The 115,343-nt window shown below is 54.8% G+C and carries 95 protein-coding genes, 4 tRNA genes and 1 other annotated feature (2 of these 100 only partly in view); of the genes, 37 read left to right on the forward strand and 62 right to left on the reverse strand.

Annotated elements, in window-relative coordinates; genetic code table 11:
- Both AB3N39_RS13210 and AB3N39_RS13215 read left to right on the forward strand, forming a co-directional pair.
- On the forward strand, window positions 1-769 hold the 3' portion of the coding sequence (locus tag AB3N39_RS13210) for an MFS transporter (RefSeq protein WP_127731546.1). It extends 545 nt beyond the left edge of the window; the window shows 769 of its 1,314 coding nt (coding positions 546-1,314); its start codon lies off the left edge, out of view; it ends in the stop codon at window positions 767-769.
- On the forward strand, window positions 766-1,554 hold the full coding sequence (locus AB3N39_RS13215; protein WP_133294737.1) for a substrate-binding domain-containing protein: 789 nt from the start codon (window positions 766-768) through the stop codon (window positions 1,552-1,554). The genes AB3N39_RS13210 and AB3N39_RS13215 overlap by 4 nt, the downstream gene beginning before the upstream one ends.
- On the opposite strand, the gene AB3N39_RS13220 is transcribed toward AB3N39_RS13215, so the two are convergent.
- From AB3N39_RS13220 to AB3N39_RS13230, 3 genes are all read right to left on the reverse strand, one after another.
- Window positions 1,529-2,428, reverse strand: coding sequence for a LysR family transcriptional regulator (locus AB3N39_RS13220; protein WP_367896780.1), 900 nt, complete (start codon window positions 2,426-2,428; stop codon window positions 1,529-1,531). The two genes, AB3N39_RS13215 and AB3N39_RS13220, sit on opposite strands and share 26 nt — an antisense overlap.
- Window positions 2,429-2,520: 92 nt before the next feature.
- Window positions 2,521-4,050 carry a cryptochrome/photolyase family protein gene (locus tag AB3N39_RS13225; protein ID WP_133294739.1) on the reverse strand — a complete coding sequence of 510 codons (1,530 nt, stop codon included), beginning with the start codon at window positions 4,048-4,050 and terminating at the stop codon, window positions 2,521-2,523.
- A complete protein-coding gene (locus tag AB3N39_RS13230; protein ID WP_071530926.1) occupies window positions 4,047-4,193 on the reverse strand; it encodes a DUF2256 domain-containing protein in 147 nt (48 codons plus the stop codon). Before AB3N39_RS13230 ends, AB3N39_RS13225 begins: the two co-directional genes overlap by 4 nt.
- Window positions 4,194-4,408: 215 nt before the next feature.
- Between AB3N39_RS13230 and mtfA the strand changes: the two genes are divergently transcribed.
- On the forward strand, window positions 4,409-5,206 hold the full coding sequence (gene mtfA, locus AB3N39_RS13235) for a DgsA anti-repressor MtfA (protein ID WP_111966040.1): 798 nt from the start codon (window positions 4,409-4,411) through the stop codon (window positions 5,204-5,206).
- Here mtfA and AB3N39_RS13240 read toward each other — a convergent pair.
- Window positions 5,203-6,414: an MFS transporter gene (locus tag AB3N39_RS13240; protein WP_367896781.1), complete on the reverse strand. Its 1,212-nt coding sequence runs from the start codon at window positions 6,412-6,414 to the stop codon at window positions 5,203-5,205. The two genes, mtfA and AB3N39_RS13240, sit on opposite strands and share 4 nt — an antisense overlap.
- 138 nt (window positions 6,415-6,552) lie before the next feature.
- Between AB3N39_RS13240 and AB3N39_RS13245 the strand changes: the two genes are divergently transcribed.
- The 6 genes from AB3N39_RS13245 (at window position 6,553) to AB3N39_RS13270 (ending at window position 14,759) form a co-directional block, all read left to right on the forward strand.
- Window positions 6,553-8,295: an IucA/IucC family siderophore biosynthesis protein gene (locus AB3N39_RS13245; protein WP_133294741.1), complete on the forward strand. Its 1,743-nt coding sequence runs from the start codon at window positions 6,553-6,555 to the stop codon at window positions 8,293-8,295.
- The gene (locus AB3N39_RS13250; RefSeq protein WP_288461088.1) at window positions 8,295-9,242 is read left to right on the forward strand and encodes a GNAT family N-acetyltransferase; all 948 of its coding nucleotides are present in this window, start codon (window positions 8,295-8,297) and stop codon (window positions 9,240-9,242) included. Before AB3N39_RS13245 ends, AB3N39_RS13250 begins: the two co-directional genes overlap by 1 nt.
- Window positions 9,239-10,981 carry an IucA/IucC family siderophore biosynthesis protein gene (iucC, locus tag AB3N39_RS13255; RefSeq protein WP_133294743.1) on the forward strand — a complete coding sequence of 581 codons (1,743 nt, stop codon included), beginning with the start codon at window positions 9,239-9,241 and terminating at the stop codon, window positions 10,979-10,981. The genes AB3N39_RS13250 and iucC overlap by 4 nt, the downstream gene beginning before the upstream one ends.
- Complete coding sequence (locus AB3N39_RS13260) at window positions 10,978-12,303, forward strand: lysine N(6)-hydroxylase/L-ornithine N(5)-oxygenase family protein (RefSeq protein ID WP_133294744.1); 1,326 nt, start codon at window positions 10,978-10,980, stop codon at window positions 12,301-12,303. The genes iucC and AB3N39_RS13260 overlap by 4 nt, the downstream gene beginning before the upstream one ends.
- A gap of 26 nt (window positions 12,304-12,329) precedes the next feature.
- On the forward strand, window positions 12,330-14,519 hold the full coding sequence (locus AB3N39_RS13265) for a TonB-dependent siderophore receptor (protein ID WP_115875755.1): 2,190 nt from the start codon (window positions 12,330-12,332) through the stop codon (window positions 14,517-14,519).
- Window positions 14,520-14,683: 164 nt separating this feature from the next.
- Window positions 14,684-14,759: transfer RNA gene (locus AB3N39_RS13270), tRNA-Asn, on the forward strand.
- A 191-nt stretch (window positions 14,760-14,950) separates the two neighbouring features.
- Here the strand turns inward: AB3N39_RS13270 and AB3N39_RS13275 are convergent.
- Window positions 14,951-15,340 (reverse strand): RidA family protein, encoded by a 390-nt coding sequence (locus AB3N39_RS13275; protein WP_367896782.1) that lies wholly within the window; start codon window positions 15,338-15,340, stop codon window positions 14,951-14,953.
- A 141-nt stretch (window positions 15,341-15,481) separates the two neighbouring features.
- On the opposite strand from AB3N39_RS13275, the gene AB3N39_RS13280 reads away from it, so the two are divergent.
- A complete protein-coding gene (locus AB3N39_RS13280; protein WP_136195825.1) occupies window positions 15,482-16,402 on the forward strand; it encodes a LysR family transcriptional regulator in 921 nt (306 codons plus the stop codon).
- Between the two features lie 54 nt (window positions 16,403-16,456).
- Here the strand turns inward: AB3N39_RS13280 and cbl are convergent, their stop codons facing one another.
- Both cbl and nac read right to left on the reverse strand, forming a co-directional pair.
- Window positions 16,457-17,407 (reverse strand): HTH-type transcriptional regulator Cbl, encoded by a 951-nt coding sequence (gene cbl / locus AB3N39_RS13285; protein ID WP_136195826.1) that lies wholly within the window; start codon window positions 17,405-17,407, stop codon window positions 16,457-16,459.
- 96 nt (window positions 17,408-17,503) lie between these two features.
- Window positions 17,504-18,421 carry a nitrogen assimilation transcriptional regulator NAC gene (gene nac, locus AB3N39_RS13290; protein ID WP_111966053.1) on the reverse strand — a complete coding sequence of 306 codons (918 nt, stop codon included), beginning with the start codon at window positions 18,419-18,421 and terminating at the stop codon, window positions 17,504-17,506.
- A gap of 320 nt (window positions 18,422-18,741) precedes the next feature.
- On the opposite strand from nac, the gene AB3N39_RS13295 reads away from it, so the two are divergent.
- Window positions 18,742-18,817, forward strand: a tRNA-Asn gene (locus AB3N39_RS13295).
- 117 nt (window positions 18,818-18,934) lie between these two features.
- Here the strand turns inward: AB3N39_RS13295 and ldtA are convergent.
- The 3 genes from ldtA to AB3N39_RS13310 all read right to left on the reverse strand — a co-directional run bounded on the left by ldtA (window position 18,935) and on the right by AB3N39_RS13310 (window position 23,065).
- The gene (gene ldtA, locus AB3N39_RS13300) at window positions 18,935-19,831 is read right to left on the reverse strand and encodes a L,D-transpeptidase (RefSeq protein WP_115875759.1); all 897 of its coding nucleotides are present in this window, start codon (window positions 19,829-19,831) and stop codon (window positions 18,935-18,937) included.
- A 61-nt stretch (window positions 19,832-19,892) separates the two neighbouring features.
- A complete protein-coding gene (locus AB3N39_RS13305) occupies window positions 19,893-22,586 on the reverse strand; it encodes a cation-transporting P-type ATPase (protein WP_133294747.1) in 2,694 nt (897 codons plus the stop codon).
- A gap of 47 nt (window positions 22,587-22,633) precedes the next feature.
- A complete protein-coding gene (locus AB3N39_RS13310; protein ID WP_111966056.1) occupies window positions 22,634-23,065 on the reverse strand; it encodes a universal stress protein in 432 nt (143 codons plus the stop codon).
- 396 nt (window positions 23,066-23,461) lie between these two features.
- Here AB3N39_RS13310 and AB3N39_RS13315 point away from each other — a divergent pair, with 396 nt between their 5' ends.
- Genes AB3N39_RS13315 through AB3N39_RS13325 form a run of 3 tightly spaced genes read left to right on the forward strand, consistent with a single transcriptional unit; the run spans window position 23,462 to window position 28,571 of the window.
- The gene (locus AB3N39_RS13315; protein ID WP_172621916.1) at window positions 23,462-24,547 is read left to right on the forward strand and encodes an efflux RND transporter periplasmic adaptor subunit; all 1,086 of its coding nucleotides are present in this window, start codon (window positions 23,462-23,464) and stop codon (window positions 24,545-24,547) included.
- Window positions 24,547-27,609 carry an efflux RND transporter permease subunit gene (locus AB3N39_RS13320; protein WP_367896783.1) on the forward strand — a complete coding sequence of 1,021 codons (3,063 nt, stop codon included), beginning with the start codon at window positions 24,547-24,549 and terminating at the stop codon, window positions 27,607-27,609. The genes AB3N39_RS13315 and AB3N39_RS13320 overlap by 1 nt, the downstream gene beginning before the upstream one ends.
- A complete protein-coding gene (locus AB3N39_RS13325) occupies window positions 27,606-28,571 on the forward strand; it encodes an acyltransferase (RefSeq protein WP_136195830.1) in 966 nt (321 codons plus the stop codon). Before AB3N39_RS13320 ends, AB3N39_RS13325 begins: the two co-directional genes overlap by 4 nt.
- Here AB3N39_RS13325 and pagP read toward each other — a convergent pair.
- Window positions 28,568-29,143, reverse strand: a complete 576-nt coding sequence (gene pagP, locus AB3N39_RS13330; RefSeq protein ID WP_045403108.1) for a lipid IV(A) palmitoyltransferase PagP — start codon at window positions 29,141-29,143, stop codon at window positions 28,568-28,570. The genes AB3N39_RS13325 and pagP overlap by 4 nt on opposite strands.
- A gap of 254 nt (window positions 29,144-29,397) precedes the next feature.
- On the opposite strand from pagP, the gene shiA reads away from it, so the two are divergent.
- From shiA to AB3N39_RS13345, 3 genes are all read left to right on the forward strand, one after another.
- Entirely contained in the window at window positions 29,398-30,711 is a 1,314-nt protein-coding gene (gene shiA, locus AB3N39_RS13335) for a shikimate transporter (RefSeq protein WP_111966060.1), read from the forward strand.
- Between the two features lie 73 nt (window positions 30,712-30,784).
- Window positions 30,785-32,239, forward strand: a complete 1,455-nt coding sequence (locus AB3N39_RS13340; protein WP_111966061.1) for an AMP nucleosidase — start codon at window positions 30,785-30,787, stop codon at window positions 32,237-32,239.
- A gap of 18 nt (window positions 32,240-32,257) precedes the next feature.
- The gene (locus AB3N39_RS13345) at window positions 32,258-34,024 is read left to right on the forward strand and encodes an aminopeptidase P family protein (RefSeq protein ID WP_367896784.1); all 1,767 of its coding nucleotides are present in this window, start codon (window positions 32,258-32,260) and stop codon (window positions 34,022-34,024) included.
- Between the two features lie 142 nt (window positions 34,025-34,166).
- On the opposite strand, the gene AB3N39_RS13350 is transcribed toward AB3N39_RS13345, so the two are convergent.
- Window positions 34,167-34,242 (reverse strand) — tRNA-Asn (locus tag AB3N39_RS13350).
- 103 nt (window positions 34,243-34,345) lie between these two features.
- Window positions 34,346-35,800, reverse strand: a complete 1,455-nt coding sequence (gene emmdR, locus AB3N39_RS13355) for a multidrug efflux MATE transporter EmmdR (protein ID WP_367896785.1) — start codon at window positions 35,798-35,800, stop codon at window positions 34,346-34,348.
- A 161-nt stretch (window positions 35,801-35,961) separates the two neighbouring features.
- Here emmdR and AB3N39_RS13360 point away from each other — a divergent pair.
- Window positions 35,962-36,037 (forward strand) — tRNA-Asn (locus AB3N39_RS13360).
- Between the two features lie 53 nt (window positions 36,038-36,090).
- A complete protein-coding gene (locus AB3N39_RS13365; RefSeq protein ID WP_367896786.1) occupies window positions 36,091-36,426 on the forward strand; it encodes a gamma-glutamylcyclotransferase family protein in 336 nt (111 codons plus the stop codon).
- A gap of 46 nt (window positions 36,427-36,472) precedes the next feature.
- Here the strand turns inward: AB3N39_RS13365 and AB3N39_RS13370 are convergent, their stop codons facing one another.
- The 4 genes from AB3N39_RS13370 to dacD all read right to left on the reverse strand — a co-directional run bounded on the left by AB3N39_RS13370 (window position 36,473) and on the right by dacD (window position 39,877).
- Entirely contained in the window at window positions 36,473-36,808 is a 336-nt protein-coding gene (locus AB3N39_RS13370; protein WP_008499467.1) for a DUF496 family protein, read from the reverse strand.
- A 158-nt stretch (window positions 36,809-36,966) separates the two neighbouring features.
- Window positions 36,967-38,025, reverse strand: a complete 1,059-nt coding sequence (locus tag AB3N39_RS13375) for an FUSC family protein (protein ID WP_111966145.1) — start codon at window positions 38,023-38,025, stop codon at window positions 36,967-36,969.
- 92 nt (window positions 38,026-38,117) lie between these two features.
- Window positions 38,118-38,591: a DNA gyrase inhibitor SbmC gene (sbmC, locus tag AB3N39_RS13380; protein ID WP_367896787.1), complete on the reverse strand. Its 474-nt coding sequence runs from the start codon at window positions 38,589-38,591 to the stop codon at window positions 38,118-38,120.
- Between the two features lie 119 nt (window positions 38,592-38,710).
- A complete protein-coding gene (gene dacD, locus AB3N39_RS13385) occupies window positions 38,711-39,877 on the reverse strand; it encodes a serine-type D-Ala-D-Ala carboxypeptidase DacD (protein WP_136195834.1) in 1,167 nt (388 codons plus the stop codon).
- 207 nt (window positions 39,878-40,084) lie between these two features.
- Between dacD and sbcB the strand changes: the two genes are divergently transcribed.
- On the forward strand, window positions 40,085-41,512 hold the full coding sequence (gene sbcB / locus AB3N39_RS13390) for an exodeoxyribonuclease I (RefSeq protein WP_252093314.1): 1,428 nt from the start codon (window positions 40,085-40,087) through the stop codon (window positions 41,510-41,512).
- A 123-nt stretch (window positions 41,513-41,635) separates the two neighbouring features.
- Here the strand turns inward: sbcB and plaP are convergent, their stop codons facing one another.
- From plaP to AB3N39_RS13410, 4 genes are all read right to left on the reverse strand, one after another.
- Window positions 41,636-42,994, reverse strand: coding sequence for a putrescine/proton symporter PlaP (plaP, locus tag AB3N39_RS13395; RefSeq protein WP_023312362.1), 1,359 nt, complete (start codon window positions 42,992-42,994; stop codon window positions 41,636-41,638).
- Window positions 42,984-43,046 (reverse strand): membrane protein YoeI, encoded by a 63-nt coding sequence (gene yoeI, locus AB3N39_RS13400; RefSeq protein ID WP_111966150.1) that lies wholly within the window; start codon window positions 43,044-43,046, stop codon window positions 42,984-42,986. The genes plaP and yoeI overlap by 11 nt, the downstream gene beginning before the upstream one ends.
- 219 nt (window positions 43,047-43,265) lie before the next feature.
- The gene (locus AB3N39_RS13405) at window positions 43,266-44,195 is read right to left on the reverse strand and encodes a LysR substrate-binding domain-containing protein (protein ID WP_111966142.1); all 930 of its coding nucleotides are present in this window, start codon (window positions 44,193-44,195) and stop codon (window positions 43,266-43,268) included.
- A 41-nt stretch (window positions 44,196-44,236) separates the two neighbouring features.
- Window positions 44,237-45,061, reverse strand: coding sequence for an SDR family oxidoreductase (locus tag AB3N39_RS13410; RefSeq protein ID WP_367896788.1), 825 nt, complete (start codon window positions 45,059-45,061; stop codon window positions 44,237-44,239).
- Between the two features lie 175 nt (window positions 45,062-45,236).
- Here AB3N39_RS13410 and hisL point away from each other — a divergent pair, with 175 nt between their 5' ends.
- The 9 genes from hisL to hisIE all read left to right on the forward strand — a co-directional run bounded on the left by hisL (window position 45,237) and on the right by hisIE (window position 52,453).
- Complete coding sequence (gene hisL / locus AB3N39_RS13415) at window positions 45,237-45,287, forward strand: his operon leader peptide (RefSeq protein ID WP_001364200.1); 51 nt, start codon at window positions 45,237-45,239, stop codon at window positions 45,285-45,287.
- Window positions 45,263-45,386: a sequence feature (His leader region), on the forward strand. Its footprint overlaps the gene before it by 25 nt.
- A 45-nt stretch (window positions 45,387-45,431) precedes the next feature.
- Window positions 45,432-46,331, forward strand: coding sequence for an ATP phosphoribosyltransferase (gene hisG, locus AB3N39_RS13420; protein ID WP_000886595.1), 900 nt, complete (start codon window positions 45,432-45,434; stop codon window positions 46,329-46,331).
- 5 nt (window positions 46,332-46,336) lie between these two features.
- Window positions 46,337-47,641, forward strand: coding sequence for a histidinol dehydrogenase (gene hisD / locus AB3N39_RS13425; RefSeq protein ID WP_367896789.1), 1,305 nt, complete (start codon window positions 46,337-46,339; stop codon window positions 47,639-47,641).
- Window positions 47,638-48,699 carry a histidinol-phosphate transaminase gene (hisC, locus tag AB3N39_RS13430; RefSeq protein ID WP_111966140.1) on the forward strand — a complete coding sequence of 354 codons (1,062 nt, stop codon included), beginning with the start codon at window positions 47,638-47,640 and terminating at the stop codon, window positions 48,697-48,699. The genes hisD and hisC overlap by 4 nt, the downstream gene beginning before the upstream one ends.
- Window positions 48,696-49,763, forward strand: coding sequence for a bifunctional histidinol-phosphatase/imidazoleglycerol-phosphate dehydratase HisB (hisB, locus tag AB3N39_RS13435; protein WP_367896790.1), 1,068 nt, complete (start codon window positions 48,696-48,698; stop codon window positions 49,761-49,763). Before hisC ends, hisB begins: the two co-directional genes overlap by 4 nt.
- Window positions 49,763-50,353 (forward strand): imidazole glycerol phosphate synthase subunit HisH, encoded by a 591-nt coding sequence (gene hisH, locus AB3N39_RS13440; RefSeq protein ID WP_143345291.1) that lies wholly within the window; start codon window positions 49,763-49,765, stop codon window positions 50,351-50,353. Before hisB ends, hisH begins: the two co-directional genes overlap by 1 nt.
- Window positions 50,353-51,090 carry a 1-(5-phosphoribosyl)-5-[(5-phosphoribosylamino)methylideneamino]imidazole-4-carboxamide isomerase gene (gene hisA / locus AB3N39_RS13445; protein WP_111966137.1) on the forward strand — a complete coding sequence of 246 codons (738 nt, stop codon included), beginning with the start codon at window positions 50,353-50,355 and terminating at the stop codon, window positions 51,088-51,090. Before hisH ends, hisA begins: the two co-directional genes overlap by 1 nt.
- Window positions 51,072-51,848, forward strand: a complete 777-nt coding sequence (gene hisF / locus AB3N39_RS13450; RefSeq protein WP_367896791.1) for an imidazole glycerol phosphate synthase subunit HisF — start codon at window positions 51,072-51,074, stop codon at window positions 51,846-51,848. Before hisA ends, hisF begins: the two co-directional genes overlap by 19 nt.
- Window positions 51,842-52,453 (forward strand): bifunctional phosphoribosyl-AMP cyclohydrolase/phosphoribosyl-ATP diphosphatase HisIE, encoded by a 612-nt coding sequence (gene hisIE / locus AB3N39_RS13455; RefSeq protein WP_133294760.1) that lies wholly within the window; start codon window positions 51,842-51,844, stop codon window positions 52,451-52,453. The genes hisF and hisIE overlap by 7 nt, the downstream gene beginning before the upstream one ends.
- 38 nt (window positions 52,454-52,491) lie before the next feature.
- On the opposite strand, the gene wzzB is transcribed toward hisIE, so the two are convergent.
- Window positions 52,492-53,472, reverse strand: a complete 981-nt coding sequence (gene wzzB / locus AB3N39_RS13460) for an LPS O-antigen chain length determinant protein WzzB (protein ID WP_367896792.1) — start codon at window positions 53,470-53,472, stop codon at window positions 52,492-52,494.
- A gap of 191 nt (window positions 53,473-53,663) precedes the next feature.
- Here wzzB and AB3N39_RS13465 point away from each other — a divergent pair, with 191 nt between their 5' ends.
- The gene (locus AB3N39_RS13465) at window positions 53,664-54,668 is read left to right on the forward strand and encodes an NAD-dependent epimerase (protein ID WP_367896793.1); all 1,005 of its coding nucleotides are present in this window, start codon (window positions 53,664-53,666) and stop codon (window positions 54,666-54,668) included.
- A gap of 47 nt (window positions 54,669-54,715) precedes the next feature.
- Here the strand turns inward: AB3N39_RS13465 and ugd are convergent, their stop codons facing one another.
- From ugd to AB3N39_RS13645, 36 genes are all read right to left on the reverse strand, one after another.
- Window positions 54,716-55,882: a UDP-glucose 6-dehydrogenase gene (gene ugd, locus AB3N39_RS13470; RefSeq protein WP_367896794.1), complete on the reverse strand. Its 1,167-nt coding sequence runs from the start codon at window positions 55,880-55,882 to the stop codon at window positions 54,716-54,718.
- A gap of 226 nt (window positions 55,883-56,108) precedes the next feature.
- Window positions 56,109-57,515 carry an NADP-dependent phosphogluconate dehydrogenase gene (gene gndA / locus AB3N39_RS13475; protein ID WP_025913289.1) on the reverse strand — a complete coding sequence of 469 codons (1,407 nt, stop codon included), beginning with the start codon at window positions 57,513-57,515 and terminating at the stop codon, window positions 56,109-56,111.
- A 167-nt stretch (window positions 57,516-57,682) separates the two neighbouring features.
- The gene (gene cpsG / locus AB3N39_RS13480; protein ID WP_367896795.1) at window positions 57,683-59,053 is read right to left on the reverse strand and encodes a colanic acid biosynthesis phosphomannomutase CpsG; all 1,371 of its coding nucleotides are present in this window, start codon (window positions 59,051-59,053) and stop codon (window positions 57,683-57,685) included.
- An 18-nt stretch (window positions 59,054-59,071) separates the two neighbouring features.
- Window positions 59,072-60,499: a mannose-1-phosphate guanyltransferase gene (gene cpsB, locus AB3N39_RS13485; protein ID WP_367896796.1), complete on the reverse strand. Its 1,428-nt coding sequence runs from the start codon at window positions 60,497-60,499 to the stop codon at window positions 59,072-59,074.
- A gap of 8 nt (window positions 60,500-60,507) precedes the next feature.
- Window positions 60,508-61,617, reverse strand: a complete 1,110-nt coding sequence (locus AB3N39_RS13490; protein ID WP_367896797.1) for a glycosyltransferase — start codon at window positions 61,615-61,617, stop codon at window positions 60,508-60,510.
- Window positions 61,618-62,673 carry a glycosyltransferase family 4 protein gene (locus tag AB3N39_RS13495; RefSeq protein WP_367896798.1) on the reverse strand — a complete coding sequence of 352 codons (1,056 nt, stop codon included), beginning with the start codon at window positions 62,671-62,673 and terminating at the stop codon, window positions 61,618-61,620.
- Complete coding sequence (locus AB3N39_RS13500) at window positions 62,670-63,944, reverse strand: oligosaccharide repeat unit polymerase (protein WP_367896799.1); 1,275 nt, start codon at window positions 63,942-63,944, stop codon at window positions 62,670-62,672. The genes AB3N39_RS13495 and AB3N39_RS13500 overlap by 4 nt, the downstream gene beginning before the upstream one ends.
- A gap of 17 nt (window positions 63,945-63,961) precedes the next feature.
- Window positions 63,962-64,855, reverse strand: coding sequence for a glycosyltransferase family 2 protein (locus AB3N39_RS13505; RefSeq protein WP_367896800.1), 894 nt, complete (start codon window positions 64,853-64,855; stop codon window positions 63,962-63,964).
- Between the two features lie 18 nt (window positions 64,856-64,873).
- On the reverse strand, window positions 64,874-66,331 hold the full coding sequence (locus AB3N39_RS13510) for a flippase (RefSeq protein ID WP_367896801.1): 1,458 nt from the start codon (window positions 66,329-66,331) through the stop codon (window positions 64,874-64,876).
- A gap of 2 nt (window positions 66,332-66,333) precedes the next feature.
- On the reverse strand, window positions 66,334-67,158 hold the full coding sequence (locus AB3N39_RS13515; RefSeq protein WP_367896802.1) for an NAD-dependent epimerase/dehydratase family protein: 825 nt from the start codon (window positions 67,156-67,158) through the stop codon (window positions 66,334-66,336).
- Window positions 67,151-67,711: a dTDP-4-dehydrorhamnose 3,5-epimerase gene (rfbC, locus tag AB3N39_RS13520; RefSeq protein ID WP_367896803.1), complete on the reverse strand. Its 561-nt coding sequence runs from the start codon at window positions 67,709-67,711 to the stop codon at window positions 67,151-67,153. Before rfbC ends, AB3N39_RS13515 begins: the two co-directional genes overlap by 8 nt.
- Window positions 67,712-67,737: 26 nt before the next feature.
- Window positions 67,738-68,613, reverse strand: coding sequence for a glucose-1-phosphate thymidylyltransferase RfbA (gene rfbA, locus AB3N39_RS13525; RefSeq protein WP_367896804.1), 876 nt, complete (start codon window positions 68,611-68,613; stop codon window positions 67,738-67,740).
- A 32-nt stretch (window positions 68,614-68,645) separates the two neighbouring features.
- Window positions 68,646-69,728 (reverse strand): dTDP-glucose 4,6-dehydratase, encoded by a 1,083-nt coding sequence (gene rfbB / locus AB3N39_RS13530; protein ID WP_367896805.1) that lies wholly within the window; start codon window positions 69,726-69,728, stop codon window positions 68,646-68,648.
- 32 nt (window positions 69,729-69,760) lie between these two features.
- Complete coding sequence (locus AB3N39_RS13535) at window positions 69,761-70,345, reverse strand: acyltransferase (protein ID WP_367896806.1); 585 nt, start codon at window positions 70,343-70,345, stop codon at window positions 69,761-69,763.
- A 2-nt stretch (window positions 70,346-70,347) separates the two neighbouring features.
- Window positions 70,348-70,938, reverse strand: coding sequence for a CatB-related O-acetyltransferase (locus tag AB3N39_RS13540; RefSeq protein ID WP_367896807.1), 591 nt, complete (start codon window positions 70,936-70,938; stop codon window positions 70,348-70,350).
- A 319-nt stretch (window positions 70,939-71,257) separates the two neighbouring features.
- Window positions 71,258-72,151, reverse strand: a complete 894-nt coding sequence (gene galF, locus AB3N39_RS13545) for a GalU regulator GalF (RefSeq protein WP_023312389.1) — start codon at window positions 72,149-72,151, stop codon at window positions 71,258-71,260.
- Between the two features lie 176 nt (window positions 72,152-72,327).
- Window positions 72,328-73,719 carry a colanic acid biosynthesis protein WcaM gene (gene wcaM, locus AB3N39_RS13550; RefSeq protein WP_047741609.1) on the reverse strand — a complete coding sequence of 464 codons (1,392 nt, stop codon included), beginning with the start codon at window positions 73,717-73,719 and terminating at the stop codon, window positions 72,328-72,330.
- Between the two features lie 12 nt (window positions 73,720-73,731).
- Window positions 73,732-74,952 carry a colanic acid biosynthesis glycosyltransferase WcaL gene (wcaL, locus tag AB3N39_RS13555; RefSeq protein ID WP_133294772.1) on the reverse strand — a complete coding sequence of 407 codons (1,221 nt, stop codon included), beginning with the start codon at window positions 74,950-74,952 and terminating at the stop codon, window positions 73,732-73,734.
- On the reverse strand, window positions 74,949-76,229 hold the full coding sequence (gene wcaK, locus AB3N39_RS13560) for a colanic acid biosynthesis pyruvyl transferase WcaK (RefSeq protein WP_248174608.1): 1,281 nt from the start codon (window positions 76,227-76,229) through the stop codon (window positions 74,949-74,951). The genes wcaL and wcaK overlap by 4 nt, the downstream gene beginning before the upstream one ends.
- Before the next feature lie 17 nt (window positions 76,230-76,246).
- On the reverse strand, window positions 76,247-77,725 hold the full coding sequence (wzxC, locus tag AB3N39_RS13565) for a colanic acid undecaprenyl disphosphate flippase WzxC (RefSeq protein ID WP_336223032.1): 1,479 nt from the start codon (window positions 77,723-77,725) through the stop codon (window positions 76,247-76,249).
- A 1-nt stretch (window position 77,726) separates the two neighbouring features.
- Complete coding sequence (gene wcaJ, locus AB3N39_RS13570; protein ID WP_115875793.1) at window positions 77,727-79,121, reverse strand: undecaprenyl-phosphate glucose phosphotransferase; 1,395 nt, start codon at window positions 79,119-79,121, stop codon at window positions 77,727-77,729.
- A 46-nt stretch (window positions 79,122-79,167) separates the two neighbouring features.
- Window positions 79,168-80,538: a colanic acid biosynthesis phosphomannomutase CpsG gene (gene cpsG / locus AB3N39_RS13575; protein ID WP_127731618.1), complete on the reverse strand. Its 1,371-nt coding sequence runs from the start codon at window positions 80,536-80,538 to the stop codon at window positions 79,168-79,170.
- 112 nt (window positions 80,539-80,650) lie between these two features.
- Window positions 80,651-82,087, reverse strand: a complete 1,437-nt coding sequence (cpsB, locus tag AB3N39_RS13580; RefSeq protein ID WP_367896808.1) for a mannose-1-phosphate guanyltransferase — start codon at window positions 82,085-82,087, stop codon at window positions 80,651-80,653.
- Between the two features lie 3 nt (window positions 82,088-82,090).
- Window positions 82,091-83,314 carry a colanic acid biosynthesis fucosyltransferase WcaI gene (wcaI, locus tag AB3N39_RS13585; RefSeq protein WP_367896809.1) on the reverse strand — a complete coding sequence of 408 codons (1,224 nt, stop codon included), beginning with the start codon at window positions 83,312-83,314 and terminating at the stop codon, window positions 82,091-82,093.
- Complete coding sequence (locus tag AB3N39_RS13590) at window positions 83,311-83,790, reverse strand: GDP-mannose mannosyl hydrolase (protein WP_115875796.1); 480 nt, start codon at window positions 83,788-83,790, stop codon at window positions 83,311-83,313. The genes wcaI and AB3N39_RS13590 overlap by 4 nt, the downstream gene beginning before the upstream one ends.
- A 2-nt stretch (window positions 83,791-83,792) precedes the next feature.
- Entirely contained in the window at window positions 83,793-84,758 is a 966-nt protein-coding gene (locus AB3N39_RS13595; protein ID WP_143345304.1) for a GDP-L-fucose synthase, read from the reverse strand.
- Between the two features lie 2 nt (window positions 84,759-84,760).
- Window positions 84,761-85,882 (reverse strand): GDP-mannose 4,6-dehydratase, encoded by a 1,122-nt coding sequence (gene gmd, locus AB3N39_RS13600; protein ID WP_003863514.1) that lies wholly within the window; start codon window positions 85,880-85,882, stop codon window positions 84,761-84,763.
- Window positions 85,883-85,906: 24 nt separating this feature from the next.
- Window positions 85,907-86,455, reverse strand: a complete 549-nt coding sequence (wcaF, locus tag AB3N39_RS13605; protein WP_045908623.1) for a colanic acid biosynthesis acetyltransferase WcaF — start codon at window positions 86,453-86,455, stop codon at window positions 85,907-85,909.
- Between the two features lie 15 nt (window positions 86,456-86,470).
- Window positions 86,471-87,217 carry a colanic acid biosynthesis glycosyltransferase WcaE gene (wcaE, locus tag AB3N39_RS13610; RefSeq protein ID WP_133294775.1) on the reverse strand — a complete coding sequence of 249 codons (747 nt, stop codon included), beginning with the start codon at window positions 87,215-87,217 and terminating at the stop codon, window positions 86,471-86,473.
- 16 nt (window positions 87,218-87,233) lie between these two features.
- Window positions 87,234-88,454: a colanic acid polymerase WcaD gene (gene wcaD / locus AB3N39_RS13615; RefSeq protein ID WP_133294776.1), complete on the reverse strand. Its 1,221-nt coding sequence runs from the start codon at window positions 88,452-88,454 to the stop codon at window positions 87,234-87,236.
- Window positions 88,429-89,646: a colanic acid biosynthesis glycosyltransferase WcaC gene (wcaC, locus tag AB3N39_RS13620; protein ID WP_111965782.1), complete on the reverse strand. Its 1,218-nt coding sequence runs from the start codon at window positions 89,644-89,646 to the stop codon at window positions 88,429-88,431. The genes wcaD and wcaC overlap by 26 nt, the downstream gene beginning before the upstream one ends.
- Complete coding sequence (wcaB, locus tag AB3N39_RS13625; protein ID WP_115875801.1) at window positions 89,643-90,134, reverse strand: colanic acid biosynthesis acetyltransferase WcaB; 492 nt, start codon at window positions 90,132-90,134, stop codon at window positions 89,643-89,645. The genes wcaC and wcaB overlap by 4 nt, the downstream gene beginning before the upstream one ends.
- Window positions 90,134-90,976 (reverse strand): colanic acid biosynthesis glycosyltransferase WcaA, encoded by an 843-nt coding sequence (gene wcaA / locus AB3N39_RS13630; RefSeq protein WP_023312403.1) that lies wholly within the window; start codon window positions 90,974-90,976, stop codon window positions 90,134-90,136. The genes wcaB and wcaA overlap by 1 nt, the downstream gene beginning before the upstream one ends.
- Window positions 90,977-91,041: 65 nt before the next feature.
- Complete coding sequence (wzc, locus tag AB3N39_RS13635; RefSeq protein ID WP_111965784.1) at window positions 91,042-93,204, reverse strand: tyrosine-protein kinase Wzc; 2,163 nt, start codon at window positions 93,202-93,204, stop codon at window positions 91,042-91,044.
- A gap of 2 nt (window positions 93,205-93,206) precedes the next feature.
- The gene (wzb, locus tag AB3N39_RS13640) at window positions 93,207-93,650 is read right to left on the reverse strand and encodes a low molecular weight protein-tyrosine-phosphatase Wzb (RefSeq protein ID WP_023312405.1); all 444 of its coding nucleotides are present in this window, start codon (window positions 93,648-93,650) and stop codon (window positions 93,207-93,209) included.
- A gap of 6 nt (window positions 93,651-93,656) precedes the next feature.
- Window positions 93,657-94,796 carry a polysaccharide export protein gene (locus AB3N39_RS13645; protein ID WP_014170829.1) on the reverse strand — a complete coding sequence of 380 codons (1,140 nt, stop codon included), beginning with the start codon at window positions 94,794-94,796 and terminating at the stop codon, window positions 93,657-93,659.
- A gap of 692 nt (window positions 94,797-95,488) precedes the next feature.
- Here AB3N39_RS13645 and AB3N39_RS13650 point away from each other — a divergent pair.
- Complete coding sequence (locus AB3N39_RS13650; RefSeq protein WP_133294777.1) at window positions 95,489-97,072, forward strand: TerC family protein; 1,584 nt, start codon at window positions 95,489-95,491, stop codon at window positions 97,070-97,072.
- Window positions 97,073-97,162: 90 nt separating this feature from the next.
- On the opposite strand, the gene asmA is transcribed toward AB3N39_RS13650, so the two are convergent.
- The 3 genes from asmA to udk form a co-directional block, all read right to left on the reverse strand.
- Window positions 97,163-99,013: an outer membrane assembly protein AsmA gene (gene asmA / locus AB3N39_RS13655; protein WP_288460856.1), complete on the reverse strand. Its 1,851-nt coding sequence runs from the start codon at window positions 99,011-99,013 to the stop codon at window positions 97,163-97,165.
- A gap of 22 nt (window positions 99,014-99,035) precedes the next feature.
- Window positions 99,036-99,617 carry a dCTP deaminase gene (gene dcd, locus AB3N39_RS13660; protein ID WP_111965787.1) on the reverse strand — a complete coding sequence of 194 codons (582 nt, stop codon included), beginning with the start codon at window positions 99,615-99,617 and terminating at the stop codon, window positions 99,036-99,038.
- Window positions 99,618-99,708: 91 nt separating this feature from the next.
- The gene (gene udk / locus AB3N39_RS13665) at window positions 99,709-100,350 is read right to left on the reverse strand and encodes a uridine kinase (protein ID WP_008500855.1); all 642 of its coding nucleotides are present in this window, start codon (window positions 100,348-100,350) and stop codon (window positions 99,709-99,711) included.
- A gap of 343 nt (window positions 100,351-100,693) precedes the next feature.
- Here udk and AB3N39_RS13670 point away from each other — a divergent pair, with 343 nt between their 5' ends.
- Window positions 100,694-104,023 carry a diguanylate cyclase gene (locus AB3N39_RS13670; protein ID WP_127731630.1) on the forward strand — a complete coding sequence of 1,110 codons (3,330 nt, stop codon included), beginning with the start codon at window positions 100,694-100,696 and terminating at the stop codon, window positions 104,021-104,023.
- Here the strand turns inward: AB3N39_RS13670 and alkA are convergent.
- On the reverse strand, window positions 103,994-104,860 hold the full coding sequence (gene alkA / locus AB3N39_RS13675; protein ID WP_367896810.1) for a DNA-3-methyladenine glycosylase 2: 867 nt from the start codon (window positions 104,858-104,860) through the stop codon (window positions 103,994-103,996). The genes AB3N39_RS13670 and alkA overlap by 30 nt on opposite strands.
- A gap of 130 nt (window positions 104,861-104,990) precedes the next feature.
- Here alkA and yegD point away from each other — a divergent pair, with 130 nt between their 5' ends.
- From yegD to AB3N39_RS13700, 5 genes are all read left to right on the forward strand, one after another.
- Window positions 104,991-106,343 carry a molecular chaperone gene (gene yegD, locus AB3N39_RS13680; protein WP_133294781.1) on the forward strand — a complete coding sequence of 451 codons (1,353 nt, stop codon included), beginning with the start codon at window positions 104,991-104,993 and terminating at the stop codon, window positions 106,341-106,343.
- A 212-nt stretch (window positions 106,344-106,555) separates the two neighbouring features.
- Window positions 106,556-107,758 (forward strand): MdtA/MuxA family multidrug efflux RND transporter periplasmic adaptor subunit, encoded by a 1,203-nt coding sequence (locus AB3N39_RS13685; protein WP_367896811.1) that lies wholly within the window; start codon window positions 106,556-106,558, stop codon window positions 107,756-107,758.
- Window positions 107,758-110,880, forward strand: a complete 3,123-nt coding sequence (locus tag AB3N39_RS13690) for an MdtB/MuxB family multidrug efflux RND transporter permease subunit (protein WP_143345308.1) — start codon at window positions 107,758-107,760, stop codon at window positions 110,878-110,880. The genes AB3N39_RS13685 and AB3N39_RS13690 overlap by 1 nt, the downstream gene beginning before the upstream one ends.
- Window positions 110,881-113,958 (forward strand): multidrug efflux RND transporter permease subunit MdtC, encoded by a 3,078-nt coding sequence (gene mdtC / locus AB3N39_RS13695; protein WP_115875809.1) that lies wholly within the window; start codon window positions 110,881-110,883, stop codon window positions 113,956-113,958.
- Window positions 113,959-115,343, forward strand: the 5' portion of a protein-coding gene (locus AB3N39_RS13700; RefSeq protein ID WP_136195406.1) for an MFS transporter. Its footprint extends 31 nt past the window's final position; 1,385 of the gene's 1,416 nt are visible here — the first part of the coding sequence; its start codon is at window positions 113,959-113,961; the stop codon falls past the right edge of the window.

Below are 115,343 nucleotides of genomic sequence, written 5' to 3' on the forward strand. Positions count from 1 at the left end.
GAGCGCCATTCGCGAATGGGGCTGGCGCATCCCGTTCCTGTTCGGCTGTTTAATCGTGCCGTTTATCTTCTTCCTGCGCCGCAAGCTGGAAGAGACGGAAGAGTTCAGCGCGCGCCGCCAGCATCTGGAGATGCGTCAGGTCTTTAAAACGCTGCTTGGCAACTGGCAGGTCGTGGTCGCGGGCATGCTGATGGTGGCGATGACCACCACCGCGTTCTATCTGATTACCGTCTACGCACCCACCTTTGGTAAAAAGGTGCTGATGCTGAGCGCGTCGGACAGCCTGCTGGTCACGCTGCTGGTGGCGGTTTCTAACTTCATCTGGCTGCCGGTGGGCGGTGCCCTGTCGGATCGTTTCGGCCGCAAGCCGGTGCTGATTGCCATGACCCTGCTGGCGCTGGCGACCAGCTACCCGGCCCTGACGCTGCTGGCGAGCGCCCCCAGCTTCTCCATGATGCTGAGCGTGCTGCTGTGGCTCTCCTTCCTCTACGGCCTTTATAACGGCGCGATGATCCCGGCCCTGACGGAGATTATGCCTGCCGAAGTGCGCGTGGCGGGCTTCTCGCTGGCTTACAGCCTGGCAACGGCGGTCTTTGGCGGCTTTACCCCGGTGATGTCCACCGCGCTGATTGAATACACCGGTGACAAAGCTTCGCCTGGCTACTGGATGAGCTTCGCCGCGGTGTGTGCCCTGCTGGCCACGCTCTACCTCTACCGCCGCCGTGCGGTATCGCTGCAAAACACCGTCAAGTCACAGGGGGCAGTATGAAACGCACTTATCGCTATACCGCCAGCGCGCTGGTGCTGATGTTCCTGAGCGTCAATGCCTTTGCCCAGGACGTAAAGGTCATGATCTCAGGTGGCTTCAAAGCCGCCCTTGAAAAACTGGCTCCGGAATATGAACGCCAGACCGGGGATAAAATCGTGATCATCCCCGGCCCCTCAATGGGCGCTACGCCGCAGGCCATCCCAAACCGCCTGGCGCGCGGCGAGAAGGCCGACGTGGTGATTATGGTGGGCGATGCGCTGGAGAAGCTCGAAAAAGCCAGCCAGACCCAGCCGGGTTCGCGAACTGAACTCGCGGACTCTCCCGTTGGCATGGTGGTGAAAAAAGGTGCGGATGTCCCTGATATCAGCAGCGAGGCGGATCTGCGTAAAACGCTGCTGCAGGCCAGCTCCATCGCCTACTCTGACAGCGCCAGCGGCAGGTACGTCAGCCAGACGTTGTTCAAAAAGCTGGGGATTGAAAAAGAAGTGGCGGGTAAAGCGACAATGGTCGAGCGTATCCCGGTCGCCTCTGAAGTGGCGAAAGGAAAATACGCCGTGGGCTTCCAGCAGGTTAGCGAGCTGCTGCCCGTTCAGGGCGTCACCTTTATCGGCAAAATCCCGGATAATCTGCAATACATCACGCGCTTCGCGGGTGCAGTTACCCGCCATGCAGAACATCCCGGGGAGGGGAAAGCACTGCTGACCTATCTTGCCTCACCGCCCTCACGCGCCGTCATCGAGAAGACGGGGATGATCCCCGTTACGTCCGGCGATACTGCTCGGTGATCTGCTTTTCCAGTTCAGCCGCGATATAAGACTGGATGCGCCCCCGGCGCCGGATAAGCCCTACGGTGCGTTTGACCTCCGGCGCCACCAGCGGCAGATGCGTCAGCAGCGTGTGCTCTGAGGTCGGCATTGACATGGCGGGAACGGCAGCGATGCCGATCCCCGCCTCAACCATACCGAGCATCGTGGTAACGTGGCGCGTTTCGCAGACGCTGGGCCGCTCGGGAACGATATCCCCCAGCATCCGATCGAGCAGGTTACGGTTACCTGACGTTTTATCGAGAGAGATATAATCCTGCTGATAAAATGCCTGCCACGTCAGGTGACTCTTCTGCGCCAGCGGATGATCCTTTCTGCACGCCGCGACGTAGACATCCTCCACAAGCGGGAAAAATTCGATTTCAGACGGCAGGTTTCCTGCGAAGCAGATACCAAAATCCGCCTGGCTTCGGACCACGGCGTCAATCACATTCCCCGCGCTGCTGTCGATGAGCTTAATGCGCACGCGCGGATAGCGAGACTGAAAGCGACGGATCATATCAGGCATAAAGTAACAGGCGGCGGAAGGTACCGTGGCAACCGTGATCAGCCCCGTCCGCTCTTCGCTGGCTTTATCGACATCCGCCAGCATTGACTCAACGTTGTCGAGCAGCTGCGCGGAGCGCTCGGCAAAGTTTTGCCCGTATAACGTTAAGGCCACGCGGCGGGTGGTACGATCGAACAGCCGGTTTCCCAGCGCGGCTTCCAGCTTTTCAATCCTGCGGCTCAGCGCCGACTGGGATAAACAGATAGATTCAGCGGCGACACGGAAGTTACCGTATTCCACTAACGCTCTGAAAGCATAAAGATCGTTAAGGTCAAAATTCACGGGCATAGCGTCTGGATGTCCTGTCGGGGAATACGCAACAAAGTCAAAAATAATAGCGTCTTACTGAACCACCGCAACCTGTACGGCGATGAAATAGGTCAGAGGTCGTTGAGATGCAGGCGAACATACCCTGCACGATCGGCAATGGCCTGCCGCTCCTCTTCCTTCATGTCCGCAAGCTGTTTAAAGACAATGCCCAGGCGGGGATTGTTACCCAGACGCGCCTGATTGCGCGCAAAGAAATCCCAGTAAAGGGCATTAAAGGGGCACGCCAGCTCCCCAGTGCGCTGGTTATGTTGATACCGGCACCCCTGACAGTAATTACTCATCTTATGAATATATGACGCGCTCGAGACGTAGGGTTTACTCGCCAGTAACCCGCCATCGCCAAACTGGCTCATGCCGAGGGTGTTGGGCAGCTCCACCCATTCGAAGGCATCAATATAGACCCCCAGATACCATTCATGAACCGCCTGCGGCGACAGGCCGCTGAGCAGGCTAAAGTTGCCGATGACCATCAGGCGCTGGATATGGTGGGCGTAAGCCTCCGTGAGCGACTGCCCAATAGCATGTGACAGGCAGCGCATCTGCGTCCTGCCGGTCCAGAACCAGTCCGGCAGCGGAGCGTGCTGGTCTAAGGCATTCAGCTCCCGATAGCCCGGCATCTGCGACCAGTAGATCCCACGCACGTACTCCCGCCAGCCGAGAATTTGTCGGATAAACCCTTCAACGGCGGGCAGCGGCGCATGGCCCGAACGCCATGCCTGCTGGGCGGCTGCGACCACTTCCCGCGGATTAAGCATTTTAGCGTTCAGCGCGAATGAAATTAACGAGTGGAAAAGAAAAGGTTCCTCCGCGTGCATCGCGTCCTGCCAGGCGCCAAAATGGGGGAGCACGTGAGTGATAAATTCCTCAAGCCTGGCTTTGGCTTCCGAACGGTTAAGCGGCCAGCGAAAATTGTCGGCCTGCGGTTCGCCGAAGGTCTTTACCCCACAGCGTTGGATCTCCGCCCATAAGGCTGAATAATCGTGGCCGGGACGCGAGTCGCCCGGCGCGGGCGGCTCGCCGGACCAGCGCTTGCGATTTTCGGCATCGAAATTCCATTTACCTCCCTCCGGCTCGCCTTCTGATGTCAAAAGAATGCCGTGCTGACGACGCATTTCCCGGTAAAAGTACTCCATTCGCCAGCTTTTGCGTGAAGCAAAGAACGCGCTGACCTGTTCCCGCGTGGTGAAAAAATGCTCGCTGCTGACGCAGGCCGTTTCAACGGAGGCCGTCTTCGCCCACGCCTGCAGCTGCGTATCCAGACGCCATTCGTCGGGCTCCTGCCATATCACCCTACCCGCGCTGTAATGCGCGACAAGCGCGTTGAGATTGTCTTCAAGCGCGCCGCGGTTTGAGCCGTCAGAGAGCCGGACATACCTCATCCGATGCCCCTTCTCCTTTAATGCAGAGGCAAACGCGCGCATGGCGGCGAAGATAGCGATAACTTTCTGGGCGTGATGAAGCACATAGGCGGTTTCGGCCCGGAGTTCCAGCATCACGTAAATGACGTTCGGACTGCAGGTATCAAACCAGCTGTGATGCGGATTAAGCTGATCGCCCAGGATCAGACGCAGCTCGGTCAACGGTGGCTCCTGCGACAGCGCTCGGAACAGTATTTAACCTCATTCCAGCATTTAGCCCATTTCTTGCGCCACGTCATGGGTCGCTGGCAGTGCACACACAGCCGACTGGGCAGGTCCTGCTTGTTACCTTTAAAATCGCTCATCTTTTCAATACCGTACTGATTTCTTCACTGAACCTGTGGATGAAGGCTACGACAGACTTCACAAAATGAAGGTGATGCCCGCAAACCGCTACCCACCGCTACGTACGAATGATAGTTTATTCAGGCTGGAATTGTCGCAGTGCGCGATTTTCTGGCATCTTAACCGAACCTGACTTTCCCATTTTTGTTCAAGTAACGAGTTTGCGAGCAAAGCGATGATAAAGTGGCCCTGGAAAACGAATGAAGCTGGCCGGGATATGGCGCTGCCATGGAATGACGCGCTGACAATCCCTGTTCTGGCTAATCTTAAGCCGGATGAACAAGCGAAACTGGTTCAGCTTGCGGATCGTTTTTTACAGCAAAAACGCCTGGTTCCACTGCAGGGTTTCGAGCTCGATCCGCTTAAAAACGCCCGCATCGCCCTGCTTTTCTGTCTTCCGGTGCTTGAGCTCGGCATTGAGTGGCTGGACGGTTTCCACGAAGTGCTTATCTATCCCGCACCTTTCGTGGTGGATGACGAATGGCAGGACGATATCGGGCTGGTGCACAACCAGCGCGTGGTGCAGTCCGGACAAAGCTGGCAGCAGGGGCCGATTATTCTGAACTGGCTCGACATTCAGGACTCGTTCGACGCCTCCGGTTTTAACCTGATTATCCATGAGGTAGCCCACAAGCTGGATACCCGCAACGGCGATCGCGCCAGCGGCGTTCCATTTATCCCGCTTCGCGAAGTGGCGGGCTGGGAGCACGATCTGCACGCGGCGATGGATAACATCCAGGATGAAATAGACCTGGTCGGCGAAAGCGCGGCCAGCATTGACGCCTATGCGGCAACCGACCCGGCCGAGTGCTTTGCGGTGCTCTCGGAGTATTTCTTCAGCGCGCCCGAGCTCTTCGCGCCCCGTTTCCCGGCGCTGTGGCAGCGTTTCTGCCAGTTTTATCAGCAGGATCCCCTGCAGCGTCTGCGGCAAAATGAGGAGTCTGGCGGCCATTCCTCCCGCCAGATCCATTAAGGTTTTTCAGCAGGGGGACGCTCGGTTGACCGTACCCCTATGCTCAACGCTAAAAACAGCAATGCCATTCCCCATGCGGCTACCGTTAAAGACTGCTCGCCGTAAAAACGCGTCACCACGGGCACCAGCAGCGCGCTGACGCCGTAGCCTAACGTGTGGCTGGTGGCGATAACGCCCGCCCCTTTCCCGGTGGTCAGCCTGTCGTTAAGCAGCAGCTGGTAGCCCGGCGTGGCCATCGCCGCCCCGAGTGACGTGATAACAATCCCCACGTAGAACAGCGCTAAACCGGCGACAGTCATCAGCCCTAGTCCTGCCACCATCAACACCGCCGCGATGCAGAGCAACGTCATCGGGGTGAAATGCTGCGGGCGGACCACCAGAAACTGTGCCGCGAGCGTGGCCAGCGCGGCAAGGCTCAGCAGAAACGCGACATGTTGGCTGATCTCCCGGGCGTTGCCGTCCAGCAACGGGCTAAGATGCGGCGACAGGCCAAGCTGCATCAGGCTCACCAGCGCCGCCAGCAGCAGCGCCAGCAGCAGGAACGGCAGCATGGAGGCCTGCAGACGGGTTGCCTGGTGAGCTACCGGCGGCAGCGGCGGATCAGCGACTTCGCGAAGCACCAGCAGCAGAGCGATAAGCGGCGCAACCGCCATCAGCCAGAGCGGCGCCACCGGATTAACGCTGAGCATCAGCGCCGCCAGCGGCGGGCCGAGTAAACGCCCGCAGCTGAGGCCGGAGCTTATCGTCGCCAGCGCGGCCATTCTTTTCTCCAGTCCCGCACGCTGAATTGCCCACGTCTGGGCTGCAGGCACCAGCCCCGAGACCGTCAGTCCGTAGAGCAGGCGCGAGAATATAAGCCCCGCCAGCCCCCAGACCGTATCCAGCCTTCCGGCCGCCATCGCCCAGACCATCAGCGCCATCACTACAAAACTGGCCAGATAGCCGCCCAGCGAGGCGAGCATCACGTACTTACACCCCTTTCGCTCGCTTTGACGCCCCCACCAGGGCGATGCGGGTAAAAAAAGCATGGATCCAAACATCAACAGTCCGGCCCAGACCGAGAGCGACAGCCCGGTCAGGTTCACCAGCTGCGGGAGCATCACCAGCAGGCCGTTTTGCCCGACACCTAATAAACCCGCACATAACGCCAGGGGCCAGTTGGCTTTTGAGGTGACGTTTTCGGTCAATATTTCAGAGTCAGCGCGCATGAGAATGTGAACATAGTGTCAATAAATGTGTGGAAATTATGAAGTTTATGAAAACAAATATTGCAAAAATGGTTGCGACTGTAAACAGAATGAATATCATAACGAGAATTATTATCAATCATGGAATGAGGTACATCTATGCGTGCTCTGCTCCGCGCCGCCGGTACAGACGTTGCAGCCCAGTGTTTTTTAAACGCCCTGTTGCGCGAAACGAAGGACTGGCGCTATCTCCCCGCTACCGATGCGGATGCGCTATCTGAGATCCATATCCCGCTTTCCCAAACCCAGGCGCTTCGGGTACCGGTACGCTATTTCTCTCCCACCCAGCACCATCAATACCGTTTCCCGGCAACGCTGATTCATAGCAAGAGTGATAACGGTGACGCCGTCACATTCTCTCAACTGGTTGATTTAATTATTGAAAAACCGTCCGTAAAAGGCTCGCTGGATGCCGATACGCTGGCGCGTTTTAAGCAGCGCGTTCTCGAAAGCCATGTCCACACCTGGCAGGCGATTGATTTACGCCACGGCTGGGCAACCCTGCGCGATAAGCCGCTGACGTTTGCCGACGCGGAACAGGCGCTGCTGGTCGGCCATGCGTTTCACCCGGCACCGAAGTCGCACGAGCCGTTCAACGAAACCGAGGCGCGTCGCTACCTGCCTGATTTCGCCTCCCGCTTCCCGCTGCGCTGGTTTGCCGTTGAGAGCACACTCGTTGCCGGCGACAGCCTGAACGTCTCCCTGCGTGAACGTCTGCTGCGCTTTGCGGCCCAGAGCGCGCCCGAGCTGCTCGGCCACTTCACCGACACCCGTTGGCTGCTGCCGATGCACCCGTGGCAGGCCGACTATCTGCTGGAGCAGGACTGGTGCCAGCGTCTGGCGGAAGACGGTTCACTGCAGGATCTGGGTGAAGCGGGCGCACAGTGGCTGCCCACCAGCTCCTCCCGCTCGCTGTACAGCGAGACCAACAGCGACATGATTAAGTTCTCCCTCAGCGTGCGCCTGACCAACTCCGTGCGCACGCTGTCGGTGAAAGAGGTGAAGCGCGGCATGCGCCTGGCGCGTCTGGCAAAAACGGAACGCTGGCAGGAATTACAGGCGCGCTACCCGACCATGCGCGTGATGCAGGAAGACGGCTGGGCGGGCCTGCGCGATGATAGGGGCGTCATTCAGGAAGAGAGCCTGATGGCTCTGCGCGTTAATCTGCTGTTCGATACGCCAGACACCCAGACCAACGTGCTGGTGAGCCTGACGCAGGCCGCGCCGGACGGCGGTGACAGCCTGCTCGCTGCGGCGGTGCGCCGTCTGAGCCAGCGTCTTGATTTATCGCTCGCTCAGGCCGCCCGCTGCTGGCTGGACGCCTACTGCGACCGCGTATTGCTTCCGCTGTTCAGCGCCGAGGCGGACTACGGTCTGGTCCTGCTGGCGCACCAGCAAAATATCCTCGTTGAGATGCAGCAGGATTTCCCGGTCGGGCTGATCTATCGCGACTGCCAGGGCAGCGCGTGGACCGAAAGCGCCGACGCGTGGCTGAAAGAAGCTGGCGAAACTGAGGTGGAAAACCGCTTTGGCGAGAGCCAGCTGCTGCGCTACTTCCCTTACTACCTGCTGCTGAACTCTACCCTTGCCGTTACCGCCGCCCTTGCTGCCGCCGGTTTTGACAGCGAGGAGAGCCTGATGTCCCGGGTGCGCGACGCGCTGGCGGAACTGCGCCGCACGGCGAAGCAGACCCGCTGCCTCGACTACGTGCTCGACAGCCCGACCTGGAACTGCAAAGGCAACTTCTTCTGCTACCTGCACGATCGCAATGAAAACACCATCGCCGATCCGGCGGTGATCTATTTCGACTTTAGCAACCCGTTCTACAAGGAGAAGGCGTGATGGCTATCGCGAATATCGTCCATTCCGGCTACGGCTTTCACTGCACCGCAACGGATCGCACCCTGCCGCTGACGTTGGGTCTCGACGGCAGCGCGGTGCTGGAGCGTCTGAAGAAGCTCCCGGACGGCTGGCTGGTGCAAGCCCTGGATCAGCTGTTTGTTGCCGCCCCCGCGCTGACCGGCATTACGTTGCCGTGGGCGGACTGGCAGGATGAACCCCAGGCTCGGGCGCTGTTTGGCCTGGCCCACGGAGATTATCTGGCGCGCGACGCCTTCTGGCAGCTGCCGCTGTGGCTGAAAGGCGAACGGCCGCAGGCGAGCGGCGGAATGCAGTTTGACGAGAGCCGTCAGCTGTACTTCCCGCTGCGTCCTCGCCGCCCGCAGGGTGAAGTGTATCGCCGTTACGATCCGCAGATTAAGCGCACCCTCAGCTTCCGCGTGGCCGACGTGGCGCTGGACGGCGAGCGTTTTACCCGCTGGATGAACAACCCGCGCGTGAACGCCTTCTGGGAGATGGCGGGCCCGCAGGCCGAGCAGGAAAACTACCTGCGCCGTCAGCTCGACTCGACCTACTGCTACCCGGTTATCGGCTGCTTCGACGACCAGCCGTTTGGCTATTTTGAACTCTACTGGGCGGCGGAAGACCGCATTGGCCGCCACTATCGCTGGCAGCCGTTTGACCGCGGGCTACACATGCTGGTGGGCGAAGAGAACTGGCGCGGCGCGCAGTACATCCGCAGCTGGCTGCGCGGCCTGAGCCACTATCTGTATCTCGATGAACCGCGCACCGCGCGCATCGTCGCCGAGCCGCGCTTCGACAACCAGCGCCTGTTCCGCCATCTGGCCTCTGCCGGTTTCGACACGGTGAAAGAGTTCGACTTCCCGCACAAGCGCTCGCGCCTCATCATGAGCCAGCGTCACCGCTTCTTCAGCGAGGTGGGCCTGTGAACGCGCTCTGGGAAAAAGTGAACCGCGAGATGGTGGCGAAGATCCTCGCCGAGCTGGAGTATGAACGCACCCTGCGCGCCGAGCCAGTTTCGTCTGACGCCTGGCGCATCACCATGGGCAACGAGTCATGGCAGTTTCGCGCCGCGCGCGGGATCTGGGGCTGGCTGCATATCGACCCGGACAGCCTGATCGCCGCCAGCGGTGCCGCCGTGGAGGCGGAGAGCGCGCTGCTGCAGCTGGCGAAGGTGCTGGAGATGAGCGACGCGCAAACGGCGGAGCACATGGAAGATCTCTACGCCACGCTGCGCGGCGATATGCAGCTGCTGCAGGCGCGTGAAGCGCTGGACGCGGACGCGCTGATCCATCTCGACCCGGACGAATTACAGTGCCTGATGCGCGGCCACCCAAAGTTTATTTTCAACAAAGGCCGCCGCGGCTGGGGTCTGGACGCGCTGCGTCAGTACGCGCCGGAATACCGCGGACGTTTTCGTCTGCACTGGGTTGCCGTTCAGCGGGAGCATCTGGTCTGGAGCAGCGACGTCGATTGCGATATCAGCGCCCTGCTGGCCAGCGCCATGGACAACGCCGAGCGCGCCCGCTTTGACGCCCGCTGGCAGGCGCTGGGTCTCAACGACGGCTGGCTGCCGGTGCCGCTGCATCCGTGGCAGTGGCAGCAGAAGATCGCCATTCATTTCCTGGCGCAGCTGGCGCGCGGTGAGATGGTTGAGCTGGGCGAATTTGGCGACGAGTATCTTGCCCAGCAGTCCCTGCGCACGCTCACCAACGCCAGCCGTCGCGCGCCGTTTGACATCAAGCTCCCGCTAACGATCTACAACACCTCCTGCTATCGCGGTATTCCGGGCAAATACATTGCCGCCGGGCCGCTGGCCTCGCGCTGGCTGCAGCAGCAGTTCGCCAGCGACGCTACGCTTGCCCGCTCTGGCGCGCAGGTACTGGGCGAACCCGCAGCCGGATACCTGTCGCAACCCGGCTATGCGGCGCTGCCGAAAGCGCCCTATCGCTATCAGGAGATGCTGGGGGTGATCTGGCGCGAGAACCCATCCTGTTATCTTCAGGACGGCGAACAGGCGGTGCTGCTGGCGGCGCTAATGGAAACCGACAACGACGGGCGCCCGCTGATCGACGCGTGGATTAAACGCTCGGGGTTAAGCGCCGAAGCGTGGCTGGAAAAGCTGTTTGAGGCAACGGTGATCCCGTTCTATCACCTGCTCTGCCGCTACGGCGTGGCGCTGATCGCCCACGGGCAGAACGTGACGCTGGTGATGAAGGACTACATTCCCCAACGCATCCTGCTGAAGGATTTCCAGGGCGATATGCGCCTGGTGGACGAGGATTTCCCGCAGGCCCAGAGCCTGCCGGAACAGGTGAAGGCCGTCACGGCGCGCCTGAGCGCGGATTACATCATTCACGATCTGCAAACCGGCAACTTTGTGACGGTGCTGCGTTTTATCTCGCGCCTCACGCTGCAAAGCGGCGTCAGCGAAACGCGTTTCTATCAGATCCTCGCCGGGGTTCTGCACCGCTATATGGCCGCGCACCCCGAGCTTGCGGAACGCTTCGCCAAATTCGATCTCTTCAAGCCGCAGATTATTCGCGTGATCCTCAACCCGGTCAAACTGACCTTCTCCGAACACGACGGCGGCAGCCGCATGCTGCCGAACTACGTCACCGACCTAGACAACCCTCTTTTTCTGGCCTCCAGGGAGTCAGCGCAATGAAAACCTATGATTTCATCGGCATTGGTATCGGCCCTTTTAACCTCAGCGTCGCCGCGCTGGCGGAAGGGCTGGACGGCTTTAGCTCGCTGTTCCTCGAGCGTAAACCGCACTTCTCCTGGCACCCGGGAATGATGGTGCCGGACTGCCACATGCAGACCAGCTTCCTGAAGGATCTGGTCAGCGCCGTTGAGCCGACCAACCGCCACAGCTTCCTGAACTATCTGGTGCAGCGCAAAAAGTTCTACCGCTTCCTGACCACCGAACAGCGCACCGTTTCGCGGGAAGAGTTTGCGGACTACCTGTGCTGGGCGGCAGACAACCTCACCAACCTTGCCTTCAGCCAGCGGGTGCAGCAGGTGAACTTTGATGAGAAAAGCGGCCTGTTTGAGGTGGTGACCCAGCGCGACCGCTTCCTGGCGCGCCACGTCTGCGTGGGGATTGGCAAACAGATCAACCTGCCGGACTGCGTCACGACTCAGGACGATACCTGCTTCCACGCCAGCGAGATGATGCTGCGCACGCCGGACCTTACGGGCAAGCGCGTTACCGTCGTCGGCGGCGGCCAGAGCGGCGCCGACCTGTTCCTGAATATTTTCCGTGGCGAATGGGGCCAGCCGCTGAGCCTGAACTGGGTCTCGCGCCGCAACAACTACAACGCGCTGGATGAAGCCGCCTTTGCTAACGAGTATTTCACGCCGGAGTACGTGGACAGCTTCTCTACGCTCGGTGAAGAGGCGCGTCGTCAGATGCTGCACGAGCAGAAAATGACCTCCGACGGCATCACCACCGAGTCCCTGCTGGCGATTTACCGCGCCATGTACCACCGCTTTGAAGTGCTGCGTGAAAAACCCTGGGCTCACCTGATGCCGTCCCGCTCGGTGACGGCCCTGACGCGCCTGGAAAACGGCCAGCGCCTGAGCATACAGCATCACCTCGACGGCGGACGCGAGCAGCTGGAGAGCGACGTGACGATCTTCGCCACCGGCTATCGCGCCGTGCAGCCTGCGTTCCTCGCGCCGCTGTCTCACCGCCTGCATCTGGATACGGACGAAGCCTTCTGCATCAACAACGATTTCACCCTCGAATGGGACGGCCCGCAGAGCAACCGCCTGTTTGCCGTGAATGCTGGGATGCACCGTCTCGGCATTGCCGAACCCCAGCTCAGCCTTATGGCCTGGCGTGCGGCGCGAATTCTGAATCGCGCGCACGGCGACGAGCCGTTTGAACTGGCTACCACACCTGGCGTTATCCACTGGCGAAGCACCACCAGCCCGGAGAACAGTCAGGTTTTTAAATCCTTAGCAAAAACCACCGAGTACTGACACACACAATCAGGGTCAACATAACAATGAAACGTTCTCATCTTTGGGTTTTAAATCCTTGCTTGCTTGCAATGCTTTCTACCTCTGCGTGGGCGGAAGAACAAAAGGAAGAAAATATCGTTGTCTCCGCCAGCCGCGCGCACCGCAGCGTGGCGGAGATGGCGCAGACTACCTGGGTCATTGAACGGGCTGAAATTGAACAGCAGGTTCAGGGCGGGAAAGAGATTAAAGAGGTGCTGGCACAGCTGATCCCGGGCATGGACGTCAGCAGCCAGGGGCGTACCAACTACGGCATGAACCTGCGCGGCCGCTCCATGATGGTGATGGTGGACGGCGTGCGCCTGAACTCGTCCCGCAGCGACAGCCGCCAGCTGGACTCTATCGATCCGTTCAACATTGACCGTATCGAAGTCATCTCCGGCGCCACGTCACTCTACGGCGGCGGCAGCACCGGTGGCCTGGTGAACATCGTCACCAAAAAGGGCCAGCCGGAGACCGAGGTCGAGTTCCAGACCGGGACAAAGAGCGGCTTTAATAGCCATAACGACCACGATGAGAACGTGTCGGCAGCGGTCAGCGGCGGCAACGATAACGCTTCCGGTCGTCTGTCGGTGTCGTATCAGCGCTACGGCGGCTGGTATGACGGCAACGGCAACGAGGTGATCATCGATAACACCCAGACCGGATTACAGTATTCTGACCGTATTGACGTGATGGGCACAGGCACCATTAACATCGACGATCACCAGCAGCTGCAGCTGACGACCCAGTACTACAAGAGCGAGTCCGACGGTAAGCATGGTCTGTATCTCGGGAAGAACTTCTCGGCGGTCACGGGGGATGCGACCGCGTACAACAAAGGTAATCTGGATTCTGACCGCGTACCGGGTACCGAGCGCCATCTGATCAACCTGCAGTATTCCAATACCGACTTCTGGGGCCAGGATCTTGTTGCGCAGATTTATTATCGCGACGAGAGCCTGACCTACTATCCGTTCCCGACCCTGACCAAAGGCGTGGTGAGCAGCATCGGCGCGTCGCAGCAGAAAACCGATTTTTACGGCGGCAAGCTGACGCTGAACAGCAAGCCGGTGGACGATTTAACGCTGACCTGGGGTGTGGATGCCGACCACGAAACCTTCGACGCCAACCAGCAGTTCTTTAACCTGAGCAAGGCCGCGGCGAGCGGCGGCATGGAGCTGGATAACGCCTACAACGTGGGCCGCTACCCGGGCTACAGCATCACCAACCTCGCCCCGTTCCTGCAGGCCAGCTACGATATTGACGCCATCACCCTGAGCGGCGGCGTGCGCTACCAGTACACCGAGAACAAGGTAGACGATTTTGTCGGTTACACCCAGCAGCAGGCCATCGCCACCGGGAAAGCAGCCTCCGCCGACGCGGTGCCGGGCGGTAAAACCGATTACAACAACTTCCTGTTTAACGCCGGGATCCTCGGTCGCCTGACCGAACAGCAGCAGCTGTGGTTTAACTTCTCCCAGGGCTTCGAAATTCCGGACCTGGCGAAGTACTACGGCTCCGGCACCTATCAGCTCAGCAACGGTCACTATCGCCTGCTGAACAGCGTCAATGTCAACGACTCGACGCTGGACGGTATCAAGGTCAACGCTTATGAGCTGGGCTGGCGCTACACCGGGGATAACCTGCGCACCCAGGTCGCGGCATATTACTCGCTCTCGGATAAAACCATCACCATCAACAAGACGGATATGACCATCAACCTGGAAGACGACAAGCGTCGTATCTACGGGGTGGAAGGTCAGGTGGACTATTTCTTCACCGACAGCGACTGGAGCACGGGCGCGAACTTTAACGCCATCAAGTCAGAAACCCGCGAAAACGGGAAATGGGAGAAGCTGACGGTTGACAGCGCCAGCCCGTCGAAAGCCAGCGCGTGGGTCAACTGGGCGCCGGGCGACTGGACCCTGCGCGTGCAGAGCACGCAGACCTTTGACGTGTCAGACTCCGACGGCAAGAAGATTGATGGCTATAACACGGTCGACTTCCTGGGCAGCTACGCCCTGCCGGTGGGTAAGGTCAGCTTCAGCGTGGAAAACCTGCTGGACAAAGACTACACCACCGCCTGGGGCCAGCGCGCGCCGGGGCTGTATAGCCCAACCTACGGTGCACCGGGTCTGTATACCTATAAAGGCCGTGGACGGACGTTTGGTCTGAACTACTCCGTACTGTTCTAATCCTGCGCGCCGCCTGCGGGCGGCGCATTTCGCTGTGTAATTTCAACGCAAATTTACTATAAAATCAGCGATTTGCTGAAATTGTCGGCAAACGAACAAAAAGCGCGTTTTCACCCTTTGACAAGGCGAACTGAGGTCGCTACTATGCGCCTCGTTCACACGATTCCTCTGTAGTTCAGTCGGTAGAACGGCGGACTGTTAATCCGTATGTCACTGGTTCGAGTCCAGTCAGAGGAGCCAAATTTGAAAAGCCTGCTTTTGAAGCAGGCTTTTTGCTTTTCTGCGTCCGGAAATTTGTCGGGTGGCGGCTTCGCCTTACCCGGCCCAGGGGACCCTGGGGCACGGTAAGCGCAGCGCCTCCGGGCAATAAACCGCTGCTCTCATCATTTTTCCTCTGTCTTATTTTCGACTGGCGGAAAGACCAGTAATACTCAGGGCAGCCTGGCAATCACCTTAATTTCAAACTGGAACCCGAACAGCCACGTCACGCCGACCCCGGTCAGCGTAGGGTAAGGCGCTTCCCCCCAATATTCTGGCAGGATACTCCAGATTGCGTCGAGGTTTGACTCGGGATCGACGACAAAGAGGGTCACGTCAACCACGTCATCGAACGTGCAGCCCGCAGCCGCGAGGACAGCAATAAGATTATCGAAGGCCAGCCTGACCTGCGCTTTCAGATCGGGCTCAGGCGAACCATCCTCGCGGCTACCCACCTGCCCCGAAACAAACAGGAAACCGTTGGATTTGATGGCCGGTGAATACCGATTGCGCTCATAGAGCGCCTGGCGTCCGAGGGGAAAAACAGCTTCGCGTGTTGTCATGTTTGTACCTTTGAAATAGGGCGAAATCAGCCCGTTGAACATAAAGACACTTTACAGGTGCAGGTTCGGGCAGATAAACAAGCGACTTTGTCCATCATTGTTTGTAATATCCAAACAATCGGTGAAAAGAGAGGACAAGGGATGGATCGTTTCGACGCGATGCGCGCCTTTGCTCGCGTGGTGGAGGCAGGTAGCTTCACAAAGGCTGCCCAAACGCTTCATATGAGCAAAACTACAGTGACGCAGCTCATTCAGCAGCTCGAAGCGCGCCTGCGCGTCAAATTGCTCCATCGCACCACCCGCAGGCTCGGCGTTACTCCTGATGGCGCGGTCTACTACGAGCGCGTCATCCGCCTGCTGGCGGACATGGAAGATGCTGAAAACAGCCTGTCCAGTGCGACGATGACGCCCAGGGGACGCCTGCGGGTAGATGTGCCGACTCCTCTCGCACGCCTGGTGCTGGTGCCCGCGCTACCGGCTTTTCACGCACGCTACCCTGAAATCCAGTTCGACATGGGCGTGAGTGACCGGGTGGTGGATCTGATCGGCGACAACGTGGATTGTGTCGTGCGGGGCGGCGAAATCAACGACCAGTCCCTGATCGCACGCCATGTCGGTGATTTGCAAATCGGTATTTACGTCGCACCGAGCTATGTGGAACGCCTCGGCGCCCCTGCGCACCCGCGAGAGCTGGAAAATACCGACCATCGCATAGTGGGATTCTTATCCTCACGCACCGGTAAGATTGATCCTCTGGTACTGCACGGTGAGAGTGAACATATTGAAATCACGGGCAACTATGTACTTGCCGTGGATGATGGCTATGCTTACCTCGAAGCTGGGCTAGCGGGATTGGGCGTGATTGCGCTGCCGGTCTATATGGCGGCAGCGCATCAGACTGCTGGCTCTTTAATTCCGCTATTTGAAGACTGGCGTATTAAGCCAATGCCCCTGTATCTGGCATTTCCGCCGAACCGCCATGTCAACGCCAGACTGCGTGTTTTTATTGACTGGATCGTTGAGTTGATGCAGCAGCATATCCCCACTACTTACAACAAGTGACGACATCCCTGCCCTCTGATTCGGTCAGCGCAGCGCTGCCGGGCAAGCCAGCAGCTATATCTGATAATCAATCGCCACTTCTTCCGGCTCCATGACCTGACGTTTAATCTCATCCACCGACAGCCCGGCATTGCACAGCTCGATAAAGCGCCACACATAGTTGCGCTGCAGCTGTCCGCGCTTCAGGCCAAGCCATACGGTGTTGGCGTCAAACAGATGACGCGTGTCAAGACGCACCAGGTTACCGTCTTCGCGTTCTCCGCTGGACTGTTCCGCCACCAGCCCAATGCCCAGCCCCAGCTCGACGTAGGTTTTGATCACGTCAGAATCCTGCGCGCTCAGCACGATGTCCGGCGTTAATCCTTTACGGTTGAAGGCTTCATCAATACGCGAGCGTCCGGTGATCCCCTGGCGGTAGGTAATGAGCGGCCATTTCGCAACGTCTTCCAGCGTCAGGGGAGAGACCTGATTGAGCGGATGATCGACCGGGAGTAATAAGCTGTGGTACCAGCGGAACCAGGGGAACGCCACCAGCAGCGGGTCGTTGCTCAGGCGTTCGCTGGCAATGCCGATATCCGCCCCACCGTTTTGCAGCAGCACTTCAATTTCCTGCGGCGTGCCCTGGATAAGCTCCAGACGGACGTCAGGGAAAAGTTCGCGGAACACTTTGATCACCGGCGGCAGGCTGTAGCGCGCCTGGGTGTGGGTGGTGGCGATGGTGAGCACGCCCGAAGCGTCATTGGTGAAGAGATCCGCCAGACGACGCACGTTGCTGGCCTCGTTGAGGATCCGCTCTGCGATGGTGAGCAAAGCCTTACCCGGCTCCGTCATGCCGAGCAGTCGCTTGCCGCGACGGATAAAGATCTCTATGCCCAGTTCCTCTTCCAGCTCGCGGATATGGCGGCTGACGCCGGACTGAGAGGTATAAAGCATATTGGCGACCTCGGTCAGGTTGTAGTCCCGCCTGGCCGCCTCACGGATGATTTTAAGTTGCTGGAAATTCACGATTCACTCCGGCGCATCTGACATAGCTCTATTGTTAGAGTCTGCCGCGCTGCAGAACAAATAATAAAAACCAGCATCTTATGCTTTTATGGAATATCAGCTCACGAGCTGGAGTTCACGGTTCTCAAGCGACGGCTTGCTGACCAGCGACATCAAAATTTCTTTTACCGCCTGCGCCTGCGGCGACAGCGAACCGCGAGCAGACATGTTCAGCGACAGCGGCAGGCTCATGGAAGGCGTGGTGATCCGCGCCATCCAGCCGTTTGCCGCGCTGCACAGCGAGCGGGCTGCGGATTCCGGCAGCACGGTCACCCCCATCCCGCTGGCAATGGCCGCGGTGAGCGTGGAGATTGAGTCAATTTCACCGATGATTTTGGCCGTCAGGCGGCGCAGGGAGAACGCTTCGTCCACGCGCACGCGCACGGCGCTGTAGTCGCGCGGCAGATAGAGGTTCATCTCTGCCACGGCGGTAAGGTCTACGCTCTGACCCGGACAGTCGCGGGTGCCCACGAGGTAGAGATCTTCTTTCAGCAGCGGCTGGCTGGTGATCCCGGCGACCGGGGAGCGATCGTAAAGAACCGCCATATCCAGCTGGCCGTTGAGCAGTTTTTCATTCAGTACGGAACCGCTGTTTTCGTGCAGATAGACCAGAACTTCAGGCAGCTCGGCGCGGACGGCCTGCAGCAGCGGCATGGTAATAGAGGACGCGGCCGTTCCCGGCGCCAGGCCGATAGAAACGTGCCCGCTCAGCGTCTGGCCTACGTTGTTCACCGCCAGCTGCGCCTGTTCACACTGGCGAAGAATGGTGCGCGCGTGGGTATAGAGGATTTTGCCTGCTTCCGTTGGCGTAACGCCGCGTTTGGTACGAATCAGTAGCTGCTGATCCATCTCGCCTTCCAGAGTAGCCACCTGCTGGCTCAGCGCAGGCTGCGCGATATGCAGCACTTCTGCCGCTTGAGTCAGGCTGCCGATATCGACGATTTTTACGAAGTATTTCAGTCGTCTTAAGTTCATTTTGCCCCCTGTTCGAAATGCTGTGCCGGAACCGGCTGTCGTTGTTGAACAGGTTTTGCAATATGAATGCCACTTTTACCAGGCGGTCTGAATTGGGCGCTAAGCGCCTGAAAATAAGGAAACCTAATCATGGAGGGGGGTTTTATTACCGAAACAGCAGTTTATGATCTGCCCCATTAGGGGTATACCCGCACCATGACGGTGCACTCCGCTGCCAAAAACATCACTTTGCCGATTTTGTCAGCAAACGATCAAAAGGCGTAGATCCACCCTTTGACAAGGCGAACGCAGGTCGATAATATGCGCCCCGTTCACACGATTCCTCTGTAGTTCAGTCGGTAGAACGGCGGACTGTTAATCCGTATGTCACTGGTTCGAGTCCAGTCAGAGGAGCCAAATTTGAAAAGCCTGCTTTTGAAGCAGGCTTTTTGCTTTCCCGCGTCGGGTAAAATTGTCGGGTGGCGGCTTCGCCTTACCCGCCCTACGGGACTCGTGTGTCCCCGCACTATGCCTTTACATGCCAAGCTTCACCGGCATCCCGGACCGCCGTTCCAGTTCGGCTCCTGCCCCCTCGTTTATCAGCTGCGTCCGCTGCGCGGCGGAGATGGGCAGCGGCACTTTCCGGGTCGATTCAAATTCCGCGCGGTTGCGTGATAATGGCTCGTGAACTTCCACCCAGCGGCTGCCGTCCGGCTCGGTGGTGACTTTAACCGGCCTGTCGATAAGCTGCACGCGGGTTCCTACGGGAACGTTATCGAAAAGGTATTTGATGTCGTTATTGCGCAGACGGATACAGCCCTGGCTCACCCGCAGCCCGATGCCGAAATTCGAGTTTGTGCCGTGAATGGCATACAGCCTGCCAATATAAATCGCATACAGGCCCATCGGGTTATCCGGCCCGGCGGGTACGAATGCCGGAAGCGTTTTCCCTTCTGCCGCATAGGCACGACGCGTGTTCGGCGTCGGAGACCAGGTTGGCCCCTCCTGCTTACGCTCAACGGCCGTCACCCAGTTACGCGGAGTTTCGCGTCCGGCCTGACCGATACCGATGGGCAGTACTTCAACGGTATTGCCGCCTGGCGGATAATAGTAGAGACGCATTTCCGCGGCATTCACGATAATGCCCTCGCGGACGGTGTCGGGCAAAATCAGCTGCTGAGGGATCGTCAGCCGGGTGCCGGATTTAGGCAAAAAAGGATCTACGCCCGGGTTCGCTTCCAGCAGATTGCTCAGCCCCTGCCCGTACTGCGCGGCAAAGGCTTCCAGAGGCAGCGTGTTACCTTCAGGAACGGTGATGATAATCGGGGTTCCCACCAGACGACTGCCTTCCGGCGGTAGGGTATAGGTTACGGCAAACGCACCGGGTATAGCGGCACACAGCGCAAGGACGAACCAGGTAAGTCGCATCATAATTTCCTGTGCTCAAAAAAGAGAAAGCCCGGGCTCAGGCAGGCTTTCTCAGTTTACGCTATTACGCTTCGGTTTTGCGCCACCTGCGCGTCAGCACTTTCTCCGCCTCGACAATAAGGAACATCACAAAACCAATCAGCAAGGTGATGACCCAGTAGCGGAACGGCAGCGCTTCGGTGCCAAACAGCATCTGCATGAACGGTGCGTAAATGATAAGAAGCTGTAGCGCCAGCAGTACGCCGCTCACGATCCAAATCCCTTTATTCGCCAGCAGGCCTTTGCTCAGCGAGAAGCCATCATTAACGCGGCAGTTAAGCATGTAGAACCACTGCGCAGTCACCAGGGTTTGCAGCAGCACGGTGCGGATAAATTCCGCCGAATAGCCGCGCGGCTGTAGCCACGCTTCCAGCACGAAGGCGCTAATGGCAATCATCAGACCGACAAACACCACGCGCCAGATGGCATAGCCATCCATCACATGCAGATTCGCCTTACGCGGTGGGCGGTTCATGATGTCCTTCTCACCCGCTTCAAACGCCAGGCCAAACGACAGCGTTGCCGACGTCGCCATGTTCATCCACAGGATCAGGACCGGGGTCAGCGGGATCAGGTTTCCCGCCAGCAGCGCGATGATGATCAGCAGGGCCTGCGCAATGTTGCTCGGGATAACGAACAGAATCGTTTTTTTCAGGTTATCGTAAACCCGACGACCCTCGTGCACCGCACTGGCAATGGTGGCAAAGTTGTCATCCGTTAACACCATGTCGGCGGCTTCCTTGGTGACTTCCGTCCCCTTAATCCCCATGGCGATACCCACATCCGCCCGCTTGAGCGCCGGGGCATCATTTACGCCATCCCCGGTCATGCCCACCACTTCCTGTTTACTTTGCAGGGCCTGCACGAGGCGGAATTTATCCTCCGGGCTGGTTCGGGCGAAAATATCGTACTGTTGCGCGGCGTCGCTCAGCTGACGATCGTCCATTGCCTCCAGCTCGCGTCCGGTGATAGCGCTTGCGGCGTTACCAATCCCCAACATTTGCCCGATGCTCATGGCCGTTTGCGGGTGGTCGCCGGTGATCATTTTCACGCGGATCCCGGCCTGCAGACAGTCGGCAATCGCGGTAATGGCCTCCGGACGCGGCGGATCCATCATTCCTGCAATACCCAGCAGGATCACGCCATCATGGAGGTCCGGGTGATCCAGCTCGCGCTGCCCCTCGCGGGCAGGTTTCCAGGCCGCAGCTACCATACGCAACCCTTCCCGGGCATACTCTTCAATCTTTCCTTCCCAGTAAGGCTGATCGAAAGGCTGCAGTCCGTCATTCGTCTGCTGGTACTGGCAGAGGCGGAACAGGACGTCCGGCGCGCCGGTGATTAAAATCGCCTCTTCTTCGCCCAGCCGGTACAGGGTGGACATGTATTTATACTGCGAATCAAACGGGATTTTACTGCGCATTTCGGTATCAAGCGGTGGAAGCGGAATTTTCGCCGCCAGCACCTTCAGCGCGCCCTCGGTCGGACCGCCGGTGATTTTCCACAGCCCCTGCTCGTCTTTGATCAGCTGGCTGTCATTGCAAAGGTCGATTGTACGCAGGTAGCGTTCCAGCAGGGAACCCTGCGTCACGCTGACGGGCGTCGGGTCATCTACGGGGTGAATATTCCCCACCGGTTCGTAGCTGTCGCCCTCCACGCGATAGGTCGTGTCAGCGGTAATCACCGCTTTGACCGTCATTTCATTCATCGTCAGGGTGCCGGTTTTATCCGAGCAGATGACCGTCATCGCACCCAGCGTTTCCACCGTAGGCAGCTTGCGAATGATGGCCTTGCGTCGCGCCATGGCCTGTACGCCAAGCGAAAGGATGATGGAAATGATGGCCGGCAGGCCTTCCGGCACGGCGGCAACGGCGAGGCTGATAAGCGACAGCACCAGTTCAGAAACCGGCATATCCCGGAACAGGAGGCTAAAGACAAACAGCGCCACCATCATCACCAGGATAGTAATAAAGATGGTTTTACCGAGCTTATCCATCTGCACCATCAGCGGCGTGCGGTGCTTTTCAATGTCGGACATCATCTGATTGATGTGGCCAAGCTCGGTCTCGCCCCCGGTTGCCACCACCACGCCTTTACCGCCGCCGGAGCTAACGGTGGTGCCTGAGTAGAGCAGATTATACCGGTCACCTAACGGCAGTTCCCCGCTTAACGCATCGCTGTTTTTCTCAACAACGGTGGATTCGCCGGTCAGGATGGCCTCCTCCACGCGAAGGTTATGCGCTTCAATCACGCGCAGGTCCGCAGGGATACGATCCCCGGCACGGATCACCACGATATCTCCCGGCACCAGCGCCGTGGTGGGGATCGTTTCATGATTCCCCTGTCGTACCACCACGGCTTCGCTGGAGAGCATATTGCGAATGCTCTGCAACGATTTTTCAGCATTGCTCTCCTGGATATGGCCAATCAGCGCGTTAATGATGGCAACCCCAAGGATCACAAACATGTCTACCCAGTGGCCCATGAAGAGCTTAAGCAACGCGGCCACCAGCAGAACGTAAATTAATACATCGTTAAAATGCGCCAGGAAGCGCAGCCAGGCGGGTTTGCCCTTTTTTTGCGGCAACGCATTCTCACCATGCTGCTGAAGTCGGGCTGATGCCTCAGTGCCGCTAAGTCCTTCCAGAGTGGAGTGGATATTCGACAGGGTTTCGTCAACGGTTTGTTGATAATACGGACGTTCAGGTTTTCCTGTTTTCATCGTTCCTTCCTCAGGTTCTATTCAGAAATCACCTTGCTTTCATGTAATTAACGAATAACGAAAACAGGAACATGGGCGTAACGGACAATACTTGCCGCCTCCGAACCTAACAAATGGGTTTGAATATTGGGATTTCGAGAGCCGACAATAATCGCGCCAGCAGCAAGTTCATCCGCCAGCTTAATAACCTCATCACGAACATTTCCGCTACGAACATGGAGATGAACACGATCTTCCGGCAGATTCAATTTTTTGACCAGGTCAGACAGTTTTTCTTTCGAATTATTAATCATATATTCATCCATCTTGCGCGCATCTGAAATAAAACCGCGCGTCAGTTCGGCTGAAAATTTGGGCATGACGTGCAGTAAATGAATGTCACCCGATGCGCTTTGCGCCAGAAACTGTGCATGCTGCAACGCTTTATCCGCCAGGCTTGTCTCGTAGACATCCACCGGAACGAGAATGTTTTTATACATATCGAGCATCCTTTTTATAACCAACACGAGAGTGAATGAAGCAAAAAAACGCATTAAATGCAGGGGGTTGCCCTTAATGCCAGTTACGGTAAAAAGAGATGGATGATATTAAACGTAGCACAGGAATATCAGGTTTAGCGCTTGCCCACTGATAATGGTTATTTAACATTTATCTTTTCGCAGACTATGCTCATAGTCAGCCACCGCTTCCGGCTCATGGAGGAATTTATGTATGGTTTAAGCCTGATCCGCCTGGGTATGTTTATCGCGCTTGCTATTATCGCCAGCACGGCGATTGGTTTATTTACCTATATGGTCGTCACTGTTCTGGCTGAATAGTGTCACCCCTGTCCAGGTTATGGAATAAATAAAACAGTTATTTATTAGGGGAATACAGTGAACCGCTACCTCTCTCTTTTACCGTTCGTTTTGTTAACGCTCACGGCGTGCGACCCGAAACCCAAGCAAGCATCCCCCCTGCCCAGGATGGTAAAAGTGGCGGAGGTGACGGTTCCCGGTCACGCCCAGCAGCGCGTTTTCCCCGCCCGCATTGAATCGGGCGATGCCACAGACCTTTCCTTCAAGCGCGCAGGCCAAATTGAAGCGCTCGATGTGCGTCAGGGCGCAGTCATCAAGCAGGGTCAACAGCTTGCAAGATTGAATGCCCGTGAAGCCCAGCAACGGGTTAATGACAGACAAACGGCGGCGACGCTGGCCCAGAGGCAATTCGATCGCTTCCAGACGCTGGCGGGCCGCCAGGCGATTTCGAAAGCAGAAATGGACGTGCAGCGCGCGAACCGCGATTCGGCGAATGCGGCGCTACAAATTGCCCGAGAAGAGCTGAATCAGATGACGCTCGTCGCCCCCTTCAGCGGGACGGTGGCCAGCGTACATGTCCGAAACCATCAGGTGGTGTCAGCCGGTCAGCCCATCGCGACGTTAACCCGCACCGACCTGCTGGACGTTGTGTTTAGTATTCCTGAGAACCTGTTTAAGACCTTTGATATTCGCAACGCGCAGTATCGCCCCGTGGTGAGAATTAACGCCATTCCGGATCGGGAATTTACCGCCGTCTACAAAGAGCACTCGGGCAGCAGCGACAGCAATACCCTGACCTGGCAGGTGATACTGACCATGCCGCGACCAGATGATTTTCCCGCCGTCGGTGGCGTAAGCGGTACTGTGACCATCAATTTAACCAACCTCCCTGCTGGCGCAGGCGCTCAGGCGCTGGTCGTACCGGTTGAGGCCGTCTTTAATCCAGACAACAGCCCGCGCAATGAGCCGCACGTCTGGGTCGTGGCAGGAGAAGGCGACGCGCTCCATCTTGAAGACCGCAAGGTCAGCGTAGGTCAAGTGAGTAGCGAAGGCGTAACGATCGTCAGCGGACTTAAAGCGGGCGAACGCGTGGTTGCCGCAGGCGTTGGGGAACTCCATGCTAACCAGCCGGTGCGTATCTGGACGCGTGAACGGGGACTGTAATGGATATTTCTCGTCAATTTATAAATAACCCCGTACGCGTCTGGCTAACGATTCTGCTGCTGGGCATCGGGGGTATTTTCGCCCTGTTAAATATCGGCAGGCTGGAAGACCCCGCTTTTACCATCAAAACCGCAGTGGTGGTCACCCACTACCCCGGCGCATCCGCTCAGCAGGTTGAAGAAGAGGTGACGCTTCCGCTGGAGAATGCCCTTCAGCAGCTGCCTTATCTGGACAACGTGAGCTCTATCTCTTCAAACGGTCTGTCGCAAATCACCGTTAACATCGCGTCACGCTATCACTCGAACGAACTGCCGCAGATTTGGGATGAACTGCGCCGCCGCGTGGGCGATGCCTCGCGTCAGTTCCCGCCCGGCGTCGTCACGCCCTTTGTAAATGACGATTTCGGCGACGTATTCGGCTTCTTCTTCGCCATTTCCGGGGATGAATTCAGTAATCCTGAACTGGTGAGATATGCGGAACAGCTGCGCCGCGAGTTAATTCTGGTTCCCGGGGTTGCGAAGGTCGCCATCGGCGGGGCCATTAGCCAGCAGGTCAACATCGATATCTCTCTGACCAAAATGGCCGCGCGCGGCATTACGCTGAACCAGCTTTCCGCTCTGCTCAGCAGACTTAACGTCGTTTCCAGCGCCGGAGAAATCACCTCCGGCAGCGAATCCATTCGTCTGCACCCGACCGGTGAATTCGAGAATCTTGATGAACTGGCGGATCTCATCATCACGCCTTCCGGCACCGGGGCGGCGACGCGTCTGCGGGACATCGCCACGCTGTCGCGCGGGCTAAACGAATCGCCGGCCAGTATCTACCATGCCAACGGTAAAAAAGCCGTCACCATGGGCGTCTCGTTTATTCCCGGCGTGAATGTGATCGACGTGGGCCACGCGCTGGAGGCGAAGCTAAACCAGATGTCGGCGGAAAAACCGGCAGGCATACAGATAGACCTGTTTTACGATCAGGCAGCCGAAGTGGGCCACTCTGTTAACGGTTTTATTATTAACTTCCTGATGGCGCTGGCGATCGTCATCGGCGTGCTGTTGATCTTTATGGGGGTGCGCAGCGGGATAATCATCGCGGTTTCTCTGGCCCTTAACGTGCTGGGTACGCTGCTGATTATGTATCTGTGTGGCATTGAGCTGCAGCGGATCTCGCTCGGGGCGCTGATTATCGCCCTCAGCATGCTGGTGGATAACGCCATCGTGATTGTCGAAGGGGTGTTGATTGCCCGGCAGCAGGGCTCACCGCTGTTAACCGCCGTTAATAATATTATCCGCCGCTCCGCCCTGCCGCTGCTGGGGGCGACGGTGATCGCCATCCTGGCGTTTGCGCCTATCGGGCTGTCGCAGGATTCCACCGGGGAATACTGTAAATCTCTTTTCCAGGTGCTGCTGATTTCCCTGATGCTGAGCTGGTTCTCGGCGCTCACCCTCACCCCGGTGCTGATTAAGTGGTGGTTGTTTAAAAACGACAGCGCGCCGGACAACGCCGACGAGTCAGATCCTTACGACAAACGTCTCTACCGCCTCTACCAGCGCCTGCTTAACACGCTGCTGCACCATAAGGCACCGACGCTGGTAGTGATGGCCGCCCTGCTGGCCGCGTCTGTCTGGGGGTTTGGCGCGGTGCGGCAAAACTTTTTCCCGTCGTCCAATACGCCGATTTTCTTTGTCGACCTGTGGTTACCCTACGGGACCGATATCAAATGGACCGAGAAAATGACCGGCGATATTGAGAAAACCATCACGGGCCAGCCCGGCGTGGAAACCACCGTCTCTACCATCGGTCAGGGGAGCATGCGCTTTATTCTGACCTACAGCGGACAGCGGCAGTACAGCAACTACGCGCAGATCATGGTGCGCATGGATGACCAGCGCAACATCGCCGCTCTGACGCGCTACGTGGATGAGTACATCGCGCGAAACTATCCGCAGGTCAACGCCAGCACCAAACGGGTGATGTTTGGCCCCTCCGGCGACAGCGCCATTGAAGTGCGTATTAAAGGCCCGGATCCTGACAGGCTGCGCCTGATTGCCAGCCAGGTGGACGATATTCTGGCGCGCGACCCGGCCACGGGCAGCGTCCGAAACGACTGGCAAAACCGCAGCAAAGTGATCCGTCCGCAGTACGTCGCCGCGCTGGGACGCGAGCTTGGCGTGGATAAGCAGGACGTCGACAACGCGCTGGAAATGAATTTCTCCGGCAGCCGGGCGGGGTTGTATCGGGAAGGCAGCGACCTGCTGCCCGTGGTGGTGAGGCCCCCGGAAAGTGAAAGGCTGGATGCCAGCCACCTGAACAACGTGCTGGTGTGGAGCCAGGCGCGGCAGCAGTATATCCCGCTGAGTAACGTCGTCAGCAGCTTCTCGCTGGAGTGGGAAGATCCGCTCATCCTTCGACGCGACCGCTCGCGGGTACTGACGGTTCAGACGGACCCGGACCCGCTTAGCCAGCAAACCTCCGGCGATATTCTCGCCCGCGTCAAGCCGCAAGTGGATGCCCTTACCCTGCCACACGGCTACAGCATCGAGTGGGGAGGCGATGCGGAAAACTCCAGCGAAGCGCAGCAAGGACTATTCACAACGCTGCCCCTCGGGTATCTGGTGATGTTTGTCATTACGGTGCTGATGTTCAGCTCTGTAAAAAAAGCCGTCGCAATCTGGCTGACCGTACCGCTTGCGCTGATTGGCGTCACGCCAGGATTTTTAATTACCGGCATTCCCTTTGGCTTTATGGCGCTGATAGGTCTGCTGAGCCTGAGCGGAATGCTCATCCGCAACGGCATCGTGCTGGTGGAAGAGATTGAACAGCAGAAAATGCAAAAGGATCAGCACAGCGCGATCGTTTATGCCGCCACCTCGCGCCTGCGCCCTATCCTGCTCACCGCGTTCACTACCGTACTTGGCCTGGCTCCGCTACTGCTGGATGTTTTCTTCCAGAGCATGGCCGTTGTGATTATGTTTGGACTGGGGTTTGCTACAATCCTGACGCTGCTGGTACTCCCCGTGATCTACGCGTGTTTCCATCGTAAGGACGAAGCCAAACAACAATGAATGCGACAGGGCTGAACATTATCAAGACGCTGGGCTGTATGACGGCGGTGACCTTCTTTACCATCTACAACACCTGGGATCATTATGATTATGACTATCACTGGATCCTGGGGTTTTTAACCTTTATCTCGACCATCGCCACGCCGCTGTTTTTTGTGGTGTCGGGCTATCTCGACGGACAATCCCGGCACGGCACGCGCTGGCAGCTGGGTAAAATTAAAAGTCTGGTGATTGTTTTTCTGTTCTGGATAACGATCTACTACCTGTGGGAGCCTTATCAGCGCGGGTATTTAATCCAGCCCTGGTTCGTGTTCGCCTTTGTCGTGATTTACACCTTCCACCCGGTGGTGGAGTGGCTTAGCCAGCGGAGATCGCTGTTCTGCGGCGCGATTGCTGCCCTGCTGTTCTTTTCCTACGGATACGATCTGTTATCGGCGCTTTATCCTGAAACGCACGTCCTTTCTCTTTCACCGCAGTATCGGCTGTGGACGTGGCTGCTGTTTTATCTGACGGGGCAACTTTTCTGCGACCCTAAAATCGCCGAGTGGATAAGCCGCAAAAATGTAGTCAGGGCGGCGGTTATCGCCATCCCGTTTATCTATCTTTTCACCTGGTTTTACGAGCGCCACTTCTTTTTTGCCCTGTTTAAGGCCGACAGAAACGCCTTTATTCTCACCGGCTCGCAGATCTACATCCTGATTATTGCCCTGGTGATTGCGGCGAACGGCGTGCGCTTTCGCCGCAATGCTGAATTCAAGGAGTCCATTCTTGCCGCCATCAGCAAAACGATGACCGGCGTGTATATTGTGCACTACTCGGTGTTTCATCTGCTGACGGCGCTGATACCGGTGACCTCTCTCGGAATGAAGCTGGCGCTAATTGTGCTTACGTTCGTCACCTCTGTTCTCTTTTCCATGCTGGTATTGTCTAACGCCGTGGCAAAAAAGGTGATCACCCTTTAAAAGCCTAAGCGCAGCCAGGCAAAAAGCACGTTGCCGTTGTTATAGGTTCCAGGAATATAGGTGAACTGGACGGTAACGCGCTTGTAGCCGGCAGAGAACAGCGGGAAAATGAACGGTAGCGGTACATAGTTTGCAAAATCATCTCGCGCCGTGATGCCCGCTGCAGCACCGAGCCCAAGGCGGAAATCTTTGGCATTATCCAGATACCAGCCCTTCTCCCAGCCATAGCCCATCGCGGGCTGCCATTCGTTGTGCGAGTCCTTGAACATCATCGCGAAAAGCGCGCTCCAGTTGCCCTCTTCGTTATAGCGGGAAACGCCCAGGCCACCGCCCCACGGCATTTCGTTGTACTTATCGGTTTTTTCTTTGTCGTACATAAAGCGAGCGTGCCAGCTCAGAAACGGCAGGTACAGATCGTAACGTTGAGGCTGCTCCCAGGTTTGCGAAATATCGTCCGTCAGCGCGTTCCACCAGCCGCTGATACGCTGTTCACCATAGACGTTGGGCTCCGCATGAAGCGGTGCGACGAATAAAAACAGAATCATCCAGAATGCCGAAAAGGTGCGTTGCATCATTATTCCCTCAGCTTAACTCACGCGGCGGTCACTATTACTGTAAACCATTCAGCCTGTAACGGAGCCAGAAGACACAATTATCTCGCTGCAGGCGAAGATGAAATTTATTTATTCAGCACCTTCAGGAAAGATAAAAACGTTTTCTCGGGCGTTTTGTCGCGGTAGTCTCATAGGTTCCGTTTATATGACGGCGCAATGTGAGTGACCTTTTCTTATACCAATAATTAAAAATTAGTACGGACAGGACAACTATGGACTCCACCCTCATCTCCGATCGTCCCAACGAGGAGACCCCTTCGCTCAATCGTGCCCGCCGCGCCGCACTCGGCAGCTTCGCGGGTGCCGTCGTCGACTGGTATGATTTTCTGCTTTACGGCATTACCGCCGCGCTGGTGTTTAACCGCGAATTCTTCCCCCAGGTCAGCCCTGCGATGGGCACGCTCGCCGCGTTTGCCACCTTCGGCGTTGGCTTTCTGTTTCGTCCGCTGGGGGGTGTGATCTTCGGCCACTTCGGCGACCGTCTCGGCCGCAAGCGCATGCTGATGCTCACCGTCTGGATGATGGGGATCGCCACCGCGCTGATTGGCATTCTCCCTTCGTTTTCCGCCATTGGCTGGTGGGCACCGGTGCTGCTGGTGACATTACGCGCCATTCAGGGCTTTGCCGTTGGCGGCGAATGGGGCGGCGCGGCGCTGCTATCCGTTGAGAGCGCGCCAAAAAATAAGAAAGCGTTTTACAGCAGCGGCGTGCAGGTCGGGTACGGCGTAGGGCTGTTGCTTTCCACAGGGCTGGTGTCGTTAATCAGCCAGCTCACCACCGACGAGCAGTTCCTGAGCTGGGGCTGGCGCATTCCGTTCATCTTCAGCATCGTGCTGGTCATTGCCGCGCTTTGGATCCGTAACGGAATGGAGGAGTCGGCAGAGTTCGAAAAGCAGCAGGAAAAACCGGCCGCTAACAGAAGACTTCCTGTCATGGAAGCCCTTGTCCGGCACCCTGGCGCTTTTCTGAAAATTATCGCCCTGCGCCTGTGCGAGCTGCTGACGATGTATATCGTCACCGCCTTTGCCCTGAACTACTCGACGCAGAATCTCGGCCTGCCCCGTGAACTGTTCCTGAATATTGGCCTGCTGGTCGGCGGGATCAGCTGCCTGACTATCCCCTGCTTCGCCTGGCTGGCTGACCGGTTTGGTCGCCGTCGCGTTTACATCACCGGCGCGCTGATTGGAACCCTCAGCGCCTGGCCGTTCTTTATGGCGCTGGAGGCGCAGTCTGTTTTCTGGATTGTTTTCTTTGCCATCATGCTCGCTAACATCGCTCACGATATGGTGGTCTGCGTGCAGCAGCCGATGTTTACCGAGCTGTTCGGCGCCAGCTACCGCTACAGCGGCGCGGGCGTGGGCTACCAGGTCGCAAGCGTGGTTGGCGGCGGGTTTACGCCGTTTATTGCCGCTGCGCTGGTGACCTTCTCCGGCGGCAACTGGCACAGCGTGGCGATTTATCTTCTGGCCGGTTGCCTGCTGTCGGCGGCAACGGCGCTGCTGATGAAAGAGACGAGCCACCGCTGATCTCACTTTTGTTTCACAGGCGTGTGACATACTATCGGGTAGAGTCGCACACCTGTGGAACAAGGAGACAGAGATGAATAATAAGGGCTCCAGCCTGACCCCGGCTCAGGCGCTGGAAAAACTCGACGCGCTGTATGAACAGTCCGTCAACGCGCTGCGCAGCGCCATTAGCGAATATATCGAAACAGGGAAACTCCCCGACCAAAAGGCCAGAACCGAGGGCCTTTTTGTTTATCCATCGCTCTCTGTGACCTGGGACGGCAGCGCCAGCAGTAATCCCAAAACCCGCGCCTACGCGCGCTTTACCCACTCCGGCTGCTACAGCACCACCGTCACCCGCCCTGCGCTGTTCCGCCCGTATCTTGAAGAACAGCTTACGCTGTTGTATCAGGATTACGGCGCGCACATTTCCGTTGAGCCCTCGCAGCATGAGATCCCTTATCCGTACGTGATTGACGGTTCGGCGTTAACTCTTGACCGCTCCATGAGCGCGGGGCTGACCCGCCACTTCCCGACCACCGAGCTTTCGCAGATTGGCGATGAAACGGCAGACGGGATTTATCACCCGGCCGAATTTTCTCCTCTGTCGCACTTTGACGCCCGCCGGGTCGATTTCTCCCTGGCGCGCCTGCGCCACTACACCGGTACGCCAGTCGAACATTTCCAGCCGTTCGTGCTCTTTACCAACTACACCCGCTACGTTGATGAGTTTGTCCGATGGGGCTGCAGCCAGATCCTCGACCCTGAAAGCCCGTATATCGCGCTCTCCTGCGCGGGTGGGATCTGGATCACCGCGGAGACCGAAGCGCCCGAGCAGGCTATCTCCGATCTGGCGTGGAAAAAACACCAGATGCCCGCCTGGCACCTTATCACCGCCGACGGTCAGGGCATTACGCTGATCAACATCGGCGTCGGCCCGTCAAACGCCAAAACCATCTGTGACCATCTGGCGGTACTGCGCCCGGACGTGTGGCTGATGATTGGTCACTGCGGCGGCCTGCGTGAAAGCCAGCTGATTGGCGACTACGTGCTGGCCCACGCCTATCTGCGTGATGATCACGTGCTTGATGCCGTGCTGCCGCCGGATATCCCAATCCCGAGCATCGCCGAAGTGCAGCGCGCGCTGTACGACGCCACCAAAGAGGTGAGCGGCATGCCGGGTGAAGAGGTCAAACAGCGCCTGCGCACCGGTACGGTCGTCACGACGGATGATCGCAACTGGGAGCTGCGTTACTCAGCCTCCGCGCTGCGCTTCAACCTGAGCCGCGCGGTGGCGATCGATATGGAGAGCGCCACCATCGCCGCGCAGGGATATCGCTTCCGCGTTCCGTACGGCACGCTGCTGTGCGTTTCCGATAAGCCGCTGCACGGCGAAATTAAGCTGCCCGGCCAGGCCAACCGTTTCTATGAAGGGGCTATCTCAGAGCATCTGCAAATCGGCATTCGCGCCATCGACCTGCTTCGGGCGGAAGGTGACAGACTGCATTCGCGCAAGCTGCGCACCTTCAACGAGCCGCCGTTCCGCTAATAACGATAAGGAAAAACAATGTCCAGCACATCACCGCTCTCTGCCCTGCGCCACTGGCTTGAGGCCAGCCATCTCGACGGGATGATCGTCCCGCGCGCGGATGCATGGCAGAGCGAATACTGCGCGCCGTACGACGAAAAGCTGGCCTGGCTGACGGGCTTTGACGGCTCTGCCGGCGTCGCGCTGGTACTGAAGGATAAAGCGCTGCTGTTCGTTGACGGGCGCTATCAGGTCCAGGCCCGCGTTCAGGTGAATCTGGACGAGATTGAAATTCACCACCTGCACAACGAGCCGCTGGCAGACTGGCTGACGGCAAACGTCGAGGCGGGCACTCGCATCGGTTTTGACCCAATGCTGATGACGAATACCGAGTTTACGCAGCTGTCTGCCACACAGTGCGCGCTCGTGCCGCTGAACGCGTCACCGTTTGACGCCTTATGGACCGATCGCCCTGCCGCACCGGCGGGGCTTATCCGTGAAATGCCGGTTGCGATAAGCGGTGAAAGCAGCGAAGACAAACGTCAGCGCGTTGCCGCCGTGCTGGCTGCAAACCATGCCGATTATCTCGCCGTTACCCTGCCGGATAATATCGCCTGGCTGTTAAACGTTCGTGGCGCGGATATCCCATACTGCCCGGTACCGCTCTCCTTTGCCCTTCTTGGACGTGACGGTCACGTTGAGTGGTTTGTTAACGACAACAAGCTCGGCGCCCTGCCTGAATACGTCCGCAGTGCGTTCACCATTGCGCCACAGAAGGCCTTTTTCGAACGCTGCCAGCAGATTGCTGAAGGCAAACGGGTGATGGTGGATGCCGATTCCGCGCCGGTTGCCCTGCGCTTCGCCATTGAACCACGGGGGGAGATTGTCTGGCGGACCGACCCCATCACCCTGATGAAAGCCACTAAAAACCCGGTAGAACTGGCAGGCTATCGCGATTGTCATTACCAGGACGGTGCCGCGTGGGTCAACTTCCTCGCCTGGCTGAGCCGCGAAGTGCCGCTTCGCGAGGCGGCAGGAAATCCGCTAACAGAGCTGGAAGTCCAGGCGCAGCAGCTGGCGTTCCGCAAACAGCAGCCGGGGTTTATCGAGCAGAGTTTTGCGACCATCTCCGCGTCTTCGAGCAATGCGGCGATGTGCCACTATCATTCGAGCGAGGCCAGCAATAAGCCTATCGGCCATGACCATTTTTACCTGAACGATTCCGGCGTTCAGTACGCTAATGGCACCACTGACGCCACGCGCACGCTGGCATGGGGTAAAGTCGCCCCGGAGCAGCGCCTGCACTACACCGCCGTGCTGAGAGGCTTCCTGTCGCTGATTACCCTGCAGTTCCCTTCCGGGACTCAGGGACATCAGCTGGATGCGTTTGCGCGTCGCCCGCTGTGGGAGATGGGGCTGGATTACGATCACGGTACGGGGCACGGCGTGGGGCACCAGCTGCTGATCCATGAGAACCCGCATCGCATCGCCAAAAAGGTCAACCCGTGGCCGCTGGTGGCGGGAAATATCATGACTATCGAGCCGGGCTACTATCTGGGCGATAGCCACGGTATTCGTATTGAAAACCAGGTGGAGGTTGTGGAGAGCCGACCGGGATTCTGCAGGTTTGAATCTCTGACGCTGATCCCTATTGATTTAAGCCAGGTCGAGCTGGAACTGTTGAGCGAGCAGGAAAAGCAGTGGCTGGATGCGTATCACCAGCAGGTGCGTGAGGCGCTGTCACCGCTGGTGAACGGCGATGCGCGTTCGTGGCTGGAAGAGGCGACAGCACCGGTTCGCGTGTAATTTCGTGCGGTCTGGTGCCCTCACTCCACCCCTCTCCCACGGGAGAGGGAGTTAACACTAAAAACGGCAACCTGGTTGCCGTTTTGCATTTACCTTGCGCAGAAAAGCAAAAAGCCTGCTTCAAAAGCAGGCTTTTCAAATTTGGCTCCTCTGACTGGACTCGAACCAGTGACATACGGATTAACAGTCCGCCGTTCTACCGACTGAACTACAGAGGAATCGTGTGAACGGGGCGCATATTATCGATGCTCCCCCGGGATGTCAAAGGCAGAATGCATATTTCCGATCGTTTGCCGAATTATTCTCCACTTCGCGCAATTGTCAGGCATTTTTCCGCGGATATTTCCACAGCCAGCGCCCGCTGACCATCCGCCAGTAGAACAGCGCCCCACGTACGGCCCAGTCGAGGAACATCCCCAGCCAGACGCCGACCACTCCCCATCCGAGCATTACCCCGAGCGTATACCCCGCCACAACGCGACATCCCCACATGCCGAGCATCGAAACCCACATCGCAAAGCGGGCGTCGCGCGCCCCCTTCAGCCCGGCGGGCAATACCCATGAGGCCGCCCAGATGGGCATAAAGGCCGCGTTGAGCCAGATGAGGATCTTAACGACCTCTTTAACGTCGTCTTCGTGGGTATAAAACGAGGCCATCAGCCCGGCAAAGGGCGCAGTTCCCCAAGCGATCAGCGTCAGTCCAATGGTCGACAGCCAGAAAACATGCCGCAGCTGCCGCTCCGCCTGGCCTATCTGCCCTTTCCCGAGCCGTTTACCGGTGATGATGGTCGATGCCGACCCCAGCGCGTTACCCGGCAGGTTAATCAGCGAGGCGATGGAAAAAGCGATAAAGTTACCGGCGATCACGTCGGTGCCCATCCCGGCGACAAACATCTGCGTCAGCAATTTCCCGCCGTTAAACAGCACAGATTCAATGCTCGCAGGAATACCGATCCCCATCACTTCCCAGATAATGGCGAAATTAAAGGGGCGGAAATAGCTTTTCAGCGTGAGGCGCAGCGAGGGGGTGATCCCCGCCATCAGTACCCCGATGATGGCTGCCGCACCGATATAGCGTGAAATGGTTAAACCCAGTCCGGCACCGACGAAGCCCAGTCCGTCCCACGAGAACACGCCGTAGATCAGCACGCTGCTGATAATGATATTGAGGATATTCATCCCGCCGTTGATCAGTAGCGGAATTTTGGTGTTGCCCGCCCCGCGCAGCGCGCCGCTGCCAATAAGGGCAATGGCCGCTGCCGGATAGCTTATGACGGTCATCTCCAGGTAGGTCAGCGCCAGGTCTTTAACCTCGTTCGTGGCCTCCCCGGCGACAAAGTCGATAATCTCTTTACCAAAATAGTGGATCACCGCCGCCAGGACGATCGAAAAAATGGTCATGATCATCAGCGACTGGCGGGCCGCCTCGCGTGCACGTTTGGGATCCAGCTTGCCGAGGCTAAAGGCCACCACCACCGTCGTCCCGAGGTCTATGGCGGCAAAGAACGAGATCACCACCATGTTAAAGCTGTCCGCCAGCCCAACCCCAGCCATCGCCTCTTTACCCAGCCAGCTCACCAGAAAGGTGCTCAGAACCCCCATCAGCAGAACGCAGGTATTTTCCAGGAAGATAGGCACAGCAAGAGGGGTGATTTCACGCCAGAACAGGACACGATAGCTTTTACGTTTTGCATACCATGGCGTGCGCGTTATCGCCTGGTGTAAGGAGGCAGTGACGTTCAAAATGGACCTTAGCGAGAAAAGTTGAAACTCCATTTCAAATGATGGGGGACAAATGCTAATCCTGCAAAGTATTTTCCAGAAAAAGATGTGTGGATTTACAACAAACTGACGACAGAATCAGCAATCGGTCGATTTTCCCTAAGATCAGGTTTGACAAAACTTTTTTCGCCGCTAAGATAAGCCTCCACAACGATTCCTCTGTAGTTCAGTCGGTAGAACGGCGGACTGTTAATCCGTATGTCACTGGTTCGAGTCCAGTCAGAGGAGCCAAATTTAAAAAGCCTGCTTTTAAAGCAGGCTTTTTGCTTTGCGGATGAGGGAAAATGAACGCTCTGTTTGTCTACGGCACGCTGCGCCCGGGCCATTCTAATGCGCATATTCTTGAGAACATCGGCGGCGAATGGCTGGCCGGTTCCGTATCCGGCACGTTTTACGAACGCGGCTGGGGCGCTGCGGCGGACTTCCCGGGGATCGTGCTCCGCCCTGATGGTCCCCGCGTCGAAGGCTATCTGTTTATCTCTGATAACCTTGCCGCACACTGGCAAATGCTGGATGAATTTGAAGACGGCTATGACCGGGTTGAGGTCACCGTGACCACCTCTGAAGGCAAGCAGGTTCAGGCCTGGATTTATCAGCTGCAGCCGCGTTCTGAGTTATAAAAAAAGCTCTCTGTCACCAGAGAGCCTTTTTCACGATTCGCTGCGATTACTCGCTTTTTGCTTCGCCGTTTTTGATTTCGCCCATCACTTTCAGCTTCTTGGAGATGTCGCGACGCTCTTTGGACAGCTCTGCGTTTTTGATGATGTAGTCATCAACGCGGTCTTCATAGTCGCTCTTCATGCTGGCGATGATGCCCTGGATAGCTTCAACGCTCATGCCTGGCTTGATGTAGTCGCTCAGGTTGTCGAGCAGCAGAACACGTTTCTGGTTGTCACGGATCTTCTTCTCAACGTCCTGGATTTCACGCTGCAGTTTGTTTTTGCGGCGGAACAGGCGGACGAATTCCAGAACATCCTGGAACGAAGGCTTGGTAGTTTCCATTTTTACACCCCTGATAATGTGAGATTCGGATTCGTTAAGGCAACCGTTGTAACAATAACCTTACTGACAGCGGCTGCGAATGACAATGAGTATATCGTTTAAAGCTATCATAACCCCAATTGCTGCTGAATCGAAGCAGCAGCCGTCACATACGCCTTTTATTTGCGCAGCGCCCGGCAAATAAGGTGCGATAACAGCTCAAGCTGCCGCGCCAGTTCCATGCTCAGCCAGACGTAGCCATGAATAGGCGTTTCAGCCACGTTATCGCTCTGGCGTTCATTGATTAACTGCTTCAGCTCCGCGACGATCTCATTCAGTCGCTCGCTGTTGGCCAGTATCGGCTGCGGGTTGCCTTCATAAAGCGCATGAGCGATGGTCAACAGCGTTTGCTGCGTCATCTGCTGAGTCTCTTTGAGGGTCTGCGCATTAAGCATCAAAAGATGGCTGGGACGCGAAGCCCAGTGGGCGTTGATTTGCAGTTCAAGCATGCAGACCAGGTTGCGGCTTACCGTCTGGATAGCTTCGAAAATCGATTTTTGAATGCGGGTTTCTTTGCTGGCGGGCGTGATCAGGCCGCGCATTTTAACCACGTCGTTAAGGATGGTTTGCAGGTGCTTTTCCAGCCGCGGGCGCTCGACCAGATTAGGGGAAAAACCGGCCTGATAAACGCGGTTAAAGGCGGTAACGTAGTTAGCCATCTGAATACGCCAGTGCAGAAAAGCCCGCTGCGGCCAGATACCGGTAAAAAGCATGGCCAGCAGTGACCCCAGGATGACATCCCCGCTTCGCCACAGCGCCGTGGTCATATCCCCGGCGGGCGCCCCGACAACCACCGCGAGAGTAATACCAATCAGCAGCGCCTGATAGGGCTTTTTGCCCAACGCCAGCCAGCCGCAGAGGAACATAGCGGCACCGCACCATGCCAGCATCACCGGAAATGAGATGAGCTCCAGCTTCAGCGCAATAAGACCCAGGGCAGAGCCAAGAACGGTCCCGCCAATTCGTTCAAAGGCGCGCGGGACCACGTTCCCCCAAAACGAGATAGGCCCCATCACCACCACCAGCGTGATCAGCGGCCACGTCCCTTCCGGAACATCCAGCAAACGGACCAGTACAAACGTCAATATGAAAGCCAGCGCGATGCGACACCCGTGCACCACGCGGTAATGTTTATACAACCGAATTTCAAAAGGGGTTAATGATTTGTCGGGACGCACACCCGCTCTCCAGCTACACGGCAAACCACAATTGTACTGTGTTTTCAGCCGGGCGGATCGTTCCCGGCTGAAAAACCCTTCATTTAGCAGGCTTAAACCGTTTTATGCTCGACGGCGATATACATTTCGATATCCCAGTAACCGTCCGCATTGCCGTCATTGAGATAGCGTTCGAAGCAGGGCTTAAGCGCCATCTGGTACTTATTGTCCTGAAGCAGGGAATTGAAAAACTGATACCAGGGCGTGGCGAAGTCGTAGTTTTCCACGCGAGCCGTCGCCACGGCATAGTCCCCGGCCGCGATTTCCGTCATCATGACGCCTTCGCTGTTTTCCGGAATAACGAAATCGTCCGGTACGGTAATGGCCGTATCACAGCGCAGTTTTTCTGCCGGGACCTCATCCGGGTTATCGTAATAGACCGCCACCCACTCCAGCGGCTCAATGTGACGCCCGTCAACCCACATGACCAGCTGTTCAAAGCCCTGCTTTACCGTGTGTTCCCACGGGCCGACCAAATGAAAACCGGCAATCTTACGTTTCTGTTGCTGCTTAATGCTGTAGTCCATGCTGCCTCCATTTATTACTGTATATTTATACACTATAAAGCTGGATTATCATTATCAGCAAACGAGGAGTGTTTATTATGTGAGCAGACTCGCAACCCTGCCAGTCTGCTCATCTGCCGTTAGAGCGTGTGATGCAGGTAATCGCTCAGTCGAGAGAACAGGCCGCCTTTATCAACGGCTTCCAGCGTGACCAGCGGCCAGTGGGCTACCACTTTATCGCGGTCATAGAGCTGGATTTCCCCGACCCGCTGATGCGCGGCAATCGGCGCTTCCAGCTCTTTTTTATCCAGCACGTATTTGGCTTTGATGTTCGGCACTTCCGCTTTCGGCAAGGCCAGCCAGAAGTCCTGGTCGGTTCCCAGTTTCACCTGTTCCTTGTCGCCGTACCAGATGCGCTCCGTCCCCACTTTTTTTCCGCTATGCAGGATCTGCACCGTATCGAAATTCTGCTGTCCCCAGTGCAGCAGTTTTCGGGCCTGGTCCTCACGCCCTTTCGGGCTGTCCGCCCCCATCACCACAGCGATTAAACGGCGCTGGCCGTCTACGGCAGACGCAATCAGGTTAAAGCCAGCCCCCGAGGTATGCCCCGTTTTAAGGCCGTCCACGTTCATGGTTTTATCCCACAGCAGGCCGTTACGGTTTTGCTGGGTGATCCCGTTCCAGGTCAGGCTCTTTTCGCTGTACATATGGTAAAACTCAGGCTCGCCGTGGATGATGGCCCGGGAGAGTACGGCCAGGTCATAGGCGGAGCTGTGCTGGCCCGGCGCGTCCAGCCCGTGGACGGTTTCAAAATGCGTATCGCGCAGGTTCAGCTTCTGCACGTAGTCGTTCATCATTTTCACGAACTGCGGCTGCCCGCCCGCCACGTGATCGGCCAGCGCCACGCAGGCGTCGTTGCCGGAATCGACTATCAGACCGCGGCTCAGATCGCGCACGGAGACGCGATCGCCCTCTTTCAGGAACATCAGCGACGAGCCGTCAAAAACCGGGTTACCTTTTGCCCACGCGTCACGCCCTACGGTGACAATGTCGTCCGGCGTAATGCGGTGGCTATCAATGGCCCGATCAACCACATAGCCCGTCATCAGCTTGGTCAGGCTCGCCGGATTACGTTGTTGATGTTCGTTGCCCGCCGTTAAAATCTGACCAGTCGTGTAGTCCATCAGCACCCAGGAGCCAGCCTGAATGGCCGGAGGCTGCGGCGAAAAATCCAGTGGTTCGGCCGCAAAAGCAGATGAGACACTCGAAGCGAGTAAACAAACAGCAATAAACAGACGGCGTTTCAACGGTATATCCTCAGGTCAGTAAAAATCGATGACCTTTTTACGGGAGTTCTGATGTCGTTACCTGGCTTAATTGCAAAAAAATGTGACAGAACGCAGATTTTTCTCTGAAGCTGGCGCGCAAATTTGCCACGCGGCGGTGCTTTTTATTCGGTCTGACCCGCGCGATCGTTTACCATAGTGACGTCATTTTTTAACAGGATGGTATTACTGGTGTCTGACTCTGCCGCTCGCCCGACTTTTTTGTTCCACGACTACGAAACCTTTGGCACTCACCCGGCGCTGGACCGACCGGCGCAGTTTGCCGCCATCCGTACCGACGACGAATTCAACATTATTGGCGAGCCCGAGGCCTTTTACTGCAAGCCTGCGGATGACTACCTGCCGCAGCCCGGCGCGGTCATGGTTACCGGCATCACCCCTCAGGAAGCGCGGGAGAAAGGCGTTAACGAGGCAGAATTCGCCCGACGCATCCACGATCTGTTTACCGTCCCCAATACCTGCGTGGTCGGTTACAACAACATCCGCTTCGATGACGAAGTGACGCGCAATATCTTTTATCGCAACTTCTACGATCCCTATGCCTGGAGCTGGCAGAACCGCAATTCACGCTGGGATTTGCTCGACATCATGCGCGCCTGCTACGCCCTGCGTCCTGAAGGCATTAACTGGCCGGAAAATGAGGAAGGGCTGACCAGCTTCCGGCTGGAACACCTGACGCGCGCCAACGGTATCGAGCACAGCAACGCCCACGACGCGATGGCGGACGTCTATGCCACCATTGCCATGGCGAAGCTGGTGAAAAGCGCACAGCCCCGGCTGTTTGAGTATCTGCTAAGCCATCGCAGCAAGCAGAAGCTTATGACCCTTATCGACGTACCGCAGATGAAGCCGCTGGTGCATATTTCCGGCATGTTTGGTGCATGGCGCGGCAATACCAGCTGGGTTGCCCCGCTGGCGTGGCATCCGGACAACCGTAATGCGGTCATCATGGTGGACCTGGCGGGCGATATTTCACCCCTGCTGGAGCTCGACAGCGATACCCTGCGCGAACGTTTGTACACGCCAAAAAATGAACTCGGCGATCTGCCCGCGGTGCCGGTCAAACTGGTGCATATAAATAAATGTCCGGTACTCGCTCAGGCGAACACGCTGCGCCCGGAAGATGCAGACAGGCTGGGCATCAACCGTCAGCACTGCCTCGATAACCTGAAAGTGCTGCGCGAAAACCCGCAGGTGCGCGAGAAAGTGGTTGCTATCTTTGCCGAGGCGGAACCATTCGTGCCGTCTGAAAACGTGGATGCCCAGCTCTATAACGGCTTCTTCAGCGATGCCGATCGCGCGGCCATGAATATCGTTCTGCAAACCGAGCCGCGTAACTTACCGGCGCTTGATATCACCTTCGCCGATAAGCGCATCGAAAAGCTGATGTTTAATTACCGCGCGCGTAATTACCCGGGAACCCTGGATGAAGCAGAGCAGGAACGCTGGCTGCAGCACCGTCGCAACGTATTTACCCCAGAGTATCTGCACAGCTATGCTCAGGAGCTGGAAATGCTTTATGGCCAGTATGAAGGGAATGCTGAGAAACAGGCACTGTTGAAATCCCTGTTCCAGTACGCGCAAGAGATAGTCTGAAAGTCAGAAATAAAAAAACCGGAGGCGATGGTCTCCGGTTTTTTTTTGCCCTGCGGCGCTGCGCTTACGCGGGCTTACGGGTTATGTAGGTCGGGTAAGGCGTAACCGCCACCCGACACAGTCTTACGCGACGTCTTCGTACTGCGGAACCGGGTTACGGAAGCTCTTCGTAACGCAGGCCAGGTAAATCAGGCCGATACCCGCCCAAATCAGGCCAAGCACCATCGAGCTCTCTTCCAGGTTAACCCACAGCGCGCCCACGGTCAGGGCACCACACATCGGCAGGAACAGATACTGGAAGTGATCTTTCAGCGTTTTGTTACGCTTTTCACGGATCCAGAACTGAGAGATAACCGACAGGTTAACAAAGGTAAACGCCACCAGCGCACCGAAGTTAATCAGCGCCGTTGCCATCACCAGGTCAAAGTTAATCGCCAGAAGCGCGATCGCACCGACCAGGATAATGTTCATCGCCGGGGTACGCCAGGTTGGATGCACGTAGCCGAAGAAACTTTTCGGGAATACGCCATCGCGGCCCATTACGTACATCAGACGCGCAACGCCTGCATGCGCGGCCATACCGGATGCCAGTACGGTGATGGTGGAGAAGATCAGCGCGCCAACCTGGAACGCTTTACCCGCCACATACAGCATGATTTCTGGCTGAGACGCATCCGGATCCTTGAAGCGAGAGATATCCGGGAAGTACAGCTGCAGGAAATAGGTCGAGAAAATAAAGATCAGACCGCCAATCAGCGCCGTCAGGAAGATGGCACGCGGGATCACGCGCTCTGCATCCTTCGTTTCCTCGGACAGGTTGCTGATCCCGTCAAAACCGGTAAAGGAGAAGCACAGAATGGTTGCCCCGGTAATCATCGGGATCACATGCGCATCACCAGACCAGAACGGTTTGCTGCTCGCCAGCGTACCAGCGCCTTCGCCGTGGAACACGCCATAGATCACCATGCCAAGAATAACGGCAATCAGGACAACCTGAAGCACAACGATAACGGAGTTAAAGTTGGCAACAGACTTAATGCTGCGCAGGTTGAAGGCCGTCATAAAGGCCACCAGCGCCACGACGAACATCCAGGATGGAATCGATGGCACCAGCGCTTCAAAATAGATTTTTGCCAGCAGAATGTTGATCATCGGCGCGAACAGGTAGTCGAGCAGCGAAGACCAGCCCACCATAAAGCCAACCGTCGGGCTGATGGATTTCTGTGCATAAGTGTAGGCGGAACCGGCAGACGGATAGCGGCGAACCAGCTTACCGTAGCTCAGCGCGGTAAAGAGGATCGCAATCAGCGCGAAGCCGTAAGCCGTCGGCACATGACCGTCTGTGAGGCCTGATACGATACCGAATGTATCGAACAGCGTCATCGGTTGCATATAGGCCAGGCCCATCATAACAACCGGAATCAACGTAAGCGTTTTACGTAATTCCACGCGAGAGGTGTTTGGAGTTGCGTTATGCGACATAGTTATTCTCCTTTAAGGTGATAACCGCCACGTAAGCGAAAAATTGCCCCATTTGTTTCTTCCTCAGCGACAACAACTGTCGGATTTTAGTAAATATCTATCCGGTACGAAGCCCGGCCTCTTGGTTTTTAGTTTCGTTTCGTACATGCAAAAAAAAATAACCGACGCCTTTTATATCGTCGATTATTCATTTGGTTGCAGCGGCGGCATTTTGCCCCACATCGGATACAAAAGGCAATACTTTGCAACGCAGCGGGTAATTTTCTTTTTGCTAACTGGCTGATTTCTCGACGCTGCCCTGAGCATAAACAGCGGCGATAGCACTATTTGCTAAAATTTCGTCGCGCCACCAGGCACTGGCCAGCCCGGCGGTCTGTTCATTCCAGCCCACCCACACCGACTCATGGCTGTTTTGAGCAAGTACCTGTTTTTCAACAAGCGCACCGCTGTCAATAAACCTCTGCGCCAGATAGCGGGGCAAATAGCCGCAGCCCAGGCCGCTTATTTGCAGCTCCAGCTTGGTTTTAAAGTCGAAAACGGTGATGGCCTCCTGCTCATCAAGCAGCTGCGAGGAGGCCGAACATTCCGGACGAGAGCTGTCCCCAACCACGATGGCGCGGTAGCCTTTAATCATACGACGGTTAAGCGGCTCAGGCTCCTGAGCCAGGGGATGATGGGGCGCCACGGCAAATACCTGCTCCAGCACGCCCAGCCGGGCAAAACCAAAATCGCTCAGCTGGGGAGGCTCATGGAGTGCACCCACAAAAATATCCGCCCTTCCCTGCGTTAAAGCATCCCAGGAGCCACCCAGCACGCCATTTATAAAGATAAGACGGGTCACGCTGTGGTGTTGATAAAAAGCTTCAATCAGCGGCGTCAGGAGAGAAAACGGAAAGGTATCATCCACGCCAATAACCAGCTCGTTTTCCCATCCCTGATGGAGCTTAACGGCCTGTTTTTCCAGCTCGCGAACGGTATGCAGAACTTCGCGGCCTTTTTCCAGCAGCATCTGTCCGGTTCGGGTAAAACGTGCGCGGTGCCCGGAGCGATCGAGGATCTGAATATTGAGATCGCTTTCCAGTTTTTGAACGGTGTAGCTCAACGCAGATGGGGTTTTGTAGAGCTTTGCCGACGCAGCGGCAAAGCTCCCCTCTTTTTCCAGTGCATCCAGAATAATAAGAACATCCAGCAGCGGTTTCATGCTCGCCCCCTTCTGGTGTGCGATCGTCTCCGCTGCGGGTCTTATTCCATGGGCATCACCAGCGGATCGGGATACTGATACTCAAACCCCAGCTCATGACAAATGCGATTGCCATCAACAATTTTGCCTTTGCTGTCATCTTTTGCCTCACTAAAGACCGGCGGAGCCAGCCCAAGCTGACGTGCCATCAGCGGGTAAAAGATGCTGCGCGCCGGATGAGACGGTGCACATATATTATAGATGTGTCCGCCTTTCGGAGCCTGTAAGAGTAACTCAACCGCGCCAATAACATCCTCAAGATGGACAAGATTCACGCCATGCTGGCCGTCTGGCGCCGTCTTTCCGGCAAAAAAGCGTCCTGGATGGCGTCCAGGCCCCACCAATCCTGCCAGACGCACGATATCAACCTGCGTGCCGGGAAGATTATGCAGCCAGTCTTCCAGCTCTTTCAGTACCTGACCGCTCGCCGTAACGGGACGGCGCTCAGAGTTCTCTTTTACCACACCTTCAGCATCGCCATAGACCGACGTCGAGCTGGTGAAAACAATGCGCGGTACGTGATGCGCCAGCGCACTGTCGACAATCTCCTGCATCGCCTGCAGATAAAATGATTCGCCCGGTCCGCTGCGCCGCGCGGGTAGCGTAATCACCAGCGCATCCACGTTCATCAGCGTGTCCAGATCGTCCGCATCACACACCAGTTCCGGCTCCAGACGCAGTTCAACGCCATCAATACCGCACATGCGCGCCGCTTCGACCCCATCTCGGGTGGTCTTGCTCCCGGTCACCTGCCAGCCTTTCGCGGCTAATGACATCGCCAGCGGCATTCCCAGCCATCCTAAACCGACAATCGCGACCTTTTTCATGCGAATTCTCCTGACTCTCACTCGTCTTTCATAAGGCTACGCCAGCCCGGCAGAACACACAATTCATAGCATCAATATGAAATGAATTAATGATCAAAAAAAGCCCTTGCAATATGTCGTAAAACTGGTTTAGGTTAAAAGACATCAAATGAATAAGCATTCATCGAGAATTTATATGACACGCGTTCAATTTAAACACCACCATCATCACCATCATCCTGACTAGTCTTTCAGGCGATGTGTGCTGGAAGACGTTTGGATCTTCCAGTGGTGCATGAACGCATGAAAAAGCCCCCGGAAGATCTTCTTCCGGGGGCTTTTTTTTGGACCGAATTCAGACAGGTTAAAACAGGTTAACGAGGAATAAAGAATGTTAGATAACTCACGTTTACGCATAGCTATTCAAAAATCAGGCCGTTTGAGTGACGATTCACGCGAACTGCTGGCCCGCTGCGGGATTAAAATTAACCTGCACACCCAGCGCCTGATTGCTCTGGCTGAAAACATGCCCATCGACATTCTGCGCGTGCGTGATGACGATATTCCCGGCCTGGTCATGGATGGCGTCGTTGACCTCGGCATCATCGGGGAAAACGTGCTGGAAGAAGAGCTGCTGACCCGCCGCGCGCAGGGCGAAGATCCGCGTTACTTCACCCTGCGTCGTCTGGACTTCGGCGGCTGCCGCCTGTCGCTGGCAACGCCGGTTGATGAAGCCTGGGACGGCCCGGCCGCGCTGAACGGCAAACGTATTGCCACCTCCTACCCTCACCTGTTAAAGCGTTATCTGGATCAGAAAGGCGTGCAGTTTAAATCCTGTCTGCTGAACGGCTCTGTTGAAGTGGCGCCGCGTGCGGGCCTGGCGGACGCCATCTGTGACCTGGTCTCTACCGGCGCGACGCTGGAAGCGAACGGCCTGCGCGAAGTGGAAGTTATCTACCGCTCCAAAGCGTGCCTGATTCAGCGCGACGGCGAGATGGCGGATGCCAAGCAGCAGCTGATTGACAAGCTGCTGACCCGCATTCAAGGCGTCATTCAGGCGCGTGAGTCCAAGTACATCATGATGCACGCCCCAACCGAGCGCCTGGATGAAGTGATTGCCCTGCTGCCGGGCGCCGAGCGCCCAACCATCCTGCCGCTGGCGGGCGATCAGCAGCGCGTGGCGATGCACATGGTGAGCAGCGAAACCCTGTTCTGGGAAACCATGGAAAAACTGAAGGCGCTGGGTGCAAGCTCCATCCTGGTGCTGCCGATTGAGAAGATGATGGAGTAATGGCCATGAGCTTTAACACAATCATCGACTGGAATACCTGTAGCGACGCACGGCAGCGCGAGCTCCTGATGCGCCCGGCGATTTCCGCCTCTGAAAGCATCTCGCTCACCGTGGCAGAGATCCTGGATAACGTCAAAGCCCGTGGCGATGACGCGCTGCGTGAATACAGCGCGAAGTTTGATAAGACGGAAGTCGGCGCATTACAGGTTACCGAGCAGGAAATCATTGATGCCAGCAATCGTCTGGGTGACGACATCAAGCAGGCAATGGCTGTTGCGGTGAAAAACATTGATACCTTCCACACCGCGCAGAAGCTGCAGACCGTAGATGTCGAAACCCTGCCCGGCGTGCGTTGCCAGCAGGTAACCCGCCCGGTTGCGTCCGTCGGCCTCTATATTCCCGGCGGCTCTGCGCCGCTTTTCTCCACCGTACTGATGCTGGCGACTCCCGCGCGGATTGCCGGGTGTCAGAAAGTGGTGCTGTGCTCGCCGCCACCGATTGCCGACGAGATCCTCTACGCGGCGAAGCTGTGCGGCGTGCAGGCGGTCTATAAAGTGGGTGGCGCGCAGGCGATTTCGGCCCTGGCGTTCGGCACGGAATCCATTCCGAAGGTCGACAAAATCTTTGGTCCGGGCAATGCGTATGTGACCGAAGCCAAGCGCCAGGTCAGCCAGCGTCTGGACGGTGCGGCCATCGATATGCCTGCCGGCCCGTCTGAGGTGCTGGTGATTGCCGACAGCGGCGCAACGCCGGATTTCGTGGCATCCGACCTGCTTTCACAGGCGGAACACGGCCCGGACTCGCAGGTCATCCTGCTGACGCCGGACGCCAATATGGCAAAACGCGTGGGCGAAGCCGTTGAGCGTCAGCTTGCCGACCTGCCTCGCGCCGAAACGGCACGCCAGGCGTTAGCGGCCAGCCGCCTGATTGTGGCGCGCGATCTTGAGCAGTGCATTGCCATTTCTAACCAGTACGGCCCGGAGCACCTGATTATTCAGACCCGCAACGCGCGCGATCTGGTCGACAGCATTACCAGCGCGGGCTCGGTGTTCCTCGGCGACTGGTCACCGGAGTCAGCGGGCGATTACGCCTCCGGCACCAACCACGTGCTGCCAACGTACGGCTACACCTCAACCTGTTCCAGCCTCGGCCTGGCGGATTTCCAGAAGCGAATGACCGTGCAGGAACTCTCCCGCGAAGGGTTTGCCTCACTGGCCTCGACCATTGAAACCCTGGCTGCCGCCGAGCGCCTGACCGCCCACAAAAATGCCGTTACGCTGCGCGTTGCAGCCCTAAAGGAGCAAGCATGAACATTGAAGAATTAGCCCGCGAAAATGTCCGTCGCCTGACGCCTTACCAGTCTGCGCGTCGTCTGGGCGGCAAAGGGGATGTTTGGCTGAATGCTAACGAATTCCCGACTGCGGTGCAGTTTGAGCTTTCGCAGCAAACGCTGAACCGCTATCCGGAGTGTCAGCCGAAAGCGGTTATCGAAAACTACGCGCAGTACGCGGGCGTGAAGCCAGAGCAGGTGCTGGTCAGCCGCGGCGCGGATGAGGGCATTGAACTGCTGATCCGCGCGTTCTGCGAGCCGGGCAAAGACGCGGTAATGTACTGTCAACCTACCTACGGCATGTACAGCGTCAGCGCGGAAACCTTCGGCGTGGCGTGCCGCAACGTGCAGGCGCTGGAGAACTGGCAGCTGGATCTGCAGGGGATTGCCGACAATCTCGACGGCGTAAAAGTCGTGTTTGTCTGCAGCCCAAACAACCCGACCGGGCAGATTATTAATCCGCAGGATATCCGCACCCTGCTGGAGATGACGCGCGGTAAAGCGCTGGTGGTGGCCGACGAAGCCTACATCGAGTTCTGCCCGCAGGCGACGCTGACGGGCTGGCTGGAAGAGTATCCGCATCTCGTTGTGCTGCGCACGTTGTCAAAAGCCTTCGCCCTCGCGGGCCTGCGCTGCGGGTTTACGCTGGCGAATAAAGAGGTCATCGACCTGCTGCTGAAGGTGATCGCCCCGTACCCGCTCTCAACGCCGGTTGCCGATATTGCGGCACAGGCGCTGACGCCTCAGGGGATCAACGCGATGCGCGAGCGCGTGGCGCAAATCCTGGAGGAACGTCAGTATCTGGTGACTGCCCTGAAGGATATTCCGTGCGTGGAGCAGGTGTTCGACTCGGAAACCAACTACATCCTGGTACGCTTCACCGCATCGAGTGCCGTATTTAAATCTTTATGGGATCAGGGCATTATCTTACGAGACCAGAATAAACAACCTTCCCTGAGCGGATGCCTGCGCATTACCGTCGGCACCCGCGCAGAGAGCCAGCGCGTGATTGACGCCCTGAAAGCGGAGAAAGTATGACCCAGAAGATCCTTTTCATCGATCGTGACGGCACCCTTATTTCGGAGCCACCAGCTGATTTTCAGGTCGACCGATTCGACAAGCTGGCGTTTGAACCTGACGTGATCCCGGTGCTGCTCAAGCTGCAAAAAACCGGATACAGGCTGGTGATGATCACCAATCAGGATGGTCTGGGTACCGACAGCTTCCCGCAGGCAGACTTTGACGGCCCGCATAACCTGATGATGCAGGTGCTAACCTCTCAGGGCGTGGTATTTGATGAAGTGCTGATTTGCCCGCACATGCCGGCCGACGAGTGCGACTGCCGTAAGCCAAAGGTGAAGCTGGTTGAGCGCTACCTGGCTGAAGATGCGCTGGATAAAACCAACAGCTATGTTATCGGCGATCGCATCACCGATATTACGCTGGCGGAAAACATGGGCATCGCGGGACTGCGATACGACCGCAACAACCTGAACTGGACGATGATTGGCGAGCAGCTGACAAAACGTGACCGCTACTCGCACGTTGAACGAAACACCAAAGAGACGCAGATTGATGTGAAGGTCTGGCTGGACCGCGAAGGCGGCAGCAAGATCCACACCGGCGTCGGTTTCTTCGACCACATGCTCGACCAGATTGCCACCCACGGCGGTTTCCGCATGGAAATTACGGTAAAAGGCGATCTCTACATTGACGATCACCACACCGTGGAAGATACCGGCCTGGCGCTGGGTGAAGCACTGAAGCTTGCGCTCGGTGATAAACGCGGCATCAACCGTTTTGGCTTTGTCCTGCCGATGGACGAGTGTCTGGCGCGCTGCGCCATGGACATCTCGGGTCGTCCGCACCTGGAATACAAAGCTGATTTCACCTACCAGCGCGTCGGCGATCTCAGCACCGAAATGGTGGAGCACTTCTTCCGTTCCCTGTCCTACACCATGGGACTGACGCTGCACCTGAAAACCAAAGGCAAGAACGACCACCACCGCGTGGAGAGTCTCTTCAAAGCCTTTGGTCGTACCCTGCGCCAGGCAATTCGCGTGGAAGGTGACGCCCTGCCTTCATCGAAAGGAGTGCTGTAATGAATGTGGTGATTCTGGATACCGGATGCGCCAACCTGAACTCCGTAAAATCGGCCATTGCGCGCCACGGCTACGAGCCGGTGGTGAGCCGTGACCCGGACGTGGTGCTGCGCGCCGACAAACTCTTTTTACCGGGCGTAGGTACCGCGCAGGCTGCAATGGATCAGATTCGCGAACGCGATCTGATCGATCTGATCAAGGCCTGTACCCAGCCGGTGCTGGGCATATGCCTGGGCATGCAGATCCTGGGCCGCCGCAGCGAAGAGAATAACGGCGTTGACCTGCTGGGCATTATTGACGAAGACGTGCCGAAAATGACTGACCACGGTCTGCCTCTGCCGCATATGGGCTGGAACCGCGTGTACCCCAAAGCCGGCGACAGGCTGTTTCGCGGCATCGAAGACGGCGCGTATTTTTACTTCGTGCACAGCTACGCCATGCCGGTGAACGTGAATACGATCGCCCAGTGCACTTACGGCGAGGCATTTACGGCAGCCGTACAGAAAGACAATTTCTTCGGCGTGCAGTTTCACCCGGAGCGCTCTGGCGCCGCGGGCGCGCAGCTGCTGAAAAACTTCCTGGAGATGTGATGATTATTCCCGCGTTAGATTTAATTGACGGTACGGTTGTCCGTCTGCATCAGGGTGATTACGGGCAGCAGCGAGACTACGGAAACGATCCGCTGCCGCGTCTGCAGGATTATGCCGCCCAGGGTGCGCAGGTACTGCATCTTGTGGATTTGACTGGCGCGAAAGACCCGGCGAAACGCCAGATCCCGCTGCTTAAACAACTTGTTGCGGGTGTTGATGTGCCGGTACAGGTTGGCGGCGGCGTGCGTACGGAAGATGACGTCGCGGCGCTGCTGGACGCTGGCGTGGCCCGCGTGGTGGTAGGTTCAACCGCCGTGAAAGATCCTGAGACGGTGAAGGGCTGGTTCCGCCGCTTTGGCGCCGACGCCCTTGTACTGGCGCTGGACGTGCGTATTGACGAACAGGGCAACAAGCAGGTGGCCGTCAGCGGCTGGCAGGAAAACTCCGGCGTGACGCTGGAAGAGCTGGTTGATATCTATCTGCCCGTTGGCCTGAAGCACGTGTTATGCACTGACATCTCCCGCGACGGCACGCTGGCTGGCTCCAACGTCTCGCTTTATGAAGAGGTTTGTGCGCGTTATCCGCAGATAGCGTTCCAGTCTTCCGGCGGTATCGGTGATATAGGCGACGTAGCCGCGCTGCGCGGTACCGGTGTGCAGGGTGTGATTGTGGGCCGGGCTCTGCTGGAAGGTAAATTTACTGTGACGGAGGCTATTCAATGCTGGCAAAACGGATAATCCCTTGCCTGGACGTACGTGACGGCCAGGTCGTGAAAGGCGTGCAGTTCCGCAACCACGAGATCATTGGCGACATCGTTCCGCTGGCAAAACGCTATGCTGATGAAGGCGCAGACGAGCTGGTGTTCTACGATATTACCGCGTCCAGCGATCGCCGCGTGGTCGACAAAAGCTGGGTGGAACGCGTGGCGGAAGTGATCGACATTCCGTTCTGCGTGGCGGGCGGAATTAAGTCCGCTGACGACGCCGCCAAAATTCTCTCGTTTGGCGCCGACAAGATTTCCATCAACTCCCCTGCCCTGGCCGACCCGGAGCTCATTACCCGCCTCGCCGATCGTTTTGGCGTGCAGTGTATTGTGGTTGGGATCGACACCTGGTATGACGCCGCAACGGGCAAGTATCACGTCAACCAGTACACGGGGGATGAAAGCCGCACGCGCGTGACGCAGTGGGAAACGCTCGACTGGGTGCAGGAAGTGCAGAAGCGTGGCGCTGGCGAGATTGTCCTCAACATGATGAACCAGGACGGCGTGCGTAACGGGTATGACCTCGAGCAGCTGAAAAAAGTTCGTGAGGTCTGCCACGTTCCGCTGATTGCCTCCGGCGGCGCGGGCACCATGGAACATTTCCTGGAAGCCTTCCGCGATGCGAACGTGGACGGCGCGCTGGCCGCTTCCGTGTTCCACAAGCAGATTATTAATATTGGTGAGTTAAAAACGTACCTGGCCGACCAGGGCGTGGAGATCAGAGTATGTTAACAGAGCAACAACAGGCGCAGCTGGACTGGGAAAAAACGGACGGATTACTGCCGGTGGTTGTCCAGCATGCAGTCTCAGGCGAAGTGCTGATGCTGGGGTATATGAATCAGGACGCGCTGGCGAAAACGCTCGCCAGCGGCAAAGTGACCTTCTACTCCCGCACGAAACAGCGCCTGTGGACCAAAGGCGAGACCTCGGGTCATTTCCTGAATGCAGTGAGCATTACGCCAGACTGCGATAACGACACCCTGCTGGTGCTGGCAAACCCAATCGGCCCAACCTGCCATAAGGGCACAAGCAGCTGCTTCGGCGAGGCGAGCCACCAGTGGTTGTTCCTGTATAAACTGGAAAAGCTGCTGGCAGAGCGTAAAACGGCTGACCCTGAAAGTTCGTATACCGCAAAGCTGTACGCCAGCGGAACCAAGCGTATTGCGCAGAAGGTAGGTGAAGAAGGCGTTGAAACCGCGCTGGCCGCGACGGTGCATGACCGCGAGGAGCTGACGAATGAAGCGTCGGACCTGATGTATCACCTGCTGGTGCTGCTGCAGGATCAGGAGCTGGATTTGACGGCGGTGATTGAAAATCTTCGCAAACGGCACAAATAAAAAAACCGGGGAATATCCCCGGTTTTTTTATCTGCAAATCAGGCTTTTGGTTTGTAGTTGCGCAATGCGTTGCGGCCTAATACCACACCTGAACCAAGCACCCCGCCAAGCAGCACGGCAAGAATAAGCGTAATAGCTGTTTTCGGGCTGTCACGACGTACAGGGAGTTCCGGCTTCATAACATAACGGTAAACGTGGATCGTTTCCGGGTTTACGTTCAGATTATGGATGTCCAGCAGATTTCGCCTGGTCTGATAATAGGCTCTTGGGAAGACCAACGGGAGAGAAGCTTCGTTGTCAATCATTGATTTCAGCCCCTCACTTCCCAGCAGGAACATCGTTTCCTGAGTCACTTCCTGGGTTTGCCGAAGCTGCGGCGATGTAATTTTCGCCGCTTCTGCGTTCTTCAACGCCTCAGCAATCTGTTTGATACGCAGATCTTTTTGCTCCTGAGCGACCTTCTCCTGGTTTTTCAGAGAATCCTTCAGGGTCTTTATTTGCTCCTTAATATTGTCATTAAGGTCAGCGGCGAGTTCTTTAGCCGTTTGCACATCAACCTGCTGGATGAATTGCGCCAGCTGCTTTTGCGCAGCGTCTGCAGAAGTACTGGTATAAGAGACAATTAACGGGAGCTGCTGCTCTTTAATCGTGGGCTCGATGGTAAGCTTTTCAGGCACTGTCTGGTTTTCAAGAGACTGCGACAGTGCCGAGAATGAGGAGCTAAAACGGCCAATTGCGCGCATTTGGTTGTCAACCATTGTAGGTGCGGCGGTACCATACAGGATATTCAACGCATTAGAATAGCTGGCAATCTGAGCCGCATCTGGTTGCGTAATAATCGCACTTGAGGTCCATTTTTCCTTTGCGACAGAGAGATATCCAATTGCTACGGCTATAAAAACAACAACAAAGGCTGCTATCACCCACTTCCCACGCCACAGCTGGAACACTAAATCAAGTAAATCAATTTGCTCAGGGTCATTGCTTCTGCTGACCTGGCTATTGTTGTTTTGCGTCATACAATCCCTAACTGATAAAAAAGGGCAAACATAATTAAGTTTGTATAGTTTAACGATTACTGACGATTTTTCTATAAGAATCCCATGAGTAATATCGGAAAGATGGGTTATGTAACTAACCCCCTTCGCGCTATCATAGACGCCATGTGATGCGTTACGGCATCTAAAGAATAGGGTTTATGAGGGAAGCTATGAAATTTTTGGTCACGGGTGCAGCAGGTTTTATCGGCGCGAATGTCAGTAAACGCCTCCTTGAGGCTGGTCATCAGGTTGTCGGTATCGATAACCTCAATGAATACTACGATGTCAACCTGAAGCTGGCACGCCTGGAACTGTTAAAATCTGAGCGTTTCACCTTTCACAAGCTGGAATTAGCCGACCGGGAAGGTATGGCCACGCTTTTCGCGGCTGAGAAGTTTGATCGTGTGATTCATCTTGCCGCGCAGGCGGGTGTGCGCTACTCCCTGGAAAACCCGCACGCGTATGCTGATGCCAACCTTATTGGGCATCTCAACGTGCTGGAAGGCTGCCGCCATAACAATGTTCAGCATCTTCTGTATGCCTCGTCGAGCTCCGTATACGGTCTCAACCGCAAGATGCCTTTCTCCACTGACGACTCCGTGGATCACCCGGTCTCGCTCTATGCCGCGACTAAAAAAGCCAACGAGTTGATGTCGCACACCTATTCGCATCTTTACAACTTGCCGACCACCGGGCTGCGCTTCTTTACCGTGTATGGTCCATGGGGCCGCCCGGATATGGCGCTATTTAAATTCACCAAAGCGATGATTGAAGGCAAAAGCATTGACGTTTACAACTATGGCAAGATGAAGCGCGACTTCACTTACATCGACGACATCGCCGAAGCCATTATTCGTCTGCAGGATGTCATTCCTCAGGCCGATGCAGACTGGACCGTTGAGACCGGTTCCCCGGCGACCAGCTCCGCGCCGTATCGCGTTTACAATATTGGTAACAGCTCGCCAGTCGAACTTAAGGACTACATTACCGCGTTGGAAGAAGCACTGGGTACAAAAGCAGAGAAAAACATGCTGCCTCTCCAGCCAGGGGATGTTCTGGAGACCAGTGCCGATACCCAGGCTCTTTATGAGGTGATCGGATTTACACCGCAAACCTCGGTTAAGGATGGAGTGAAAAACTTCGTTAACTGGTACCGCGAGTTTTACAAAGTCTGAAAATAATAACCCGGCTTATCCGCCGGGTTTTTTATGGAGCAAGAGAATTAGTCGCTACCGAAGAGATCTCGGGTATAGACTTTGTCCACTACGTCAGCCAGTTCTTCAGCCATGCGGTTTGAAATGATGACATCGGCTTCTTTCTTGAATGCATCCAGGTCGCGGATCACTCGAGAATTGAAGAACTGATCGTCCGGCATGGCAGGCTCATAGATGATAACCTCAACCCCTTTGGCTTTAATGCGCTTCATGATCCCCTGAATAGAAGAAGCGCGGAAATTATCGGAACCGCTCTTCATGATCAGACGATATACGCCCACCACTTTGGGTTGACGCGCGAGGATGGAGTCAGAGATGAAATCTTTACGGGTACGGTTCGCATCAACAATCGCCGAAATGAGATTATTCGGCACCGCCTGATAGTTTGCCAGCAGTTGCTTCGTGTCTTTTGGCAGGCAATAGCCACCGTAGCCAAATGACGGGTTGTTATAGTGGTTGCCAATGCGTGGGTCGAGACATACCCCTTCAATAATCTGACGGGTATTCAGGCCAAGGCTCTCTGCGTAGCTGTCCAGTTCATTGAAATAAGCTACTCGCATTGCCAGATAGGTATTCGCGAAGAGCTTGATCGCCTCAGCTTCAGTGGAGTCGGTAAACAGCACCTGAATATCTTTCTTCAGCGCCCCTTCCTGTAGCAACGCAGCAAAACGTTCAGCGCGCTCAGAACGTTCGCCAATAACGATACGCGAAGGATGCAGGTTATCGTAAAGCGCTCTCCCCTCACGCAGGAATTCCGGCGAGAAGAAGATATTATCAATACCGAATTTTTCTTTAATGGATTTGGTAAAACCGACAGGGATGGTCGATTTAATCACCATCACCGCATCAGGGTTGATCGCGATAACGTCTTTGATTACCGCTTCTACCGTTGAGGTGTTGAAATAGTTGGTTTTAGGATCGTAGTCAGTAGGCGTCGCAATGATGACGTAATCCGCATCGCGGTATGCATCTTCTTTATCTGTCGTGGCGCGGAAATTCAGCGATTTATTGCTGAGATAGTCCTGGATTTCTTTATCCACAATCGGCGATTTTTTCTGATTGAGCATATCCACTTTGGCCTGCACGATATCCAGCGCAACCACTTCATGATTCTGAGCAATCAGAATGCCGTTAGAAAGACCGACATACCCTGTTCCGGAGATTGTTATTTTCATTCGCTAATGACTTCTGTGAGTTAACTGTACTGATGGCCGCCAGACCATCGCGATAAACATAACTGTTGGGCTTTGTACCTCCTGGGAAACTGAACTGTCAAGGCAAACCAGGAGTAATGGCTACGAGCGGGGCGAGATTCAGACTACTTCGAATAACAGGCGACATTTTTTGCATAAAAAAACCCGGAGACAGGCTCCGGGTTTTGATGACAGCGAGTAAGTTAACTTATTCCATCCATTCGGTATGGAACACGCCTTCTTTATCGGTACGTTTGTAAGTATGCGCTCCGAAGTAGTCACGCTGTGCCTGAATCAGGTTAGCTGGCAGAACAGCCGCACGGTAGCTGTCGTAGTAGGCTACTGCAGCAGAGAAGGTCGGAACCGGGATACCGTTCTGGACAGCGTAGGCAACCACATCACGCAGCGCCTGCTGATATTCGTCAGCAATTTTCTTGAAGTACGGTGCCAGCAGCAGGTTGGCGATACCGGCGTTTTCAGCATAGGCATCGGTGATTTTCTGCAGGAACTGCGCACGAATGATGCAGCCCGCGCGGAAGATCTTCGCGATCTCACCGTAATTCAGATCCCAGTTGTTCTCGTCTGATGCCGCACGCAGCTGAGAGAAGCCCTGCGCGTAAGAGACGATTTTACCCAGGTACAGTGCACGACGCACTTTTTCAATGAATTCGGCTTTATCACCCGCTGGTTTAGCCTGAGGGCCAGACAGCACTTTAGATGCCGCAACGCGCTGCTCTTTCAGGGAAGAGATGTAACGCGCGAAGACGGATTCGGTGATCAGTGACAGCGGTTCGCCCAGATCAAGAGAGCTCTGGCTGGTCCATTTACCGGTGCCTTTGTTAGCTGCTTCGTCCAGAATCACATCAACCAGGTATTTACCTTCTTCATCTTTTTTAGTGAAGATATCTTTGGTGATGTCGATCAGGTAGCTGTTCAGTTCGCCTTTGTTCCACTCGGTAAAGGTTTCAGCCAGCTCTTCGTTAGAAAGGTTAAGACCGCCTTTCAGCAGGGAATAAGCTTCAGCAATCAGCTGCATGTCGCCGTATTCGATGCCGTTATGCACCATTTTCACATAGTGACCGGCACCGTCAGGACCGATATAAGTCACACACGGCTCGCCATCTTCTGCAACAGCAGCGATTTTAGTCAGAATAGGCGCAACCAGTTCGTATGCTTCTTTCTGGCCGCCAGGCATGATGGATGGGCCTTTCAGAGCGCCCTCTTCACCACCGGAAACACCGGTACCGATGAAGTTAAAGCCTTCAGCAGAAAGTTCACGATTACGACGAATGGTGTCCTGGAAGAAGGTATTACCGCCATCAATGATGATGTCACCTTTTTCGAGGTAAGGCTTCAGGGAGTCGATAGCTGCATCGGTACCTGCGCCAGCTTTCACCATTAACAGGATACGACGAGGCGTTTCCAGAGACTCAACGAACTCTTTCACCGTATAGAAAGGAACCAGTTTCTTGCCAGGGTTCTCGGCAATGACTTCTTCGGTCTTATCACGGGAGCGGTTGAAAACGGAGACGGTATAACCACGGCTTTCGATGTTCAGCGCCAGGTTGCGCCCCATCACTGCCATACCGACAACGCCGATCTGTTGCTTGGACATTACATACTCCTGTCAGGTGTGGTCACCACGGCTTATGCGCGGCTTGAAATGTGGTTGAGATGTTAACTCAGTATTAGGTGACATGAATAGCTTTTGCTGATCTATGTCACACTGATTGCACAATCCAGGTACAGTCAAGCCGCCAGATATACGCTGGCGGCAGACCCTCACTTCCGGAGCAAAGCCAGTATTTCTTGCGTCTTCTCTTCCATCAGCGCCGTGTCAGCGCGGGACTCCACGTTCAGGCGCACCACCGGCTCGGTATTGGACGAGCGCAGGTTAAAGCGCCACTGCGGGAACGCCATGCTGATGCCGTCGGTACGGTCAATTTCCAGCGCGTGGATCGCAAAGTGCTGCTCCACGCGGGCAATCGCCCTGGCCGGCTCCGCCAGCTTGCTGTTGATCTCCCCGCTCGCCGGGAACGCCGCCATACGGTCGCGCACCAGCTCGCCCAGCGTCTGCCCCTTCAGGCACAGCAGCTCGGTCACCAGCAGCCACGGGATCATCCCGCTGTCGCAGTAGGCAAAGTCACGGAAGTAGTGGTGGGCGCTCATTTCGCCGCCGTAGATGGCGTCTTCTTCGCGCATGCGCTCTTTGATGAAGGCGTGGCCGGTTTTGGACATCACCGGCGTGCCGCCTGCCGCTGACACCACGTCGACGGTGTTCCAGGAAAGGCGCGGGTCATGAATGATTTTCGCACCCGGGTTTTTCTCAAGGAACGCTTCCGCCAGCAGGCCGACAATGTAGTAGCCCTCGATGAACAGCCCTTTCTCGTCGAACAGGAAGCAGCGGTCAAAGTCACCGTCAAAGGCGATGCCCATGTCCGCGCCGTGCTCAATCACCGCGTTGCGGGTGTCGTCGCGGCACTCCGGCAGCAGCGGGTTAGGAATACCGTTCGGGAAGTTGCCGTCCGGGGTGTTGTGCACTTTCACGAAGGTCACCGGCACGTTCAGGGCCTTAAAGCGCGCTTCCAGGGCATCGACAACCGGGCCGGCCGCGCCGTTGCCGGAGTTAATCACCAGCTTCAGCGGCTTCAGGTTTGCCACGTTGATGTAGCCCAGCAGGTGGTCGATGTACTCTTTCTGCAGGTTGATTTTTTTGTAGCTGCCGCGCTTCGCCTCGTTCACCGGCGGGAAATCGTTGGCTTCCGCCAGGCGCTGCACGTCGCGCAGGCCGGTGTCGCCGCTGATAGGACGGGCGCCCTTGCGCACCAGCTTCATCCCGTTGTAGTCCATCGGGTTGTGGCTGGCCGTCACTTCGATACCGCCGTCCACGCCCAGGTGGAACGTGGCAAAGTAAATCTCTTCGGTTCCGGAAAGGCCGATGTCCAGCACGTCCACGCCTGCATCCTGCAGCCCTTTCGCCAGGGCCAGCTTCAGGGATTCACTGGTCAGACGCACGTCACCGCCCAGCACGATGGTCTGCGGTTTTAAGTATTCGCCGTACGCGCGGCCAATGCGCCACGCGATATCTTCATTCAGCTCTTCGCCCAGCTTGCCGCGAATATCGTAGGCTTTAAAACAGGTTAATTTTTCCATGATAATTTTACCGTAATCTCAAACACGACCATACCTGTCAGCAAAACGTACAATATCATCCTCTCCAAGATAAGAGCCTGAGCGAACCTCAATCAATTCCAAAGGGATCTTTCCAGGGTTCTCCAGACAGTGCGTTGCTCCAACAGGAATATAAATAGACTCATTTTCACCGAGGAGTTTGGTTTGCTCGTTAATTGTAACTTGTGCAGTTCCTGCGACGACTATCCAATGCTCAGCACGATGGTGATGCATCTGAAGAGAGATACCTTCGCCCGGCTTTACGGTCAATCGCTTAACTTGATAGCGGCTTCCCGTATCAATCGAGTCATATTTACCCCAGGGACGATAAACTTCGCGGTGAGTATGATGTTCATGACGGCCGTCTGCTTTGATCGATTCGACAATTTTCTTCACATCCTGAACGGCGTTACGATCGGCAATCAATACAGCATCCTTGGTCTGCACAACGACCAAATCTTTCACCCCAACAGTAGTCAATAGCCCGGATTCAGAATACAGGAAACTATTTTCGGTATTATAGGACAAGACGTCACCTGTAACGACGTTACCCTCTGGAGTCTTATGGCTAATATCCCAAAGCGAAGACCAGGAGCCGACATCACTCCAGCCAGCATCCATTGGCACCACAACAGCATCTGAAGTCTGTTCCATCACGGCATAATCAATTGACTCATCAGGACAAGCTCTGAAAGCATCCTCGTCAACGCGAATAAAGTTAAGGTCAGGATCAACAGCGCTCATTGCCTTTTCACACGCCTCCAGAATATCTGGACGATATTTTTTCAATTCTTCAAGATAGCGATCGGCGCGGAAGAGGAACATTCCACTGTTCCAATAGTATTCACCACTGGCAACATAGGTTTCCGCTGTTTCAAGATTAGGTTTCTCGACGAATTGCTCGACTTCGAATGCATCGGCATTCTGAACACCATCAAATGGAACACCGCGACGAATATAACCATAGCCAGTCTCTGGTTTTTGCGGGACGATGCCAAAGGTCACAAGCTTTCCATTTTCAGCATAAGGTAGCGCCTTACGAACTGAATTACGAAACGCTTCTTCATCCTGTATGACGTGATCGGCGGCCAGCACCAGCATGAGTGCATTGCCCTCATTCTGCGCACGTACTGCAGCAAGTGCAGCCAACGCTATCGCCGGAGCAGTATTACGACCAACCGGTTCGAGGATGATATTCTCAGTGAGTTTATTCATCTGGCGCAGTTGCTCGGCAACGATAAAGCGGTGCTGTTCGTTACAAATAACGACGGGACTTTCGCATTCAATGCCCTGTAATCGGTTAATTGTCGCTTGTAACATTGTAAGTTCACCTTCCAGGCAGAGAAACTGCTTTGGATAGAGAACACGAGAAAGCGGCCATAAACGACTACCGGAGCCTCCGGCCATAACAACAGGAAATAATGACATGATTGCACTCACTTTAATGATGAATATAAATTAATTATATTCTTAACCATCAACTCTTTAGTAAACATAGTATCAAATCTGGCCTTCGCGCCTTTACTATACGCCTCACTGCGTTGAATAACCGAAATAATTCCTTTTGCAAGAGCTTTGGCATTATTCGGCTCAACGACGATGCCTGTCTCGTTGTGCTGATTAACCCAGGCCACACCACTTCGTGGGATATTAGTCGACACAAGCGGTCTGGAAAAACTCATTGCTTCTAACTGAACTACACCAAATGCTTCTGATTCATGAATAGATGGCAGGCAAAAAACATCACATGCTTTGTAGTAGGAAGCCAAATCTGAATAATTAATACTACCAAGAAGAACTACTTTATCTGACAATCCATCATTAGTAATTTTATGCTTTAGTGTATCAATTAAAGGCCCAGTGCCTCCAATAAGCACAATGTAATCTTCAGGAAGCTCCTTAGCAGCATCAATCAGGTATTCCATTCCTTTATAGTAAACAAGACGCCCCAAAGAAAAAATTATCTTTTTATTTTGATAACGTTGTTTAATATTTGTTTCAAGTTCTTCATTCAAAGGCATAACACGGGTATCCACCCCAATTGGAATACAAACGATTTTATCCTGATAAGGCTGTAAGGTTGGCGAAGACTGCCCATAGACAGGACTAGTAACTATAATGCTAGTACACTTATCCAAAATCCATTTTTGTAACGGAGCAAAAAGCATCAATAATTTTTTTTGCTTAACGATATCGCTGTGCCAATGCAGAACTATTTTCCCTTTAGGAGGGAATAAAAAAAGTGCCAACACAGCCAGTGGATTTGGAAGATGAACATGGATTACATCATAATTATTTCTTATTGCTCTCCAGCGAGATATTAAGGAGAAAGATAACGGCGTGGAAAATAGCTGTGCGAATAATTTCTGACGATAAACTCTATAACGGAGTTTGTCGTCATCTTTTCTTTCCCCAATTGGATCAACACATAGTACATCAACAGGTTGGCCATTACTTTTTACGATACCTTCACTTATATCGAATGCTACCTGTTCGATACCACCATGCACAGGTGGGTAAAATTTACTAAACTGTAAAACCTTCATTCAAATATTCCTTTGAGAGATCACATCCATAAGCTTCGATGCAACATCACGTACGTCAAATTGTTTCAGCCTATGATATCCATTGCGAATCAATACAGGGCTGAGCTCATCATAATTTTCAATCAATTCACGTAATTTAGTACTAAAATCTGATGAGTCCTCTGGATTAAAATAATATGCCGCATCACCACAAACTTCAGGGATACTAGCGCGGTCAGAAGCCATTACAGGACAACCGCGTTGCATTGCTTCCAGAGGAGGTAGGCCGAAACCTTCATATAATGAAGGATACACAAAAATTGAAGCATCTCTGTATTTTAACTCTAAATCTTCATCTGAGAGATAGCCACAAAATACAATATTTTCATGCTGTGAAAAAGTCACTTTTGAGAAAGCTGCCCCTAACCCCCCCACCACGATGAGTTTATAATTTTCAATTTTTGAATTCAAAAAAGCATTAATAACAAACTCAATATTTTTTCTCGGTTCTAAAGTGCCAACCAATAAAATCTCATTACGCTTAACAGCTTCATTTCGAATATGCTTCTTGATTTTAATAGATGTATCCACAGAATTTCGCAATACGGTGATTTTATTTGGATCTACCCCTAGATATTTCTCTATCTCTGATTTTGAAAAGTCACTAACCGTAAAGATACCTCTCGCGATTCTTGACTGAATGGCATAGTTAACCTTGTATACTGCACGATATAAGAAACGGAACCACTTAGGATATGCATACAATGACATATCATGGATAGTAAAGTAACAATTCTTATAAAACGCTGGTGATAAACCAGTGAAACAAAGCAGTAATGGGCTACCAATGCTTCTTAGATAACGAGGGAGTTCGAATTGTTCCCAAAGGTGACCGTTGCGATTTCCTATTTGAAGGATATTAAATTCCTTCTTCCATTTCTCATCAATGAGGTCTGTTTTAGGTGTTAAAAAACAGATATCAGGAACATGTTTAACGAGTTCCCGACATAGTACTAATGCATATTGCTGTACACCAGTTTTACGTTGAGTCAAAAATCTCGCATTAATATAGATCATTTATTACTCGGCATTCTGTAGATATAGCACTGAAACATGAAGAATGAATAAAAAAGAATAAATCTAAAAGGTAAAGTAAATAACATCGAAGCGACAATATACATTAGAATGATAAAGTGATTCTTATTCACTTTAAGTCTGGCTGACAAGAAACATATACTTAAGACAAATATAAGCAACCCCGGCAGGCCGAAACTTAAAATAATAAAACTTAAGACATCTTTAGGGGCAAAACTTTCATAGGCACTGGGATCCTGCGAGGATAGATAGGATCTCATTTCATTACAGTTTACGTCCAGACCAGAAAGAGCCTGACAATAGTCATATATAAATGGTGATAGCGTACTCTTGAAACCATATACTCCACTTCCTAGTGGATAATCACTAAGATGCCATATGCTGACAATTGGGAAACCCAGACGAGTGACATAGGTCATCGTTGCAGAATTTGGCAAATGAGCTGAAATGAGTGCAAAAAGGTCATAATAGATGAACGCTAGACTAACAAAAAGAACAATAAATGATAACGGGATGAGTTGGTATGTATAATTATAAAAGCCTTTCACCTTGAAGAAATAAACTAGCCCCAGCAGTACTGGGATTATCAGGAATGAAAATTTCGCACCTGAAATATAAGTTGTAATGGCAAACATACACGCCAGAATGAGTCTGTACTTTTGATTAGACAACATCACCATCAAGAACATCAGGCCATAAAAGTAACCATTTAAACTTGGTTCTGCAAAAGTACCTGCAAAGCGAAAGTTTTCATCATATAACCAAGCACCACCTAATACTTTAACAGGAAAACCAAACTTTGCCATGATGTAAAGTATCAGCGCGACACCAAGAAATAAACTCGATATCTTCACGCTAAAACGATATATATCAAAGTTACGTTCAAGTTCTTTAGCATAACTGAATATTAAAAACCATAAGAGCATATTTAGTAAAAGCGCGAATGTTTTATCATATTCAGCACCATGATAGAATGTTCCAAGCGCAGCACCGATGAGAAGGATGAAAGCAAAAAAGAGTATCTTTGCAAGGTTAAGGCTGCGAATCCTGAAAAGTACGAACAATACGATTACAAGGATAATCTTCAGGCCGAAATCAGCAATACTTGAAAGGCCTTTCATCAAACCAATCTGAGAAAAGTCAACGCCGCTAAAAAGCGAATTAATTAATAACATTCCAACAAGTGATTTGACAATAAAAGTTGTCGATAAATTATAATTATTGACAAGTGTGCTACTGGAAATTTCGCTCACCTTGACCTCTTAGTTATTTATTTTTTTAACATTATTCCGTCGATAATCCCCCTGACAAAAGCCTTATATACATTATATGGCGTTTTGCGACAAAGCGGATAAACCAACCGGGTTGCAATGGTAAATAAAACGCTAATAATAAAATAAGGAGCTTCAATGTTTTTTCTGGCAAAAAATATACGATTCCTTGTCAAATAATATGCCCCGAACAGACTCAACCCCCCCCCAGTAGAAGTACTAACTTTATGAAACACAAGAGGTTCATTAATAATTCTAACCCGGAAGCCTGCTATGTTTGCTCGATAGAGAAAATCAGTATCATCATAATAAGCAAAGTAACGAGCATCCATCATGCCTATAGCAGTAAACACCGAAGCATGCACAAGTAAGAAACATGTTGGTGCGTAATCGCACTCTTTTGGAATATTTACATAAATATCGTTATAGTCGGCCCCCTCAAAAAGATGAGGTGCTATGGCTTTTTTCTTATTAAAAAATGCGCCTGCGTACCAGACTTTTTTCTCTGGATAACTGAATATTACAGGTGAAACAAGTTTGTGTTGTCCTTCTTCAGCAACACAAATCATTTTGCTGAGAGTATCTTCCTGTTCAAAAAGCAGGTCATTATTAGTGAGCAATATATAATCGCAACCATCCTTTAAAGCTTGTTCAATACCTTGATTGTTGGCCTGTGCAACTCCGACATTATTCCCTTCATTATTAATATAGGTATATTTTATGTCTTTCTCTAAGAGAATATCTTGTGTTAAGTTAAAAGAGTCCTGATTGGTGCTATTATCTACAATATAAAGATGCTTGTTCTGATAATTTTGTTTTTCAACACTCGAATAAAAGTCAGGCAGCACACCTGGAGAATTGAAAAAAACAGTAACGAGTCCAACCTTTTTCACACTTTCACCATAGCAATATTAGTATTGATTTAACAGATTCTTGATGCTTTTTATTTGTTTTTTTATAAAGACAGTAAATACAGCTATAAAAGCCACCTGAATGCCATAAATAGCATAATGGATAGTTAGCGACTGAGTCATCACTAGGCTAACCAGACAGATGGCTATTATTACAGGTATTATCAGAAACGAGACAAATATCAGTTTTGACTTATACTCAGCTTCAGTCTGATATTTGCATGCGTAAACAGCCATTATTAATACACCTGAAATAAACGTCGAGTAGGCAATTCCAATGGCGCCATACATACGAACAAAGAAAATCGACAACGTAAAGTTCAATAATCCTTCAAGCACCGGTAACCATGCGATTGACAATTGTTTGCCATAGGCAACTAACATAAGCCCGTAGGGCGCTGCAATCATTCGAATAAGATAGGCCGCAAGTAACAAAGAGAACATTATGTTCAGCGATGTCGCCTGCTGATATCCCAACCACACACCAAGGATGTGCACAGAGGCAAACCAGGTAATAAAGACACCGATAAAGACAATCATCGAGAAAAGGAAGATAAGGTTGTTAACCAGAAATTCAACATGCTGATTATTGCCGTGATTATGCATTCTTATCATAGGTTGAATTATAGGATTAATCATGGCGCCCAATATGCCGACTCCTGCATTAACAAGAGTCATTAGTACGGCAAAACCAGCGAGTTCATGAAATGAATATTTACCGACGGTAAAGGTACCTATACCAGAAATTAAGAACTGCGCAATATTCCATACCAGCAGTCCGCAAAAAAAGACTACTATGGTTCTAAATAAATTTTTATCCACCGATAATGTTATTCTTTGCGATTTATTTTTTGTTTTGTATAAAATGTAAAAAGCAAGTTGATTAGCACTATTTATAGCAAAATAAACCCATGAAATAACATCGAGGCCATGGTGAACAAGCATCAGAATTGACGTGCCCAGTATTACTTTAAAAATTATATTTACCCCAGCGGTTATATCATTACGTTCTATACCCGTAAAATAACCAACAAAGGGAGCGAATACGTTATTAATAACAAATGAACTACCAATTAATATAAGAATTTGTTTAGCATTAGCGCTGGTTTCTGAAACTTCAGGAAAAAATGAGAAAAAGAATTTTGCTAAAAAAAATATTCCGCCCAAACATACCATGTTAAGCAGCAAAGCAAAAAGCAATGACTGATGCATCGCCTTTTGAAGTTGCTGTGGATTACTTAAATGAAGGGCCACAAAACGGCCCACTGTAACCTGAAGACCAATCCCAAAAATGCCGATCAAAACCCCAACCTGAAGAGTAAGTGACCAAATCGAAAAATCCACCTTTGAAAGATTACTCAGTAAAACTGGAGAAATAACTATTCCAAGGATAACATTTGAGAAGCCATTTATTATATTAGATAAAGAGTTTTTAAGTAACCGCTTAAAACCACTCATATTTATCTCGCGAGTTCTTCTTTATAACTAGCTATCATAATCTTCAAATCATCAAGCACATGTTGAGGTTTATAGTCTGGAATTTCAGTGGATAACTTATTTATGCTGGTAACTGGGAACTCTTCACGAGGAAAATTACCATCATGCCAATTAACCTTACAAGCCGTCTCTTTTTCGATCACATCAGCGATTTCTTTAGCTGTAACGTTAAATCCAGATGCGACATTGTAAATTTCGTTGTTGGTGTTTTGATTTTCAGCCAACCACACACATGCTTTAGCGACATCATTGACCGAAACATAGTCCTTAGAATATTCAGGTGCTACAAACATGTTGATTTCACCATTATTAATGGCATGACGGATAATGGACGGCAGGAATAATGTACTATTGAGGGCTAAACCATAGACATTGCTTGGTCGAACAACAGTAACATCACGTTCGCTCTTAAGGCACAGCTCCTCAGCAACCAGTTTGGTTAGATTAAAAAGCTTCCTGTTATCATCCGCTGTTACTACCAGGTCGTCAGTTTCATTCGCGCTATGATGGTTCATATAAACTCGAGTTGAGGATATATATACCAGCTTTTCAAACTGTGCATCCTGCAGTAACTTTGCCAACAAAACCGTATTTGCTTCCAGCACAGAAAAATAGCTTTTGGCACAATCACCATTACCAGCACAATAAATGACTTTGCCCAACTCACCATTGAGAGAATTGCAGCTGTTGCGATCAGGAACAACGACATCATGCCCTTGCTCTTTAAGCAATGTAACGATATGTGAACCAATAAAACCGTTACCCCCAATAACTGTATACTTAGCCATTTGTCCAACCTTTAAGAATCTGTTCTTTGATACTTGCAAGTGAAGGTAAAATACAATCTTTAGCAGACACTACAGGATTAGAAACTGGCCATTCTATACCCAGATCTGGATCGTTCCAGATAAGACCACTTTCATCGGTTGGATCATAATAATCTGTGCATTTGTACTGGAAACTAGCAGTATCACTTAATACGCAGAAACCATGAGCGAAACCAGGAGGAATATAAAACAGAAGAAAATTATCTTCGGATAGAATGACTGAATGATGCTGACCAAATGTTGGTGATTCTGGGCGGAGATCAACGGCCACATCAAAAACAGAACCCTGGGTTACTGAGACTAACTTACCCTGAGGCTTTGTTTTCTGAAAATGAAGCCCGCGCAGAACATTTTTCGTCGATTTAGAACGATTATCCTGAACAAAGTCCAGACCAAATCCTAATTCCTGGTAACGTTTTTTCTGATATACTTCGAAGAAATAGCCACGTTCGTCACCAAAAACTTTAGGTTCAATAATTACAGCATCATTTAAGGGCGTTTCAATAATTTTCATAGTTTTTAGTACTTTATGTTGAGTTTTCAGTCTTTAGCTAAATGCTGCAAATATTTGCCATAGTCATTTTTATTGAGCTCTTCGGCTAATTTTGCTAACTGTTTCTTATCAATGAAACCTTTGCGATAAGCAATCTCTTCCGGACAAGAAACTTTGAGACCTTGACGTGATTCGATCGTCTGAATAAAGTTACCTGCCTCAATTAGACTCTCATGCGTTCCTGTATCAAGCCAGGCATATCCACGCCCCATAATAGCAACTGAGAGCGAATTTTTTTCCAGGTAGAGGCGGTTAATATCAGTTATCTCTAATTCACCACGCGCTGACGGTTTCAGCTGTTTAGCCATCTCAATGACGTCATTATCATAAAAATAGAGACCAGTCACAGCGTAATTACTTTTTGGCTTCAGTGGTTTCTCTTCTAAAGAAAGCGCTTTGCCATTCTCATCGAAATCTACCACGCCATAACGTTCAGGGTCTTTCACATGATAGGCAAAGACTGTAGCTCCTTTTTCCTGATTCATTGCCATTTCAAGTTCTTTTGGCAAATCGTGACCATAGAAAACATTGTCTCCAAGGACTAAAGCACAAGAATCGTTACCGATAAAGTCTTCACCAATGATAAATGCCTGAGCAAGACCATCAGGACTTTCCTGGACTTTATATTCAATGTTCAGTCCCCATTTTTTACCGTTACCCAGTAATTGCTCAAAGCGCGGGGTATCCTGAGGTGTGCTGATGATGAGAATATCCCGAATACCCGCAAGCATCAGCGTGCTTAACGGATAATAAATCATCGGCTTATCATAGATTGGCAGCAGCTGTTTACTAACCGCCATCGTCACAGGGTAAAGGCGAGTACCTGAACCACCGGCTAAAATAATTCCTTTTCTTTTTGACATGTTCAATGCTTCTTATGACGGGGTTGAAAAGATTAGCGTTGCTCGTAATTTTTATTGATCCAGTCCTGATAGGCACCACTCATAATATTTTGGACCCAATCCTGGTTATCAAGATACCAATGAATCGTTTTCTTAATACCAGATTCAAAGGTCTCTTGAGGTTTCCAGCCGAGTTCCAGAGTGATTTTACTGGCATCGATTGCATAGCGTCGATCGTGGCCTGGGCGATCGGCAACATAAGTGATTTGTTCGCTATACGAGGTATTCTTCGGCTTTATTTCGTCAAGAATATTGCAGATGGTCTGTACTACTTCAATATTCTTTTTCTCATTATAACCGCCGATATTGTAGGTTTCACCTACGATACCTTCCGTGATAACGGTATAGAGTGCACGGGCATGATCCTCAACGTACAACCAGTCACGGATCTGATCACCTTTGCCATAAATAGGCAACGGTTTACCTTGTAATGCATTGAGAATTACCAACGGGATTAGCTTTTCTGGGAAATGGTAAGGTCCATAATTGTTTGAACAGTTAGTCACAATAGTTGGGAAATTATAAGTCCGATGCCACGCGCGTACTAAATGATCGCTTGATGCTTTAGACGCAGAGTACGGGCTGCTTGGAGCATAGGCGGTATGCTCAGTAAACAATGGAAGACTTTTGTTATTATCCCATTCATCAGGATGAGGTAGGTCCCCATACACTTCATCGGTTGAAATATGATGGAAACGAAATCCCTGTTTCTTTTCACCTTCCAGGTTTTGCCAGTATTTTCTGGCTGCTTCAAGCAAGACGTAGGTTCCAACAATATTCGTTTCAATAAACGCGGCCGGCCCGGTGATTGAACGGTCAACGTGACTTTCTGCTGCCAGATGCATTACTGCCTCAGGTTTATGAGTTGAAAAGATTGCGTCTAAAGCCTGTGCATCGCAAATATCAGCATGAACAAAAGTATAACGATCGCTATTTTCAATGTCTTTTAAAGACTGAAGGTTACCTGCATAGGTTAACTTATCAACATTCACTACAGAATCAGTTGTCGAGTTAATAATATAACGCGCCAATGCCGAACCGATGAAGCCCGCACCACCAGTAACTAATATTTTCATATTTTTATCTCAAATAAGTAAAAATGGATGCATTAAGAAATACTTATCCATTCATTTCGTTCGAAACAGTATTTTTTGATAACTTTTGCAGGTACACCAGCACAAACAGAATAATCAGGTATATCTTTCGTCACTACAGAGTTTGCTGCGACTACACTATTTCTACCAATACAAGCACCAATGATGGAGACATTTTCTCCTATCCAGGCGCCTTCTTTAATAACTACATCATCTTTGAATATAACAGGTTGTTGGCTTATTGGAGTTTGAATATCTTTGTATTCATGAAGGTTATCTGATATGTATACTTTATCGGCGATAAGAACATCCTTTTCGATAATGACACGGCGCACACTTACAATATGTAAAAAGCGACCAATATAAACGTTATCACCTATATTTAGAATCGGGTTATGATTATCATTTTTTAATGCCAAGGCCCACAAGCCCGGTTGAATTACTACTCTTTCTCCAACCTCGATATACTTCACCCCTTGCAATATATCAGGCTTAAAAATCCCACTTTTTTTTCCGAAATTTTTAAATGAAAGACGATATATATATGAAGAAACAAGAGTGGCTATTTTACGTCTGACCTTGAACATCAACTCGTACATTATTACCCCTTTTTAATATTTGAGGAAAAATCTACAAGGGCATTTACATCAAAATCCCACCAGGGACAATTTATATTTTGCCTATCGCGAATGAATTTCGCAGGAACACCACCTACGATGGTGTAAGGTTGAACATCTTTGGTAACGACAGCCCCAGCCCCAATGACTGCTCCATCGCCAATTGTCACACCATCCATTACGATAGCATTTACGCCAATCCAAACATCATTTCCTATGATGATTTTCTCGGTTTCAGTTATAGATTCAACCATTTTCGCACTAACTCTATGATTTTTCAATCTATATGGGAAGCAGGTATTCTCAGAGTAAAATATCGGATGTGTAGAAAAAAAATCAACTGGATGTTTTCCAGGACCTATTTTAACACCTTCTGCAATCGAACAAAATTTACCGATCTGACAATTGTTGACAGAGGCGGTACCTGCGAAATACGTATAATCACCAACTATAGAATTAGTTATATTTGCACGACGAAATAAGACAGTGTAACGGCCGAATTGTGTAGACCGATTTTTTCTTTTATAAAAATATGATAACAATTTTATTTTCATTCTTGATAAAGCTTGCTTCATATAGTGACCTACACTGTTTAATATCAATTTAGTTTGGAAAATCAACGCTACCGCCCCTGGCTCAACAGCTACCAGTTCACTGAAACCATGGGCAAATTGTTCAAAATCTATCTTTCTTACACATTGAGTATGAAAGATTTAATCTGATATTGTGGTCCTAATTGCACATCAAAACAAGAAAAAAACCACAGTTTAACTTAATGGCGTTTCTTAGCATCAATACGTGACCCGCTGATTTTTAAATAAAAAACGGCAGAGAGCGATGAGAATGTATCATTTGCTCTTCTGCCGCCATTGTGTTTGTCTAATAACTAAACAGCTACTCAGCTAACAGTTGCTCGATTTTCTTACGGAACTTCGCCCCTTCCTTCAGGTTGCGCAGTCCATAGTTCACAAACGCCTGCATATAGCCCATTTTCTTACCGCAGTCGTAGCTGTCGCCGGTCATCAACATGGCGTCAACGGACTGTTTTTTCGCCAGTTCGGCAATCGCGTCGGTCAGCTGAATACGATCCCAGGCACCTGGCTCAGTTTTTTCCAGTTCTGCCCAGATATCAGCGTTCAGAACGTAACGGCCAACCGCCATCAGGTCTGAGTCCAGCGTCTGCGGCTGATCCGGCTTCTCGATAAACTCAACGATGCGGCTCACCTGCCCTTCCGTTTCCAGCGGTTCTTTGGTCTGGATGACGGAGTACTCGGAGAGATCGCCTTTCATGCGTTTCGCCAGCACCTGGCTACGTCCGGTTTCATTGAAACGTGCCACCATTGCCGCCAGGTTGTAACGCAGCGGATCGGCAGAAGCGGTATCGATGATGATATCCGGCAGCACGACAATGAATGGGTTATCACCCACAACCGGACGGGCACACAGAATAGAGTGACCCAGCCCCAGCGGCTGCGCCTGACGGACGTTCATGATGGTCACGCCCGGCGGACAAATAGACTGCACTTCCGCCAGCAGCTGGCGCTTAACGCGCTGCTCAAGCAACGCTTCGAGTTCGTAAGAGGTGTCGAAGTGGTTTTCTACCGCATTCTTGGACGAGTGCGTAACCAGGACGATTTCTTTGATCCCTGCAGCAACAATCTCGTCGACAATGTACTGAATCATTGGCTTGTCGACAATCGGCAGCATCTCTTTTGGAATGGCTTTTGTGGCTGGCAGCATATGCATGCCCAAGCCTGCTACCGGAATGACTGCTTTCAAATTAATCATTATTTCTTCCACCTTAAAATGGTTGACGAATTATAGCTCTTAAACCTGTTTTCGCCAGCATGATTTGCCGTAATCCTTAGGCAATCTTACGCCTCAGCATCACAAATTTCTGTAGTTGTAATCTGATTAGATCGCGCTTTTATGCCAGGAATAGTCTCAAAACTGATGTTTGTCGATTATCTGTGCGGAAGCGCAAAGTTCAGCCTTTCCACATTCACTACCTGCTGGTCGACCCGGTCAATATCCACCGAACTCTGCCCCTTCTCATTTACAGCTTTTATGTTCGCCAGCGACAGCAACGTCTCGTCTTTCGCCATAAACTTGCCCCGCACATCCTTGCGCAGGTCGAAGTTGATCTTCAGGGCAGGACCCACGGCGGCTTCCTGCATCACATTGATATTGCGTAAGAAAAGATGCTGCGGTTTGTTGTGCAGTTCCAGCGTTGCACGCTGCATTTCCACATTGGTTATCGCCACAAACGAGGTAGCGTTACCGGATGAAATCTGTATTCCGCGCAATTTATATGCAAGCTGGCGGTTATCGAGGTGAATATTATTGAGCTTGAAGTTCTGCGGGATGGACAAATAATCGCCTTTTATTACCCCATAGCCGATCAACATTCCTGCACTGTTAACCATGTCGACATTATCAATAATGAAATTATCACAGCCATAAATGGCCACAGTGGCATTGTCTATCCCCGCTTTTTTACTGAAGTCGGGAGTAATATTTTTGGCTTTGATATTACGAATAACAAAATGCTTACCGTTTTCAACGTGCACCAGCTGGCGACAGTTGCTGCCGGTGATGTTGGCTACCACGAAGTTCTTAACGGTTTGCTTTTCCGGGTAGTCGTTGTCGTAGGTGCTGCCGGCGAGGCCAATGCCGATGCCCCAGTTGATCTTGCCGTTGGTGCAGTTGATGTTGTCGATAACATGGTCGGAAATCAGGATGTTGCGATCGTTGATGGCGACGTTCCATTCGATCGCATCGCCCTGCAGATGGCTAAATTTGCTGTTGGTGATGCGGGCGCCATCCACCTGGTTATGGAAACCCTGGCGCAGAATGGCGTAGTTGGCCTGGCTCACGCTAATGTTATCAATCAGCAGATTGCGCATCACGCTGGGTTTCTTGCCGCCGATATAGATCTGCGTCACCGGGCCAAAACCGCTCATGGCCAGCCCTTTGATAACGCAGTCAGAGCCGCGAACGTCGAGCGTAATGTTCTCCGTGCGACCAGCACCTTCGCCTATCACTTTGCTGCCTTCCTGCAGAACAAAGCGGCCGCGCCCGTTGCCGGTTAACGCCCCGCGGATCAGCAAGGTTTTTCCGTCGGGAATGAAAATACCCGTATTGATGTTTTCGCAGGTGAGCCCGGCCGGGACCACGACGGTGTCACCATCATTAAACGCCTGCTTAAAAGCGGCGATCCAGTCGTTGTTATTGTACTGATTAACAGAGACCGTTCTGCCGCTTGCCGCCCGCGCAATTCGGGACGACAGCAGCGGCGTGGCCGCCAGAACGGACAGAGAAGAGACAAAGGTGCGTCGGGTAATCTTTTTCAGCATACATCCTCGGCGTTAAAGCGTTTGCAGCAGGCTCGCTAGCTGGCGGTTAATCACCTGCTGGTTAAAATCGGTTTCAACTTTTTGTCGGGCGTTATGGAGCACGGGCTCCAGCGACTGCTGGTCGATGTCACTAAAGGCGGCTAAACGGTCCGCAAGGGCCATCGCGTTATTCTCCGGCACCAGCCAGCCGGAATGGTCAGACTTAATCAGCTCAGGGATCCCGCTGTGCAGAGTCGATACCACCGGAATACCGACGGCCATCGCCTCCATCAGCGCCACCGGAATGCCTTCCATGTCGCCATCGGCACCCGTTACGGAAGGCAGCAGAAATACATCTGCCTCATCGAGCATGGCCTTGACCTCGTGGCTCGGCTTGAAGCCGGGCATCTCTACGACATCTTCCAGCTGATACTGTTCGATCAGCGTGCGCAGCCGACGCTCCCACGGCCCAATCCCGAGAATGCGGTAGTGGAAATCCACCCCGCGCGCTTTCAGCTGGCGGCAGGCTTCAATGGCCACATGCAGGCCTTTCTTCTCGGTCAGACGGGCAACGGAGATGATCTGCAGCGGTTTGCCCGGCACCTTCACGGGACGGCGGGTAAAGCGCGTTAAATCCACGCCCATACGCGACACGGCAATTTTCTCTCCCGGGCAGCCCATGTTTTTCAGGCGTCCGGCCCACAGGTCGCTGATGGGCAGCATCATGTCGCCACGCCGGAAAAGCTGCTGGTACTCCGGCGTATAATGGTTCAGCACTTCGCGGCTGGAGATGTCGATGCCGTGGAAGATGGTCGCAATTTTACCGTCAATCACGCCCAGTTCGCGCAGCTTCGCGGCGGTCACGCCTGCCGGGCCAAAGTGGGCAATAAACACGTCTGCACGATACGGCTGCGCCGTTTGCCCGCAGATGGCCGACAGGATCAGATTGCGGGATTCCGAACCATAGCGGGAAATATTCAGCGCCCGCCACGTCGACGCGCGGTGGATCCCGCGCAACGTCTGGCTGGCACGGTGGCGTAGCTTGCTCAGCTTCCCGGACGGCTCATCCTGCAGCCAGCGGGTTTTAGCCTCCAGCCCATACTGGGTATATGCCGCATGGGTATTTTGGGTATCGCCCTTTTGCAGGGCGATAATCTCCACGTCATATCCCATATCGATAAACGCGGTGATTTGGTTCAGGACAAACGTTTCAGACGACAGCGGAAATTTCAGTAAGAAGAAACCAACCTTCATTTCCCCTCCCGCACGCGGTCAAGTACCGATTTCACCATTCCAATGCCTTTTTCGCGCTCGGCTTTCACCGCAACGGCCAGACGCTCGTTGATCGCAGGCAGCTGGCCGAGCGTATCCCCCACCATCGCGCCAAGGGAACCATCCAGCAGATGACGAATATCCACGGCCATTTCCGGCATACCGAGCTGCTGCATGATCCCGGCGGACTTGTGTTCGTAGTTGATGGCTATGGCAGGCGTGCCAAAGTTCATGGAGATAATCGCCGAGTGCAGACGCGTGCCGACGGTCAGGTCGCAGGCGGAGAGCAGCTTGCCCATCTCCAGGTCGTTCAACTCATCCATCACCACATGATAGCGGGACGGATCGTTCACCAGGTTGCGCAGGTTCAGCGCCACCATACGATCGTCTTTGTTGTAGCTGTCGATGCCGGTACAGGTGGACAGCGCCAGCACCTGGTACCCGCTGTCCAGCACGCGGTTCACCACGTCGGCGAACGCTTGCTCATACGCCGCCTGCGTCGTGCCTAAACGTTTATCGAAGGGCGCCAGCTCGCGCAGGGTAATCGCGACGGTTTTCTGTTTCGCCGCCACGTCGAGCCAGTGCTGCACCGCGTAGCTCGGCTGGAAGCTGTCGTCCTGGTGATCCACCAGCCAGGCGGTGTCCACGCCGTGCTCAACTTTTGAGGTGTCTATTTCGCTGCGCTTCATCATGTCGAGGCTGACCGACTCGCGCAGGATCAGCGCGTCGCAGTGGCCGAAGACATAGTTTGCCAGCTGGTTAAACTGCGGATCCTGGAATGGCCCCACGCTGTGGCCAATCATAAACAGCGGCTTTTTCGCCATAAAGGTGCAAAGCGCATGCTCAAACTGCGGCACGCCGTAGAGATCGACGAAGAACGAACCGCCAACCTGGATAATAGCGTCATAGCCGGACAGCAGACGAACAAAGTCGGTGAAGCCCTGGGCGATCGCGATGTTGCGCAGCTTGCCGGTATCGGTCACGCGGGAAAGCAGCACCTGGTGCTGGTAGCGACGACGCAGCACTTTCTTCACGCGGCCCATCACGCCCGCGGCGTTATTGTGCTGTTTCATCTGGCTGTAGAGCGGGTCGCCCATCACGGGGCGGTTCAGTAACCAGGATGAGCTAACCGGATAACGGCTCATCACGTCCACTTCGGTCTCAGGCTTAAGGGTGTGAATTGCATCCAGTAAACCGCGCAGAATGGCGCTGTCGCCACGGTTGCCGCAGGTATGGTTGCCAAGAATTAATAATTTCATAATGGCCTCTTAAATAACTAGCCTGCGCGAAGCAGCGTTTTCATTTTTTCGTTACGGCAAAACTGGCGCTTCATCTCCACCACCAGCGCATTGCGTGAAAGCACAATCATCACGCCAAATGCCAGCGCGCCCGCGGCAACCTGCACCGCCAGCAGCGCGGCCAGCGGCAGGTGACCGCTGAGGATGATGCCCAGGCCGTAGCTCACCGCCAGGGTCGGCAACGAGAGATAGAACGGCAGCCACAGGCTCAGGATGTACTGACGGTAGCTGGAGCCCAGCACCGGCTTGATCATGATGAAGTAGCTCAGAACGGTATTGACGATCTGCACCAGCAGGAAGCCCAGCGTGACGCCGATGGCGCCCGCCATATGCCCGCCGACGATAATCGCCGGAATAAACAGGAAGGTTTTGAACACGTTGAACTTAAAGCTGATATCCACGCGCGCTTTTGCCATCAGCAGGGAACCAATCGGATTCCCCACGGAGCGCAGGAGCCCCACCACGCACAGCAGCTGCAGGATCGGGATGATACCGTTCCACTTCTCGCCAAACACCAGCGGCACGAAGTTGCTGGAAATCACCATCAGCCCCAGCAGCACCGGGAAGTTAATAATCCCCACCACGGAAAGCAGTTTGTAGAAGTTGACGCGCAGCTTCTCGGTGTCGTCCTGAATCTTGGCAAACGCCGGGAAAAGGACGCGGGTGATTATCGGGTTCAGCTTCATCGGCGGCACCACCGCGACGTTGTAGGCCAGGTTGTAGCCCCCCGCCACGCTCGCGCCGAGAATACGCGCCAGCACCAGCGTCGACAGGTTGGTATTCACATAGTTGATGATACTGTCCGCCGTCAGCCACGCGCCAAAGCGCAGGTTGGACGAGACGGACGCAAGAGAGAAATGAAGCCCGGGACGGTAAATTTTGCGGCCAAAGTAGCCGAACAGCAGCGTACGCACGGCAGAGTTAACCAGGTATCCCAGAATTGCGGTCATCGCCAGCGGCCAGAAATGGGCGCTCACGACGGTAAAGGTAAAGCCCGCCAGCACGGCGCTGGTCTCGATCATGCCGATCTTGTTGAACTCCAGCTCTTTCTGCATCAGCGCGCGGAACTGCTGCCCGTGCGGGATCACCACGAACGCAAACGACAGCGTGCGCATCAGCGGAGCGAGATCCGGGTTGTGCAGCACGCTGGCGATGGTATCGCTCAGCAGGAATACCAGCACGAACACGAAAATCCCCAGCCCCACGTTCAGCCAGTAGAGCGTGGTCAGCTCCAGATGGCTGATCTCTTTGCGCTGGATAATCGAATTGGCGATACCAAAATCAGACAGCGTATCGGCCAGCGCGATAATCACCAGCGAGACGGTCAGCAGGCCAAACTGGTGATTATCAATAATGCGCGCCAGCACGGTCATCTGCACCAGACCGAGGCCAATGATGACGATGGTCGCCATCGCTGACCATTTGGCCCCGCTGATGGTTTTTTCACGTAAGCTCATCTTAGTACGCCGCTTTGTTCACGAAACCTTTGAAGATGGTCAGAAAAACAATCTTGATATCGAACCAGATACTCCATTCACGGATGTACTCCAGATCGAATTCGATGCGTTTTTCCATTTTTTCCAGCGTGTCGGTTTCGCCGCGCCAGCCGTTGATCTGCGCCCAACCGGTAATGCCAGGCTTCACCTTATGGCGCAGCATGTAGCCTTCAATCAGCGAGCGGTACTGCTCGTTATGCGCCACCGCGTGCGGACGCGGGCCAACAATCGACATTCCGCCGGTAAAGACGTTGATAAACTGCGGCAGTTCATCCAGCGAGGTACGGCGCAGGAAGTTCCCCACGCGGGTGACGCGCGGATCGTTCTGCGTCGCCTGGGTCACCACCTTGTCGTTTTCCATCACCTTCATGGAGCGGAATTTCCACACCATAATCGGCTTACCGTCCATACCGTAGCGGGTCTGGCGGAAAATAACCGGGCCGGGAGAGCTCAGCTTCACCGCCAGGGCAATGCAGCACAGCACCGGGGAGATGAGCAGTAAAATCAGCGAGGAGAGCACGATATCTTCCACGCGCTTGAGCACGCGGTTAATGCCCGACAGCGGAGTGTCGTACAGCGGTACCACCGGCACGCCGTTCACCTCTTCAATGCGTGAATGAAGGATGTTGAAGGTAAAGACGTCCGGGATGAGGATCACCGAACAGGTAGTGTCCGCCAGCTCGCGCATCAGCTGCTTAATGCGGGATTCGTCTCTCATCTGCATGGCGATGTAGACGTTGTGAATTTTACCGGCTTTCGCGTCTTCAATAAGCTGTTCGTAATTGCCCGCCCAGTCCGACGGCACGCCGCCCGGCTTCGCGTCGTGGTAAATCCCAACCACTTCAAACCCTAACCACGGCTCTTTGCGGAAGCTGTCGAGCAGAACCTTACCAACCGGCAGATCGCCTGCTACGGCAACGAAGCGACGGTTATAGCCGCGGTTACGCAGCCAGCCCGCACCGAAGCGGATCAGGGAGCGGCACACCACCATGCCGACGCTGGATATTAAATACCAGCAGAGATAGGTGACGAGGCGATTATCAAAATCATGGCTGAACGCCACCAGTCCTGCGCTGAAGATCAGGCTGAGGGTCCAGTTCTGCAGCAGCAGCATCAGTTCGGTGGTCATTTTCACGCCGCGCCACGAGCGGTAGAAATCGGTCATTCCGCCGATCATCTGAAACACGACCAGCGCAATCAGGGCCATCAGCAGATGCATGTATAAGAACGGCAGCCCGCCGATCCGACACACCGCCCACAATCCACCGACCATGATGGTGATATCAGAAAAACGCTGCACCATAGAGATTAACGATGCATTCGTTCTCGCTCGTTCGCGTTTTTTTAGATTCGTCATCGTTGTTCCTGTATTCGGTTCCCCCTCCCACCGGGAGGGGCAAGTATTACTGATTCAACAGCGCCAGAATGTCCTTCGTTCGGGCTTCCATCAGCGCGGTGTCAGCACGAGACTCCACGTTCAGGCGCACCACCGGCTCGGTATTGGACGAGCGCAGGTTAAAGCGCCACTGCGGGAACGCCATGCTGATGCCGTCCGTACGGTCAATTTCCAGCGCGTGAATCGCAAAGTGCTGCTCCACGCGGGCAATCGCCTCGGCCGGCTCCGCCAGCTTGCTGTTGATCTCCCCGCTCGCCGGGAACGCCGCCATACGGTCGCGTACCAGCTCGCCCAGCGTCTGTCCCTTCAGGCACAGCAGCTCGGTCACCAGCAGCCACGGGATCATCCCGCTGTCGCAGTAGGCAAAGTCACGGAAGTAGTGGTGGGCGCTCATCTCGCCGCCGTAGATGGCGTCTTCTTCGCGCATGCGCTCTTTGATGAAGGCGTGGCCGGTTTTGGACATCACCGGCGTGCCGCCCGCCGCTGACACCACGTCGACGGTGTTCCAGGAAAGGCGCGGGTCATGAATGATTTTCGCGCCCGGGTTTTTCTCAAGGAACGCTTCCGCCAGCAGGCCGACAATGTAGTAGCCCTCGATGAACTGCCCTTTCTCGTCGAACAGGAAGCAGCGGTCGAAGTCACCGTCAAAGGCGATGCCCATGTCCGCGCCGTGCTCAATCACCGCGTTGCGGGTGTCGTCGCGGCACTCCGGCAGCAGCGGGTTAGGAATACCGTTCGGGAAGTTGCCGTCCGGGGTGTTGTGCACTTTCACGAAGGTCACCGGCACGTTCAGGGCCTTAAAGCGCGCTTCCAGGGCATCGACAACCGGGCCGGCCGCGCCGTTGCCGGAGTTAATCACCAGCTTCAGCGGCTTCAGGTTTGCCACGTTGATGTAGCCCAGCAGGTGGTCGATGTACTCTTTCTGCAGGTTGATTTTTTTGTAGCTGCCGCGCTTCGCCTCGTTCACCGGCGGGAAATCGTTGGCTTCCGCCAGGCGCTGCACGTCGCGCAGGCCGGTGTCGCCGCTGATAGGACGGGCACCCTTGCGCACCAGCTTCATCCCGTTGTAGTCCATCGGGTTGTGGCTGGCCGTCACTTCGATACCGCCGTCCACGCCCAGGTGGAAGGTGGCAAAGTAAATCTCTTCGGTTCCGGAAAGGCCGATGTCCAGCACGTCCACGCCCGCATCCTGCAGCCCTTTCGCCAGGGCCAGCTTCAGGGATTCGCTGGTCAGACGCACGTCACCGCCCAGCACGATGGTCTGCGGTTTTAAGTATTCGCCGTACGCGCGGCCAATGCGCCACGCGATATCTTCATTCAGCTCTTCGCCCAGCCTGCCGCGAATATCGTAGGCTTTAAAACAGGTTAATTTTTCCATGATGACCCCTTTTTCAGGCAACAGTCGGCCCTGACCACTAAATGGCCAAATTGATTTTTTTTGTCATTCGCAGGCCCGGTAAGCGTAACGCTACCGGGCATAATGCAGAGTGCTACACCCGCCCGTAGCGGTCCTGGAAGCGCACGATATCGTCCTCTTCCAGATACGAGCCGGAGCGCACCTCAATTAAGTCGAGAGGAATTTTCCCCGGGTTCTCCAGACAGTGCGTCGCCCCCAGCGGAATATAAATGGACTCGTTTTCGCCCAGTAGCTTGACTTCACCGTCGATAGTGACTTTAGCGGTACCCGCAACCACCACCCAGTGCTCGGCGCGGTGATGGTGCATCTGCACCGACAGCCCCTCGCCCGGCTTCACGGTGATGCGTTTCACCTGATAGCGGTCGCCTGTGTCGATGGAATCATATTTACCCCAGGGACGGTAGACTTCACGGTGAATGTGGTGCTCGTGGCGTCCATCCGCCTTGATCTTCTCCACCACTTTTTTAACGTCCTGCACGGCGTTACGGTCAGCAATCAGCACCGCGTCTTTGGTCTGGACCACCACCAGATCCTTAACCCCAACCGTGGTGACCAGGCCGGACTCGGCGTAGACGTAGCTGTTTTCCGTTTTGTGGCTAATGACATCGCCGTGGTGGACGTTACCCTCCGGGGTATGGGCGCTGATCTCCCACAGGGAGGACCAGGAGCCCACGTCGCTCCAGCCCGCATCCATCGGTACCACAACGGCGTCCGCCGTGCGTTCCATCACCGCGTAGTCAATCGACTCTTCCGGGCAGGCGAGGAACGCCTCTTCATCCACGCGGATGAAGTCGAGATCCGGGTCCACCACCGCCATCGCTTTCTCGCAGGCGTGCAGAATATCCGGGCGATATTTGCTCAGCTCTTCCAGATAGCGTCCGGCGCGGAACAGGAACATCCCGCTATTCCAGTAATACTCACCGCTGGCGACATACGCCTGCGCGGTTTCCAGATTCGGTTTTTCAACGAACTGCGCCACGTCAAACGCCACGCTGTCGCCTTCACCCGGCGTCACGTTGCCGCGACGGATGTATCCGTAGCCGGTTTCCGGCAGATCCGGCACGATGCCGAAGGTCACCAGCTTACCGCTTTCGGCGTAAGGAATGGCCGCACGCACCGCGTCGCGGAAGGCCTCTTCCTGCTGGATGACATGGTCTGCCGCCAGCACCAGCATCAGCGGGTCACAGTTCGGGCTGCTGCGTTTTGCCGCCAGCGCCGCCAGGGCGATCGCAGGCGCGGTATTGCGTCCGGCAGGCTCCAGAATGATGTTTTCTGTTAGTTTGTTCAGCTGACGCAGCTGCTCGGCAACAATAAAGCGGTGCTGTTCGTTACAAATCACCACCGGGCTTTCACACTCCACGCCGTGGAGACGGTTCACCGTCGTCTGCAGCATGGTGAGATCCCCTTTCAGGCAGAGGAACTGTTTTGGATAGAGCACGCGGGACAGCGGCCACAACCGGCTACCAGAGCCACCAGCCATCACAACCGGATACAAAGTGGTTTGACTCATGATTTATCCCCGTATATCTGCAATAAATTGGCTCAGCACGTTCTCTTTCTCGAGCGTGCGTTCGGCATATTCACGTGCCACCGTGTTCACTTTTGGCATGGCAAGTGCCTGCTCAATTCCGGTGACCAGCGCCGGAACCGATTCCGGCTCTACGCACACGGCAATCCCCGGATAGCTGTCACACAGCTGGCCTAATTCAGTTTCGGCTTCGGCCGTAATCACCGCGTTGCCGCCCACTGCCAGAATGTTGGTCAGCTTGGACGGCAGCACCGCATCCGCCGCGCCGCGTTTTTGCACTACCAGATGGCAGTCGCCCATCTTCAGCAGCGCAGGCAATGCCTCGTAAGACTGAAGCGGGAAGAATTTCACGTTGGTCATGCCGCGTTCGCTGACCATTTTTTCCAGACGCGCTTTCCCACCGCCCTGCCCGACAATCACAAACGTCCATGGATGTTCGTTCAGCAGTTGAGCCGCCTCGATCACGCTCTCCAGTCCCTGCTTTTCGCCGATGTTGCCTGAGTAAAGAATGATTTTTTGATCTTCAGGCAAACCGAGCTGCGCGCGAAGCGCCTGAGCGTCTTGCTCAGTCACGTCGCGAAAACGCGCCACTTCGGACCAGTTCGGGAAGAAGATCACCTTCTCCGCCGGGACGCCTTTCTCCTGCGCCTTGTTCATCATCGAGCGCGAAATAGTTGAGACGTAATCCACGTTGTGTAAGCCACTGCGCTCAAAGGCGCTGGCGAGCTTCGCCACCTTTCCACCTTTGCTTTTGCCTGCCATCCCCAGGCCCAGCATGGCGTCCACTTCATAATCCTGAATGTGCAGCAGGGTGCGCGCGCCGGAGAGTTTGCCCAGCAGGCGCATGCCCGGCGTGCAAAACAGCGTCGGCACCACGCCGATAATGCGATCCGGCTTCCAGCGACGCTGCGCCATCAGCGGGAAGAAGCTGCTCAGAGCAAAGCTGCCAAGATGAATCAACCGCTTCAGCGTCGAGGGCTGCTTAGGCACATACAGCGGGCAGCGCCAGACGGTCGCTGCGCCCTCTTCGCGACGGTAGCGCCAGCTTGAGTAGCGCCCCCCCACTTTCCATTCCGGGTAGTACGGCGGCGCGGTAATGACCCGCACGTCATGTCCCTGGCTCGCCATCCACTCGACCATCTCGCCGGTGTATTTCCCGATGCCGGTTAATTCCGGCGAGTAGTTGATTCCGTATACGAGGATCTTCATAAGCCCGGCACCCCGGACTGACGTTCAGCGAGGAAATAGGCGCGACTGTTGTCGTGCACATTGTCGCTCGCCAGCAGCGCCTCTGGCGTTTGCCAGCGGTAGTCGTCATGCTGAGAATCAGGCAGACGCAGGTCTGCCTCACTCACCTTCAGGCGGAACCCCAGCACGATGTAGTGCGTGGTGAACCCGGTGCCTGAAAAGTTATCGTCATAGAAGTGCTGCCAGACCCCGTAAAACTGGCCCGCTGCCATCGGCAGCTGCAGACCCAGTTCCGCCAGAGTAAGACGCTCAAACGCATCGGCAAGCGTCTCATCCTTCTGCACGCGCCCGCCGGGCACGAACCAGAAGCCCTGTGCAGGACGGTTGGTTCGTTTCCCCAGCAAGAACTCGCCGCGTTCGTTCTCCACAATCAGATCAATTGAGATGAGCGGAGTGGAACGCACTACCGTGGCAAAATCTTCCTGACTTAAAAACATCGTTACCCCCGGAAGCGGTGCTGGTTTTCCAGGAACCACTGGTAGGTACTGGCCAGACCCTGCTCCAGTGACACCTCGTGATACCAGCCCAGCTGATGCAGACGGGTCACGTCCAGCAGCTTGCGCGGCGTGCCGTCCGGTTTCGTGGCGTCAAACACCACGCGGCCTTTGTAGCCCACCACCTGCGCGATGGTCTGCGCCAGCTCGCGAATGGTACAGTCCACGCCGGTGCCCACGTTGATGTGCGACAGCATCGGCTCGGTGTTCTCCTGCCACACCTCGCGATCCAGCTCCATCACGTGAATGCTGGCCGCAGCCATGTCGTCCACGTGCAGGAATTCACGCATCGGCGTACCGCTGCCCCACACCACAACGTCCGGCGCGTTCTCGGCAGTCGCCTCGTGGAAGCGACGCAGCAGCGCCGGGATCACGTGCGAGTTGCTCGGGTGGAAGTTGTCGTGCGGTCCGTACAGGTTGGTCGGCATCACCGAACGATAGTCGCGGTTGTACTGACGGTTGTAGGACTCGCACAGCTTGATCCCGGCAATCTTGGCAATCGCGTACGGCTCGTTGGTGGCTTCCAGCGTGCCCTGCAGCAGCTCGCTTTCGGCGATCGGCTGTTTCGCCATTTTCGGGTAAATACAGGATGAGCCGAGGAACAGCAGCTTGTTCACGTTGTGCAAATGCGCCGCGTGAATGATGTTGCTCTCGATCATCATGTTTTCGTAGATGAAATCCGCCGGGTAAGTGTTGTTGGCAACAATGCCGCCCACCTTCGCCGCCGCCAGATACACCTGTTCAATGCGTTCGTTAGCAAAGAAGTCCTGTACCGCACGGCTGTCGAGCAGGTTTAGCTCGTCGCGGGTGCGGACAATCACTTCTACGTCACCGCGCTGCTCGAGCTGGCGCACAATCGCGGAACCCACCATTCCGCGATGACCGGCGACAAAAATACGTTGTTTTGTCATTCTCAGGACTCCAGCGCGATGGCAACCTCGTAGCCATGAGACTTGAGCAGGGAGTGTTTTTTCGCTGCTTCAAGATCTTTGGCTACCATCTCGGAAACCATCTCCTGCAGAGTGGTTTCTGGTTTCCAGCCCAGCTTCTCGTGCGCTTTGGTTGGGTCGCCCAGCAGGGTTTCTACTTCAGCAGGACGGAAGTAGCGCGGGTCAACCTGCACAATCACGTCGCCAGGCTTCACGCCCGGTGCGTCATGGCCGGTCACGGAAACCACGATGCCCTTCTCTTCCACGCCGGTGCCTTCGAAGCGTAGCTTGATGCCCAGCTGTGCGGCAGCCATTTCAACGAACTGACGAACGGAGTACTGCACGCCGGTCGCGATCACGAAGTCTTCTGGCTGTTCCTGCTGCAGCATCATCCACTGCATTTTCACGTAGTCTTTGGCATGGCCCCAGTCACGCAGGGAATCCATGTTGCCAAGGTGCAGGCAAGACTCCAGACCCTGCGCGATGTTGGCGATAGCGCGGGTGATTTTGCGGGTCACGAAGGTTTCGCCGCGACGTGGGGATTCGTGGTTGAACAGAATGCCGTTACAGGCGTACATGCCGTAGGATTCACGGTAGTTCACGGTGATCCAGTAAGCGTACAGTTTTGCCACCGCGTACGGAGAGCGCGGGTAGAATGGCGTGGTCTCTTTCTGCGGGATTTCCTGCACCAGACCGTACAGCTCAGAGGTGGATGCCTGATAGAAACGGGTTTTCTTCTCGAGGCCGAGGAAGCGAATCGCTTCCAGCAGACGCAGCGTGCCCATGGCGTCAACGTCAGCGGTGTACTCCGGGGATTCGAAGGAGACCGCAACGTGGCTCATCGCGCCCAGGTTGTAGACTTCATCCGGCTGCACTTCCTGCAGGATACGGGTCAGGTTGGAGGTATCGGTCAGGTCGCCGTAGTGCAGGTGGAATTTCGGGTTCGCCGCGTGCGGATCCTGATAGATGTGATCCACACGTTCGGTGTTGAAAGAAGACGCACGACGCTTAATACCGTGTACTTCATAACCTTTTTCCAGCAGTAATTCTGCCAGGTAAGAACCATCCTGCCCGGTAACGCCGGTGATGAGAGCGACTTTAGACATGTTTATATTCCTCTACTTATGAATTTAATCAGTTTCAACGCGTTCGCGTATCACCACTGCGGGGTTGCCACGGCAAACTTTATTTGCCGGTAGCGATTTAAAAACGCTGCTGCGGGCACCGACTACCGTGCCATCGCCAACAGATACACCCGGTGCAACAAAAACATCCGTTGCCAGCCAGCATTTTTCGCCAATCACAATAGGCGAGGCGGTAATATCAAAATGCTGACTCATAAAGTCATGGCTTCCGGTACACAAATAACATTTCTGTGAAACCACCGAATTTGCGCCAATCGTAATCTCGCCAAGGGTATATAACACCGCGTCATCCCCTACCCAGGCATAATCCCCGAGCGTTAATTTCCACGGATAGGTAATTTTCACCGAAGGCCGAATGACTACGTTTTTTCCTATTTTTGCGCCAAACAGGCGCAATAAAAATGCTCGCCAGCGGTACAGTATTTGCGGTGACCAGGCAAATAAGGTGGCCTGAACGGCCCACCATAGCTGCACTTTAATACCGCCCGCCCCCCGAAAACCTTTCGGTACGGAGAAACCGTTCAGATCCTGCATTACGTTTCCTTATATTCAGGCTTTGTTATATAAGGCTTTCGTTTTACTCGTGGTGCGCACGCGTAAAAAATAAGACAACTCCGCCCAGAACCCCGGCACGCGTAATATTTTACGCTGTACGTTTTTGGCATCCCGGCACAACTCCAGATTATTCGAGGTTGACACGCCACCCATCGAAAATTCAGATACCAGCCCTTTAATTCGGCGGAACGGGTAACCTGACTTATACAGACTGGCTGCCAGCGCATAATCGGATGACACTTTATACTGCAAATCATAAGGCTGTTTTTTCAGACCTTTTACCGGAAAGAAAATGGCCTGATGGCTGGCGGGCAAACTATGGTAGATATACCAGCCCGGCTTCGCGCTGCGGCACACTTTATGTCCGTCGCCAAAATCAAGCAGCGCATCGCCAATATACATGGCGTCCTCTTTCTGGCGCGCCAGCTGACGGGCAAACAGCGCCACGTCGTCATGGAAAATATCACCCGAATTCAGGAAGATGGCATAACGGCCTTGCGCCATATTGATGCCTTTGTTCATCGCATCGTAGATGCCTTTATCTTTCTCGCTGATGTAGCGTAAGTTGAACTCACCGTTGAGTTTTTCCAGAAACTCCGCCGTGCCATCGTTCGAGCCGCCGTCGACCACAATCCACTCAAAGGTGAGGCTTGGATCGCGCGCCAGGTTGCGCAGCGAGCGCCAGGTTTTTACCACCCCTTCGTAATTACGAAAAGCGACAGTAATGACGCTAAGAAACATAAATCACCTCATTTCGTCATACGTGCGTAATATTAAGCGCTTTGCGCAGAATAAACGGACAGACAATCAAGAAAGCATATTCCGGGCTAAATATTGACCCGGTAAAAAACAGCGACACCGGCGTAAACAGATAAAGTTGCACGCGAAAGTTCTGGTTATCACCAAACGCGTTAATCATCATTTTGAAAACTTTAAACAGATACCACAGCGTCAACAGTACGGCGAACCATGAAAAATAAATAATTAACAGATACAGACCATTGTCTATGGTTTTACCGACATCCGCACCGTTAAAGATTCCGAATGATGCAACATATTCGTAAAGTGAGCCGAATCTTACTACACCATCAATATGGGTTAAGGAATAACCCACCATCACCAGCGGTCCAATGATGCGATAATAGGACGAAGACCCTTCCGTTCCCAAATCACCCAGACGTTCTGAGATGTACGGGAAGGCAAATATCACGCCCACCATAAATACCGTCAGGGAGATAATCGCCAGCGGCAGTTTTTTCTTAATCGCATCTTTGTTCAGGTACTGAAACGCCCATTCCAGCAGGTAAAACAGGATAAATGTCATTACCCCTGAGAACGATCCAGAGAGAACAATTCCTGCAAGAATCATAGCATCGGTCTTAGGCGTTTTGATACCAAACTGTTTGATGCTGAGCCAAATTGAGATTAACGCCAGAGCGAAAAACGCCGGTTCAAAATAGAGGGCCGTGGTACGCTTCCCGCCGAACTTGATGAAGTTCAATACATAGCTGTTGCTGTAAATGAGATATTTCGAAATTATCTCCATCAGGCTGCTGCCGCCGGTAAGAATAATTTGCGCCATCTCCATGGCAGCAAGCATAACAATTAACGCAACGGCAATATAAAAGAACCTGAGGATTTTCCGATAATTGTGCGGAGAAATCGTTTTGAAGCGAATACTCCAGACCATTCCGATAATAATAACGATATAAACAAACAGCATGGTCGAGGTGATGTATTTACTGGCATCCAGCGACTGGCCAAAGATGTAGTTAAACAGCGTCAGGCCCGTGCCCAACCCTAAGGCAATCATCAGCTTCTTAAGGTTGATTTTATCGACATACAGCAAAAGCAGAACGGGCAAGAAGGTGACGATGGTTATCGGAAAGCTTTCGCCGAGCTGGGCAATTTTGACGTTGACCAGCAGGTAGATCAGCGGCAGCAGCAGATAACTACAGATTCTGATAGAACGAGACATATTCCTCCAGCATCTGTTGTCCACTGTAGGCCTTGCGGCTGCGGTTGCGGAACGATTCCAGGTCAGTGCCAAAAACGGCCTGAGCGATCTGCGCCTTCGGCAGCTGAACCAGCGGCAGAACCTCCTGCTCGGCAAAAGTTTTGCCGCCGGATTTTTCCAGCACTTCACGTGCCGCATCGCTGTGGGTGGCAATCACCGGCACGCCGATAGAGAGCGCTTCGCAGAGGATCAGCGGGTAGTTATCCACGCGTGAACTAAATACCAGCGCATCCATTTCATTAAGAGCGCTCATCAGCTTGCGCTTATCGGTTTCAAACCCGTGGTTCACCACGTTAGCCCCTTCGAACGGGGAAAATTTGCCGAAGGTATGAAGCTCAATTTTGTCACCCAGCGCCATCATGTCGCGCACCAGCTGCTGGTTGGTTTTCCCGTCGTAGCGCAGGTCATGCGCAACGATAGCGATTTTCGGTTTGCCCGCGGTTTCTGCCACCGGCGTCAGCTCGGCGAGAATGGCTTCCGTCGCCACGTCGATGCCGTTGTTGATAATCTGACAGCGCCCTGCCCCGTACAGGCTGTTGAAGGCATCGGCCACGTGCTGGCTCGGGGAGATAAACGTACAGCCGAGCGACAGCATGTCGCGGAAAAGCTGGCGCTTTCCGGCGACCAGCTGATGCGCGCGATCCACCTTCACCGGCGGATAGTTGCTCAGCGTCGGGCATTTCTGGCAGTTGTTTTTCCAGCCTTCGCAGCCGTCGGTAAACGCGCAGCGCCCGGTTACGCTCCAGTGATCGTGCAGCGTCCAGACGAAGCGGGTGTCGGGCTTGTGGGCCTGCACCTTCTGACAGAACGCCACCACCTCTTCCAGATTCAGCCAGTAGCTGTGCAGCACGTGAAAATGCAGCACAACCGGGCCGGTGGTACGGGTTACCGTGCGGTACAGCGTGTTCAGGTTGCCAAACAGATCGCGGTTAAACAGACGGAACAGCGCAATGTTAGCAATCGAGGTCAGGCGCGGCGTGTGCTTATGTACCTGCGGGAAATTATCGTGGCTAACGCTTTTCTTGCCGCCTTTGCCATAGCCGTAAATAAAACGAGACTGGAGTCCTTTTTGCAGCGCGCGCTGGTGCAGATCCAGCGCCACGCCTGCCGCGCCGCCTTCTGCGAGGCGTACGTTAAATTGCAGAATGTTCATTTAATCACCTTCACGCGGGCTTTTTCTCCCACCACCAGCGCGTTATCCGGAATGCTGTCCAGCACCACGCTGCCAGCACCAATCGTGACGTTATTACCAATCGTAATGTCACCGATGATCACCACGTTCGCGCCCAGCTCGACGTTATTGCCGATAACCGGGCAGGCCAGGCTGTCCGGCCCGCGGTTGCCAATGGTCACCCCATGGCGGATGGTGAAATCATCCCCGGCGACCACGAACTTGTTGATCACCACCGCATAGCCGTGATGGATGGTAAAGCGGCGGCCAATGGTGGCAGCGGCCTGAATTTCATAGCCAAAAAAGCATTCGGTAATGATGCGGTACAGCACCAGCACGGGTGCCGCCCAGATGTTGTTCAGGACATTTTTCTTACGCCACACCGAGCAAAAGTGCGCGATGCGGTACGCCAGAACCATGCAGCACGGACGCAGGCTCCAGCTGTTAGCGCGGCAATCTTCCAGAAACATTATTTCCCCCGAAGTCCATCAGCCAGACGCTTACCGTTACGCACGGACAGCAGCGTCAGCAGCGTGCGCCAGTTCATGCGCTTATTGCGGATCTGATAGAGGGTAAAGAGCTGATATTTACGGCTGGCACGGTCAAACTTGTCCTTATGCTTGCGGTAAAAATGGAAGTAGCCGGAGAACTTCTTCGGCGAGGAGGTGATTTGCATCTCCCCGTGGTTGATGTGCAGGATTTGCGTAGCCTCTTCCACTTTCCACGGCTCGCCGTATTCCACCACCATTCGCAGGAAGATATCGTAATCCTGCGCGGCCTTGAGTTCGGTATCGAACAGGCACTCTTTGAAGCGCCACGCCCAGGTGAATACCTGGTTACCAATAATGTTGCGCTTGTAGAACAGGCGGCGTGAGTACGGTGATTTCGGGTACAGCGGCAGGCTGGCGGGCTGCGAGTAGACCTCGCCCTGGCAGACATAGTCGTTGGCGTACAGGAAAGCGTGCGTAACCAGCTGTTCTTTATGCGACAGGAAAATAGACAGGCGGTTAGGCGTCCATTCGTCATCGTCGTCGATTCCGGTGAGATACTGCCCTTTGGCCTGCATAATCGCCTGATTACGCACCGCACAGGCGCCGGAGTTGATGGCGTTGTGGGTATAGACCACCCGCGGGTCGTTGAGGTCAGTCACAAACTTTTGCAGCTGTTCATACGAGGAAGAGCAGTCATCAACGATGATCAGCTCCCAGTTATCGTAATCCTGACGTAACACCGACTTGATTGCGCGGATCGCCAGCTGCTGACGATTCCATGTCGGCATATAGATTGAAACTAAAGGGCGTTGTGTGGTCATGATCTTCCCCTGATCCCTCACCCCGCCCCTCTCCCCTCGGGAGAGGGTTAGGGTGAGGGGGATTGTTATTTGCTGTCAGACTTATATTCGTACTCGTAATACCCGTAATCCTGGTACCCGGTCGCGCGGCGGAAGATGGAGTTCAGGATCACCCCTTTCACCTCAATCCCGTTCTGCTCGAAGCGGCTCAGGCTGGTTTCTACCTCTTTCAGGGTGTTCACCGCGTAACGCGCTACCATCAGCGTGGTGCCCGCATGGCGGCCAACGACGGCTGCGTCGGTCACGGCCAGAATCGGCGGCGTATCGATCAGCACCAGGTCGTAGTTTTTGCTCGCCCACTCCACCAGTTCGGTGAAGCGTTCGCTCATCAGCAGTTCGGACGGGTTAGGTGGCACCTGACCGCGTGGGATCAGATCGAATTTCGGCACCGTTGTAGGTTTCGCGCTCTGGCTGATGTCACCTTTACCGAGCAGGATTTCCGACAGACCGTTAACGTTGTTGGTGCCCAGCAGTTCGTGGGTGTAGCCCTTACGCATATCGCAGTCGATCAGCAGCACGCGCTTGTTGGTCTGGCTGACAACGGCCGCCAGGTTGGCGCAGACGAAGGTTTTACCGATTGACGGGCTAACGCCGGTTAACATCAGGACGTTGTTTTTGGCCTGCATCATCGCGAAGTGCAGGCTGGTGCGCAGGCTGCGGATCGCTTCGATAGCAAGGTCTGTTGGGTTACCCACCGCCAGAAGCTGGCTCTGTTTGTAACGCTTAACGCCCTTGATGGTTTTCACGCTGTCACGGGATTTTTGCCACTCAGACAGCGGAATGCTGGCATAGACGTTGATACCGCTCTCTTCCAGCACCTGCGGGCTTTCGATTCCGCGGTTAAACAGCGAACGCAGCAGTACACCGACGATGGAGAGCATCAGGCCGAGAATAATGCTGCCGAGAATAATCAGCGCTTTCTTCGGCTTCAGCACCCCTGGCTGGGTAATCGCCGGATCGACGATACGCACGTCACCGACGGTACTGGCTTCGGTGATTTTCAGCTCCTGCTGCTTGTTCAGCAGCTGCATGTAAACCTGCTGTCCGGACTCCACGTCGCGGGTCAGACGCACGATCTCCTGCTGCGTTTTCGGCATCGCGGTCACGCGGTCATTGAGCTTCGCCTTCTCCTCTTCCAGCGTACGGCGTTTCTCCAGCAGCGTGCGGTAGGCCGGGTGGCGTTTGGTATAAAGCTTGGAAATTTCCGCCTCTTTGAAGGTCAGCTCGTTGAGCTGCGCATCAATGTTGACCATCGAATCAAGGACTGATTTTGCCTCCAGCGGCAGGTCAACGGAGTCTTTATCCTGACGATAAGCGTTCAGCTTGTTCTCGGCTTCATCCAGATGGGCGCGCACTTCCGGAAGCTGTTTTGACAGGAACGCCAGGCTTTTCGCCGCTTCCGCCGACTTACGCTCGACGTTCTGCTCAAGGTAGTTGCGGGTAATGCTGTTCAGGATGTCGCGGATTTGATCCTTATCTTCACCGGTAAAGGTCATGCTCAGCACGCCGGTGTCCTTACCGTTTTCGGTGACGGTCAGGTTGTTTTGCAGATTGTTGATCATCCCCAGCGTGGAGAATTTGGTGACGGTGAATTCACCGCCCTCCTGGGCGTTAATCGCGCTGACCATCATGCTGACGCCGTCTTTGGTCAGCATCTGCCCCACTTCACCGCGGGCGCTAAAACCTGCGTCGCTGGTTAGCTGATACTGTTTCGGGCCAAGCACCGTCAGGGTAAACGTCTGATCGGCAGCCCCTTTCGGCAGCACGAAGTCAGTGACTTTCACCGTGTCATTGCTTCGCCCCATCAGACGGTCCCAGCCGGCACCAAAGACTGGGAAGGTATTTTTGGTGACGGAGATATCGAGCCCGAGATCGTGAACCGTTTTACCCAGCACCAGACGTGACTGGATGAGCTGAATTTCAGCGTCGGATGCCGGCGGCTTGTTCGCCAGCGCGGAGCCGATATCCTGCACCAGCGAGTTGCCGGTATTCTGCTCGATCTGCACCAGCGCGTCGGCGCTGTAGATAGGGGTGGCGAACAGCGTATAAACGACGGCCGCCGCGGCGAATACGGCGGTAATGCCAAGCACCCACCACTTTGCCTCTACAACAGTGCCGACCAGGCGCCCAATATCAATTTCATCACTGCCCGAAGTCGGGGCGGCAGAAGGTCTTGTTTTTTCTGTCATTGTTATCCCTGCTGAACTTTCAGTGCCTGCGCCCACTGTTGGGCAGACTGGTCAAGTAAGGTGTAAACCGCCTCAAAGGCCTCATGGCTTTTGCGATACGGATCGGGGATTTCACGTTCATTGTCCCAGTGACCAAACAGCATCACCTTGCCGCGCATCTCCGGAGCGATATCGCACAGCGCATGAATATGGCGTTTTTCCATCGTCAGGATCAGGTCATACTCCCGGCACATGCGGCCAGTGACCTGGCGAGCCACGTGACCGTCAAGAGAGAGGTGATGATCCCGCGCTACGCTCGTTGCGCGCTCATCGGCACCTTTACCGACCAGTGCACCCAGCCCTGCCGAATCAACGGTTAGTTCGGGCTGGTAGTGTTTCAACAACCGTTCAGCCGTAGGGGAACGGCAAATGTTCCCCACGCATACCACCAGAATTTTGTTAAACATCGCGGATTACCAGGTATGAATGTCGCGCGCCGTATCCGTCATGTAGCGAACGCCACTGATGGTTGGCAGCAACTGGTTGATCAGACGGTTCCAGCGGGCAACCGGCGCGGTGGTGACATACACCACATCGTATGGCTGGAGACGGAACTCCGTCGCCATCACCAGAGAAGTCGCATCGGACATATCCAGCTGGTAGATGTTGGCGATCTTGCCTTTCGCGCTGCCCTCACCTTTCAGCGGACGGATCACGAAGATACCGGTCGCGTTAGAGGTCGTCAGATCGATACCCTCAGCATTGCCCAGCGCTTCGGTCAGCGTCATACCGCTGAAGTCCATCTTGAGGGTGCTCTGTTTCTTCACTTCACCCATCACGAAGACTTTCAGATCGTCATTGCGCGGCACGTAGAGAATGTCGCCCGGATAAAGCAGGCGGTTCTGGGTCAGATCGCCGTTTTGCATCAGCGCCTGCAGCGAAATGCGCTGCTCCTTCCCGTTGTGGGTGAGCACGACGTTGCGCCAGTCGGCACCGTCGGTTAACCCGCCCGCGGCGTTGATGGCATCCAGTACGGTCAGAGGAACGTTGGTGATGGCCTGCTGGCCGGATTTGTTCACCTGGCCGGAGATATAGGCTTTTTGCGAGCGGAATGCGGCGATATTAACGTCCACCTGCGGATCGGCGATGTACTGCGCTAAGCGGCCGGTAATATCACTACGGATCTCGGCAAGCGTTTTCCCCGCAACATGGACTTTACCAATGTAGGGATAGAACATGGTGCCATCTGACTGCACCCAGTTACCGGTGTCGCTTGAGCTGCGGTACTGGCCCGCAGGCGTGGTCAGTTCAGGGTGGTCCCAGACGGTCACGTTGATCACGTCACCCGGCCCCACGCGATACTGGTAGGACGCAATTTCCTGGTCCAGCGACATATTCGGCTGGGCAACATTCGGACGTGGACGTAATTGTTCGACCAGACGAGGCGTAAGTGGATAAACATTCACCATTTTGTCGAGATCAAAATCGGCATCCTGTTGCTTGATCACATCCTTACCCATTGTTGACATATTGCTGCCGGGAAAGACCGTGCAACCACTCATCAAGGTCACAGACACCAATAATGGCATCAATTTCATTTTGGATTTCATCATTGATTATTTATCACTTTGGCAGAGTAATTATCCTGTGCAATTTAAATAAGCTCGAGTCGTATTGGGTTTCAGCATGCAGTTAATCAAATAGAAATATAACTGGCATCAGTCCTAAAAAAAGCTTATTCATCCATTGGCTCTTGACAGAATAATCGAGGCTGATTCACACGCTTTCAGGCACGCTACCGCCCTTGGCTTTCAGTTACCAATCCACTGACTAAACAATGTGTTATGGATAGACACCCTCTTGAGCAAGGTCTTCTGGAAATATATCAGTCGCTTGAGAAACCCGACGAATAATGAATAACCATCCCTGAAGACCGAACATTAATAGCAACACCGAGATTTAACATTTGATGCTGGGAGAATTGTTGCAGCTAACCTAATAGCAGGCAAGGAGACAACTGTCCTAATATCGGTTTTTAAGATTAATATTAAGAGCAAATTTTTGACCTTTTAGGATTTTCTTTATATTGACAAAATGAAAGCAAAAATCATCACCTGCGATATATCCTAAAATGCTTTCCCTGTAATTAAATATACGTATTTCGCTTATTTACAGATTATTGAGAATGCTCTCTTTTTTACCCGTCGTATTAAGAGAAATCTCAGCCCGGCATTGCAATTTCCCCCAGCTTTATCCATGATCGAAGTGTGACATTTGTCATATTACAGAAGGTATTGCTATTACTATGGAATGGATTGCCGATCCCTCAATCTGGGCCGGGCTGGTTACGCTGGTCGTCATCGAGCTGGTGCTCGGGATTGATAATCTGGTCTTTATCGCCATCCTCGCTGAAAAACTGCCTCCTTCCCAGCGCGACCGCGCGCGCGTAACGGGTCTGATGCTGGCAATGGTGATGCGGCTACTGCTGCTGGCCTCTATCTCCTGGCTGGTGACGCTCACTCAGCCTCTGTTCTCCATTCACGGTCTGAGCTTTAGCGCCCGCGACTTGATCATGCTCTTCGGCGGGTTGTTCCTGCTGTTTAAAGCCACGGTGGAGCTCAACGAGCGGCTGGAGGGCAAAGACAGCGAGAACCCGACCCAGCGCCGCGGGGCGAAATTCTGGCCGGTGGTGGCTCAAATCGTGGTGCTGGATGCGGTCTTCTCCCTTGACTCGGTGATCACCGCCGTCGGGATGGTGGACCACCTTGCGGTGATGATGGCCGCAGTCATAATTGCCATCACGCTGATGGTAATGGCCAGCAAGGCGCTGACCCGCTTCGTGAACAGTCACCCGACCATCGTGATCCTCTGTCTGAGCTTCCTGCTGATGATTGGCTTTAGCCTGGTGGCCGACGGCTTTGGCTTCCATATTCCGAAAGGCTACCTGTATGCCGCCATCGGATTCTCCGTCATGATTGAGGCGCTTAACCAGCTGGCGATATTTAACCGCCGCCGCTTCCTTTCCGCGAATCAGACCCTGCGTCAGCGCACGGCCGACACGGTTATGCGCCTGTTAAGCGGTAAGAAAGAGGATGCCGAGCTGGACGCCGAATCCTCCGCCATGCTGGCCGATCACAGCGACGGGCAGATCTTTAACCCGCAGGAACGGCTGATGATTGAGCGGGTGCTCAATCTCAATCAGCGGACGGTTAGCAGCATCATGACATCGCGACATGACATTGAACATATCGACCTGACGGCCCCGGAAGCGCACGTTCGCGCCCTGCTGGATAAAAACCAGCACACCCGCGTGGTGGTGACCGGCGGTGAAGAGGAAGATGAGCTGCTGGGCGTGGTGCACGTTATTGACCTGCTCCAGCAGCAGCTTCACGGCGAGCCGCTCAATCTCCGCGTCCTGGTTCGCCAGCCGCTGGTATTCCCGGAAGGGCTACCGCTGCTTTCCGCCCTGGAGCAATTCCGTAACGCGCGCACGCACTTTGCCTTTGTAGTAGATGAGTTTGGTTCAGTGGAAGGGCTGGTCACGCTCAGCGACGTGATGGAAACGATCGCCGGTAATCTGCCTAACGAGGTGGATGAGATTGACGCGCGCCACGACATTCAGAAAAACGCAGACGGCTCCTGGACGGCTAACGGCCACATGCCGCTGGAAGACCTGGTGCAATACGTGCCGCTGCCGCTGGATGAAAAACGGGAATATCACACCATTGCCGGCCTGCTGATGGAGTACTTACAGCGTATCCCGCAGCCGGGAGAAGAGGTTCAGGTGGGAGACTATCTGCTCAAAACGCTGCAGATTGAAAACCATCGAGTGCAGAAGGTTCAGCTCATTCCGCTGCGGGATGAAGAAGAACTGGATTTTGAGGTATAAAAAAGCCGGGTGGCGCTTCGCTTACCCGGCCTACGATGTTCGGTTTTTGTAGGCCGGGTAAGGCGAAGCCGCCACCCGGCGCAACGGACATCACAGCTTATCCAGCAGCTTCTTCACATCCTTGCCGTCCTGTGAATCTTTATTACGATCCGCCCAGCCGCTAAGCCGACGTTTCGCTTCATCCTGCAGATGCTTGCGCAGGATCTGATCCACCTGCAGGCTGTAATTCAGTGCCTGCCATTTGCCGTATACGGTCAGCGGGACCGGCGTCTCTTTCAGGAAGTCGATGAGCTTGCCTTCACCCTGCCAGCCGGAAAGTACCCGAACGTTAAAGCGCGTATCCGCCGTCTCTTTCACCAGATCCAGCTTGCCTTCACCGGTCACTGATAAGAGTGAAGAGGCGCCCTGCATTCCGTCGAGAGTAAGCTGGCCGTTGTCCAGAGTCAGGTCCGCGGTGAAGCTCTCGAGGCGGGTGGCGCTGTCGTAGTTATCCTGGGCTTTTACATCGCTGCTGCGCTCAACCGCCTGCTGCACCAGCTGCTGGAAGTTAAGCCCTTCCATACGGGAATTTTTCAGATCGAGATGCGCCTGCCCCTGCCACTCGCGGCGGAAAGCATCGGCATCAATTTGCGAACCTGAGAAGTCACCCGCGAGCGTCAACTGCCCCGTCAGGGATATCGGGTAGTTAAAAGCCTTCAGGATGGTGCCTATCTCAACATTGTCGAGACGCGGCTGGAATTCGGCGCTGGCAACGTCTTTACGGACATCCAGCGTACCGGGCAGCGAGAGGTTCCCTGCGCCCATCTTACCGCTCAGTTCGGAGATCACCAGCAAACCGTTATGGTTAAACATCTGGCTGCTCACGTCGGTAAAGTCCATGCCTCGCCAGCGCAGGCTATTGGCTTTCAGCAGAATATCCGCTGTGAATCCACGCAGGGCGTTATAGTCAGGTTGATCGAGATTAGACGAGATAACCGGACGTGATACCGGTGCCTGGCTTTGCCCCGTCTGCGTGGCATCGCTGTCCGTGGCGCTGGCTGGCAGAGGCGGCAACAGGTTTTCAAGGTTGAGCCTGTCAAACTGCAGATTCAGCACCCACTTCGGCTTCTCTTCGAGCGTGACGCTCGCCTGCCCCTTCAGGCTACTGTCATTAGCCTGCAGGTTGAGATTATCCAGCTCCAGCTGTTTTTGTTCTTCGCGCCATACGGCCTGCAGCGTTCCCTGCCCGGCGATACCCTGGGCGGGAAGATCGGCCCCCGTCAGCTGCCAGTTAAGCTGCTGGATATCAGCCGTGAGCTGATGCGGGTAGTCTGACGCATTCACATTCGCATTCAGCGACAGGGTCAAATCACGCTGATCGCGATTCACGCGCCCGCTAAACTCTACCGTCGCAAAGTGGTGAGCATCCTGTTCCATCTGTAGGTTAATGTCGCGAACGGTCACCTGCTCCTGGTGTTCATGCTGGAAAACCAACACGCTATCGGCAACTTTCAGCTTGCCGATATCAAAGGACCAGCCAGTATCGGACGGCTCATCAGGCAGGGTATTCTCGCGCGGCGCGACCGGCGCATTTGCATCACGCACGGCTTCGGTTTGTGGGGTGAGCTGAATCACCGCGCCTTTCAGCATCACCTGCTTAACCTGCAGCTGATGGGAAATGAGCGGGATCAGCGCCACATCAAGGCGCATGTTGTCTGCGGACACCAGCGGCTGGGACGCTCCCGGCGCGGTGAGCGACATGCGGCCAGAGAGAATGCTGAGCTGCGGCCAGACGTGCCAGCGCAGCGGCCCGTCAAGATTCAGTTGATAACCACTGCGTGCCTCGACCTGCCGCACCATGTAAGCGCGGAAATCGTTGGGGTTAACCAGCAGAACCAACGCCGAAAGGCCAGCCACCAGCACCACCAGCAAAATCATCAGCGTTGTCAGAACTCTTCTCATGGCATCCTCAATGGGCTAACGATCAGTCTTTATCAATGCGGCTGGCAACCGCGCCCTGCTGGTCGCGATATTTTGCGTCCTGGCGACGGTTATAAGGACGATCTGCCGGGCCTGACAGCGGTTCAAAACTTAACGCGCCGATCATCATTCCCGGCCGCAGCGCCAGCGGCAATTTACCGGCATTGAAGAATTCCAGCACAATACGCCCCGACCAGCCTGGATCGATACGGTGCGCGGTCACGTGAACCATCAGCCCCAATCTCGCCAGCGAAGAACGGCCATCAAGCCAGCCGACCAGGTCCGCAGGCAGGGTTACAGATTCAAACGTCACCGCCAGGGCCAGTTCACCCGGATGCAGATAGAAAGCTTCGCCCTCGTCGATAACGATTTCGTCACTCATCACACGATCGAGCGCAGCGCTGACTTCGTCCTTCGGCCCGCTGAGGTCAATGAACGGTGCGGTATGGCCGCTAAAGGTGCGGAATTTATTCCCCAACCGTACATCAACGGTCACACCATTGATACGCTCAATGGGTGGACGTGGGGTAATAGACAAACGGCCTTCATCCAGCCAGGCTTCAATATCGCGATCACAAAGACGCATGGCACTTTCTCCTTTCATGCATCGTACCCTGAGACGATAAGCGCTCAGGGTAAAACCAGGTTATCTCTGAACGGTACACAATTCACGCGGCTTATTCAAAAAACTGGCTGATTTTCGCTTTTAAGATATCTATAGCAATGCGGTTTTTACCCCCGCGCGGCACAATGATATCGGCGTATTGTTTGGATGGCTCAATAAACTGCAGGAACATCGGGCGAACCGTTTTCTGGTATTGCGCCATGACGGAGTCCATCGAACGGCCGCGCTCATTCACGTCACGCTTGATGCGGCGCATCAGGCAGATATCCAGCGGAGTATCAACGAAAATCGAGAAGTTCATGGATTCACGCAGGCGGGCGTCGGTTAGAAGCAGGATGCCTTCGAGGATAATGACCTTTTTCGGCTCGATGCGGATGGTTTCCTGGGTGCGGGTGTGTTCTACGTAACTGTAAACGGGCAGTTCAATCGCCTGGCCGCTCTTGAGCGCTTCTAAATGCTGGAACAGCAAGCTGTGATCCATTGCATTTGGGTGGTCATAGTTCGTTTTAACGCGCTCTTCCATCGACAGATGGGATTGATCTTTGTAATAGCTGTCTTCGGGAATGACGCCGATATGCTCATCACCTACTTGTTCACGCAGTTCGCGATAAAGCGTACTGGCAATTAGACTTTTACCTGAAGCCGATGCGCCGGCGATGCCTATAATGACGCACTGATGAGACTTATCAGTCATAAATTTAGCGACCTGATTAACCTGGATGTTAAGGAAGGACGACGCCGGAGCGTCAAACGCGGCAATTATAGGGATTTCGCGGGCGTGATACCAGTCGAATGCACAGGTTCTGCGAGACTGGCCTAAAAGTGACGTCTTATTCCCTGAGTGAAATTTAAATGAGCGTTTTTTCAGCGTTTAACCGTTTTTTTTCACGGAGCTTCTATTTAATAAGTCTGTGGTGTCAAATTCTGAGCGGTCACCATATGAATTGTAAATTGTTTGTACTAGCATAAACCAAATTATCAAATTCACGCGTTCGGACATCTTCCCTGACGGCATGGCGTCTCTGGATAAAGCGGTAATGAATAAACAATACCAGCGGGTTTTGGTTACCACCCCACATCCTTTAATACGACTTGTCTGTCTGGGCCTGGTCACCTTTATCTTTACCTTATTTTCGCTGGAGCTCACCCGGTTCGGCACCCTGCTGGCCCCGCTCTGGTTCCCCACCGCCATTATGATGGTGGCGTTTTATCGCCATGCAGGAAAAATGTGGCCGGGAATCGCCCTGGCCTGTTCGTTCGGCAATATTCTGGCCACATGGATGCTGTTTTCGTGGGGATCGATAAACCTCACCTACACCTCAATTAACGTGGTTGAAGCCTTTACCGGTGCGTTATTGCTGCGCAAATTGCTGCCGTGGTACAACCCGCTGCAGAATCTGAATGACTGGATCCGGGTGGCCATCGGCAGCGCCGTGATACCGCCCCTGGTGGGCGGCGTCCTGGTGTCTCTGCTGGCGCCCGGCCCTGAACCAGCGCGTAATTTCTTCGTCTGGGTGTTGTCTGAAGCCATTGGCGCGCTGGCGGTGGTACCACTGGGACTGTTGTTTAAACCGCATTATCTGCTGCGCCACCGTGACCCGCGATTGCTGCTGGAAACCCTGACCACCCTGGCCGTGACGCTGGCCCTCAGTTGGGCAGCCATTACCTGGCTGCCGTGGCCTTTCACCTGCGTTATCGTTTTGCTTATGTGGAGCGCAGTGCGCTTGCCGCGAATGGAAGCATTCATGGTGTTTCTTGTCACCGTGATGGTTGTGTCGCTGATGATTGCCCGGAACCCGGTGGCGCTGACAACCCAACACGTCGGGCCGATGTTGAACGCCCCCTGGCTGCCGTTCCTGATGCTGCTCCTGCCTGCCAACGTGATGACCATGGTGATGTACGCCTTCCGCGCCGAGCGCAAGCACATTACCGAAAGCGAGGAGCGTTTCCGCAATGCGATGGAGTATTCCGCCATCGGTATGGCGCTGGTCAGCATCGAAGGTAAATGGCTACAGGCTAACAAGGCGCTGTGCAATTTCCTCGGTTACAGCCAGACGGAGCTCCAGTCGCTGACCTTCCAGCAGCTCACCTGGCCGGAAGATCTGAATACCGACCTGGAGCAGCTCGAACAGCTGGTCAACGGCGACATCAACACTTACACCCTCGAGAAGCGCTACTACACCCGCGACGGGGAAGTGGTCTGGGCGCTGCTTGCCGTCTCCGTCGTGCGCCATGCCGACGGCTCGCCGCTCTATTTTATCGCCCAGATTGAAGATATTAACGACCTGAAGCAGACCGAGTGGGTCAATAAACGCCTGATGGAGCGCATTACGCTTGCTAACGAAGCGGGCGGCATCGGCATCTGGGAGTGGGATCTCGAGCCAGACATCATCAGCTGGGACAAGCGGATGTTTGAGCTGTATGAAATCCCGCCGCATATCAAGCCTACCTGGCAGCTCTGGCACGATACGATGCTGCCGGAAGATCGTGCCCACGCTGAGAAGGTGCTGCGGGACTCGCTGATATCCCGTCTGCCGTTTAAGCTGGAATTCCGCATCCGCGTGAAGGAAGGCGTGCGCCATATTCGCTCCCTGGCGAACCGGGTGCTCAATAAGCAGGGCGAAGTCGAACGGCTGCTCGGTATCAACATGGACATGACCGAGGTTAAGCAGCTTAACGAGGCGCTTTTCCAGGAAAAAGAGCGGCTACACATCACGCTCGACTCTATCGGTGAAGCGGTGCTGTGCACCGATATCAACATGAACGTCACCTTTATGAACCCGGTCGCTGAGAAAATGAGCGGCTGGCTGCAGACCGAAGCTATCGGCCAGCCGATCCTGAAGGTGTTGCATATCACCTTTGGTGAAAAAGGGCCGCTGATGGAGAATATTCACAGCGGCGATATGTCCCGTTCTGATATCGATCAGGACGTGGTGCTGAACTGCCGTACCGGTGGTAATTTTGATATTCATTACAGCATTACGCCGCTCAGCACGCTGGATGGACAGAATATTGGCTCGGTTATCGTGATTCAGGACGTGACAGAGTCGCGCAAAATGCTGCGCCAGCTGAGCTACAGCGCCTCCCACGATGCCCTGACCCATCTGGCAAACCGGGTCAGCTTCGAAAATCATCTCAAACGACTCCTGCAGACCGTTCGCGAAACGCGACAGCGCCATGCCCTTGTCTTTATCGATCTCGATCGCTTTAAAGCCGTCAACGATACGGCGGGCCATGCGGCGGGCGATGCCCTGCTGCGGGAACTCTCTTCTCTGATGCTGACCATGCTCCGCTCCAGCGACGTGCTGGCGCGCCTGGGCGGGGATGAGTTTGGGTTACTGTTACCGGACTGCAATATTGAAAGCGCGCGCTATATTGCCGGTCGCCTGATTCATGCCATCAACGACTATCACTTTATGTGGGAAGGCCGCCTGCACCGGATCGGCGCCAGCGCAGGTATCACGCTGATTGATGAAAATAACCATCAGGCGTCGGAGGTAATGTCGCAGGCGGATATTGCCTGTTACGCCTCAAAAAACAACGGGCGCGGTACTGTGACGGTTTACGAACCCCAGCAGGAGCGGGATCACAACACGCGCAGCATGATGTCGCTTGATGAACAGTGGCACATGATTAAAGACAATCACCTGATGATGATCGCCCGCAGCGTCGCCTCCCCGCGCATCCCGGAAAGCAGTAATTTCTGGCTGCTTTCGTTACGCCTGTGGACCAGCCAGGGTGAAGTACAGGAGGAGCATGCCTTCCGCTCGGGCCTGGCGGAGCCTGAGCTTTTGCACGCCCTCGACAGACGTATCTTTAGTGAATTTTTCCGTGCCTTCGCCGCTCAGGTGGCCAGTAAAGGCATGGGCGTGGCACTGCCGCTTTCTGAGGCCGGTTTAGCCAGCGTAACGCTGGTCGATGAACTTCTCGAGCTGCTGGATAAAAGCCCCATGCCGGGCCGTCTCCTGCATCTGGTTATCTCTGCCGACGTGGTGTGCAGCCCGGATAAAAACCTGCAACGGGGTCTGCAAAAGCTTCGCCAGGCGGGCTGCCGTGTGATCTTCAGTCAGATAGGTCGCGACATGAACGTCTTCACGCACCTGAGCCCGAACATGGCCGACTATCTGATGCTGGACGCAGAGGTGGTCAGCAACGTCTATGGCAATCTGATGGATGAGATGATGGTGACCATTGTTCAGGGCCACGCCCAGCGTCTGGGGATGAAGACCATAGCAGGGCCGTGTAATCAGCCCATCATGATGGATACGCTCTCGGGCATCGGCATTGATTTTATCTATGGCGACACTATCGCCGAGCCGCAGCCATTAGATCTTCTGCTAAACACCAGCTATTTCGCCATCAACTGACGGTGCCCAGCCGTCGGTATACCAGATGTGCAGCAGCGCGTAGGAGCGCCACGGTTTCCAGCGTTCGGCATAACGACGAATTTGCGCGGGCGTCATTCCGGCGAAGCGTTGCTTAATCAGGTAATCATCCGGCAGAAACACATCTTTCGCCTGCCAGCCGCGCAGGGCCAGATAATTTGCCGTCCAGCGCCCTATCCCCGGCCGCTGCTGTAGCGCCTTCATCCCCTCTTCTATATTCACGGGCGGGAAAAGCGGAAACGTTCCGTCGATAACCGACTGCGCCAGATGAATCAGCGACTCCGCGCGTTTTACGGGCATGCCCAACGCTTTCAGCGCCAGCGGGTCCGCTGCCGCCAGCGCCTGCGGCGTGGGGAAGCAGAGATACCCCGGGCAATCCGCCACCGGTTCGCCGCATAACGCCACCACGCGCGACGCCAGCTTCGCCGCCATCGCCACGCTCACGAGCTGCCCGAGGATCGCCCGGACGCCCTGCTCGTACGCATCCATCGCTCCCGGCAAACGTAAGCCCGACCTTGCAGCACCGAGATCGCCCAGCGTCTCTGCGATGTGCTGTGGATTGCAGGCAAGATCGAACAGGCGTTCGATGCGCTCAAGGCACGGCTGCGCAACCGGAATTAACCCCGGGCTGAGGGTCACGTTCAGCGTGTGTGTTGCGATATCCGGCGTCACGCGGAAAATCCCCTGATGCCCTTCGCAGGCAAAACTGCGCTCGTAGTAGTCGTTTGTGACGGTTTCAATGCCCGTCACCGCACGCGCGCCAAGAAAGCCAAACATCCACTGCCAGTCGTAAGGGGGAAGCCAGTTCAGGGTGTACATCGTCTCTCCTTTTGGGTTCTTCACAGCATAAACGGAAAGGTCCTGTTTCGCCTTGCTTTCATATTCCTGTTGTCGCCATGCGGACATTTCGTTAAAGTCTCGCCCCTTCTCACCGGCATGGGGATTCATCGTGTTTATTGGATTTGACTACGGTACGGCAAACTGCTCGGTTGCGATTATGCAAAACGGGCAGCCACGGCTCCTGAAAATGGAAAAAGAGAGCACGCTGCTGCCGTCTATGCTCTGCGCACCGACGCGTGAAGCGGTGAGCGAATGGCTGTTCCGCCACCACCAGGTTCCGGCCACGGCGGCGGAGACCCAGGCGCTGCTGCGCCGGGCGGTCAGCTTTAATCGCGAGGAAGACATCGACGTTTCGCCGTCCAGCGTGCAGTTCGGCCTCTCTTCGCTCGGGCACTACATTGAAGACCCCGAAGAAGTCTATTTCGTTAAGTCGCCAAAATCCTTCCTCGGCGCCAGCGGCCTGAAGCCGCAGCAGGTCGCGCTGTTTGAAGACCTGGTGTGCGCGATGATGCTGCATATTCGCAATCAGGCGCAGACGCAGGTCACCGATGCGATTACCCAGGCGGTGATTGGCCGCCCGATCAACTTCCAGGGGCTGGGCGGCGACGAGGCCAACCAGCAGGCGCAGGGGATCCTTGAACGCGCGGCGCACCGCGCAGGCTTCCGCGATGTGGTATTCCAGTATGAACCGGTTGCCGCGGGGCTGGACTTTGAAGCCACGCTGACGGAAGAGAAGCGCGTATTAGTCGTGGATATCGGCGGGGGCACGACGGACTGCTCGCTGCTGCTGATGGGCCCCGAATGGCATAACCGTCGCGATCGTGAAAACAGCCTGCTCGGACACAGCGGCTGCCGCGTAGGCGGTAACGATCTCGATATCGCGCTGGCATTCAAAAGCCTGATGCCGCTGCTCGGCATGGGCGGTCAGACGGAAAAAGGCATCGCCCTGCCGATCCTGCCGTGGTGGAATGCGATTGCTATCAACGATGTGCCTGCGCAAAGTGATTTTTATAGCACCGCCAACGGCCGCTTCCTTAACGATCTGGTTCGCGATGCCCAGGACGCCAAAAAAGTCGCCCTCCTCTATAAAGTGTGGCGCCAGCGTCTGAGCTACCGCGTGGTGCGTACCGCGGAAGAGAGCAAAATCGCCCTTTCCGACCGCGCCGAGCATGCGGTCTCCCTGCCGTTCATCAGCGACGAACTGGCCACCGCCATTTCGCAGGACGGTCTGGAGACGGCGCTTGCCCAGCCGCTGCAGCGCATTCTGGAACAGGTGCAGCTGGCGCTGGAGAACGGCAAAGAGAAGCCGGACGTCATCTACCTGACCGGCGGTAGCGCCCGTTCACCGCTGATTAAGAAAGCGCTGGCCGAACAGCTGCCGGGTATTCCGATTGCAGGTGGCGATGATTTTGGTTCCGTTACAGCCGGTCTGGCGCGCTGGGCGCAGGTGATGTTTAGCTAGCGTTGTTGCGGTGCGGTCTGGTGCCCTCACCCCGGCCCTCTCCTAGAGGGAGAGGAATAAAACATCAAAAACGGCAGCGGATGTTGCCGTTTTGCGTTTACCTCCATTCAGACCATTCCTGACAGTCTTCCATATTTCCTCCATTTTTCCGCTGTGTTAGCTGACTAAACTAGTATCATTCCCCGAAGTCTTCAGGATGAGAACGTATAACGATGAAAGGCAGTAACAAATCCCGCTGGGCAATCGCCGCTGGCATCATTGTGGTGGTCCTTGCCGCCGCATGGTACTGGCACAGTCAATCCGCGAACTCCGCCGCTCCCGCCGGTGCCACCGGTCAGGCTCAGCGCCCCACGGGCGGAGGGCGTCACGGCATGCGCGGCGGCACCCTGGCGCCGGTTCAGGCGGCGACGGCGGTGAATAAAGCCGTTCCTCGCTATCTCACTGGTCTCGGGACCATTACCGCCGCCAATACCGCCACGGTGCGCAGCCGCGTCGACGGCCAGCTCGTCGCGATCCACTTCCAGGAAGGTCAGCAGGTCAAAGCGGGCGATCTGCTGGCGGAAATCGATCCGAGCCAGTTTAAGGTCGCCCTCGCCCAGGCGCAGGGACAGCTCGCGAAAGACAAAGCCACTCTCGCCAACGCCCGTCGCGATCTGGCCCGCTACCAGCAGCTGGTGAAAACCAACCTTGTGTCTCGTCAGGAGCTTGATACCCAGCAGTCGCTGGTCAGCGAAACGCAGGGCACCATCAAAGCCGACGAAGCCGCCGTTGCCAGCGCCCAGCTGCAGCTGGACTGGAGCCGCATCACCGCGCCGATTGACGGACGCGTCGGCCTGAAGCAGGTCGATATCGGCAACCAAATCTCCAGCGGCGACACCACGGGCATCGTGGTGATCACCCAAACCCACCCGATTGATTTAGTCTTTACCCTGCCGGAAAGCGATATCGCGACCGTCATGCAGGCGCAAAAAGCCGGTAAAGGCCTGGTAGTGGAAGCCTGGGACCGCACCAACAAGCAGAAATTGAGCGAAGGCTCCCTGCTCAGTCTGGATAACCAGATCGACACCACCACCGGCACCATCAAGCTGAAGGCGCGCTTTAATAACCAGGACGATGCCCTCTTCCCGAACCAGTTCGTCAATGCGCGCATGCTGGTTGCGACCGAAGAAAACGCGGTGGTGATCCCCACCGCTGCACTGCAGATGGGTAATGAAGGCAACTTTGTCTGGGTGCTCAACAACGACAATAAGGTCAGCAAGCATCTGGTAAAAACCGGTATTCAGGACAGCCAGACGGTGGTCATCAGCGCCGGCCTTTCCGCAGGCGACCGCGTGGTCACCGACGGTATTGACCGTCTGACCGAAGGGGCCAAAGTGGAAGTGGTTGAACCTGCGAAACAGGGAGAGAAATCCTGATGCAGGTGCTGCCGCCAGGCTCTACAGGTGGGCCATCACGCCTGTTTATCCTCCGTCCTGTCGCCACCACGCTGCTGATGGTGGCGATCCTGCTCGCCGGGATTATCGGCTATCGCTTCCTGCCCGTATCGGCGCTGCCGGAAGTGGATTACCCAACCATTCAGGTGGTGACGCTCTATCCCGGTGCCAGCCCTGATGTCGTGACGTCCGCCATCACCGCCCCGCTTGAGCGCCAGTTCGGCCAGATGTCGGGGCTAAAACAGATGTCCTCCCAGAGCTCCGGCGGCGCATCCGTCGTGACGCTGCAGTTCCAGCTGACGCTGTCGCTGGACGTCGCCGAGCAGGAGGTGCAGGCGGCCATCAACGCCGCCACCAACCTGCTGCCGTCGGATCTGCCTAACCCGCCGGTCTACAGCAAGGTGAACCCGGCGGATCCGCCGATCATGACGCTGGCCGTCACCTCCTCCGCGATGCCGATGACCCAGGTAGAGGACATGGTCGAAACGCGCGTGGCGCAAAAAATTTCTCAGGTTTCCGGCGTCGGCCTCGTCACCCTGGCGGGCGGTCAGCGCCCGGCGGTGCGCGTCAAGCTGAACGCGCAGGCCATCGCCGCGCTGGGGCTCACCAGTGAAACCATCCGCACCGCCATTAGCAACGCCAACGTCAACTCGGCGAAGGGCTCGCTGGACGGCCCAACCCGCGCCGTGACGCTCTCGGCGAACGACCAGATGCAGTCCGCCGACGAATATCGTCAGCTGATTATCGCCTACCAGAACGGCGCGCCGGTGCGTCTGGGCGACGTGGCGACCGTAGAACAAGGTGCGGAAAACAGCTGGCTGGGAGCCTGGGCCAACAGGCAGCAGGCGATCGTGATGAACGTGCAGCGCCAGCCGGGCGCGAACATCATCGAAACCGCCGACAGCATCCGCACCATGCTGCCGCAGCTGATCGAAAGCCTGCCGAAATCGGTCAGCGTGAAGGTGCTTTCCGACCGCACCACGAATATTCGCGCGTCGGTCACCGACACCCAGTTTGAGCTGATGCTGGCAATTGCGCTGGTCGTCATGATCATCTATCTGTTCCTGCGTAACGTTCCGGCAACCATTATTCCCGCCGTCGCCGTGCCGCTCTCGCTGGTCGGCACCTTTGCGGTGATGGTGTTCCTCGATTTTTCGATCAATAACCTGACGCTGATGGCGCTCACCATCGCCACCGGGTTCGTGGTGGATGACGCCATCGTCGTCATCGAGAACATCTCGCGCTATATCGAGAAAGGCGAAAAACCGCTGGCCGCCGCGCTGAAGGGCGCAGGGGAAATCGGCTTTACGATTATCTCGCTGACCTTCTCGCTGATCGCGGTGCTGATCCCGCTGCTGTTTATGGGCGATATCGTCGGGCGGCTGTTCCGCGAGTTTGCCGTGACGCTGGCGGTCGCCATTTTGATCTCCGCCGTGGTGTCGCTGACTCTGACGCCGATGATGTGCGCCCGCATGCTGAGCCACGAGTCCCTGCGCAAGCAAAACCGCTTTTCGCGCGCCTCCGAGCGCATGTTCGAGCGCATTATTGCCGCCTATGGTCGCGTGCTGGCGAAAGTCCTGAACCATCCGTGGGCAACGCTCGGCGTGGCGCTCGGCACGCTGGCGCTCAGCGTGATGCTGTGGATTTTCATTCCGAAAGGCTTCTTCCCGATCCAGGACAACGGCATTATCCAGGGCACGCTTCAGGCCCCGCAGTCGGTCTCCTTCGCCAATATGGCGCAGCGCCAGCAGCAGGTGTCTGAAATCATCATGAAGGATCCGGCGGTCGAGAGCCTGACCTCCTACGTGGGCGTCGACGGCACCAACCCGTCGCTCAACAGCGCGCGTCTGCAGATCAACCTCAAGCCGCTGGATGAACGCGACGATCGCGTCAACGCCGTCATTGAGCGTCTGCAAAACGCAGTCGCGCGCGTGCCGGGCGTTGAGCTTTACCTGCAGCCGATTCAGGATTTGACCATTGATACGCAGGTCAGCCGCACGCAGTACCAGTTCACGCTGCAGGCCACCACGCTGGATGCCCTCAGCACCTGGGTGCCGCAGCTGGTGAACAAGCTTAACACCCTGCCCCAGCTCTCCGATGTTAGCAGCGACTGGCAGGACAAAGGGCTGGCGGCGTACGTTAACGTCAACCGCGATACCGCCAGCCGTCTGGGTATCACCATGGCGGACGTGGACAACGCCCTGTACAACGCCTTCGGTCAGCGCCTGATCTCCACCATCTACACCCAGGCGAACCAGTACCGCGTGGTGCTGGAGCACAACACGGAGAACACGCCCGGCCTGGCGGGGCTGGACTCGGTGCGCCTGACCAGCAAAGACGGCGGCATTGTGCCGCTGAGCGCTATCGCCACGGTGGAAGAACGCTATACCCCGCTGTCGATCAACCATCTGGATCAGTTCCCGTCCACCACCATCTCCTTTAACGTGCCGGACAACTATTCTCTGGGCGAAGCGGTGGAGGCCATTCAGGCGGCGGAAAAAGAGCTCAGCTTCCCGTCCGATATTCAGACCCAGTTCCAGGGCAGCACCCTGGCGTTTCAGGCCGCGCTGGGTAACACCATCTGGCTGATCGTGGCGGCGGTCGTGGCGATGTACATCGTGCTCGGCGTGCTGTATGAAAGCTTTATCCACCCGATCACCATCCTCTCTACCCTGCCGACGGCGGGCGTGGGGGCACTGCTGGCACTGATGCTGGCGGGCAGTGAGCTGGACGTGATTGCCATCATCGGCATCATCCTGCTTATCGGGATCGTGAAGAAAAACGCCATCATGATGATCGACTTCGCCCTGGCCGCCGAGCGCGAGCAGGGCATGTCGCCGCGCGATGCGATTTTCCAGGCCTGCCTGCTGCGTTTCCGTCCGATCCTGATGACCACGCTTGCCGCCCTGCTGGGCGCGCTGCCGCTGATGCTCAGCACCGGCGTCGGCGCGGAGCTCCGTCGTCCGCTGGGTATCGGCATGGTCGGCGGTCTGCTGGTGAGCCAGGTGCTGACCCTCTTCACCACGCCGGTGATCTACCTGCTGTTTGACCGCCTGGCGCTGTGGACCAAAAGCCGCTTCCCGAAACGTGAAGAGGAGGCGTAAGTGAAGTTTTTCGCCCTCTTCATTTATCGCCCGGTGGCGACGATTTTAATCTCGCTCGCCATTACCCTCTGCGGCGTGCTGGGCTTCCGGCTGCTGCCGGTAGCGCCTCTGCCGCAGGTGGATTTCCCGGTGATCATGGTCAGCGCTTCGCTGCCGGGCGCCTCACCGGAAACCATGGCCTCGTCGGTTGCCACGCCGCTGGAGCGTTCGCTCGGGCGAATTGCGGGGGTCAACGAGATGACCTCCAGCAGCTCGCTGGGCAGCACGCGCATCATTCTGGAGTTCAGCTTCGACCGGGATATTAACGGCGCAGCGCGCGACGTGCAGGCGGCCATCAACGCCGCGCAAAGCCTACTGCCGAGCGGGATGCCGAGCCGCCCAACCTACCGCAAGGCCAACCCGTCCGACGCGCCGATCATGATCCTGACGCTGACCTCGGATACGTACTCGCAGGGGCAGCTGTACGACTTTGCATCCACCCAGCTGGCGCAGACAATCTCACAAATTAACGGCGTCGGCGACGTGAGCGTTGGCGGGAGTTCCCTGCCCGCGGTGCGCGTGGGGTTAAACCCGCAGGCGCTGTTTAACCAGGGCGTGTCGCTGGACGACGTGCGCTCCGCCATCAGCAACGCCAACGTGCGTAAACCGCAGGGGGCGATTGAGGACGGCAGCCACCGCTGGCAGATCCACACCAACGACGAGCTGAAAACCGCGGCGGAATATCAGCCGCTCATCATCCACTATAACAACGGCGCGGCGGTGCGCTTAAGCGACGTTGCCAGCGTCACCGATTCGGTGCAGGACGTGCGTAACGCCGGGATGACCAACGCCAAGCCGGCGATTCTGCTGATGATCCGCAAGCTGCCGGAGGCCAACATTATCGAGACGGTGAACAGCATTCGCGCCCGTCTTCCGGACCTGCAGGAGACCATACCGGCGGCGATCGATCTGCAAATTGCCCAGGATCGCTCCCCGACCATTCGCGCCTCGCTGGAAGAGGTCGAGCAAACGCTGGTGATCTCCGTCGCGCTGGTGATCCTGGTGGTCTTTCTGTTCCTGCGCTCCGGCCGCGCGACGCTTATTCCGGCGGTGGCCGTGCCGGTGTCTCTGATTGGTACCTTTGCCGCCATGTACCTGTGCGGGTTTAGCCTCAACAATCTGTCGCTGATGGCCCTGACGATTGCGACGGGCTTCGTGGTGGATGACGCCATCGTGGTGCTGGAGAACATTTCCCGCCATCTGGAAGCGGGCGTGAAGCCGCTGCAGGCCGCGCTGCAGGGCACGCGCGAGGTGGGCTTTACGGTACTCTCCATGAGCCTGTCGCTGGTCGCGGTTTTCCTGCCACTGCTGCTGATGGGCGGGCTGCCGGGCCGGTTGCTGCGCGAGTTTGCCGTCACTCTCTCCGTCGCCATCGGCATTTCGCTGGTCATCTCCTTAACGCTGACGCCAATGATGTGCGGCTGGATGCTCAAGCGCAGCAAACCCCATTCGCAGCCGCGCCGCAAAGGCTTTGGCCGTTTCCTGATGGCACTGCAGGAAGGCTATGGTAAATCGCTGAAGTGGGTGCTGAACCATACGCGTCTTGTCGGCCTGGTGCTGATGGGCACCATTGTGCTCAACGTCTGGATGTATATCACCATCCCGAAAACTTTCTTCCCGGAACAGGACACCGGCGTGCTGATGGGCGGCATTCAGGCGGACCAGAGCATTTCGTTCCAGGCGATGCGCGGCAAGCTGCAGGACTTTATGAAGATCATTCGGGAAGACAAAGCCGTGGATAACGTCACCGGCTTTACCGGCGGGTCACGCGTCAACAGCGGGATGATGTTTATTACCCTGAAACCGCGCGGCGAGCGCAACGAAACCGCCCAGCAGGTGATTGACCGCCTGCGGGTGAAGCTCGCCAAAGAGCCGGGGGCAAACCTGTTTTTGATGGCCGTTCAGGATATCCGCGTCGGCGGGCGACAGGCGAACGCCAGCTATCAGTACACGTTGCTCTCGGACGATTTGGCCGCCCTGCGCGAGTGGGAGCCGAAGATCCGCAAGGCGCTGGCCGCCCTGCCGGAGCTGGCGGACGTCAACTCCGATCAGCAGGACAACGGTGCCGAGATGGCGCTGACCTACGACCGCGAAACCATGTCGCGGCTGGGTATTAATGTTGAAGCCGCCAACAGCCTGCTGAACAACGCCTTCGGCCAGCGCGAGATCTCCACCATCTACCAGCCGATGAACCAGTACAAGGTGGTGATGGAAGTTGACCCGCGCTACACCCAGGACATCAGCGCCCTGGACAAAATGTTTGTGATTAACAACGACGGCAAGGCGATTCCACTCTCCTACTTCGCCAGCTGGCAGCCTGCCAACGCGCCGCTGTCGGTGAACCATCAGGGGCTTTCGGCGGCATCGACCATCTCCTTTAACCTGCCCGCCGGTTCGTCACTGTCTGAGGCCAGCGATGCTATCAACCGCGCGATGACCCAGCTTGGCGTGCCGTCCACCGTGCGCGGCAGCTTTGCCGGCACCGCGCAGGTGTTCCAGGAGACGATGAATTCGCAGGTGATTTTGATTCTGGCCGCCATCGCCACGGTTTATATTGTGCTGGGCGTGCTGTACGAGAGCTACGTTCACCCGCTGACCATTCTCTCGACGCTGCCGTCGGCGGGCGTGGGGGCACTGCTGGCGCTGGAGCTGTTCGGCGCGCCGTTCAGCCTTATCGCGCTCATCGGGATCATGCTGCTGATCGGCATCGTGAAGAAAAACGCCATCATGATGGTGGACTTCGCGCTGGACGCCCAGCGCAACGGCAATCTGTCGCCGGAAGAGGCCATCTTCCAGGCCTGCCTGCTGCGTTTTCGTCCGATCATGATGACCACCCTGGCGGCGCTGTTTGGCGCGCTGCCGCTGGTGATCTCGGGCGGCGACGGCTCAGAGCTGCGCCAGCCGCTGGGGATCACCATTGTCGGCGGCCTGGTGATGAGCCAGCTGCTGACGCTGTACACCACGCCGGTGGTCTATCTGTTCTTCGACCGCCTGCGGCTGCGCTTCTCGCGTAAAAACAGAACCACGGTGACCGAGTAAATGACCGATCTCCCCGCTAACGTTCGCTGGCAGCTATGGATAGTCGCTTTCGGCTTCTTTATGCAGTCGCTGGATACGACCATCGTCAACACCGCCCTCCCCTCCATGGCGAAAAGCCTGGGGGAGAGCCCGCTGCATATGCACATGGTGATTGTCTCCTACGTGCTGACGGTGGCCGTGATGCTGCCCGCCAGCGGCTGGCTGGCCGATAAGGTCGGCGTGCGGAACATCTTCTTTACCGCCATCGTGCTGTTTACCACCGGCTCGCTGTTTTGCGCCCAGGCCAATACCCTCGACCAGCTGGTGACGGCGCGCGTGCTGCAGGGCATCGGCGGGGCGATGATGGTGCCCGTCGGGCGGCTAACGGTGATGAAAATTGTGCCACGCGAGCAGTACATGGCGGCGATGACCTTTGTGACCCTGCCCGGTCAGGTGGGGCCGCTGCTGGGTCCAGCGCTGGGCGGCATTCTGGTGGAGTACGCCTCCTGGCACTGGATCTTCTTAATCAATCTTCCTGTTGGCATCATCGGCGCCATCGCCACCCTGACGCTGATGCCGAACTATAAATTGCAGACCCGGCGCTTTGATTTCTTTGGCTTTATCCTGCTGGCGGCGGGCATGGCTACGCTTACCCTGGCGCTCGACGGGCAAAAAGGGCTGGGGATTTCGCCCCTGACGCTCGGGCTCCTGATCGCGCTCGGCGTTACCGCCATACTGTGGTATCTGCGGCATGCCAGAGGTAACGATAAGGCGCTGTTCAGCCTGAACCTGTTTAAAAACCCTACCTACCGTCTGGGCCTGTCTGGCAGCTTCGCCGGACGCATCGGCAGCGGGATGCTGCCGTTTATGACGCCCGTTTTTCTGCAAATTGGCATGGGCTTTTCGCCGTTCCACGCGGGCCTGATGATGATCCCGATGGTGCTCGGCAGCATGGGGATGAAGCGCGTTGTGGTGCAGGTGGTCAACCGCTTTGGCTATCGACACGTGCTGGTGGCCGCCACGCTGGGGCTGGCGCTGGTCAGCCTGCTGTTTATGGCCGTGGCGCTGATGGGCTGGTACTACGTCCTGCCGCTGGTGCTGTTCTGTCAGGGGATCGTCAACTCCATGCGCTTCTCGTCGATGAATACCCTGACGCTGAAGGACCTGCCTGACGATCTGGCGAGCAGCGGCAATAGCCTGCTGTCGATGATCATGCAGCTCTCAATGAGCGTGGGCGTCACCATTGCCGGCCTGCTGCTCGGCATGTACGGCCAGCACCATCTCAGCGTCGACACGCCGGTGGCGCATCAGGTCTTTTTGTATACCTACCTCAGCATGGCGGTCATCATCGCCCTGCCCGCTTTCATCTTCGCCAGAGTGCCGGATGATACCAGCAAGAACGTCGT

Source organism: Enterobacter vonholyi, assembly GCF_040834095.1.
In the GTDB taxonomy this organism is placed as follows: Bacteria; Pseudomonadota; Gammaproteobacteria; order Enterobacterales; family Enterobacteriaceae; genus Enterobacter; species Enterobacter vonholyi.

What these genes read in the sequence shown, in the direction of transcription:
- AB3N39_RS13215 (WP_133294737.1), top strand. Translation starts at nt 766, where the DNA reads ATGAAACGCACTTATCGCTATACCGCCAGCGCGCTGGTGCTGATGTTC.
- AB3N39_RS13220 (WP_367896780.1), bottom strand. Translation starts at nt 2,428, where the DNA reads ATGCCCGTGAATTTTGACCTTAACGATCTTTATGCTTTCAGAGCGTTA.
- AB3N39_RS13230 (WP_071530926.1), bottom strand. Translation starts at nt 4,193, where the DNA reads ATGAGCGATTTTAAAGGTAACAAGCAGGACCTGCCCAGTCGGCTGTGT.
- mtfA (WP_111966040.1), top strand. Translation starts at nt 4,409, where the DNA reads ATGATAAAGTGGCCCTGGAAAACGAATGAAGCTGGCCGGGATATGGCG.
- AB3N39_RS13240 (WP_367896781.1), bottom strand. Translation starts at nt 6,414, where the DNA reads ATGCGCGCTGACTCTGAAATATTGACCGAAAACGTCACCTCAAAAGCC.
- AB3N39_RS13245 (WP_133294741.1), top strand. Translation starts at nt 6,553, where the DNA reads ATGCGTGCTCTGCTCCGCGCCGCCGGTACAGACGTTGCAGCCCAGTGT.
- AB3N39_RS13250 (WP_288461088.1), top strand. Translation starts at nt 8,295, where the DNA reads ATGGCTATCGCGAATATCGTCCATTCCGGCTACGGCTTTCACTGCACC.
- AB3N39_RS13260 (WP_133294744.1), top strand. Translation starts at nt 10,978, where the DNA reads ATGAAAACCTATGATTTCATCGGCATTGGTATCGGCCCTTTTAACCTC.
- AB3N39_RS13265 (WP_115875755.1), top strand. Translation starts at nt 12,330, where the DNA reads ATGAAACGTTCTCATCTTTGGGTTTTAAATCCTTGCTTGCTTGCAATG.
- AB3N39_RS13275 (WP_367896782.1), bottom strand. Translation starts at nt 15,340, where the DNA reads ATGACAACACGCGAAGCTGTTTTTCCCCTCGGACGCCAGGCGCTCTAT.
- AB3N39_RS13280 (WP_136195825.1), top strand. Translation starts at nt 15,482, where the DNA reads ATGGATCGTTTCGACGCGATGCGCGCCTTTGCTCGCGTGGTGGAGGCA.
- nac (WP_111966053.1), bottom strand. Translation starts at nt 18,421, where the DNA reads ATGAACTTAAGACGACTGAAATACTTCGTAAAAATCGTCGATATCGGC.
- ldtA (WP_115875759.1), bottom strand. Translation starts at nt 19,831, where the DNA reads ATGATGCGACTTACCTGGTTCGTCCTTGCGCTGTGTGCCGCTATACCC.
- AB3N39_RS13305 (WP_133294747.1), bottom strand. Translation starts at nt 22,586, where the DNA reads ATGAAAACAGGAAAACCTGAACGTCCGTATTATCAACAAACCGTTGAC.
- AB3N39_RS13310 (WP_111966056.1), bottom strand. Translation starts at nt 23,065, where the DNA reads ATGTATAAAAACATTCTCGTTCCGGTGGATGTCTACGAGACAAGCCTG.
- AB3N39_RS13320 (WP_367896783.1), top strand. Translation starts at nt 24,547, where the DNA reads ATGGATATTTCTCGTCAATTTATAAATAACCCCGTACGCGTCTGGCTA.
- AB3N39_RS13325 (WP_136195830.1), top strand. Translation starts at nt 27,606, where the DNA reads ATGAATGCGACAGGGCTGAACATTATCAAGACGCTGGGCTGTATGACG.
- pagP (WP_045403108.1), bottom strand. Translation starts at nt 29,143, where the DNA reads ATGCAACGCACCTTTTCGGCATTCTGGATGATTCTGTTTTTATTCGTC.
- shiA (WP_111966060.1), top strand. Translation starts at nt 29,398, where the DNA reads ATGGACTCCACCCTCATCTCCGATCGTCCCAACGAGGAGACCCCTTCG.
- AB3N39_RS13340 (WP_111966061.1), top strand. Translation starts at nt 30,785, where the DNA reads ATGAATAATAAGGGCTCCAGCCTGACCCCGGCTCAGGCGCTGGAAAAA.
- AB3N39_RS13345 (WP_367896784.1), top strand. Translation starts at nt 32,258, where the DNA reads ATGTCCAGCACATCACCGCTCTCTGCCCTGCGCCACTGGCTTGAGGCC.
- emmdR (WP_367896785.1), bottom strand. Translation starts at nt 35,800, where the DNA reads ATGGAGTTTCAACTTTTCTCGCTAAGGTCCATTTTGAACGTCACTGCC.
- AB3N39_RS13365 (WP_367896786.1), top strand. Translation starts at nt 36,091, where the DNA reads ATGAACGCTCTGTTTGTCTACGGCACGCTGCGCCCGGGCCATTCTAAT.
- AB3N39_RS13370 (WP_008499467.1), bottom strand. Translation starts at nt 36,808, where the DNA reads ATGGAAACTACCAAGCCTTCGTTCCAGGATGTTCTGGAATTCGTCCGC.
- sbmC (WP_367896787.1), bottom strand. Translation starts at nt 38,591, where the DNA reads ATGGACTACAGCATTAAGCAGCAACAGAAACGTAAGATTGCCGGTTTT.
- plaP (WP_023312362.1), bottom strand. Translation starts at nt 42,994, where the DNA reads ATGTCGCATAACGCAACTCCAAACACCTCTCGCGTGGAATTACGTAAA.
- AB3N39_RS13405 (WP_111966142.1), bottom strand. Translation starts at nt 44,195, where the DNA reads ATGAAACCGCTGCTGGATGTTCTTATTATTCTGGATGCACTGGAAAAA.
- AB3N39_RS13410 (WP_367896788.1), bottom strand. Translation starts at nt 45,061, where the DNA reads ATGAAAAAGGTCGCGATTGTCGGTTTAGGATGGCTGGGAATGCCGCTG.
- hisG (WP_000886595.1), top strand. Translation starts at nt 45,432, where the DNA reads ATGTTAGATAACTCACGTTTACGCATAGCTATTCAAAAATCAGGCCGT.
- hisD (WP_367896789.1), top strand. Translation starts at nt 46,337, where the DNA reads ATGAGCTTTAACACAATCATCGACTGGAATACCTGTAGCGACGCACGG.
- hisC (WP_111966140.1), top strand. Translation starts at nt 47,638, where the DNA reads ATGAACATTGAAGAATTAGCCCGCGAAAATGTCCGTCGCCTGACGCCT.
- hisB (WP_367896790.1), top strand. Translation starts at nt 48,696, where the DNA reads ATGACCCAGAAGATCCTTTTCATCGATCGTGACGGCACCCTTATTTCG.
- hisH (WP_143345291.1), top strand. Translation starts at nt 49,763, where the DNA reads ATGAATGTGGTGATTCTGGATACCGGATGCGCCAACCTGAACTCCGTA.
- hisA (WP_111966137.1), top strand. Translation starts at nt 50,353, where the DNA reads ATGATTATTCCCGCGTTAGATTTAATTGACGGTACGGTTGTCCGTCTG.
- hisF (WP_367896791.1), top strand. Translation starts at nt 51,072, where the DNA reads ATGCTGGCAAAACGGATAATCCCTTGCCTGGACGTACGTGACGGCCAG.
- hisIE (WP_133294760.1), top strand. Translation starts at nt 51,842, where the DNA reads ATGTTAACAGAGCAACAACAGGCGCAGCTGGACTGGGAAAAAACGGAC.
- wzzB (WP_367896792.1), bottom strand. Translation starts at nt 53,472, where the DNA reads ATGACGCAAAACAACAATAGCCAGGTCAGCAGAAGCAATGACCCTGAG.
- AB3N39_RS13465 (WP_367896793.1), top strand. Translation starts at nt 53,664, where the DNA reads ATGAAATTTTTGGTCACGGGTGCAGCAGGTTTTATCGGCGCGAATGTC.
- ugd (WP_367896794.1), bottom strand. Translation starts at nt 55,882, where the DNA reads ATGAAAATAACAATCTCCGGAACAGGGTATGTCGGTCTTTCTAACGGC.
- gndA (WP_025913289.1), bottom strand. Translation starts at nt 57,515, where the DNA reads ATGTCCAAGCAACAGATCGGCGTTGTCGGTATGGCAGTGATGGGGCGC.
- cpsG (WP_367896795.1), bottom strand. Translation starts at nt 59,053, where the DNA reads ATGGAAAAATTAACCTGTTTTAAAGCCTACGATATTCGCGGCAAGCTG.
- cpsB (WP_367896796.1), bottom strand. Translation starts at nt 60,499, where the DNA reads ATGTCATTATTTCCTGTTGTTATGGCCGGAGGCTCCGGTAGTCGTTTA.
- AB3N39_RS13490 (WP_367896797.1), bottom strand. Translation starts at nt 61,617, where the DNA reads ATGAAGGTTTTACAGTTTAGTAAATTTTACCCACCTGTGCATGGTGGT.
- AB3N39_RS13495 (WP_367896798.1), bottom strand. Translation starts at nt 62,673, where the DNA reads ATGATCTATATTAATGCGAGATTTTTGACTCAACGTAAAACTGGTGTA.
- AB3N39_RS13510 (WP_367896801.1), bottom strand. Translation starts at nt 66,331, where the DNA reads ATGAGTGGTTTTAAGCGGTTACTTAAAAACTCTTTATCTAATATAATA.
- AB3N39_RS13515 (WP_367896802.1), bottom strand. Translation starts at nt 67,158, where the DNA reads ATGGCTAAGTATACAGTTATTGGGGGTAACGGTTTTATTGGTTCACAT.
- rfbC (WP_367896803.1), bottom strand. Translation starts at nt 67,711, where the DNA reads ATGAAAATTATTGAAACGCCCTTAAATGATGCTGTAATTATTGAACCT.
- rfbA (WP_367896804.1), bottom strand. Translation starts at nt 68,613, where the DNA reads ATGTCAAAAAGAAAAGGAATTATTTTAGCCGGTGGTTCAGGTACTCGC.
- rfbB (WP_367896805.1), bottom strand. Translation starts at nt 69,728, where the DNA reads ATGAAAATATTAGTTACTGGTGGTGCGGGCTTCATCGGTTCGGCATTG.
- AB3N39_RS13535 (WP_367896806.1), bottom strand. Translation starts at nt 70,345, where the DNA reads ATGTACGAGTTGATGTTCAAGGTCAGACGTAAAATAGCCACTCTTGTT.
- AB3N39_RS13540 (WP_367896807.1), bottom strand. Translation starts at nt 70,938, where the DNA reads ATGAAGCAAGCTTTATCAAGAATGAAAATAAAATTGTTATCATATTTT.
- galF (WP_023312389.1), bottom strand. Translation starts at nt 72,151, where the DNA reads ATGATTAATTTGAAAGCAGTCATTCCGGTAGCAGGCTTGGGCATGCAT.
- wcaM (WP_047741609.1), bottom strand. Translation starts at nt 73,719, where the DNA reads ATGCTGAAAAAGATTACCCGACGCACCTTTGTCTCTTCTCTGTCCGTT.
- wcaL (WP_133294772.1), bottom strand. Translation starts at nt 74,952, where the DNA reads ATGAAGGTTGGTTTCTTCTTACTGAAATTTCCGCTGTCGTCTGAAACG.
- wcaK (WP_248174608.1), bottom strand. Translation starts at nt 76,229, where the DNA reads ATGAAATTATTAATTCTTGGCAACCATACCTGCGGCAACCGTGGCGAC.
- wzxC (WP_336223032.1), bottom strand. Translation starts at nt 77,725, where the DNA reads ATGAGCTTACGTGAAAAAACCATCAGCGGGGCCAAATGGTCAGCGATG.
- wcaJ (WP_115875793.1), bottom strand. Translation starts at nt 79,121, where the DNA reads ATGACGAATCTAAAAAAACGCGAACGAGCGAGAACGAATGCATCGTTA.
- cpsG (WP_127731618.1), bottom strand. Translation starts at nt 80,538, where the DNA reads ATGGAAAAATTAACCTGTTTTAAAGCCTACGATATTCGCGGCAGGCTG.
- cpsB (WP_367896808.1), bottom strand. Translation starts at nt 82,087, where the DNA reads ATGAGTCAAACCACTTTGTATCCGGTTGTGATGGCTGGTGGCTCTGGT.
- wcaI (WP_367896809.1), bottom strand. Translation starts at nt 83,314, where the DNA reads ATGAAGATCCTCGTATACGGAATCAACTACTCGCCGGAATTAACCGGC.
- AB3N39_RS13590 (WP_115875796.1), bottom strand. Translation starts at nt 83,790, where the DNA reads ATGTTTTTAAGTCAGGAAGATTTTGCCACGGTAGTGCGTTCCACTCCG.
- AB3N39_RS13595 (WP_143345304.1), bottom strand. Translation starts at nt 84,758, where the DNA reads ATGACAAAACAACGTATTTTTGTCGCCGGTCATCGCGGAATGGTGGGT.
- gmd (WP_003863514.1), bottom strand. Translation starts at nt 85,882, where the DNA reads ATGTCTAAAGTCGCTCTCATCACCGGCGTTACCGGGCAGGATGGTTCT.
- wcaF (WP_045908623.1), bottom strand. Translation starts at nt 86,455, where the DNA reads ATGCAGGATCTGAACGGTTTCTCCGTACCGAAAGGTTTTCGGGGGGCG.
- wcaE (WP_133294775.1), bottom strand. Translation starts at nt 87,217, where the DNA reads ATGTTTCTTAGCGTCATTACTGTCGCTTTTCGTAATTACGAAGGGGTG.
- wcaD (WP_133294776.1), bottom strand. Translation starts at nt 88,454, where the DNA reads ATGTCTCGTTCTATCAGAATCTGTAGTTATCTGCTGCTGCCGCTGATC.
- wcaC (WP_111965782.1), bottom strand. Translation starts at nt 89,646, where the DNA reads ATGAACATTCTGCAATTTAACGTACGCCTCGCAGAAGGCGGCGCGGCA.
- wcaB (WP_115875801.1), bottom strand. Translation starts at nt 90,134, where the DNA reads ATGTTTCTGGAAGATTGCCGCGCTAACAGCTGGAGCCTGCGTCCGTGC.
- wcaA (WP_023312403.1), bottom strand. Translation starts at nt 90,976, where the DNA reads ATGACCACACAACGCCCTTTAGTTTCAATCTATATGCCGACATGGAAT.
- wzc (WP_111965784.1), bottom strand. Translation starts at nt 93,204, where the DNA reads ATGACAGAAAAAACAAGACCTTCTGCCGCCCCGACTTCGGGCAGTGAT.
- wzb (WP_023312405.1), bottom strand. Translation starts at nt 93,650, where the DNA reads ATGTTTAACAAAATTCTGGTGGTATGCGTGGGGAACATTTGCCGTTCC.
- AB3N39_RS13645 (WP_014170829.1), bottom strand. Translation starts at nt 94,796, where the DNA reads ATGATGAAATCCAAAATGAAATTGATGCCATTATTGGTGTCTGTGACC.
- AB3N39_RS13650 (WP_133294777.1), top strand. Translation starts at nt 95,489, where the DNA reads ATGGAATGGATTGCCGATCCCTCAATCTGGGCCGGGCTGGTTACGCTG.
- asmA (WP_288460856.1), bottom strand. Translation starts at nt 99,013, where the DNA reads ATGAGAAGAGTTCTGACAACGCTGATGATTTTGCTGGTGGTGCTGGTG.
- dcd (WP_111965787.1), bottom strand. Translation starts at nt 99,617, where the DNA reads ATGCGTCTTTGTGATCGCGATATTGAAGCCTGGCTGGATGAAGGCCGT.
- udk (WP_008500855.1), bottom strand. Translation starts at nt 100,350, where the DNA reads ATGACTGATAAGTCTCATCAGTGCGTCATTATAGGCATCGCCGGCGCA.
- AB3N39_RS13670 (WP_127731630.1), top strand. Translation starts at nt 100,694, where the DNA reads ATGAATAAACAATACCAGCGGGTTTTGGTTACCACCCCACATCCTTTA.
- alkA (WP_367896810.1), bottom strand. Translation starts at nt 104,860, where the DNA reads ATGTACACCCTGAACTGGCTTCCCCCTTACGACTGGCAGTGGATGTTT.
- AB3N39_RS13685 (WP_367896811.1), top strand. Translation starts at nt 106,556, where the DNA reads ATGAAAGGCAGTAACAAATCCCGCTGGGCAATCGCCGCTGGCATCATT.
- AB3N39_RS13690 (WP_143345308.1), top strand. Translation starts at nt 107,758, where the DNA reads ATGCAGGTGCTGCCGCCAGGCTCTACAGGTGGGCCATCACGCCTGTTT.